79 protein-coding genes and 3 tRNA genes (1 of these 82 running past the window's edge) are annotated in these 94,750 nt (G+C 65.1%); 47 read left to right on the forward strand and 35 right to left on the reverse strand.

Going from position 1 to position 94,750, the window contains the following annotated elements:
* The 3 genes in view from ACNI3Q_RS13295 to ACNI3Q_RS13305 are tightly spaced (each overlapping or abutting the next) and all read right to left on the reverse strand, a layout consistent with a single transcriptional unit that may run on beyond the window.
* On the reverse strand, positions 1-461 hold the 5' portion of the coding sequence (locus ACNI3Q_RS13295) for a hypothetical protein (RefSeq protein ID WP_426277430.1). 343 nt of this gene lie to the left of the window's left edge; the window shows 461 of its 804 coding nt (coding positions 1-461); its start codon is at positions 459-461; its stop codon lies off the left edge, out of view.
* The gene (gene cutA / locus ACNI3Q_RS13300; protein ID WP_426277431.1) at positions 461-775 is read right to left on the reverse strand and encodes a divalent-cation tolerance protein CutA; all 315 of its coding nucleotides are present in this window, start codon (positions 773-775) and stop codon (positions 461-463) included. The genes ACNI3Q_RS13295 and cutA overlap by 1 nt, the downstream gene beginning before the upstream one ends.
* Positions 772-1,821: a COX15/CtaA family protein gene (locus ACNI3Q_RS13305; protein ID WP_426277432.1), complete on the reverse strand. Its 1,050-nt coding sequence runs from the start codon at positions 1,819-1,821 to the stop codon at positions 772-774. The genes cutA and ACNI3Q_RS13305 overlap by 4 nt, the downstream gene beginning before the upstream one ends.
* Positions 1,822-1,928: 107 nt before the next feature.
* Here ACNI3Q_RS13305 and ACNI3Q_RS13310 point away from each other — a divergent pair, with 107 nt between their 5' ends.
* The 3 genes from ACNI3Q_RS13310 (at position 1,929) to dxs (ending at position 4,823) form a co-directional block, all read left to right on the forward strand.
* A complete protein-coding gene (locus ACNI3Q_RS13310; RefSeq protein ID WP_426277433.1) occupies positions 1,929-2,318 on the forward strand; it encodes a MerC domain-containing protein in 390 nt (129 codons plus the stop codon).
* Between the two features lie 38 nt (positions 2,319-2,356).
* The gene (locus ACNI3Q_RS13315) at positions 2,357-2,821 is read left to right on the forward strand and encodes a Fur family transcriptional regulator (protein ID WP_260020038.1); all 465 of its coding nucleotides are present in this window, start codon (positions 2,357-2,359) and stop codon (positions 2,819-2,821) included.
* A gap of 76 nt (positions 2,822-2,897) precedes the next feature.
* The gene (gene dxs, locus ACNI3Q_RS13320) at positions 2,898-4,823 is read left to right on the forward strand and encodes a 1-deoxy-D-xylulose-5-phosphate synthase (protein WP_426277434.1); all 1,926 of its coding nucleotides are present in this window, start codon (positions 2,898-2,900) and stop codon (positions 4,821-4,823) included.
* Between the two features lie 18 nt (positions 4,824-4,841).
* On the opposite strand, the gene ACNI3Q_RS13325 is transcribed toward dxs, so the two are convergent.
* Positions 4,842-5,498, reverse strand: coding sequence for an RBBP9/YdeN family alpha/beta hydrolase (locus tag ACNI3Q_RS13325; RefSeq protein WP_426277435.1), 657 nt, complete (start codon positions 5,496-5,498; stop codon positions 4,842-4,844).
* 124 nt (positions 5,499-5,622) lie between these two features.
* On the opposite strand from ACNI3Q_RS13325, the gene ACNI3Q_RS13330 reads away from it, so the two are divergent.
* The 8 genes from ACNI3Q_RS13330 to ACNI3Q_RS13365 all read left to right on the forward strand — a co-directional run bounded on the left by ACNI3Q_RS13330 (position 5,623) and on the right by ACNI3Q_RS13365 (position 13,589).
* Entirely contained in the window at positions 5,623-6,390 is a 768-nt protein-coding gene (locus ACNI3Q_RS13330; RefSeq protein WP_426277436.1) for a TlyA family RNA methyltransferase, read from the forward strand.
* 14 nt (positions 6,391-6,404) lie between these two features.
* On the forward strand, positions 6,405-7,475 hold the full coding sequence (locus ACNI3Q_RS13335) for an efflux RND transporter periplasmic adaptor subunit (RefSeq protein ID WP_426277437.1): 1,071 nt from the start codon (positions 6,405-6,407) through the stop codon (positions 7,473-7,475).
* Positions 7,475-10,576, forward strand: a complete 3,102-nt coding sequence (locus ACNI3Q_RS13340; RefSeq protein WP_426277439.1) for an efflux RND transporter permease subunit — start codon at positions 7,475-7,477, stop codon at positions 10,574-10,576. Before ACNI3Q_RS13335 ends, ACNI3Q_RS13340 begins: the two co-directional genes overlap by 1 nt.
* A 28-nt stretch (positions 10,577-10,604) precedes the next feature.
* On the forward strand, positions 10,605-11,159 hold the full coding sequence (locus ACNI3Q_RS13345) for a TspO/MBR family protein (protein WP_426277441.1): 555 nt from the start codon (positions 10,605-10,607) through the stop codon (positions 11,157-11,159).
* 22 nt (positions 11,160-11,181) lie between these two features.
* The gene (locus ACNI3Q_RS13350; protein ID WP_260020031.1) at positions 11,182-11,487 is read left to right on the forward strand and encodes an accessory factor UbiK family protein; all 306 of its coding nucleotides are present in this window, start codon (positions 11,182-11,184) and stop codon (positions 11,485-11,487) included.
* 107 nt (positions 11,488-11,594) lie between these two features.
* Entirely contained in the window at positions 11,595-12,098 is a 504-nt protein-coding gene (locus ACNI3Q_RS13355) for a type III secretion system chaperone family protein (protein ID WP_260020030.1), read from the forward strand.
* The gene (proC, locus tag ACNI3Q_RS13360; protein WP_426277444.1) at positions 12,095-12,895 is read left to right on the forward strand and encodes a pyrroline-5-carboxylate reductase; all 801 of its coding nucleotides are present in this window, start codon (positions 12,095-12,097) and stop codon (positions 12,893-12,895) included. The genes ACNI3Q_RS13355 and proC overlap by 4 nt, the downstream gene beginning before the upstream one ends.
* 73 nt (positions 12,896-12,968) lie before the next feature.
* On the forward strand, positions 12,969-13,589 hold the full coding sequence (locus ACNI3Q_RS13365; RefSeq protein WP_426277446.1) for a hemerythrin domain-containing protein: 621 nt from the start codon (positions 12,969-12,971) through the stop codon (positions 13,587-13,589).
* 61 nt (positions 13,590-13,650) lie between these two features.
* Here the strand turns inward: ACNI3Q_RS13365 and ACNI3Q_RS13370 are convergent, their stop codons facing one another.
* Positions 13,651-14,157: a MarR family winged helix-turn-helix transcriptional regulator gene (locus tag ACNI3Q_RS13370; protein ID WP_426277448.1), complete on the reverse strand. Its 507-nt coding sequence runs from the start codon at positions 14,155-14,157 to the stop codon at positions 13,651-13,653.
* A 91-nt stretch (positions 14,158-14,248) separates the two neighbouring features.
* Here ACNI3Q_RS13370 and ACNI3Q_RS13375 point away from each other — a divergent pair, with 91 nt between their 5' ends.
* Positions 14,249-15,343, forward strand: a complete 1,095-nt coding sequence (locus ACNI3Q_RS13375; RefSeq protein ID WP_426277450.1) for a branched-chain amino acid aminotransferase — start codon at positions 14,249-14,251, stop codon at positions 15,341-15,343.
* Between the two features lie 60 nt (positions 15,344-15,403).
* Positions 15,404-15,478, forward strand: a tRNA-Gln gene (locus ACNI3Q_RS13380).
* A 39-nt stretch (positions 15,479-15,517) separates the two neighbouring features.
* Here ACNI3Q_RS13380 and ACNI3Q_RS13385 read toward each other — a convergent pair.
* Entirely contained in the window at positions 15,518-16,321 is an 804-nt protein-coding gene (locus ACNI3Q_RS13385) for a FadR/GntR family transcriptional regulator (protein WP_426277452.1), read from the reverse strand.
* 123 nt (positions 16,322-16,444) lie between these two features.
* Between ACNI3Q_RS13385 and manD the strand changes: the two genes are divergently transcribed.
* Positions 16,445-17,653: a D-mannonate dehydratase ManD gene (gene manD, locus ACNI3Q_RS13390; protein ID WP_426277454.1), complete on the forward strand. Its 1,209-nt coding sequence runs from the start codon at positions 16,445-16,447 to the stop codon at positions 17,651-17,653.
* Positions 17,654-17,657: 4 nt separating this feature from the next.
* Here the strand turns inward: manD and ACNI3Q_RS13395 are convergent, their stop codons facing one another.
* Positions 17,658-18,938, reverse strand: coding sequence for an MFS transporter (locus ACNI3Q_RS13395; protein WP_426277456.1), 1,281 nt, complete (start codon positions 18,936-18,938; stop codon positions 17,658-17,660).
* Positions 18,939-19,057: 119 nt separating this feature from the next.
* Between ACNI3Q_RS13395 and ACNI3Q_RS13400 the strand changes: the two genes are divergently transcribed.
* The 5 genes from ACNI3Q_RS13400 to ACNI3Q_RS13420 are packed head-to-tail and all read left to right on the forward strand — an operon-like array spanning position 19,058 to position 24,443.
* Positions 19,058-19,561: a DOMON-like domain-containing protein gene (locus ACNI3Q_RS13400; RefSeq protein ID WP_426277458.1), complete on the forward strand. Its 504-nt coding sequence runs from the start codon at positions 19,058-19,060 to the stop codon at positions 19,559-19,561.
* Positions 19,558-20,754 carry an exo-beta-N-acetylmuramidase NamZ family protein gene (locus ACNI3Q_RS13405; RefSeq protein ID WP_426277460.1) on the forward strand — a complete coding sequence of 399 codons (1,197 nt, stop codon included), beginning with the start codon at positions 19,558-19,560 and terminating at the stop codon, positions 20,752-20,754. The genes ACNI3Q_RS13400 and ACNI3Q_RS13405 overlap by 4 nt, the downstream gene beginning before the upstream one ends.
* 31 nt (positions 20,755-20,785) lie before the next feature.
* Complete coding sequence (locus tag ACNI3Q_RS13410) at positions 20,786-21,961, forward strand: hypothetical protein (RefSeq protein ID WP_426277462.1); 1,176 nt, start codon at positions 20,786-20,788, stop codon at positions 21,959-21,961.
* A gap of 35 nt (positions 21,962-21,996) precedes the next feature.
* The gene (locus tag ACNI3Q_RS13415; RefSeq protein ID WP_426277464.1) at positions 21,997-23,082 is read left to right on the forward strand and encodes a hypothetical protein; all 1,086 of its coding nucleotides are present in this window, start codon (positions 21,997-21,999) and stop codon (positions 23,080-23,082) included.
* 5 nt (positions 23,083-23,087) lie between these two features.
* The gene (locus tag ACNI3Q_RS13420; RefSeq protein ID WP_426277466.1) at positions 23,088-24,443 is read left to right on the forward strand and encodes a sensor histidine kinase; all 1,356 of its coding nucleotides are present in this window, start codon (positions 23,088-23,090) and stop codon (positions 24,441-24,443) included.
* Between the two features lie 219 nt (positions 24,444-24,662).
* On the opposite strand, the gene ACNI3Q_RS13425 is transcribed toward ACNI3Q_RS13420, so the two are convergent.
* Both ACNI3Q_RS13425 and gltX read right to left on the reverse strand, forming a co-directional pair.
* A complete protein-coding gene (locus ACNI3Q_RS13425; protein WP_426277468.1) occupies positions 24,663-25,946 on the reverse strand; it encodes a citrate synthase in 1,284 nt (427 codons plus the stop codon).
* 19 nt (positions 25,947-25,965) lie between these two features.
* Positions 25,966-27,405: a glutamate--tRNA ligase gene (gltX, locus tag ACNI3Q_RS13430; protein WP_426277603.1), complete on the reverse strand. Its 1,440-nt coding sequence runs from the start codon at positions 27,403-27,405 to the stop codon at positions 25,966-25,968.
* A 72-nt stretch (positions 27,406-27,477) separates the two neighbouring features.
* Here gltX and ACNI3Q_RS13435 point away from each other — a divergent pair, with 72 nt between their 5' ends.
* On the forward strand, positions 27,478-29,628 hold the full coding sequence (locus tag ACNI3Q_RS13435; RefSeq protein ID WP_426277470.1) for a ComEC/Rec2 family competence protein: 2,151 nt from the start codon (positions 27,478-27,480) through the stop codon (positions 29,626-29,628).
* Here the strand turns inward: ACNI3Q_RS13435 and lexA are convergent.
* Positions 29,622-30,311, reverse strand: coding sequence for a transcriptional repressor LexA (gene lexA, locus ACNI3Q_RS13440; protein WP_426277472.1), 690 nt, complete (start codon positions 30,309-30,311; stop codon positions 29,622-29,624). The two genes, ACNI3Q_RS13435 and lexA, sit on opposite strands and share 7 nt — an antisense overlap.
* Positions 30,312-30,368: 57 nt before the next feature.
* The gene (locus ACNI3Q_RS13445) at positions 30,369-31,559 is read right to left on the reverse strand and encodes a molybdopterin molybdotransferase MoeA (RefSeq protein WP_426277474.1); all 1,191 of its coding nucleotides are present in this window, start codon (positions 31,557-31,559) and stop codon (positions 30,369-30,371) included.
* A gap of 195 nt (positions 31,560-31,754) precedes the next feature.
* Here ACNI3Q_RS13445 and ACNI3Q_RS13450 point away from each other — a divergent pair, with 195 nt between their 5' ends.
* Positions 31,755-32,525 (forward strand): energy transducer TonB family protein, encoded by a 771-nt coding sequence (locus ACNI3Q_RS13450; protein ID WP_426277476.1) that lies wholly within the window; start codon positions 31,755-31,757, stop codon positions 32,523-32,525.
* A 171-nt stretch (positions 32,526-32,696) separates the two neighbouring features.
* Here the strand turns inward: ACNI3Q_RS13450 and moaC are convergent, their stop codons facing one another.
* The 4 genes from moaC to ACNI3Q_RS13470 are packed head-to-tail and all read right to left on the reverse strand — an operon-like array spanning position 32,697 to position 35,510.
* Positions 32,697-33,167: a cyclic pyranopterin monophosphate synthase MoaC gene (gene moaC, locus ACNI3Q_RS13455; RefSeq protein ID WP_426277478.1), complete on the reverse strand. Its 471-nt coding sequence runs from the start codon at positions 33,165-33,167 to the stop codon at positions 32,697-32,699.
* Entirely contained in the window at positions 33,164-33,949 is a 786-nt protein-coding gene (trpC, locus tag ACNI3Q_RS13460) for an indole-3-glycerol phosphate synthase TrpC (protein ID WP_426277480.1), read from the reverse strand. The genes moaC and trpC overlap by 4 nt, the downstream gene beginning before the upstream one ends.
* A complete protein-coding gene (trpD, locus tag ACNI3Q_RS13465) occupies positions 33,946-34,929 on the reverse strand; it encodes an anthranilate phosphoribosyltransferase (protein WP_426277482.1) in 984 nt (327 codons plus the stop codon). The genes trpC and trpD overlap by 4 nt, the downstream gene beginning before the upstream one ends.
* Positions 34,926-35,510 carry an anthranilate synthase component II gene (locus ACNI3Q_RS13470; protein WP_426277484.1) on the reverse strand — a complete coding sequence of 195 codons (585 nt, stop codon included), beginning with the start codon at positions 35,508-35,510 and terminating at the stop codon, positions 34,926-34,928. The genes trpD and ACNI3Q_RS13470 overlap by 4 nt, the downstream gene beginning before the upstream one ends.
* Positions 35,511-35,620: 110 nt before the next feature.
* On the opposite strand from ACNI3Q_RS13470, the gene ACNI3Q_RS13475 reads away from it, so the two are divergent.
* Positions 35,621-36,034 carry a hypothetical protein gene (locus ACNI3Q_RS13475; RefSeq protein WP_426277486.1) on the forward strand — a complete coding sequence of 138 codons (414 nt, stop codon included), beginning with the start codon at positions 35,621-35,623 and terminating at the stop codon, positions 36,032-36,034.
* A gap of 143 nt (positions 36,035-36,177) precedes the next feature.
* Here ACNI3Q_RS13475 and ACNI3Q_RS13480 read toward each other — a convergent pair whose 3' ends face one another.
* Entirely contained in the window at positions 36,178-37,686 is a 1,509-nt protein-coding gene (locus ACNI3Q_RS13480) for an anthranilate synthase component I family protein (protein ID WP_426277488.1), read from the reverse strand.
* Positions 37,683-39,650 (reverse strand): peptidylprolyl isomerase, encoded by a 1,968-nt coding sequence (locus ACNI3Q_RS13485; RefSeq protein WP_426277490.1) that lies wholly within the window; start codon positions 39,648-39,650, stop codon positions 37,683-37,685. Before ACNI3Q_RS13485 ends, ACNI3Q_RS13480 begins: the two co-directional genes overlap by 4 nt.
* Positions 39,651-39,783: 133 nt before the next feature.
* On the opposite strand from ACNI3Q_RS13485, the gene tpiA reads away from it, so the two are divergent.
* Positions 39,784-40,530, forward strand: a complete 747-nt coding sequence (gene tpiA, locus ACNI3Q_RS13490) for a triose-phosphate isomerase (protein ID WP_426277605.1) — start codon at positions 39,784-39,786, stop codon at positions 40,528-40,530.
* A 24-nt stretch (positions 40,531-40,554) separates the two neighbouring features.
* On the opposite strand, the gene ACNI3Q_RS13495 is transcribed toward tpiA, so the two are convergent.
* The 4 genes from ACNI3Q_RS13495 to rimO form a co-directional block, all read right to left on the reverse strand.
* Positions 40,555-41,940, reverse strand: coding sequence for a leucyl aminopeptidase family protein (locus tag ACNI3Q_RS13495; RefSeq protein WP_426277492.1), 1,386 nt, complete (start codon positions 41,938-41,940; stop codon positions 40,555-40,557).
* A gap of 38 nt (positions 41,941-41,978) precedes the next feature.
* On the reverse strand, positions 41,979-42,299 hold the full coding sequence (locus ACNI3Q_RS13500) for an MliC family protein (protein WP_426277494.1): 321 nt from the start codon (positions 42,297-42,299) through the stop codon (positions 41,979-41,981).
* Between the two features lie 29 nt (positions 42,300-42,328).
* Positions 42,329-42,913, reverse strand: coding sequence for a beta/gamma crystallin-related protein (locus tag ACNI3Q_RS13505; protein WP_426277496.1), 585 nt, complete (start codon positions 42,911-42,913; stop codon positions 42,329-42,331).
* Between the two features lie 105 nt (positions 42,914-43,018).
* Positions 43,019-44,347, reverse strand: coding sequence for a 30S ribosomal protein S12 methylthiotransferase RimO (rimO, locus tag ACNI3Q_RS13510; RefSeq protein ID WP_426277498.1), 1,329 nt, complete (start codon positions 44,345-44,347; stop codon positions 43,019-43,021).
* Between the two features lie 223 nt (positions 44,348-44,570).
* Between rimO and katG the strand changes: the two genes are divergently transcribed.
* Positions 44,571-46,778 carry a catalase/peroxidase HPI gene (gene katG, locus ACNI3Q_RS13515; protein ID WP_426277500.1) on the forward strand — a complete coding sequence of 736 codons (2,208 nt, stop codon included), beginning with the start codon at positions 44,571-44,573 and terminating at the stop codon, positions 46,776-46,778.
* 122 nt (positions 46,779-46,900) lie between these two features.
* Here the strand turns inward: katG and ACNI3Q_RS13520 are convergent, their stop codons facing one another.
* The 4 genes from ACNI3Q_RS13520 to yaaA form a co-directional block, all read right to left on the reverse strand.
* Entirely contained in the window at positions 46,901-47,227 is a 327-nt protein-coding gene (locus ACNI3Q_RS13520) for a DUF952 domain-containing protein (RefSeq protein ID WP_426277607.1), read from the reverse strand.
* Positions 47,228-47,238: 11 nt separating this feature from the next.
* Positions 47,239-50,010: a DNA gyrase subunit A gene (gyrA, locus tag ACNI3Q_RS13525; protein WP_426277502.1), complete on the reverse strand. Its 2,772-nt coding sequence runs from the start codon at positions 50,008-50,010 to the stop codon at positions 47,239-47,241.
* A gap of 142 nt (positions 50,011-50,152) precedes the next feature.
* Positions 50,153-50,848: an SDR family NAD(P)-dependent oxidoreductase gene (locus ACNI3Q_RS13530; protein WP_426277504.1), complete on the reverse strand. Its 696-nt coding sequence runs from the start codon at positions 50,846-50,848 to the stop codon at positions 50,153-50,155.
* Entirely contained in the window at positions 50,845-51,621 is a 777-nt protein-coding gene (gene yaaA, locus ACNI3Q_RS13535; protein WP_426277505.1) for a peroxide stress protein YaaA, read from the reverse strand. Before yaaA ends, ACNI3Q_RS13530 begins: the two co-directional genes overlap by 4 nt.
* A 214-nt stretch (positions 51,622-51,835) precedes the next feature.
* Between yaaA and ACNI3Q_RS13540 the strand changes: the two genes are divergently transcribed.
* Positions 51,836-53,116 carry a tetratricopeptide repeat protein gene (locus ACNI3Q_RS13540; protein WP_426277507.1) on the forward strand — a complete coding sequence of 427 codons (1,281 nt, stop codon included), beginning with the start codon at positions 51,836-51,838 and terminating at the stop codon, positions 53,114-53,116.
* Positions 53,117-53,234: 118 nt separating this feature from the next.
* Here ACNI3Q_RS13540 and ACNI3Q_RS13545 read toward each other — a convergent pair whose 3' ends face one another.
* Positions 53,235-53,693 carry an Lrp/AsnC family transcriptional regulator gene (locus ACNI3Q_RS13545; protein WP_260019995.1) on the reverse strand — a complete coding sequence of 153 codons (459 nt, stop codon included), beginning with the start codon at positions 53,691-53,693 and terminating at the stop codon, positions 53,235-53,237.
* A 184-nt stretch (positions 53,694-53,877) separates the two neighbouring features.
* On the opposite strand from ACNI3Q_RS13545, the gene ACNI3Q_RS13550 reads away from it, so the two are divergent.
* From ACNI3Q_RS13550 to ACNI3Q_RS13565, 4 genes are all read left to right on the forward strand, one after another.
* On the forward strand, positions 53,878-55,779 hold the full coding sequence (locus ACNI3Q_RS13550) for a sensor histidine kinase (protein ID WP_426277510.1): 1,902 nt from the start codon (positions 53,878-53,880) through the stop codon (positions 55,777-55,779).
* 2 nt (positions 55,780-55,781) lie between these two features.
* A complete protein-coding gene (locus ACNI3Q_RS13555; protein WP_426277512.1) occupies positions 55,782-56,813 on the forward strand; it encodes a polysaccharide deacetylase family protein in 1,032 nt (343 codons plus the stop codon).
* Positions 56,814-56,867: 54 nt separating this feature from the next.
* A tRNA-Ile gene (locus ACNI3Q_RS13560) sits at positions 56,868-56,943 on the forward strand.
* 54 nt (positions 56,944-56,997) lie between these two features.
* Positions 56,998-57,074 (forward strand) — tRNA-Pro (locus ACNI3Q_RS13565).
* A gap of 242 nt (positions 57,075-57,316) precedes the next feature.
* Here ACNI3Q_RS13565 and ACNI3Q_RS13570 read toward each other — a convergent pair.
* The 3 genes from ACNI3Q_RS13570 to ACNI3Q_RS13580 all read right to left on the reverse strand — a co-directional run bounded on the left by ACNI3Q_RS13570 (position 57,317) and on the right by ACNI3Q_RS13580 (position 63,548).
* Entirely contained in the window at positions 57,317-59,776 is a 2,460-nt protein-coding gene (locus ACNI3Q_RS13570) for a zinc-dependent metalloprotease (protein ID WP_426277514.1), read from the reverse strand.
* 90 nt (positions 59,777-59,866) lie between these two features.
* Positions 59,867-60,616, reverse strand: a complete 750-nt coding sequence (locus ACNI3Q_RS13575; RefSeq protein ID WP_426277516.1) for a GntR family transcriptional regulator — start codon at positions 60,614-60,616, stop codon at positions 59,867-59,869.
* A gap of 70 nt (positions 60,617-60,686) precedes the next feature.
* Entirely contained in the window at positions 60,687-63,548 is a 2,862-nt protein-coding gene (locus ACNI3Q_RS13580) for a TonB-dependent receptor plug domain-containing protein (RefSeq protein WP_426277518.1), read from the reverse strand.
* 206 nt (positions 63,549-63,754) lie between these two features.
* Between ACNI3Q_RS13580 and ACNI3Q_RS13585 the strand changes: the two genes are divergently transcribed.
* Positions 63,755-65,251, forward strand: a complete 1,497-nt coding sequence (locus tag ACNI3Q_RS13585; RefSeq protein WP_426277520.1) for a serine hydrolase — start codon at positions 63,755-63,757, stop codon at positions 65,249-65,251.
* Positions 65,252-65,681: 430 nt separating this feature from the next.
* Here ACNI3Q_RS13585 and ACNI3Q_RS13590 read toward each other — a convergent pair whose 3' ends face one another.
* Entirely contained in the window at positions 65,682-66,536 is an 855-nt protein-coding gene (locus ACNI3Q_RS13590) for an NAD(P)H-binding protein (RefSeq protein WP_426277522.1), read from the reverse strand.
* A gap of 102 nt (positions 66,537-66,638) precedes the next feature.
* On the opposite strand from ACNI3Q_RS13590, the gene ACNI3Q_RS13595 reads away from it, so the two are divergent.
* From ACNI3Q_RS13595 to ACNI3Q_RS13615, 5 genes are all read left to right on the forward strand, one after another.
* Positions 66,639-67,001, forward strand: a complete 363-nt coding sequence (locus ACNI3Q_RS13595) for a winged helix-turn-helix transcriptional regulator (protein ID WP_426277524.1) — start codon at positions 66,639-66,641, stop codon at positions 66,999-67,001.
* A gap of 481 nt (positions 67,002-67,482) precedes the next feature.
* Positions 67,483-68,514, forward strand: coding sequence for an AAA family ATPase (locus ACNI3Q_RS13600; protein ID WP_426277526.1), 1,032 nt, complete (start codon positions 67,483-67,485; stop codon positions 68,512-68,514).
* 97 nt (positions 68,515-68,611) lie between these two features.
* Entirely contained in the window at positions 68,612-70,981 is a 2,370-nt protein-coding gene (locus tag ACNI3Q_RS13605; RefSeq protein WP_426277530.1) for a S8 family peptidase, read from the forward strand.
* A 717-nt stretch (positions 70,982-71,698) separates the two neighbouring features.
* Positions 71,699-72,907 carry a GmrSD restriction endonuclease domain-containing protein gene (locus tag ACNI3Q_RS13610; protein WP_426277532.1) on the forward strand — a complete coding sequence of 403 codons (1,209 nt, stop codon included), beginning with the start codon at positions 71,699-71,701 and terminating at the stop codon, positions 72,905-72,907.
* Positions 72,904-73,692, forward strand: a complete 789-nt coding sequence (locus ACNI3Q_RS13615; RefSeq protein ID WP_426277534.1) for a hypothetical protein — start codon at positions 72,904-72,906, stop codon at positions 73,690-73,692. Before ACNI3Q_RS13610 ends, ACNI3Q_RS13615 begins: the two co-directional genes overlap by 4 nt.
* Before the next feature lie 268 nt (positions 73,693-73,960).
* On the opposite strand, the gene ACNI3Q_RS13620 is transcribed toward ACNI3Q_RS13615, so the two are convergent.
* Positions 73,961-74,884: a HEPN domain-containing protein gene (locus tag ACNI3Q_RS13620; RefSeq protein WP_426277536.1), complete on the reverse strand. Its 924-nt coding sequence runs from the start codon at positions 74,882-74,884 to the stop codon at positions 73,961-73,963.
* A gap of 880 nt (positions 74,885-75,764) precedes the next feature.
* A complete protein-coding gene (locus ACNI3Q_RS13625; protein WP_426277538.1) occupies positions 75,765-76,736 on the reverse strand; it encodes a cyclase family protein in 972 nt (323 codons plus the stop codon).
* A gap of 139 nt (positions 76,737-76,875) precedes the next feature.
* Here ACNI3Q_RS13625 and ACNI3Q_RS13630 point away from each other — a divergent pair, with 139 nt between their 5' ends.
* Both ACNI3Q_RS13630 and ACNI3Q_RS13635 read left to right on the forward strand, forming a co-directional pair.
* Complete coding sequence (locus tag ACNI3Q_RS13630; RefSeq protein ID WP_426277540.1) at positions 76,876-78,036, forward strand: thiolase domain-containing protein; 1,161 nt, start codon at positions 76,876-76,878, stop codon at positions 78,034-78,036.
* A gap of 4 nt (positions 78,037-78,040) precedes the next feature.
* Positions 78,041-78,439 carry a Zn-ribbon domain-containing OB-fold protein gene (locus ACNI3Q_RS13635; protein WP_426277542.1) on the forward strand — a complete coding sequence of 133 codons (399 nt, stop codon included), beginning with the start codon at positions 78,041-78,043 and terminating at the stop codon, positions 78,437-78,439.
* A 112-nt stretch (positions 78,440-78,551) separates the two neighbouring features.
* Here ACNI3Q_RS13635 and ACNI3Q_RS13640 read toward each other — a convergent pair whose 3' ends face one another.
* Together ACNI3Q_RS13640 and ACNI3Q_RS13645 are read right to left on the reverse strand one after the other, a co-directional pair.
* Positions 78,552-79,403: a MaoC/PaaZ C-terminal domain-containing protein gene (locus ACNI3Q_RS13640; protein ID WP_426277544.1), complete on the reverse strand. Its 852-nt coding sequence runs from the start codon at positions 79,401-79,403 to the stop codon at positions 78,552-78,554.
* Entirely contained in the window at positions 79,394-81,208 is a 1,815-nt protein-coding gene (locus tag ACNI3Q_RS13645; RefSeq protein ID WP_426277546.1) for an acyl-CoA dehydrogenase family protein, read from the reverse strand. The genes ACNI3Q_RS13640 and ACNI3Q_RS13645 overlap by 10 nt, the downstream gene beginning before the upstream one ends.
* A gap of 90 nt (positions 81,209-81,298) precedes the next feature.
* Here ACNI3Q_RS13645 and ACNI3Q_RS13650 point away from each other — a divergent pair, with 90 nt between their 5' ends.
* The 3 genes from ACNI3Q_RS13650 to ACNI3Q_RS13660 all read left to right on the forward strand — a co-directional run bounded on the left by ACNI3Q_RS13650 (position 81,299) and on the right by ACNI3Q_RS13660 (position 86,246).
* On the forward strand, positions 81,299-82,213 hold the full coding sequence (locus tag ACNI3Q_RS13650; protein WP_426277548.1) for an SDR family NAD(P)-dependent oxidoreductase: 915 nt from the start codon (positions 81,299-81,301) through the stop codon (positions 82,211-82,213).
* 83 nt (positions 82,214-82,296) lie between these two features.
* Positions 82,297-83,889 carry a class I adenylate-forming enzyme family protein gene (locus ACNI3Q_RS13655; RefSeq protein ID WP_426277550.1) on the forward strand — a complete coding sequence of 531 codons (1,593 nt, stop codon included), beginning with the start codon at positions 82,297-82,299 and terminating at the stop codon, positions 83,887-83,889.
* Positions 83,890-83,894: 5 nt separating this feature from the next.
* Positions 83,895-86,246 carry a membrane-bound PQQ-dependent dehydrogenase, glucose/quinate/shikimate family gene (locus ACNI3Q_RS13660; protein ID WP_426277552.1) on the forward strand — a complete coding sequence of 784 codons (2,352 nt, stop codon included), beginning with the start codon at positions 83,895-83,897 and terminating at the stop codon, positions 86,244-86,246.
* Here ACNI3Q_RS13660 and ACNI3Q_RS13665 read toward each other — a convergent pair.
* Positions 86,216-86,545, reverse strand: a complete 330-nt coding sequence (locus tag ACNI3Q_RS13665) for an NIPSNAP family protein (RefSeq protein ID WP_426277554.1) — start codon at positions 86,543-86,545, stop codon at positions 86,216-86,218. The two genes, ACNI3Q_RS13660 and ACNI3Q_RS13665, sit on opposite strands and share 31 nt — an antisense overlap.
* Before the next feature lie 69 nt (positions 86,546-86,614).
* On the opposite strand from ACNI3Q_RS13665, the gene ACNI3Q_RS13670 reads away from it, so the two are divergent.
* The 7 genes from ACNI3Q_RS13670 to ACNI3Q_RS13700 all read left to right on the forward strand — a co-directional run bounded on the left by ACNI3Q_RS13670 (position 86,615) and on the right by ACNI3Q_RS13700 (position 94,677).
* Positions 86,615-87,481: a hypothetical protein gene (locus ACNI3Q_RS13670; RefSeq protein WP_426277556.1), complete on the forward strand. Its 867-nt coding sequence runs from the start codon at positions 86,615-86,617 to the stop codon at positions 87,479-87,481.
* A gap of 15 nt (positions 87,482-87,496) precedes the next feature.
* On the forward strand, positions 87,497-87,895 hold the full coding sequence (locus ACNI3Q_RS13675; RefSeq protein ID WP_426277558.1) for a cupin domain-containing protein: 399 nt from the start codon (positions 87,497-87,499) through the stop codon (positions 87,893-87,895).
* Positions 87,892-89,586 carry an FAD-dependent oxidoreductase gene (locus ACNI3Q_RS13680; RefSeq protein ID WP_426277560.1) on the forward strand — a complete coding sequence of 565 codons (1,695 nt, stop codon included), beginning with the start codon at positions 87,892-87,894 and terminating at the stop codon, positions 89,584-89,586. Before ACNI3Q_RS13675 ends, ACNI3Q_RS13680 begins: the two co-directional genes overlap by 4 nt.
* A gap of 59 nt (positions 89,587-89,645) precedes the next feature.
* On the forward strand, positions 89,646-90,284 hold the full coding sequence (locus ACNI3Q_RS13685) for a TetR/AcrR family transcriptional regulator (RefSeq protein ID WP_426277562.1): 639 nt from the start codon (positions 89,646-89,648) through the stop codon (positions 90,282-90,284).
* Positions 90,285-90,437: 153 nt separating this feature from the next.
* The gene (locus ACNI3Q_RS13690; protein ID WP_426277564.1) at positions 90,438-92,816 is read left to right on the forward strand and encodes a TonB-dependent receptor; all 2,379 of its coding nucleotides are present in this window, start codon (positions 90,438-90,440) and stop codon (positions 92,814-92,816) included.
* A 65-nt stretch (positions 92,817-92,881) separates the two neighbouring features.
* On the forward strand, positions 92,882-93,589 hold the full coding sequence (locus ACNI3Q_RS13695) for a fumarylacetoacetate hydrolase family protein (RefSeq protein ID WP_426277566.1): 708 nt from the start codon (positions 92,882-92,884) through the stop codon (positions 93,587-93,589).
* A complete protein-coding gene (locus ACNI3Q_RS13700; RefSeq protein ID WP_426277568.1) occupies positions 93,586-94,677 on the forward strand; it encodes an NAD-dependent epimerase/dehydratase family protein in 1,092 nt (363 codons plus the stop codon). The genes ACNI3Q_RS13695 and ACNI3Q_RS13700 overlap by 4 nt, the downstream gene beginning before the upstream one ends.
* The last annotated feature ends 73 nt before the right edge of the window (positions 94,678-94,750 follow it).

The raw sequence follows: 94,750 nt of genomic DNA on the forward strand, positions 1-94,750 counted from the left end.
AGCCGGGCAGGGGTCGGCATCGCGGCGAACCGGTCGGCCAGCGCCTTGGCGATCGGCGCGCGCTTGTCGGCATTCACGCCGCGCAGGCCGATCGCGACGATCCCGTCGGTCCACCGGTCAAAATGCCGGTCCAGGTCGTCGACCGCCGTGACCCGCCCGGCCGGATCCAAGTGCATCTGGATCGGCACGCCGACAAATCCGCTCATCCCGGCCTCGAACATCGCGCCGGGGCCGCTGGCAATGCCGCCATCGACGGCAGTGACAGTCAACACCGCGGTAAAGCCGCGTTCGGCGCGTTTGAACCGCACCGTGCGCTCCAGTCGATAGCGATCCGTCCGCCCGTCCTGTTCGCGGGTTTCATCGATCCGGTAGCGCCAGTCGCTGTCCAGCGGCGGGGAAAAGCGGTGCGCAGCCGCGGGCGCGGCGGCTTGCGCAATCACCAGGATGGCGGCGGCCAGCATCAAGCCGCGCTTTCGATCAGCCAGGCGAGCGCAGCGGGTGTGGTCGATGCCGGCCACCATTCGATGACCGGGACATCATAGGGGTGAAGCGCTTGAAGCCGGTCGATCAACCGTTCCACATCATTCGACGCCACCTTGAGGACCAGGGGCCATTCCTGCGCAGTTTCGACAGTGCCCTGCCAGCGATAGGTCGCCGTGACCGGTGCCAGGACATGAGCGCTGGCTGCAAGCCGTTCCTCCACTGCCGTCCGGGCAATGGCGGCGGCACCTTCGGCACTGTCCAGCGTCGTGTAAACCAGCGTCAGGCCAGTCACGCGGGCGTCCGGCCCAGACGATGCGCGCCCCAGGTCACGGCTATGACCAGCAGGGCGCCGACCAGCTGATGCGTCACGGCAACGTGCAGGTTCACGCCCGTCATCACCGTGGCAATGCCAAGCAGGATCTGCGTCCCGAGCAGCGCATGGATGGCAATGGATGCAGGCCGCGCGCCTGCCCGCTTTACCCGCACGGCCAGTACGATCAGCGCGATGGCGGCGACCCATGCCCACCAGCGATGGACGAAATGGATGACGAACGGGTCGTTGAACACTGCGTCCACCGCCGATCGGCCGGCGAATTCCTCAGCCGGAAAGAAGCGTCCGTTCATCAGCGGCCACTGATCGGTGACCAGGCCCGCATTCAGCCCGGCGGTATAGGCGCCGAACAACAGCTGAATGAACAGGATGCTGCCCGCAACGGCGGCCACGGGGACCAGCCGCGCCGGCCGTGCGGCAGGGGCGGTGGCGAGCAGCCGGAGATCAAGCGCAGTCCACACGGTGCCAGCCAGCAGGAACAGGGCGGTCAGCAGATGCGCGGCCAGCCGGTAATGGCTGACGTCCGTGCGGTCGGCCAGGCCAGACTGCACCATCCACCATCCCAGCGTACCCTGCAGCCCGACCAGCGCGACCAGCGCGACCAGCCGCGGCGTGTAGCCATGCGGGATGCGGCGGCGAACCGCGAACCAGATCAGCGGGAGGGCCAGCGCCAGCCCGATCACGCGGCCAAGCTGGCGATGCACCCATTCCCAGAAAAAGATGAACTGGAATTCGCCAAGCGACATCCCGCGATTGATCTGCTGATATTCCGGGGTCTGGCGATACAGGTCGAACGCTGCCTGCCAGTCCGCATCGTTCAGCGGCGGCAGCGCGCCCGACACGGGTTTCCATTCGGTGATCGACAGGCCCGATTCGGTCAGCCGGGTTATGCCACCGACGACGACGATCATGACGATCAGGATTGCGACGATTCCCAGCCACCGGGCAAGGGTTGCGGGACGTGCGGACGAGGGGATGAAGCCGGGTTGAAGCACGCCATGCGACATAGGCGACGCACCCCGCGCTGACAATGCAGCCCTTGGGCCGTGGCGTGGCAGAAACAACGTGATGATATGTTGTAACTCTGCGGATGGGCTTCTATATGCGGACCGTGATGACGACTCAGCGCCTTGTTCTTGGCTCCCTGATCCGCGGCATGCCGGGTATCGACCGGCTGGCGATCGGATTGTCGGGCCTGTGCGCCGTGCATTGCGTCGTCACGATCCTAATGGTCAGCGCGCTTGCATCTGCGGGCAGCGGGATCGTCAGCTCGCATCTGCATGAAATCGGCCTGGTTCTGGCGATCGCCTTTGGTGCGCTCGGCCTTGGGATCGGGGCGTGGACGCATGGGCGGATGCTGCCCGCGGCGACTGGCGCGTTCGGCCTTGGCATCATGGCGGGCGCGCTGAACCTGCCGCATGGCGGTGCAGAAGCGGCGGCCACCGTGCTGGGCGTCGCGATTGTCGCGCTGGGCCACGATCTCAATCGCCGCGCCCGCGGCTGATGCTTGCCGCCGGCCGCGCCGGCCATTAGGTTTAGCCCATGCACGCCCATGATCATCAGGAACGCAGTGGCGCGGCGCTCGCCAGCGCGGCGCAGGCCCAGCTGGAGGACGCTGGCGAACAATGGACGGCAATGCGTGCCAGCGTCTTTGCCGCCTTGGCCGAGTTTACCAAGCCGGCCAGCGCCTATGACATTGCCGATGCCGTTTCCAAGCGGGAAGGGCGGCGCATTGCGCCCAACAGCGTCTATCGTATCCTTGACCTGTTCGTGGGCGCCAATCTGGCGCGCCGGGTAGAAAGCCAGAATGCCTATGTCGCCAATGCCCATCCCGGCTGCCTGCACGACTGTATTTTCCTGGTCTGCGACAGTTGCGGACAGGCGACGCATCTGGATGACGACCGCATTACCGGGTCGGTGCGCAGTGCGGCCGAAAAGGCAGGATTTGCGCCGGTCCGTCCCGTGATCGAGGTGCGCGGCCGCTGCGCCGATTGCGACGAGGCGTAACCCGACGGTCTTTTTACTGGCCGCCTGTTGCATCGGAACAATCGACTTCGCGTCGGGAACACATTACACCGGGACGATGACTGACCGTCCCGCGACACCGCTGCTCGACACTGTTCCGACGCCCGAGGCCCTTCGCAAGCTGAAGCCAGCCGACCTTCGGCAGCTTGCCGACGAATTGCGCAGCGAGACGATTTCGGCGGTCGGCACGACGGGCGGCCACCTCGGTTCCGGGCTTGGCGTGGTCGAATTGACCGTCGCCATCCACTACGTCTTCAACACGCCGGACGACCGGCTGGTGTGGGACGTTGGCCATCAATGCTATCCGCACAAGATCCTGACCGGGCGGCGCGATCGCATCCGCACGCTGCGTCAGGGGGGCGGCCTGTCCGGTTTCACCAAGCGGGCGGAAAGCGAATATGACCCGTTCGGCGCGGCGCACAGCTCGACCAGCATTTCGGCAGCACTGGGCTTTGCCGTCGCCAACAAGATGGCGGGCACGCCGGGCAAGGGCATTGCCGTGATCGGCGATGGCGCGATGAGCGCCGGCATGGCCTATGAGGCGATGAACAATGCCGAACAGGCGGGCAATCGCCTGATCGTCATCCTGAACGACAATGACATGTCGATCGCCCCGCCGGTCGGCGGCCTGTCGGCCTATCTGTCGCGGATCGTGTCCAGCCGGGAGTTTCTGGGCGTGCGCGAAACGCTGAAGCGGCTGGCGCGCAAGCTGCCCGAGCCGCTGCAAAAGGCGGCGCGAAAGACCGATGAATATGCCCGCGGCCTGGCCATGGGCGGTACGTTGTTCGAGGAACTGGGCTTTTACTATGTCGGCCCGATCGACGGCCACAATCTCGACCATCTCGTCCCCGTGCTGGAAAATGTGCGCGACGCGGCGGAAGGGCCATGCCTGATCCATGTTGTGACGAAAAAGGGCAAGGGCTATGCCCCGGCCGAAAACAGCGCCGACAAATATCACGGCGTCCAGAAGTTCGACGTGATTACAGGCGCGCAGGTCAAGGCACCGCCCGGACCGCCATCCTATCAGAACGTGTTCGGCGAAACGCTGGCCAAGCTGGCCGAGACGGATACGCGCATCTGCGCCATCACTGCGGCCATGCCGGGCGGAACGGGCGTCGACAAGTTCACCAACGCGCATCCGGATCGCAGCTTCGACGTTGGCATCGCCGAACAGCACGCCGTCACTTTTGCCGCCGGGTTGGCGGCGCAGGGGATGCGCCCGTTCTGTGCGATCTATTCGACCTTCCTTCAGCGCGCCTATGACCAGGTGGTGCATGACGTCGCGATCCAGAACCTGCCGGTACGCTTTGCCATCGACCGGGCGGGGCTGGTCGGTGCGGACGGCTGCACCCATGCCGGCAGCTTTGACGTGACCTATCTCGCCTCGCTGCCCAATTTCGTGGTGATGGCTGCGGCGGATGAGGCGGAACTGGTCCACATGACCTATACCGCCGCATGCCATGACAGCGGCCCGATCGCGTTCCGTTATCCGCGCGGCAACGGCGTCGGCGTGCCGTTGCCAGAGGTGCCGCAGCGGCTGGAAATCGGCAAGGGCCGCGTGGTGCGCGAGGGCAAGAAGGTCGCGATCCTGTCGCTTGGCACGCGCTTGTCCGAGGCGCTGAAGGCGGCCGATGTGCTGGACGCCAAGGGGCTGTCGACAACCGTCGCCGATCTGCGCTTTGCCAAGCCGCTGGACGAGGAACTGATCCGCCGCCTGCTCGCCACGCACGAAGTTGCCGTGACAATTGAGGAGAATGCGATTGGCGGCCTTGGCGCGCACGTCCTGACCATGGCGAGCGATGCGGGCCTGATCGATGGCGGGCTGAAACTGCGGACGATGCGTCTGCCCGACCTGTTCCAGGATCAGGACAAGCCGGAAGTGCAGTATGACCAGGCCGGCCTGAATGCCCCGCATATCGTCGATACGGTGCTGAAGGCGCTGCGCTGGAACGAGACGGAAACAGAAGCGGGCGCGCGCGCCTGACCGTCGACTGACCCGGCTTTAACTGCTGCCTAGGCCAAATCCGCGCGGATCGCCCGCCGGATTGCGCCAGCCGGGCGGCACGCGCCGGGTGGCAGTCCGGTGGATCGACCCGTCGCTCAGCCGGGCGAGCAGCTCCTGCCCCTCCGGCCAGCTGCCAAGGCCGCTGTCGGCGTTGATATGCCCGGCGGTCCCTGCATCGTGAAACAGGCTGCCCCAATGGGTGGCCAGATGGTGCGCCCGTTCCACATCCAGCCACGGATCGTCGCGGCTGGCGACGAGGATGGAGGGGAAGGGCAGCGGCTCGATGGGAATGGGGCGGAAGGTCCGCAGGATTTGCGCATCCGCCCAGTCGACATCGGCCGGGGCCACCATCAACGCGCCGGCAACCCGCGCCAGCACCTCCGGCGCCGCCATGGTCGCCCACCAGGCGATGGCGATACAGCCGAGGCTGTGCCCGGCCAGCACCACGGGTGCGGAAGATTCGCCGATCGCCTGATCCAGCCGGGTGACCCACGGATTGCGCTGCGGCGCATTCCACAGGCCAAGGTCAACCCGGCGCACGTCCCCGCGCACCGACTCCCAGATCGTCTGCCAATGGCCCGGGCCGCTGTTATCCAGCCCGGGCACGGTCAGGATTGTCGGGCCGGTACGGTCATGCGTGTCAAAGATCGCCATCGCGGTCACTCCCTCGTCCAGCCCCCGATGATGCATGATAATCCTACTAGATTGATAGGCAATAAACTTTGCGTTGGGTGGGCCGGGGTTTGCGTTTGTCCGCCCGCCCCGCCAAAGAACCGGCATGGGAAAGACGCGGATCGATCAACTGCTCGCCGAACGGGGCCTGGCGGAAAGCCGCACGCGCGCGCAGGCGCTGGTCATGGCCGGGGTCGTTTTCGTCGGCGACCGGAAGGTAGACAAGCCCGGCCAGCAGGTCCCCGACGAAGCCGAAATCACCGTCAAGGGCCGCGATCATCCCTGGGTTTCGCGGGGCGGGATCAAGCTGGCCCATGCGCTTGACCATTTCGCCATCGACCCGATGGGCGCGGTTGCGATGGATGTCGGATCATCGACCGGCGGGTTCACCGACGTCCTGCTGACGCGCGGCGCAGCACGGGTCTATGCTGTGGACAGCGGCACGAATCAGTTGGCCTGGAAACTGCGTCAGGATCCGCGGGTGATCGTGCATGAACAGACAAGCGCACGCATCCTGACCGCCGATCATGTGCCCGAACCCGTTGACCTGATCGTCTGCGATGCCAGCTTCATTGCGCTGCACAAGGTGTTGCCTGTGCCGATGTCCTTTGCCGCCCCTGGTGCCTGGCTGGTCGCGCTGATTAAGCCGCAGTTTGAGGCGGAACGGCATGAGATCGGCAAGGGCGGGGTGGTCCGCGATCCGTCCGTTCATCGGCGTGTGTGCGATGCAACCAAATCATGGCTTGGCACGATCGGCTGGACCGTGCAGGATGCGGTGGAAAGCCCCATTACGGGGCCGGAAGGAAATGTTGAGTTTCTTATCGCGGCGCGAAACGACATTCGCGCGCTTGCGTTAGGGTCCTCTGCAGAATAGCGGCCTAGGCACCGATGCATAAGCAAATCCTGATCCTTTCGCTCGCGCTGATGGCGGCGGGCTGCGGCGGTGGTTCGCAACCGGCGGCCAAGGGGCGTGCAGCGCCGCTGGTTTCTGTGTCCCCGGTGGTTCAGGAACGATTTGTCGAACGGATCGAGGCGGTCGGCACCGCCAATGCGAATGAACAGGTCACGCTAGCCGCCCCCGTGACGGAGCGGATCGAGCGACTGGCGTTCGATGACGGCGATTTCATTCGCAAGGGCGATGTGGTTGCCGTGCTGGCCCGCGGCCAAGAAACGGCCCAGCTGGATGTTGCCAGTGCCCGCGCCGCAGAGGCCGAAAAGCAGCTTTCCCGCTTGGCCGAACTGCGCCAGCGCGGATTTGCGACGCAAAGCGCACTGGATGCTCAGACTGCGCTGGCGGCGCAGGCGCGTGCTCAGGCGGCGGAGGCGCGTGCCTCCATCGGCGACCGGGTGCTGCGTGCGCCGTTTTCCGGTTATGTATCGCTGCGCAACATCTCCGCCGGGGCGATCGTCAGTGCCGGAACCGAGGTCGCGCAGATTAGCGATCTTTCCGTGATCAAGCTCGACTTCTCGGTTCCCGAAACCATGCTGTCCGCCCTGAAACAGGGTCAGCCGATCGAGGCGCAGGCGGCCGCCTATCCCGATGAGCGGTTTCGCGGCCGGATCGACGTCATCGATGCGATCGTGAACCCCGAAACCCGTGCCGTCACCGTCCGCGCCCTCATCCCCAATCCTGACGCCCGGTTGAAACCGGGGATGCTGTTGACCGTGGTCGTGGAAGCGCAGGCACGCACAGCGCCGTCCGTGCCGGAACTTGCGGTCGTTGGCGATGGCGACGAAAACTTCGTCTTCGTCGTCGAACAGGGCAAGGCCAAGCGCGTGGCAGTGCGCACCGGTATTCGTCAGGGTGGCAAGGTGGAAATCCTGTCCGGCCTTGGTCCCGATGCGCGCGTGATTACCGAAGGGGTGGTCAAGGTTGCCGATGGGCAGCAGGTCCGTCTGAACGGTCAGGAACAGGCCGCTACCGGCATCGGCAAGCCGACGGGCGGGAGCGCCAACTGATGCAGTTGTCGGACCTGTCCGTCCGGCGACCCGTCTTTGCGGCCGTCCTGTCGATCCTGCTGACCCTGTTCGGGCTGGTCGGGTATCTCAGCCTGTCGATCCGAGAATATCCGGACACCGATCCGCCGATCGTGTCGATCGAAACCGTCTATACCGGTGCCGCCGCGTCCGTCATCGAGGCGCGGATCACCCAGCCGCTTGAGGATGCGCTGTCAGGCATCGAGGGGATTCAGACGATCACCTCGACCTCCCGCGACGGACAGTCGAGCATCTCCATCGAATTTCGTCCCAATCGAGAGGTCGATTCGGCCGCCAACGACGTGCGTGACCGCGTCGGCAGCGTGCTGGAGGACCTGCCCGAAGAGGCGCTGGCCCCGGAAGTCCGCAAGGTCGATGCCGATGCCTCGCCGATCATGTTCATGGTGGTGTCGCGGCCTGGCTGGACGCGGCTACAGCTGTCCGATTACGTCAATCGCAACCTGGTCGACCGGTTCGGCACCATCGACGGCGTTGCCCGCATCTTTGTCGGAGGCGAGGCGCGGCCTTCGATGCGCGTATGGTTGAATGCACAGAAGCTGGCCGCCTTTCAGCTGACGCCGGCGGATATCGAAAATTCGCTGCGCAGCCAGAATGTCGAACTGCCGGCCGGGCGACTGGAATCCAGTCAGCAGAATGTCACGCTGCGCGTCGACCGTGCCTTTGCCGCGCCCGACAGCTTTTCCCGCCTGATCGTCGGCCGTGGGCCGGACGGTTATCTGGTGCGGCTGGGCGATGTCGCGCGGGTCGAGGTGGGAGCCGAAAATCCCTATAGCAGCTTCCGCCTGAACGGCGGATCGGCCGTCGGCATGGGTATCGTCCGCCAGTCGGGGGCGAACACGCTGGCCGTTGCCGACGCGGCCAAGAAGCTGGCCGAGGATCTGAAGCCCGACCTGCCTCAGGGGATGACGATAACGATCGGATCGGACGATTCGCTGTTTATCGGTGAAGCGATCGAAAAGGTCTGGCACACCCTGGCGGAGGCCGCGATCCTGGTGGTTGCCGTCATCTTCCTGTTCCTGGGATCGTGGCGGGCGACGATCATCCCGGCGGTAACGGTGCCGATCTGTCTGCTGGGCGCCTTTGCCGTGCTGTGGATGGTCGGGTATTCGGTCAATCTGCTGACCCTGCTTGCAATGGTCCTGGCCATCGGTCTGGTCGTCGACGATGCCATCGTCGTCCTTGAGAACGTCTATCATCGGATCGAGGAGGGGGAATCGCCCCTGGTCGCGGCGTTCAAGGGCACGCGGCAGGTCGGGTTCGCCGTCATTTCCACCACGCTGGTCGTCTGCGCCGTGTTCGTGCCGGTCATGTTCCTGGCCGGGCAGACCGGCCTGTTGTTCCGCGAGCTTGCGGTGGCCATGATCGGCGCAATCGCCTTTTCCGGCTTCCTTGCGCTGACGCTGACGCCGATGTTGTGTTCCAAGATGCTGCGCAAGGAAAAGCGCGGCCGGGTTACCGGCTGGGTTGATCGGCAGTTTCAGCGGCTCGAAACCGGCTATTCCAACCGGCTGGATGGCGTGATTCGCAAGCCGTTGCTGACCACGATTGTCGTCGTCGCCTTTCTGGCCTTTGGCGGATTTTCATACACGCTCATCCAGTCCGAACTGGTGCCGGCCGAGGATCAGGGCGGTCTGAACGCCACGATCAACGCGCCGGAAGGCACCGGTTTCGATCAGATGGACAAATATGCGCTGGAGGCGCAGGCCAAGCTGTTGCCGCTGCTGGATCAGGGCGCGGTGCGCACCATGATCACCCGGGTGCCTGGCAGTTTCGGGGCCAGCGACGATTTCAACAGCGCCGCGTTTGTCATCTTTCTCAAGCACTGGGACGAGCGCACGGTCAGCACGCAGGACGTCGCCAATCAGGTGAACGGCATCCTGCAGACGCTGCCCGCCGTGCGCGGCAACGCTCAGGTCCGCTCTGCCCTTGGCCGCGGCCGGGGTCAGCCGCTGAACCTGGTCATTGCCGGCACCACTTATGAAGGGCTGGCCGAGGCGCGCGACCGCATCCTTGCCGCAGCATCGAACAATCCGGGCATCATCAACCTCGATTCCGATTACAAGGAAACCAAGCCGCAGCTGCGCATCGATGTGGATACCACGCGCGCAGGCGACCTTGGCGTTTCGGTGCAGGAGGTCAGCACCGCGTTGCAGACGCTGCTCGGTTCGCGCCGCGTTTCGACCTATGTCGATCGGGGCGAGGAATATTATGTGGTCGTCCAGGCGGAACCGACCAACCGGTCGACCCTGACCGATCTGGCGACCATCTATGTCCGCGCGCGGTCCGGTGCGCTGGTGCCGCTGTCCAACCTGGTCACGACGCGCGAAGTGTCAGGGCCACGCGATCTTGGCCGGTTCAACAAGCTGCGGGCGATCACCCTGTCGGGCGGTCTTGCCCCCGGCTACACGCTGGGCGAGGCGCTGACGTTCCTGGAAACCGAGGCGCGCAAGTCGCCCGAGGTGCTGGCTGTCGGCTATCGCGGCGAAAGCCAGGCGTTCAAGGAAACGGGCGGATCGATCCTGCTGGTTTTCGGCCTGACCATCGTCATCATCTATCTGTTGCTGGCGGCCCAGTTCGAAAGTTTCGTCCACCCGGCGGTGATCATCACTACTGTGCCGCTCGCGGTCGCCGGCGGCCTGATCGGCCTGTTGCTGTTCGGCAAGACGCTCAACCTCTATAGCCAGATCGGCATCGTCATGCTGGTCGGGCTGGCGGCAAAGAACGGTATTCTGATCGTCGAGTTCGCCAATCAGCTACGCGATGAAGGGATGGAGATTGTCCAGGCAATCCGCGAGGCTTCGGCCCGCCGCCTGCGCCCCATCCTGATGACGTCGATCGCGACCATCGCCGGCGCAGTGCCGCTGGTGCTGGCCGGCGGGGCGGGCAGCGCGGCACGGTCGTCCATCGGCGTGGTCATCGTTTTCGGCGTGCTGTTCGCCACAGTCATCACGCTGTTCCTGATACCGCTGCTCTATAGCCGCCTTGCCAAGCGGACCCAGTCGCCGGAGGCGGTGGGACGCGAACTGGATGCTGCGTTGGGGGCACCGCAGCCGGCCGAATAGCGGGTCAAATCGACAAAAAGGGGGGATCGTGAACGAAATCGCGTCAAAGGGGCAGTTGCGGCTATCATTCTTGCGCTGGGCCGTCGTCACGGTTCCGCTCGTCGTCCTGCTGGGGCTGGGCGCGGGCCGGCTGGTGCAATCGGGCGAGGATAATGCCTGGTACGCCGCCCTGGTGCGGCCGGACATCACGCCGCCCGGCTGGCTGTTCGGCGTTGCCTGGACAACCCTGTACATCCTGCTTGGCCTTGCCATCGCGATCGTTCTTCATGCCCGCGGGGCAAAAGGGCGAGGCGTGGCCATTACCCTGTTCGTGGTTCAGCTGGCACTGAACCTGGTCTGGTCGCCGCTGTTCTTTGGCGCGCATCAGGTCACGCTCGGCTTCTGGTTGATCGTCACGATCCTGGTGCTGGCCATTGCCACCACCTTTGCCTTTGGCCGGGTCCGCTCGCTCGCAGCCTGGCTGATGGTGCCCTATCTGCTGTGGCTCAGCTTTGCCTCGATCCTCAATTTCCAGTTCGATCAGTTGAACCCGGATGCGGAAACCCTTGTGATTTCACGCGCCTCCACCCAAGTTCCGCTTTGAAGCGATTGAGGACAACCGGCAGATGCAATCCGACAACAAGCTGATCGACGATCTCGTCAAGTTCATGAACGGCGCGGCCGGCACCATTGCAGGCATGGCGCGCGAGGGCGAATCGGCGGCGCGCGACCGGGCCCGCGAATGGATCGGCGGACTTGATTTCGTCAGCCGTGACGAATTCGACGCGGTCAAGGCGATGGCAGTTGCCGCGCGGGACGAGGCGGATGCGCTGAAGGCGCGCCTTGATGCGATCGAACAGCAGCTCGCGGGCCTTAACGCTGCGAAAACCAAGGCGGCAAAGGCGCCCCCTGCCGAACCCAAGGCCGAATAAGCTGCTTTTCCACAGCTTTTTCGAAAGTGCTGGTGGACAAGCCTTGCCCGTCGCACCGCCAACCGGCACCCCTTGCATCCGCAGGAATGCGGGGACAAGGACGGGCCATGCTTGAAGAATCCGATTTCGATCGCGACGACGCCGCCCCGATCGAGATGCTCGAGAACTATTTCTCCGCGCATGGCTGGTCGTACGAGCGCGAAGAGGACGAGATCGTCGCAAAGGTGAAGGGCAGCTGGACCGAGTTCGAGCTGCGCGCGATCTGGCGGGCCGAGGACGGCGTGATCCAGTTCCTCGCCTTTCCCGACATCCGCGTGCCGGACGAGCGTCGGCCCGTGCTGTACGAGGCGATAGGGCTGGTCAACGAACAGCTGTGGATCGGCCATTTCGAACTCTGGTCCTCGTCCGGCATCCTGCTGTATCGCCATGCCGCGATGATCGATGCGGGCGATGGCGGCACGCTGTCGCTGGCGCAGGCCGAATTGCTGGTCGAAAGCGCGATCGACGAGTGCGAACGGTTTTACCCGGTGTTCCAGTTTGTCCTTTGGGGTGGCAAGACCCCGCGTGAGGCGATTGCAGCGTCGATGATCGAGACTCAGGGCGAGGCGTGACGCTGCGCACCATCGGTCTGGTCGGATGCGGCGCTATGGCCGGCGCGATGCTGGCCCGCTGGATCGCCTCTGAAACCATTGCCGCCCGGGACGTGTTCGTCGTCAACACCGCCGACCGCGCGCTTCCCGATGGCGTGGCACAGGGCAGGGCGTTTCCGGCGGACGCGCAATTCGATGCGGTGATGATCGGGGTCAAGCCCCAGCAGCTGGGCGAGGCGATTGCCGCGCATGGCGAGATGCTGGCCGCTGCGCCGCTGCTGCTTTCCATCCTGGCCGGGACCAGAGAGGCCGACCTGATCGCCGCAACCGGCGCGGGTTCCGTGGTCCGCGCGATGCCGAACCTGCCCGTTGCGATCGGCCGGGGCGTCGTGTCGCTCTGCGGTGCCAGCGCCAGCGCGGATCATCGGTCCTCCGTCACGCTGTTGATGGCGCCGCTCGGGCTGGTCGAATGGGTCGATGAACCGCTGTTCGATGCCGCTACCGCGCTGGCGGGCAGCGGCCCGGCCTTTGTCTATCGCTTCATCGACGCGCTGTCGGCCGGCGGAGCGGCGCTTGGGCTGGATCCGGCGCAGGCGCTTCGCATGGCGTTGGCCACGGTGGCCGGCGCCGCGCGGCTGGCCGAGGATGCGCGGGAACAGCCCGGCGTCCTGGCCGACCGGGTGGCCAGCAAGGGCGGGTCGACGCGTGCCGGCCTTAACGTGCTGGATGAGGACGCGGCGCTGGCCCGGTTGGTCGAAGAGACGCTGGCCGCCGCCGAACGGCGCAATCGCGAATTGGCGGCACTCAACACCCGCTGACCCCTTCTGCCGTCCGGGAACCGACGGGTTCTGCATGGGTTGCTTGTTGCAGGACCCAGGACAGGAGGATGCCATGACCACGACCAAGGAACGCCACAACAAATCCCATAATGGCGCCGCCCGGAAAAGCGCGCGTGCCGAGGGCAAGGGACTGAGCAATTTCACCGTGCTGGCCGGAGCGGTCGGTGCGGGTGCCGCGCTGGGCGTCGCCGCGTTGATCGGGCGCAAGGCGGTGGTACAGGCACCGACCGCACTGGCGGGCGATTGGGCAGAGGCGCTGGCCATCGAGCATCGCGCGGTGTTGAAGGTGTTCGACACGATCGAGGCGACCGAGGACAAGGCAGTGACCAAGCGCACCCTGCTGCTGGCCCATCTGAAGCAGGCACTGACCAAGCATGCGGTCGAGGAAGAAAATGTGATCTATCCCGCGCTGCGAGAGGCCGGGGAAACCGAGGCATTCGATGAACTGTCCAGCGAGCACGCGCTGGTCAAAAATTACCTGTTCCGGCTGGACAATATGCCAAAGGACAGCGCCGCATTCCTGACCGTGGTGCGCGAGTTTCGGCGGGAGATCGAGGATCATATGCGCGAGGAAGAGGAAGTCCTCTTCCCCAAGCTGAAGGCGCAGCGGGATGACGAAGGCAACAAGGCATTGTTCGTGGCAATGAACAAGGAGGGGTTCAAGGTCGCGTAAACCCGTCCAGCCATGGGTACCGGCGGGCGATTGGCCCTGCCGGTACCGGTGGGCGATCGGGTCAGCCCCTGCGCAACCCCTCGATCCGGTTGCGCTCGCTGGACGGAATCAGCCCCTCCAGCACTGCCCAGAACCCGCCGACCGCGCCTTGGCCGGCGCTTTGATAGGCGCTGCTCATGCGTTCGCGCAGTGCCTCGAACAACTGGCTTTCCAGGGTGCGACCGGCCGGGGTCAGCCGCAATAGCCGCTGGCGACGGTCGCGGTCACCGGGCCGCATTTCGACCAGTTCGCGCTCGATCAATTCGCCAAGCACACGGCCCAGCGATTGTTTGGTAATCGCCAGCAGTCCGAGCAGCTGACTGACGCTCAGATCCGGCTGCCGCGCGATGAAGTAAAGCGCGCGGTGATGCGCCCGGCCCAGACCTTGTTCCGCCAGTCGCTCGTCGATGGACCGGGTCAGATGGCTGTATCCAAAATAGAGGAGTTCCACGCCGCGCCGGATTTCCTGTTCGCGCAAGAACAGGGGAGATGCGGAACGCAGCGGATCGGAAGTGTTTTGGCCAGCCATGTTGACCTAATTTGGCACCGCGCCTAAGTCGACGCAAGCCATTCCGGCGCCCGTCGCGGCGCGGATTGCCGCACAGGGAAAGGATCAGTTGGTGCAGCCCGAACGGCCCAGTTTCGTCATCGAACCCCATGCTTCTCCGGTTGCCGCGGCCGATCGTGATGCGCTGCTCGCCAATCCGGGATTCGGCAAGCTGTTCACCGATCACATGGCCATTATCCGCTACAGCGAGGATCGCGGTTGGCACGACGCCGCCATCCGCGCGCGCGCGCCCATCGCGCTCGATCCCGCTGCATCGGTGCTGCATTACGCGCAGGAGATTTTCGAGGGGCTGAAGGCGTATCGCACTGCTGATGGCGGCGTCACCCTGTTCCGTCCCGACCGCAATGCCCATCGGTTCCAGCAATCGGCCGCGCGTCTGGCGATGCCGCAATTGCCCGCCGACCTGTTCCTTCAATCGGTCCGCGAACTGGTCAGTATCGATCGCGACTGGATTCCCGCCATTGACGGTGGATCGCTCTATCTGCGGCCGTTCATGTTCGCGTCGGAGGTGTTTCTGGGCGTTCGCCCGGCCAAGGAATATCTCTATTGCGTGATCGCATCGCCGGCTGGTGCCTATTTCAAGGGCGGGACGCCGGCCGTGTCGCTGTGGGTGAGCCAGGATTATACGCGCGCGGCGGCGGGCGGCACGGGCGCTGCCAAATGCGGCGGCAATTATGCCGCCAGCCTGGTGGCGCAGGCCGAGGCGATTGAACAGGGATGCGATCAGGTCGTGTTTCTGGATGCGGTCGAGCGGCGCTGGATCGAGGAACTGGGCGGCATGAACACGTTTTTCGTGTTTGATGACGGCACGATGATCACGCCCCCGCTGACCGGCACGATTCTGCCCGGCATCACCCGCGATGCCATCCTGACGCTGGCCGCTGACATGGGCGTCGTGGTTCGTGAGGAACGCTATTCCCTTGATCAGTGGCGCGCGGACAGCCAGTCGGGCCGCCTGCGGGAGGCTTTTGCCTGCGGCACGGCGGCGGTTGTGACGCCGATCGGGTCAGTGCGTGGCCATGACATCGATTTCCGCATCGGCAATGGTGGCCCGGGCATGGTCACTCAGGGCATCCGTGAACGGCTGGTCGCGATCCAGCGCGGGGAGGCACCCGACCCCCATGGCTGGGTGGAACGCATCCTTTAATTGACCATCCCCTTTGACGCGCGCGGCATCTATCGCTAGAGACGCCGCCCTGTCGCCTGCTGGGGCGTCGCCAAGCGGTAAGGCACCGGTTTTTGGTACCGGCATTCGTAGGTTCGAATCCTGCCGCCCCAGCCAGCGACCATCTGTTCCATCCCCTGTCGTGCCGAAATCGGCTTATTCTGTGGGTCGTCCCGCGAACCGGCGGCGGCGGGCGGCTGCATTGGCGCGGGCTGCCTCCACTGCCTCCACCTCCGTTGCATCCAGCATGTAATCGAGCACACGGCTCAGGTGATCGCGCATCGCCGCGCGGGCGCGGGCCGGATCGCGTGACCGCAGCGCATTCAGGATGGCGCGATGTTCGGCCACCACCGGCCGCACGCCCCAGTCGCGCGATTTTTCGAACAGGCGGGCACATTGCGGCGAGCGATTGCGCGTCTGCCACAGCTGTTCGACCGTCGCGGCCAGCGCGCTGTTCTGCGTCGCCCGCGCAATAGTCAGGTGGAATTGTTCATCCAGCAATTCGTCCATGCGGGGACCACCCGCCGGATGCCCGGCCAAGCGGTCCGCCTCCACCGCCGCTGCCATTTCGGTCAGCAGCCGGTCCAGCTCGGCCAGTTCTGCCTCGGTGATCAAGCTGGCGGCCAGCGCCGCCGTCTCGCCCTCGATCAGCAGTCGGGCCTCGGTCAGTTCGAACGCGCCGACATCCATCGGCGCGGCGGCGGCGCGCGGCCGGGGCTGAATGACATAGACGCCCGATCCGACGCGCACCTCGACCAGTCCGTCCAGCTCCAGCGCGATGATCGCCTCGCGCACCGTCGGTCGGCTGACGGCATATGCGGCGGCCAGTTCCCGCTCGGCGGGCAGGCGGTCGCCAACCGCATGCGTGCCCGCGGCAATAGCCCGCGCCAGTCGCTCCGCCACCTGCTGATAAAGCCGCGGTGCCCGGCCGGGTTTCGCATTCTCGGTCATCGCCAGCATCCGATGTTTTATCACCCAACCGAATTGGTCAGGACAATTTGCCGAACTTGACAGGCCAATATCATATGGTCAACGCATCGGGCATCCAGCCGGCAGGGTCGGCAGCACTTGGGAGTCGGGATCATGCGGATTACGTCAGCCAGGGTCATCGTCACCTGTCCCGGCCGCAATTTCGTGACGCTGAAGATCGAGGTGGAGGGCGGCCAGACCGGGATTGGCGATGCGACCCTGAACGGCCGCGAACTGGCCGTTGCCGCCTATCTGACTGACCATGTCTGTCCCAACCTGATCGGACGGGACGCGAGACGGATCGAGGATCTCTGGCAGTTTCTCTATCGTGGTGCCTATTGGCGGCGTGGTCCCGTGACGATGCGGGCGATTGCCGCCGTCGACATGGCGCTGTGGGATATCAAGGCAAAGGCGGCGGGGATGCCGCTGTATGACCTGCTGGGCGGGGCCAGCCGCGACGGCGTGCTCGTCTATGGTCATGCCAATGGCGCCGACATTGACGAGACGGTCGAGGCGGTCGGCCGGTATCGCGACATGGGGTACAAGGCGATCCGGGCACAGTCGGGGATTCCGGGCGTCAAGGGTGCCTATGGCGTGGCGCGCGGTGACCTGTATTACGAACCCGCCGATGCGGCGCTTCCCACCGAAACGCTGTGGAATACGCCCGCCTATCTCAATTATGCGCCCAAGCTGTTCGAGGCGCTGCGCGACAAGCACGGCCATGACATCGAACTGCTGCACGATGTACATCACCGCCTGACCCCGATCGAGGCAGCGCGGCTGGGCAAGGCGCTGGAGCCGTCCCGCCTGTTCTGGATGGAGGATTGCACGCCCGCGGAAAATCAGGACGCCTTTCGCCTGGTGCGCCAGCATACCGTGACGCCGCTGGCGGTGGGCGAGATTTTCAACACGATCTGGGATGCTAAGGACCTGATCCGCGATCAGTTGATCGATTATATCCGCATGACGGTGGTTGGATCGGGCGGCATCACGCACCTGCGCCGCGTCGCCGATTATGCCGCGATGTATCAGGTGCGCACCGGCTGCCATGGCGCGACCGACCTGTCGCCTGTAACCATGGGCTGTGCCCTGCATTTCGACCTGTGGGTGCCCAATTTCGGCATTCAGGAATATATGCGCCACACCCCGGAAACCGACGCGGTATTCCCGCATGCCTACAGCTTTTCCGATGGATATCTGCACCCCGGCGATGTGCCCGGCCATGGTGTCGAGATCGACGAGGCGATGGCGGCGAAATTCCCCTACAAACCGGCTCAGCTGCCCATTGCGCGGCTGCAGGACGGGGCGATGTGGAACTGGTGACGCCTTAGCGGGCTTGGCCCACACCCATCCGGGGCAGGGCGATCAGAAAGCCGATCGCCGCAATGGTCAGCGCACCCGCCAGCATCGCCATCGGGGCCAGGGTGCTGCCGGTCGCGTCGCGCACCATCGGCACCGCGTTCTGCGCGGCGAAGCCCCCAAGATTGCCGACCGAGTTGATTACCGCCAGCCCGGTTGCGGCATGGGCGCCGCGCAGCAACCCTTGCGGCACGCTCCAGAACACCGGCTGAGCTGAAAACACCGCCGCCGCCGCGATGCACAGGCAGGCGAATTTGAGTCCTGCACCCGGCAACAGCACGCTGCCCATCAGGCTGGCCGCCGCGATCAGCAACGGCCCGGCAATATGCCACCGGCTCGCACCATGTCGGGCCGCATGGCGCGGCACTGCCCACAGCGCCACGGCAACGAACAGCCAGGGGATGACGTTCAGCGCCCCGTTCTGAAGGTTGGTCGCACCGAACGCCTTGACGATGGTCGGCAACCAGTAGCTGAGGCCATAGGCACCCAGCGGCATCCCGAAATACAGGATCGCCAGCAACAGCACGCGCGGATCGGCCAGCGCCCGCCACGCTGATTCCCCGGCCCGTTCCGGCGGAGCCTCTGCCGCCAGCGTTGCCGCCAGCCAGGATTTTTCCGCATCGGTCAGCCAGCGTGCCTCGCCCGGCGTGCTGGGCAGCTTGGTCAGAACTACCGGCACCATCAGGATGGCGGGAATGCCCGTCGCGACGAACACCCATTGCCATCCCGCCAGCCCGGCAGCACCGTCCAGTTCCAGCAAGGCGCCGCCGACCAGCGATCCAACTGCGTTGGCAAAGGCGCTGGCGATCATGAACAGGCCGACCATCTGCGCCCGCCGCGCCTGGGGAAACCACAAGGTCAGCAGATACAGCGCGCCGGGAAAGAAACCCGCCTCCGCCACGCCCAGCAGAAAGCGCAGCACATAGAACATGGCCGTGTTCTGCGTGAAGCCGAGCGCCACGGTGATCGCGCCCCAGGTCAGCATGATCCGGGCGAACCACAGCCGCGCGCCGACCCGCGACAGGATCAGGTTGGCCGGTGCCTCGAACAGGAAATAGCCGAGAAAGAACAGGCTGGCGCCCAGGCCATAGGCGGCCTCCGACAGGCCAAGCGCATCGACCATCTCCAGCTTGGCATAGGAGACATTCTGCCGGTCGATATAGGCCAGCAGATACATCACGCACAGGATCGGCATCAGCCGCGCGGTAATCTTTCTGACCGTCCTGTCCGGCGACACCGCCTGTTCCATGCCATCCCCTCTTCGTCGGCGGGGATTAACAGAAGAAGTCCGGGCGGCCCACAGCCTTGTTCGCTCCGCCTGGCCCGTCGCCCTCGACTTGTGCCGATAGGAGCGCATAGACACCGGCCATGGAATATCCCCTGACCTGTCATCCCGACACGCCGCCGACGGGCGTGACCGGCGTGTTCGTGACGTTGCACCGATCCAGCCTGCACTATCGGGTGGCGGGTGCGGATCAGCTGCGCGTGCCGCCGGATGCGCCGCCGGAGCGGACCGATGGCCTGTGGCGGACGACCTGTTTCGAGTTGTTTGTCCGGCCCGTCGGGGACAATGGCTATGTCGAGTATAATTTCGCCCCGTCCGGCCAATGGGCGGCCTATGGTTTTTCGGGCTATCGGGCGGGGATGCACCCGCTGGAGCGTGTGACGCCGCCCCGGATCGGGCGCAGCGGCGATAGCTGGCATGTCGACCTGGTCGACCCGCTGCCCTGTGGCCGCCTGTCCCTGACAGCCGTGATCGAGGAACTGGATGGCACGCGGTCATTCTGGGCGCTTGCCCACCCGGCGGGCGCGCCCGATTTTCATCATGCCGATTGCTTTGCGATCGATCTGACGGCACCTCATTCGTCATGAATTTCGGTATCGACCGGCTGCTCGCCGACCCTCAGCTTCGACGCCCCCTGTCGGGCAAGCGCGTGGCGCTGCTTGCGCATCCCGCATCGGTGACGCGTACCCTGACCCACAGCCTGGATGCGCTGGTCGCCGCCGGGGTCGAGGTCAGCGCGATGTTCGGCCCCCAGCATGGCGTTCGCGGCGATTTGCAGGACAACATGATGGAATCGCCGGATTTCGTCGATCCGACCTATGGCGTGCCGGTATTCAGCCTGTATGGCGAGGTTCGCCGGCCGACCGCGCAGTCCATGGCCACGTTCGACGTGATGCTGGTCGACCTGCAGGATGTGGGCTGCCGCATCTACACCTTTGTCACCACGCTGCTTTATGTGCTGGAGGCCGCGGCCCGGTACGAAAAGGCGGTGTGGGTGCTCGACCGGCCCAACCCTGCCGGACGCCCGGTCGAAGGAACGCTGCTGCAACACGGCTGGGAAAGTTTCGTTGGCGCGGGGCCGATGGTGATGCGCCACGGCATGACGCTGGGCGAGATGGGCCACTGGTTCATCGACCATTTCGGACTGAACGTCGATTACCGCGTGATCGAAATGGAGGGGTGGGCACCCGATGCCGCGCCGGGCCATGGCTGGCCGCCCGAACGCCCATGGATCAACCCCAGCCCCAATGCCGCGAACGTCAACATGGCGCGCGCCTATGCCGGCACGGTGATGCTGGAGGGGACGACGCTGTCCGAAGGGCGCGGCACCACCCGGCCGCTGGAGCTGTTTGGCGCACCCGATATCGATGCGCGCGCGGTGATCGGCGAAATGCACCGCATCGCACCCGAATGGCTGGCCGGATGCACGCTGCGCGATTTCTGGTTTCAGCCGACTTTTCACAAGCATAGCGGGCAATTGTGCAGCGGCGTGTTCATTCACGCCGATGCCCCCGGTTACGATCATGCCGCATTCCGCCCCTGGCGCGTGCAGGCCGCGGGATTGAAGGCGATCCGGTCGCTGTATCCCGAGTATCCGCTGTGGCGCGACTTCCCCTATGAATATGTGTTCGACCGGCTGGCGATCGACGTGATCAACGGCGGCCGTGCCTTGCGCGATTGGGTGGACGACGCCGCAGCCACGCCCGCCGACCTGGATGCCCTCGCCCTGCCGGACGAGGCGGCATGGCAAGAAACGCGTCGTCCGTTCCTGATCTATTGACCATGGCGCATGGCCCTGTAACGCCGCGATCATGCTGGCGGGGCTGATCTTTGCGACTGAGGATGCCGAGGGTGCGGGCGGCGGTCTTGCCGCCACGCTTCCCTTTGGCGGGATGACCTTGCTTGAATATCAGGCACGGCTGCTGATCGCGGCGGGTGCCGGGCATCTGCTGATTGCAGTGACGCGGATGACGCCGCCGCTGCTGGGCGCGGTCAATCGCATCGCCAAGCGCGGTGTGCCGGTCGACATGGTCCGTTCGGCAGAGGAAGTCAGCGGGCGGCTGCATCCGCTGGCCCGGGTGATCGTTCTGGCCGATGCGCTGGTCACCACGGATCAGGCGGTTCATGCGCTGGCGTCCGTCGGCCGGGAAACCATTCTGGTCACGGACGACCCCAGCCCCGCACTGGCGGTGGAGCGGATCGATTCGACGCGTCACTGGGCCGGCATGGCGATGGTCGATGCGCGCCGGGTGGCAGAGGTGGCGGCGCTGCCCCGCGATTATGATTTCCAGTCCAGCCTGTTGCGTCTGGCGGCGCAGGGCGGGGCCGAACATCTGCCGCTGTCCACGGCGGCGCGTCGGGCCGGGCATGGCGTTGACCGCCACCCCGATGGCCTGGCCAGCCGCAGCAATGGCGTGCTGCTGGCGCTGGCCAATCAGCGGATCGGATGGGCCGACCGATATGTGTTCACGCCGCTGACCCGCATCCTGTTGCCGCAACTGGTCCGGCGGAATGTGGCGGATACCGCATTGCTGGCGGTGGGCGGCATCCTTGGCCTGATTGCCGTCCTGGTCATCGCATTGGGCTGGCCACGGATCGGCATCGTCGGATTGCCGCTGTCGGTCGCGGCGCTGACCACCGGCTCGCTGCTCAGCGGCCTGCGCGGCAATGACCGGATTGCGATGATTCAGGATCGCGCGATACAGGGCGTGACCGGGCTGGTCGTCGCTGCGCTGGCCATCGTGACCGGGTTTGCTCAGCAATCGCTGACCGCCCCGGTGCTGGCGGCGGCACTGATCGCGGTGACGGCAATCGGCGAACGGGTCCCTGGTGCCCGCCGCCCCTGGTATGGCGGTGCGCCGCTCTATGCGCTGTTGCTCACCCCATGGGTGCTTGCCGGCGTTCCGGTCCTTGGCCTTGGCGTGACCGCCATTGCCGCCACGGCAACGCTTGCTGCGCTGGTCGAGACGTTGAGGAAACAGGCTTAGGGCCAAATTAACATCCGTTCCGCTAGGAAATGGGTATGTCCGGCACAGTGGTGGACCCTGGTTCCGCAGCAGCGGGTTCGGCCGCAGACGCGGTGGCGATGGCCATTGCGGCGGACCGCCGCGTGCGCCTTCGCCTTGCGGCGCTCGGGGCTGATTACGCGCGGCCTGTCGATCATCGCATGACGGACCGGCTGCGTCACGGGATTGACGCTGCGCTGACGGATGCGGTGGCCGAGGTTGAGCGAGCGCTGCGCCTGCGCGCCCAGCGGATGCTTGCCGCCGATGGTCACGATGCCCTTGCCGCCATTCTTGCCCATGCGCCCGATCGACGTGACCTGATGGCGCTGATCGCTGCCATTCCCGAACTGCCGACGCAGATGGCCGTTCGCGCAGCCATCGCTGAACGTGCGGCCGCCATGCCCATTCACGGCGGCGATGACCCGGACGAGCCGGGATTTCTGGCCGCGCTGGCGCAATCGGAGGATCGGCGGATCGCCGCCGCCGCCCGGTTGCTGATGCAGGCCGATCCGCTGGATGGCAGTGCAGGCCGCCCGCCGGCCGATCTGCGCGCAGCGATTGGCTGGTGGCTGGCCGGTGCGATCGAGCGCGAGCCTGCCGCGATTACCCCATCCGCTCGTCTGACGCTGCGCCGTGCGCTGGTTGCCGCGGCCGAGGGGCTGGCCGATGCGGGGGATGCCTCCGGCGATCCCGTGGCGGCCGCCCTGCATCTGGTTCATGCGATCGATCCCCGGCCGGGCGAGGTAGCATTTCTGTTGATCGAGGCGGTTCGCGACCGCCGCCTTGCCCTGTTCTGTGCCATTCTGGGACGGGCGGCCGGCCTCGCCGCCGATCGCGTGCTGCCGATGCTGGCGGCGGCGGATGACGACCGCCTATGGCTCGCGCTGCGCGCAGCGGGGCTGGACCGGACGGCAATGGCGAACATCCTTTCTGTGCTGACCACCGGCATTGATCCCGTCTCTGCGCTGGCCCGCGCCGATGCGCTGTCCGATGCGGCCAATATGTCGCCGGAGATGGCGGGCGCGCTGATCCTGCCGCTGCGCTGTCCTGATGTGCACGCTCTGGCGCTGGGTGCGCCGGACCGCGTGAGCGCCCTGCGGTGAACCGGATGGCCGACACGCACTCTCCCGTCCTTGCCCGGCTGGACCCGCAGGGGTGCCTGGTCGAAGGGGATGCCCGGCTGCTTGACCTGAATACAGCCGCTGGCGGCGCGCTTGGAAAGCCGTTGTCGCTGCCCGAACTGTCGACGCTGGCATCGCTGGCACTGCGGTTGCGCGTCCCGATCGCCCGCACGATCGACCTGGCCGATGGCGATATCGACCTGCGCATGGCTGTCCGTCTGGTGCCCGATGAACAGGGCGTGCGGATCGAGGGGGGGCGATGGCAGGCCGCGATGCCACCGGCGCCGACCGATACCGCGACCGTTGCCTGGGGGCTGGGCGCTGCCGGATCGGCGGGGAGCTGGGCCGTGGACGGTGCACTGCGCCTGACCCGCATCGGCGCCGATCTGACCGCGCCGGAACCGGACGATGCCGCCCATCTGCTGGGTGCACCCGTCACTCAGCTGTTCCGGCTGGAACCGGATAACGATGGCGGCCTTCCCATGCTGGCCGGGGTTGCGGCAGTCGCCGCCTTTTCCGGGCAGCGCGCGGTGCTGCGCGCGACGGGGCAGGCGATGCTGCTGTCCGGCCGCCCGCTGACGGACGCGGTTGGCCGCTTTGCCGGGATTGAAGGGGTTGCCGAACCGGTCCCGGATATCGCGGAGCAGGTGCCGGAGGCGGATGCAGCGGCATCGCCCCTCGCCATTGCAGAGCGGCTAGAACGCGCGCTGCGCGTTCCGCTCCGCCGGATCATCGCCAATGCCGATTCCATCGGCGAACAATCCGATGGGCCGATCCGCAGCGAATATGCCGCCTATGCCCGCGATATCGCCACGGCGGGCCGCCATCTGATCGGGCTGGTCGAGGATCTGGCGCAGGTGCAGACAATCGATTCGCCTGATTTCCAACTGGTCGTCGAACCCGTCGATCTGGCCGAGCTGGGCCGCCGTGCGGCGGGCCTGTTGTCCGTGCGGGCAGAGGCGGGGCAGGTACGGATCGATGCGCCGACGCCGGGCGACCGCGTCGATGCATTGGGAGATTATCGCCGGGTGCTGCAGATCCTGGTCAATCTGATCGGCAACGCCGTCCGCTATTCGCCGCCGGGTGCTTCGGTCTGGGTGCGGCTGGAACGCGACGGGCCGAATGCCTGCGTGATCGTTGCCGACCAGGGCAAGGGGATCGCGATCGAGGATCAGGCCCGGATTTTCGAAAAGTTCGAACGGGTCGACCCGGCCGAACCGGGTGGCAGCGGCCTCGGCCTCTATATCGCGCGGCGGCTTGCCCGCGCGATGGGCGGAGACATTGTCGTGGACAGCGCACCCGGGCAGGGCGCGCGCTTCATGTTGACGCTGCGCGCTGCCTGAACCCGCCGGTCAGCGGCGGCGGTTGCGAAGGACCAGTACCGCACCAAGCACGGCCGTAAGCGCGCCCCGCCATACCCAGTCGCGCTGATTGATCATGAAACTGGACTGGGGCCAACGCACCCAGCCCAGTCCTGAGCCGTCCATAACAGGCCAAGCAGGAACAGGACCGCCCCCAATACGACAAAGACTGTCCTGATCCGCATCCTGTCCGTGCCCTTCTTATCGCTGGTTCAGCGGAACATAGTCGCGCTGCGTCGGGCCGGTATACAGCTGGCGCGGGCGACCGATCTTCTGATCCGGATCGGCGATCATCTCGTTCCACTGCGCCACCCAGCCCACGGTGCGGGCCAGCGCGAACAGCGCAGTGAACATCGTGGTCGGGAACCCGATGGCGGACAGGATCACGCCCGAATAGAAATCGACGTTCGGGAACAGCTTCTTTTCGATGAAGTAATCATCGTTCAGCGCCATTTCCTCAAGCTGCAGCGCAACTTCGAACACAGGATCATCGACGTTGAGTGCCTCGAACACTTCCCGCACCGTCTTTTGCATCACGGTCGCGCGCGGGTCGTAATTCTTGTACACCCGGTGGCCAAAGCCCATCAGCCGGAACGGGTCGTCCTTGTTCTTGGCCCGGGCAATATATTCCGGAATCCGGTCGGGCCGGCCGATTTCGCGCAGCATGTTGAGCGCTGCTTCGTTCGCGCCGCCATGAGCGGGACCCCACAGGCACGCAATGCCCGCCGCGATGCAGGCGAACGGGTTGGCACCCGACGAACCGGCCAGCCGCACGGTGGAGGTCGACGCGTTCTGTTCGTGATCGGCGTGCAAGATGAAGATGCGATCCAGCGCCTTTTCGACGACCGGGTTCACTTCATATTCCTCTGCAGGAACGCCAAAGGTCATGCGCAGGAAGTTGCCGGTGTAGGACAGCTCGTTCTTGGGATACATGAACGGCTGACCGACCGAATATTTGTACGCCATCGCCGCGATCGTCGGCATCTTTGCGATCAGCCGGTGGCTGGCGATCAGCCGGTGCTTGGGATCGGTAATGTCGGTCGAATCGTGATAGAAGGCGCTGAGGGCACCCACGACGCCGCACATGATCGCCATCGGGTGCGCATCGCGGCGGAAACCGCGGTAAAAGGTCGCCAGCTGTTCGTGCAGCATGGTGTGGCGGCTGATCGTGTAGACGAACTTGTCGAGTTCACCCTGATCCGGAAGCTCGCCATTCAGCAGTAGATAGGCGGTTTCCATGAAGCTGGACTGTTCCGCCAGCTGACCGATCGGATAGCCGCGATGCAGCAGTACGCCCTGGTCGCCATCGATATAGGTCAGCGTGGATTCGCAGCTGGCCGTCGAGGTGAAGCCGGGGTCATAGGTGAACATGCCCGTCTGGGCATATAGCTTGCGGATGTCGACGACCTGCGGGCCGACCGTGCCCGACATCACCGGATATTCGACATCCTTGGTCGGTGTCTGCAGCTTTGCGGTATCCGTCATCGCATTTCCTTTCCGTTGTTCATTCGGCCGCTTGCGCAGCCTGATCGGCGATCCGGCCCAGGCTTTCCTCGCGTCCCAGCACCGCCAGAACGTCGAAGATGCCCGGCGAAGTCCGCCGGCCGGTCAATGCCGCGCGCAATGGCTGTGCCACCGCGCCCAGCTTGACCCCCATGTCTTCCGCCACGCGGCGTACCGCCTGGTCCAGGGGTTCGGCCGACCAGTCCGCTTCGGCAGCCAGTGCATCATGCACCCGGGCCAGGATCGATCGTGATTCGCCCTCAAGCAGGGGTTGTGCATCCGCGTCAATCGCTAGCGGGCGAGTGCGAAATAGAAACTGCGCCCCATCGGCCAGATCGTTGAGATTGGCTGCCCGCGGTTTCAGGAACGACATGGTGCGCAGCAGCAAGTCATGCTGCGTATCGTTCAGCGGCGTTGCCATGCGCGCCGCCACCAGATCGGTCAGCCGCGCATCGTCCGCCTCGCGCAGATAATGACCGTTCAGGTTTTCAAGCTTCTTGAGGTCGAACCGCGATGGTGAGCGGCCGACGCCCGCCAGATCGAACACCTCGGTTGCCCGTTCCCGGCTGATGATCTCTTCATCGCCATGCCCCCAGCCGAGCCGGAGCAGATAGTTGGACAGCGCCTCCGGCAGTACGCCCAGCTCGTCGCGATAGGCCTCTACGCCCAGCGCGCCGTGCCGCTTGGACAGCTTTGCCCCGTCCGATCCGTGGATCAGCGGAACATGGGCATAGACCGGCTCTGGCCAGTCCATGGCGCGAATCAGCGCGAGCTGGCGGAATGCGTTGTTCAAATGATCGTCGCCGCGAATGACATGAGTGACGCCCATGTCGTGATCGTCGACCACCACCGCAAGCATATAGGTGGGTGTACCGTCGGACCGCAGCAGCACGAAATCATCGATTTCGGCGTTCTGCACCGTCACCGGGCCCTGGACCCGATCCTCGATCGTCACCGCGCCCTCGCGCGGGGCCTTCAGCCGGATCACCGGTGCGCGGTCAGTGGGACCAGTCGCCGGATCGGCATCACGCCAGGGACTGTCGACGCGGAACGGCCGCTTTTCCGCCTGAGCGCGGGCACGCATTTCGGCCAGCTCGTCCTGGGTCAGCCAGCAGCGATAGGCATGACCGCGTTCCAGCAGCTCATGCGCGACGGCGGCATGGCGGTCGGCACGGGCGAACTGGAACACGGCATCGCCGTCCCAGTCCAGCCCCAGCCAGCGCATCCCGTCAAGGATCGCGTCAATCGCCGGCTGATTCGATCGAGCCCGGTCGGTATCCTCGATCCGCAGCAGGAATTGCCCGCCGTGATGCCGGGCATAGAGCCAGTTGAACAGCGCCGTGCGCGCGCCGCCGATATGCAGGAACCCCGTCGGCGACGGGGCGAAACGGGTGACGACGGGGCGTGTGCCCGCGCCGCCGGATTTGCTGCCGGATTCCATGGTTGCGCTCAACCGCGCTTGCTCCCAGACACTGTGTTTTCGATGGCCAGATCAGCCTTTGCCGCCCCTAGCATGGCGATCCGGCCACGACAAATCCGGGCCGCGATCGGTGCTGCATTCGATCGGCTGGAACGCCGGCTGGAGGCGGAGCGGGGCCAGTTGCCGCTTTGGATTCCCGTCGCCCTGGGGCTGGGCATCGCTGCCTGGTTCCTGTTGCCGGGGCCTGCTGCGTGGCTGGCCGCTGCCGCGGGGGGCGGGGCGGTCGCGCTGATCGGGATGGGTTTCGGCATTGGCCGCCGGGCAGGCGCTGCGCTGCTTGGCCTGGGCCTGCTCATCGCCATCGGCATCGGTCTTGCGTGGGTGCGGGCGGAGCGGGTTACGCATCCGGTGCTGGAACGGCCCGTCACGGTCAGCTTTGTCGCCCGAATCGAGCGGGTGGAGCCCTTGCCGGCGCGCGATCTTGTCCGGCTGCGCCTTGCCCCTGTCGGTGCGATCGGCCTGCCGACGCTGGTGCGGGTGAATGTCCGCGCCGTCGATGTGCCGCCCGGTGCTGGCACCGGCGCCGAAATCCGGCTGCGCGCCCGGTTGATGCCACCTGCAACGCCGGCCCTGCCGGGCGCCTATGGCTATGCCCGGGCCGCATGGTTCGATGGCATCGGCGCGACCGGGCGCGCGCTTGGCCCGGTTGAGGTCATTCATGCGACCCAGGGCAGCGGTGCGGGCGTCCGCAACCGGCTGTCGGCGCATATCCAGTCGCAGATCGGCGGCGGGGCCGGGGCAATCGCGGCAACGCTGGCCACCGGGGATCGCGGCGGCATCAATGACGCGGATGCAGAGGCGATGCGCCGGTCGGGCCTGGCCCATTTGCTGTCGATCAGCGGCCTGCACGTCACGGCGGTGGTAGGGGCCGCGATCCTGGCGGCCATGCGGATCCTGGCCCTGTTTCCGGCACTTGCCCTGCGGGTTCGGGTGCCGCTGATCGCTGCAGGGTTCGGGGCGGCGGCCGCGCTTGGCTATACCTGGCTGGCAGGCGCAGAGGTGCCGACGGTTCGGTCGTGCATCGCCGCGCTGCTGATCCTGGCCGCGATGCTGCTGGGGCGGGAGGCGATTACGCTGCGGCTGGTCGCGACCGGCGCGTTCGTCGTCCTGCTGCTGTGGCCGGAAAGCCTGGCCGGCCCCAGTTTCCAGCTGAGCTTTGCCGCCGTTACCGCGATCATCGCGCTGCACAGTCATCCGGCGGTGCAGGGCTGGTTCGAACGGCGGGACGAGGGGCGGCTTGCCCGGCTGGGCCGGGGGCTTGCCTCGCTGCTGCTGACGGGGCTGGTGGTGGAGGCGGTGCTGACGCCGATTGCGCTGTTCCATTTCCACAAGTCCGGCGTGTACGGCGCGATTGCCAATCTTGTCGCCATTCCGCTCACCACGTTCGTCATCATGCCGGCCGAGGCGGCGGCGCTGCTGCTGGATGCGGTGGGGCTGGGCGCGCCGCTATGGTGGGTGACGGGGCAGGCCATCGACCTGATCCTGGCGATTGCCCATTGGACGGCGGATGCGCCCGGATCAGTCCGGATGCTGCCCGCGATGCCGGGATGGGCGTTTGCCGCGATGCTCGGCGGTGGGCTGTGGATCGCGCTCTGGCGGACGCGATGGCGGCGATGGGGCGCGGTACCCGTTGCCATCGGCGCGCTGGGCGCGCTGTCCGTGCCGCCGCCCGACCTGCTGGTAACCGGCGATGGCCGCCATGTCGCCATCCGGGCCGGGGACGGGCTGGCGCTGCTGCGCGACCGGGCGGGGGACTATACCCGGTCGATGCTGGGCGAGGCAGCGGGGGTGGATGGCGAGGCGCTGTCGCTCAGCACCCTGCCCGATGCGCGGTGCAGCGCGGACCTGTGCCTGGCCGATGTCCGGGATGCCAATGGCCTCAGCTGGCGGGTCGTTGCCACCCGCAGTGCCCATTTCGTCGAATGGACCGCGATGCGCGATGCGTGTGCCGTTGCCGATATCGTGATTGCCGATCGCCGGTTGCCGGCCGGATGCGTACCGCGCTGGTTGCGCCTGGACCGGGCAACGCTGGCGGAGACCGGCGGCGTTGCGATCACCCTGGCGAGCGGAACGGTTCGCACCGTGCGCGGGCCGGGGGCGCACCCATGGCTGAACCCGCCGACGGTGATGCCGCCACGACCAGCCCGCCCCGTGGCACCACCGCCCAGGCCCGTTGGTCAGTAGCGGCGGAGCAGCCCCGACAGCCGGCCCTGCACCTGCACCTGATCAGGGCGGTAGCGTTGCGGATCATAGCTGCGATTGGCGGGGTCCAGCCGGACCATCGCACCCTCGCGCCGGAAGTATTTGAGCGTTGCGTCATGCCCGTCGATCAGCGCGACCACGATTTCGCCGTCGCGGGCCGATTCCGTCTTACGGATCAGGGCATAATCGCCGTCGAGGATGCCCGCCTCCACCATCGAATCCCCGGACACTTCCAGCGCATAATGTTCACCCGACCCGAGCAGCGCGGCGGGCACCGGCAGCATCTGCGATCCCTCCATCGCCTCGATCGGCACACCGGCGGCGATGCGGCCATGAAGCGGGATTTCGATGACGTCGTTCGCCGGTTCCGGCATCCGCTGCACTGCGGAAGGTGGCGAAAGTGGTGCTACGTCACCACGTTTTGCACCCTTGCTCCGCTTTGCATCGCCCCGTTCCGGCATCTTCAGCACTTCGAGCGCGCGGGCGCGATTGGGCAGGCGGCGAATGAACCCGCGCTCCACCAGCGCCTCGATCAGCCGGTGCACCCCGGATTTCGATTTGAGGTCGAGCGCCTCCTTCATCTCCTCGAACGAGGGGGAAATGCCGTCTTCGCCCAGGCGTTCGGCAATGAAGCACAGCAGCTCATGCTGCTTTTTGGTGAGCATCCCCAATCCTCCGTGTCGGAACAGACTGGGAACGTATATGCTTTGTTCCGTATGGCGTCAAGCGATCACAAGGATATCCACAGGATCGCCCACAGCCGCCGCCGGGGCATCAGCGGGCCGGTGGATCAGGCAGGTGGCGCGTGCCAGCGTCATCAGCATCGAACTGTCCTGTACCGCCGCCGCGCCGACGCGCCCGTCGGGCAGGATTGCCGCGCGCAGGAAATCGGTGCGCTCGCCATTGGCGGGCAGGGGGTCGGCCAGGATCGCGGGGGTCAGCCGGGGCAGGGGGTCGACCGATCCGCCCAGTGCGGCGATGGCCGGCCGGACGAACAGCATCGCCGTGGCGAATGCCGAAACCGGATTGCCGGGCAGGCCGAGAACGAGTGCATCGCCGCGCCGCCCGGCCATCACCGGCTTGCCGGGGCGCAGCGCCACGCGCCAGAAATCAATGGACCACCCCGCCGCCGCCAGCGCGGGCTGCACCAGGTCATGGTCGCCCACCGATGCCCCGCCGCTGGTGACGAGCAGGTCGGCATCGACCCTGGCAAAGGCGCGGGTAAGCGTTTCGAGGTTATCGGGCAGGATGCCAAGGTCGACGATGTCCACGGGCAGATCGGCGAGCATCGCCGCAAGCATCAGCCGGTTCGTCTCCGGTATCTGTGCATCGCCCATCGGCGTTCCGGGCGGGCGCAGTTCATCGCCGGTCGCCGCGACGGCAACCCGTACCGGGCGGCGGACCGACAGCGCGCCATGACCCGCCATCGCAGCCATGGCGAGGCGCGCCGGGGTCATCCGCTCGCCCGCCCGGATCAGCGTTGCGCCCGAGCTGAAGTCCAGCCCGCGATGCCGGACGTTGCTGCCGGGCGCGGCCGGGCCAGCCCCGGTCAGGATCAGCCGGTCGCCGTCGCGCGCCGCCTCTTCCTGTACCAGCACGCAGTCGGCGCCCGCCGGCATGACTGCGCCAGTAAAGATGCGCACCGCCTGTCCCGGCCCGACCGGCCCGGCATGCGGCCGTCCGGCGGCGCTTTCCCCAATGACCGTCCAGGGGCCGGGCAGTGCGGCATTGGCGATGGCATAACCGTCCATCACCGACAGGTCGCTGGACGGTTGCGTGCGCAGCGCGGCGACCGGTTCGGCGGCCCAGCGCCCGGCGCAACCGGCGATGGGCAACGCCTCTGCCGCGACCGGCATGGCCATGTCGATCAGCCGGGCCTGTGCATCGGCCAGCGGGAGGAGCGGGGGTGCCATCGGCCGGATGTGGCACGGGCATCGGTGCCGGGAAAGAGGGCGCGCGCGGAAACTGCACCGTGTCCGCCGCGCTGCCTTGTCTTGGCCGCATCTGCACCCTAACCCGACAGTCAGCCCTGCCGCCCCCCGGAAGTTTCTCGCGTGGTTTCAAAGTCCATCGAACGCCCGACGTGGCGAACCCGGATCGGGGAACGGTTGCGTGGGCGGGGCGGCCCGTTTCTGCTGGCGCTGCTGGTCGAGGGGCTGATCGTGCTGGTGATGATGACACTGGCCCCCCGGCTGGTCAGGCGCGAACCGGTGGATATGGCGCTCAGCACCTTTGACGCCGCTGAAGTATCGGAAAAGCCGCCCGCCGCCGCCAGCGCGCCCCGTCCCGCGGCCGCGCCGCCACCGCCATCGACCGAACGTCCGCGCGAAACCGACGACCGCCTGCCGCCCAGCCCCGTCACGCCGTCCGTCCAGCCGGCACCGGTGGTCAAGAATTTTGCCCCCAAGGCCCCGTGGATCGAATTGTCGCGCGATCAGATGGCGCAGGCCGATATCGGGCGCGCCCCGCCTCCCGGCCGCGCAGGCCCGCCCGCGCCGCGCGCGACCATGGGGCCGCCGGATACCGGCATTCCCGGCGATACCCCGCGCGTCGACGGCAGTGGTCCCAATGGCGAACCGCTCTATGCCGCCGCCTGGTACCGGGAACCCTATGATTCCGAACTGGCGGGCTATCTGTCCAGCGCGGCCGGGCCGGGATGGGGCATGATCATGTGCCGAACCGTGCCCGATTACCGGGTGGAGGATTGCGAGATCGTCGGCGAAAGCCCCGGATCGCGGCTGGGCCGGGCGGTGCTGGCCGCCGCTTGGCAATTCCGCGTCCGCCCGCCGCGCGTGGGCGGCAAGTCGAAATATGGCGAATGGGTGCGCATCCGGATCACCTATGGCGTGAAGCAGCGCCGGTTTGGCGGGCAGGAATAGCCGAAGGCGTAGGGACGCATCCTTCGATAGGCTCAGGATGAGCGGGGTTGCCAAGGGGGCGGGGCAGCGTCCTTCGACAGGCTTAGGACGAGCGGGAACAGGTGGCGGGCAGTTGGGCGACAGTCGCTCATCCTGAGCTTGTCGAAGGATTCAGCCGAACCGTTTCGGCAGTCAGTCCGCCGTCCAGTCGCCCGACTTGCCGCCGGTCTTGGACAGCAGGCGAATATCCCGGATGATCATGCCCTTATCCAGCGACTTTACCATGTCGTATAGGGTGAGCAGCGCCACCGACACCGCCGTCATCGCCTCCATCTCCACGCCCGTCCGGCCGGTCAGGCCGACGGTGGCGGTCACGGTCACGCCGCTGTCGTCTGGAACCACGTCGAGCGCGATGCGGGTCAGGGGCAGGGGGTGGCACAGCGGGATCAGCTCGTGCGTGCGCTTCGCCGCCATGATGCCGGCGATGCGCGCGGTGGCGATCACGTCGCCCTTGGCCGCCGTGCCGTCCAGGATTGCGGCCGCTGCCTCTGCCGACATCGTGATGCGGCCGGTTGCTACCGCCTGACGCGCCGTTTCCGCCTTTCCGCCGACATCCACCATATGCGCCGCCCCTGCGGCATCCAGGTGGGTCAGGCGGCTCATCCGACCAGTGCCCGCGTCGCCGCCTCGACATCCGGCTGGCGCATCAGGCTTTCGCCGACCAGAAAGCAGCGGATGTCATGCGCGGCCAGCGCGTCGCAGTCCGCCCGGCCGCCAATGCCGCTTTCCGCGACAAAGGTGCAGCCCGGCGGGGCAAGCGCGACAAGATCGAACGTGTTCTGAAAATTGACCTCGAACGTCTTGAGGTTGCGGTTGTTTACCCCGATCAGCCGCGATTTGAGGCCTGCCGCGCGGGCCATTTCGTCGGCATCGTGCACCTCGACCAGCACATCCATGCCCAGTTCCATGGCCGCCGCCTCGATCTCTGCCATTTGCGCATCCTCAAGCGCGGCGACGATGATCAGGATGGCGTCCGCCCCCAGCGCGCGGGATTCGGCGCATTGCCAGGGGTCAATCATGAAATCCTTGCGGATCGCGGGCAGGGGACAGGCGGCGCGGGCGGCGACCAGATATTCGTCATGCCCCTGAAACCACCGTTCGTCGGTCAGCACCGACAGGCAGGTTGCGCCGCCCGCGGCATAGGCGCGGGCATGGGCGGGCGGATCGAAATCCGCTCGGATCAGCCCCTTGGACGGGCTGGCCTTCTTGATCTCTGCGATCAGGGCATAGCCATTGACCGCACGGGTATCCAGCGCGGCGCGAAACCCGCGCGGCGGCCCGGCGGCGGTGATGCGGGCGGCAAGGTCGGCATCGCCCGTCCGTGCCTTGCGCGCCGCGACCTCGTCTGCCTTTGCCTCAAGGATCTGTGCCAGCATCGTACTCATGGCCATGCGATCCAGCAGTCGAGCAGCGCGTTGGCAAGCCCGTTGTCGATGGTTTCCGCCGCTTCCTCCGCACCGGCCAGCAGCGTGTCGCTGTGCCCGGCAAGGACGAGCGCGGCCGCGCTGTTCAGGATCACTGCGTCGCGATAGCCGCCGGGCTCGCCCAGCAACAGGCGGCGCAGCGCATCGGCATTATGGGCCGCATCGCCGCCGCGCAGATCGTCCAGCGGGCGCGGGGCAAGGCCCGCCAGGTCGGGCGTGATGACCGGCGGCAGGCCGGTGTCGCCGATGCTGGCCACCGCGCTTGGCCCGGCGGGGCTGAGTTCGTCCAGCCCCTCCAGCCCGCAGATCACGGCCGCCTCGTCATAATCCAGCATCGCCATCGCCTCGGCATAGACGGGGACCAGTTCGGGGCGGGCAATGCCGATCATCTGCACACGCACGCCGGCCGGATTGGCGAGCGGGCCAAGCAGGTTGAAGATCGTGCGTCGGGCCATCCGGCGGCGGAGCGGCGCCAGCGCCCGCAGCGCGGGATGATGATCGGCGGCGAACAGGAATGCGATGCCCAGTTCCGCCAGGCTTTCCTCCGCCCGCGCCGCCGCGCGGGTCAGGTCAAGGCCCAGCGCCTCCAGCGTATCGGCCGCGCCCGACCGGCTGCTGGCCGCGCGGTTGCCGTGCTTGGCCACCGGCACGCCGGCGGCGGCTACGACGATGGAGACGGCGGTGGAGACATTCAGGCTGTGATGCCCGTCGCCGCCCGTGCCGCACACGTCGATCGCCCCTTCCGGCGCCCGGACGCGGATCATGCGCGCCCGCATCGCGCGGGCAGCAATGGCGATTTCCAGCGGCGTTTCTCCGCGATCGGCAAGGGCGATCAGGAACGCCTCGATCGCCGCCTCGTCAACGCGGGCGTCCAGGATTGCGCCAAAGGCGTCCTCTGCCGCGTCGGCGGACAGGGGCTGGCGGGCATCGGGCAGCGTCACACGCGTTCCCCCGCCTCGACCCCCGCAATCGACAGGAAATTGGCCAGCATTGCATGGCCATGTTCGGTCGCGATGCTTTCCGGGTGGAACTGAACGCCATGGATCGGCAGCGATGCGTGGCGAAAGCCCATCACGGTGCCGTCGGTGGCCGTCGCGTTGACGACCAGATCGTCCGGAATATCCTGAACGATCAGCGAGTGGTATCGCGTGGCGGTAAAGGGCGAGGGCAGGCCGGTGAACAGGCCGGTTCCGTCATGCACCACCGGGCTGGTCTTGCCGTGCATCAGGCCGCCGCGCACCACCTTTCCGCCGAAATGCTGGCCGATCGCCTGATGGCCCAGGCACACGCCGAGCAGCGGCTTTCCGGCCGAGGCGCAGGCGGCGACCAGATCAAGGCTGATCCCCGCCTCGTTCGGGGTGCACGGACCGGGCGAGATCAGAAAGGCGCTGGCATTGCTGGCAAGCGCGTCGGCGGCGCTCATCGCGTCGTTGCGCACCACCTGCACCGGGGCGCCAAGTTCCATCAGATAATGAACTAGGTTCCAGGTGAAGCTGTCATAATTGTCGATGACGAGGATCATGGTTCTGCCATAGCGCCGCCATCGTTGCTTGCAATCGTCCCGATGCTGTCCGTTCATCCGGTGGACAGGTGTGGCACCGCAAACCGATGCCGGGCGTGGAGGCGTGTGCGATGATCCTGAGCATGATGGCAATGGCGCTGGCGATGGCGCAGGACGCGCCCCAGCCGGCCGCCGCCGATGGCGAGCCGCCCCGCCGCGTGCGCAGCGTCCTGGTCTATGGCGACGATCCCTGCCCCAAGGCGGAGGGGGACGAGATCGTGGTGTGTCCCCGAATGGACGAAAGCGAACGTTATCGCATTCCAAAGGCGTTCCGCGACCCACCCGACGAAAGCAGCAGCGCGAGCTGGTCCCGCCGGGTCGATCTGGTGAACGAGGTGAACCGGGTGGGGATGCCGGGCAGCTGTTCCGCCGTCGGCACGGGCGGGCAGACGGGTTGCAACAGCAACTTCATCCGCCTGTGGCGTGACGATCAGGAAGCACAGCGCCGCGCGGCGGAACAGGCGGGCGAAAAGCTCGAGGATTGAACAAGCGCCGCCTGTTCGCCTGAACGCGGTCGTCCTGAGCGTGTCGAAGGACGCTGTCCCTGGCTGGCCGGAGGATGCCATGCTTCGACAGGCTCAGCATGAGCGGGGGTTGGGGGCTGAGGAGCGTCCTCTTGCGACCGCGCTTATTGTCCGAACCCGGCCTCTTGCGCGCGGGCCACTGCGTCGCGGGCGGCGGCGAACAGGGCGCCGGATTTCGCCTCGCACTCGCGCTGTTCATAGGCGGGATCGCTGTCCGCCACGATGCCTGCGCCGGCCTGAACGTGCATCACGCCATCCTTAACCAGGGCGGTACGCAGCACGATACAGCTGTCCATCGATCCGTCCGGGCTGAAATAGCCGACGCCGCCGGCATAGGGCCCGCGCGTTTCCGGTTCGAGTTCGGCAATGATCTCGCACGCCCGCACCTTTGGCGCGCCGGACACCGTTCCCGCAGGAAACCCGGCGAACAGCGCGTCGATCGCGTCATGGTCCGGCGACAGCCGGCCGGTGACGTTGGACACGATGTGCATCACATGGCTGTAGAATTCGACCATGTAGCTGTCGGTGACCTTGACCGTCCCCGCCGCCGCCACCCGGCCGACATCGTTGCGACCAAGGTCGAGCAGCATCAGATGTTCGGCGCGTTCCTTTGGATCGTCGAGCAGGCTCTTGCGATTGGCGGCGTCCTCTGCCCCTGTCGCGCCGCGCGGCCGCGTTCCCGCAATGGGCCGGATCGTGACTTCGCCATCGCGCACCCGCACCAGGATTTCGGGGCTGGACCCGGTCAGCGCAAAGCCGGGCAGGTCGAGGTGATAGAGGAACGGCGAAGGATTGATCCGCCGAAGCGACCGATAGAGTTCGATGGGCGGCAGCGGGAAGGGCGCGGTGAACCGCTGCGCCAGCACGACCTGAAAGATATCGCCCGCGACGATATAGTCCTTCGCCCGCGCCACCATTTCGCGATAGGCGCCATCGGGCAGGACCGGTTGCTGAACCACCGCGCCCAGTTCGGCAGCACGCGGCTCCGGCGCCGGCGGTGCGCTGGCCAGCCGGGCGGCGGTCGCGTCGATCCGTTCCACCGCACGTTCGATGGTCCGGGCCGGATCGGTTTCGCTGTCCGGCCACACCGGGGCGACCAGGAACAGGCTGTCGGCCAGCCGGTCAAAGATCAGGATGACGGTGGGACGGACAAAGATCATGTCCGGCACGCCGACCGGGTTGGGCGCGGGCCGGGGCAGCTTTTCCACCAGACCCACCGTTTCATATGCGAAATAGCCGACAAGGCACGCCAGCGCGCGCGGCAGGGCAGCGGGCACGTCCATCCGGCAAGCGGCGACGAGATCGCGCAGCGCATCGAGCGTGGGCAACGGATGGGGCCGGAATGCCGCGCGGTCGGTGGACCAATGGGGGTTCACCTCTGCCGCGTTGCCGGACGCGCGGAACACCAGATCGGGGGCCAGCCCGATCAGGCTGTGCCGCCCGCGCACAGCGCCCCCCTCAACCGATTCCAGCAGGAAATCGCCGCGCCCCGGCTCGATCAGCTTCAGCGCCGCGCCAACCGGCGTTTCGGTGTCGGCCACCGCCGTCCGCCACAGCAGGGCGGGGCGGCCGGCCGCCAGCGCCGCCCGTGCTTCCGCCTGCCCGTGGATCACTGGGCAGCGGCTCCGGCCGAACCGCCCGAACGCAGCGCATTGGTGACGCGGTCGATCGCCCCCTGATTGCGGGTGACGCCGGCCTTTGCCTGAGCCGCACGGGCGAATTGCTGAACCAGTTCGCCGCCCGATGTCTGCGCCAGTTCCGCCCGGCGACGCTCGATCAGCTGCTGGTTGCCGGTGGCATCGCCGCGCTGGATCGCGTCCAGATAGACGACGTAATAGCCGCGCTTTGCCTCTTCCTGGGTCAGCTTGGCCTTTTTCGGGGCCATGGAGAACATCAGCGACAGGGGGGCAGGCACGCGGCCCTGATTCTGCTGCTGGATGGCGAGCAGCTGCAGGCGCGATGCGCTGACCGGTTCCGGCTTGGGCAGGGTGACGCCGGCCGAGGCAAAGGCATCGGCCAGGGTTGCGCCGCCTTCGACCTTGCGGACGATGGCCGCCGCTGTTTGACGCGCGCGGGTCAGCGCGCGGTCGACGATGAAGTCGCGGCGCACAGCCTCTTGAATCCGGGCCAGCGGCGGGGGTGCGGCTTCCACTACCCGGTCCAGCACGATCAGCGCGAACGACCCGTCCTGACCCAGCGGCACGATCTGCGGTGCATCGCCCTGATTGACCGCAAACGCGGCCTTGGCGAGTTCCGCCGAAAGGGGATCGGGCGCCTCACCCGATTTTTCGGGATCGACGCCATTGCCGAGCAGCGGCGCGGTACGCTCTGCGGTCAGCTTGGCATCGGCGACGATTTCGTCGAACGTGCCATTGGCGGTGATGCCGTCGTTCACCTTGTCCTGAATCTGGTTCAGCTGGTCGGTCAGCCGCTGTTCGGTCAGTTCCTTGACCAGTGCCTCGCGCGCCTGGGCCAGCGTCTGGCCGGGCACGCGGGTAATCTTTTCAACGCGCAGGACGTGCCAGCCGAGCGGCGACTGCACCGGCCCGACCAGCGCCTTGTCCGCCGCGCCAAAGGCGGCAGCGGCGACCGCATCGGCGCTCTGTCCGACCAGCGCGGCGCGATCGAGATCGGTCAGCGTGCTGGCCTCCAGCCCCGCAGCCTGTGCGGCGGCGGCCAGTGTCTGACCACCTGTCACCGCGGTTGCAATGCGCTGTGCCGTCGCCTGATCGGCGGCGATGACTTGTCCGAAACTGCGCTTTTCGCTGGCGGCGAAACGCTGGCCTGCGCCTGCATAGGCTTTTTGCACATCGGCATCGCTGATCGTGATTGCCTGACGCAGGGCATCGGCCTGAACTCGCGCATAGCGGACGGCGCGGCGTTCCGGGATGGTGTAGCGCGCCCGGTTGCGGCCGAAAAAGGCCAGCAGTTCCGCATCGGTCGGGGGCGCGCCCATGCCGAATGCCTGGATCGGCACGAACCCGGCCTGGCCCCGGCGCTGTTCCAGCACCTGAGAGGCGTAGGGCAGGGCGACCTTGTTCGGGATCTGCGTTGCGCCGACGGTCGGTCCGGTCAGCCAGTCGCGCATGATGCCGTTGCCGATATCGCGGCGCAGCTCGGCCAGCGTGATGCCGCGATCGGACAGGAAGCGGTCAAGCGCGGCCTGATCGAACTTGCCATCCAGCCCGCGAAACACCGGCGCACTCGCGATTTCGCCGTCAATCGCCTTTTCCCCGACATGCATCCCCAGATCGTTGCCAAGCGCGGCCAGCGCGGCATTGGCGATCAGGCCATCGACGATGTCCTTGACCCCGCCCGCCTGAATCAGCCGGTCCATGTCGAGCGTCGGATTGCCCATCCGCGCCTGGGTCAGGGCGTTGCGCACCGCCTTTTGCAGATCGGTTTCAGTGATTTTCGTGCCGTCGATGCTGGCCACTGCATCGCCCGATGCGGCCCCGCCGGTGCGCACATTGCCGATATCGGCAAGCGCAAAGGCCAGGCCGATGACGACGAGGAAGACAAGCGCGAACAGCTTGCCCCAGACGGAATTGATCAGGCGGCGCAGGCCGGAAAGCATGGAGGCGTACCAATCGTATAGCCAGGGAACCGCCGCAGGCTCTAGGCGCAGTTTCCGCCGCCTTCAAGGTTGCGCGCAACGCGGGGGGCGCTATCGCGGTTGGCAATCACGTGCGTAAGGGGGTTTGGTGACGATGACGCGACGCAAGCTGGTGGCCGGCAACTGGAAGATGTTCGGGATGAAGGGCGACCTGCCCCAGGTGACGGGGATCGCATCGGCTTCGGCGCTGCATACGAATGTGGATGTTGCGTTGTGCCTGCCCTTTACCCTGATCGAGGCGGGCGTGGCCGCCGCGCCGGGACTGACCATCGGTGCGCAGGATTGTCACGAGAACGACAAGGGCGCGCATACCGGCTGCATCTCCGCTGCGATGCTGGCGGAGATTGGCGCGCGCACCGTGATCGTGGGGCATAGCGAACGCCGTGCGGACCAGAACGAGACGAGCCATGATGCCTGGGCAAAGGCGGCGGCGGCGCGTCGAGCCGGCCTGTCGGTGATCCTGTGCTGCGGCGAGACCGAGGCGGAGCGCGATGCGGGCCGCGCCGAGCGCGTGGTGCAGGCGCAGATCGAGAAATCGGTGCCGGAGGGTGCGGACGGCAGCTGGTTCACGCTGGCCTATGAGCCGCGCTGGGCAATCGGCACCGGCAGGACCCCCACCACGGACCAGATCGCCAGCATCCACGCCATTGCCCGCGCCAAGCTGCGCCAGATGGTCGGCGATGCGGCCGACACCATCCGCATCCTGTATGGCGGGTCGGTGACGGGCGCCAATGCCGCGAGCCTGCTGGCTGTCGAGAATGTGGATGGCGCGCTGGTCGGCGGGGCCAGCCTGACCGCCGAAAAGTTTGTGCCGATCATCGAGGCGGCGGCGGCGCTATAACCGTCTGATCCCCGACCGGGCCGGTCAGCCGAACCGCCCCTTCAGCATGGTCCATGCGGCCCGCAGGCCCAGTGCCTCCCCGCCCTTTGGCCGGCCGGGGCGCGGGGCGGGGCGCCAGGCAAAGGTGTCGAGATGCGCCCAGGGGATGGTGGCGGGGACGAAGCGCCGCAGGAACAGCGCGGCGGTGACCGCTCCGGCCATGCCGCCTTCCGGCGCATTGACCATGTCGGCAATGTCGGACCGCAGCATCTCGTCATACCCGTCCCATAGCGGCAGCCGCCACAGCGGGTCGTGCGCGGTACCCGCTGCCGCCATCAGATCCGCCGCCAGCGCATCGTCATTGACGAAGGTGGCGGGCAGGTCCGGCCCCAGCGCCACGCGCGCCGCGCCGGTCAGGGTTGCAAAATCCAGCATCAGCACCGGTTCGCCCTCCGCCGCCCGGACCAGCGCATCGCCCAGGATCAACCGACCTTCGGCATCGGTATTGGTGTTTTCGACCGTGATCCCCTTGCGCGTTTTCAGGACGTCGCCGGGGCGAAAGGCGTTGCCCGCTATCGCGTTTTCGACCGCGGGGATCAGCAGGTGCAGCCGCACGCCCTGGCGCTGGCCGATGATGAGCGTGGCCAGCGCCAGGGCGTGCGCGGCCCCGCCCATGTCCTTTTTCATCAGCGCCATCGCGCCACCCGGCTTGATATTGAGGCCGCCCGAATCGAACACCACGCCCTTGCCGATCACGGCGATGCGCGGATGGGCGGGATTGCCCCATTCCAGTTCGATCAGGCGCGGCTCGCGGCCCCGCGCCGCCGCCTGACCAACGGCATGGATCATCGGGTAACCGCGCTCCAGATCGATCCCCTGCGTCACCGTGACGCTGGCGCCATGCCGGTCGGCCAGGGCGCGCGCCGCCGCTTCCAGTTCCGCCGGGCCAAGATCGGCGGCAGGCGTGTTGACGAGATCGCGGACCATTGCCACCGCCTCGGCCAGCGCAACCGTCTCTGCGATCCGGGCGGGTTCACCGGTCAACAGGATGCGGGGACCGGCGGGGGCGGGATCCCTGCGATACGCGTCGAACCGGTGCTGGGCGAGGGCCCAGCCAAGCATCGCCGCGCCCGGTTCGCCATCGGCCAGGCGATAGCTGCCCTCCGGCAACTGTTCGCCCAGCGACGCGATGCGCCAGGGCGATGTCTCGCCCTCATCGCAGACCAGCAGCATCGACCAGTCCTCTGCCCCCTCGCCGGGCAGGACGGCGCGATTGCCCGGTTTTCCGGTCAGCCGATGCGCGGCGACAGTGGCGCGGATGCGCGGCGGCTGAGCCGACAGCCAGGCGTCCCAGGCCTCTGGTCGGACGACATGGATCGTGCGGGCGGGCTGGCCGCGATCGGGCTGCAGCAGGGCGTTGAAATCGGTCATCCCGCTTTAGCTAGGATGGATGACCGATTTTGGCCAGATCAGCGCGGGATCGCGATTTGCCGACAGGTTTCGGGTGCGGTGCGGGCGGCCGTGTTCCACTGAACACTGCTGCCGTTCCGTTGCAGCCGCTGACCAGCCATCCCCTCATAGCTTTCGCCTTGAAGCGAGGCGGCGGCGCGCATCAGGATGGTCTTGCTGTCATTCACCCGCACGATCGCGCCCCGGTCGCGATAATCGACACGCAGGCGCGTGCCCTGACTGCATTCGTAAAAGCTGCTGCCGCCCGGCGTGCCGATCGGCTGCATACATCCGGTCAGCATCCCCATGCCCGCCAGCGCGACGATGATCGGCAGTTTCATGGTCATTCCTCCCCCAAGGATGGTTCAGGTCAGTATCCGGTCCGCGTGCACAGCACATCCGCAAGCATCACCCGGCGGCTGACGGTTTCCAGCGCCTCTCGCGCCGATCCGGTCCAGCCGCGCTGACGGCAGAATGCGTCTGCCGTCGTCGCTGCGCACTGCGCCGTGGCGCTGCCGCGCGCACAGGCCGGGATGCGTTCGCCGAACCTGCGCGGGGCGGGGAAGAATTCCGATGCCATGCCGCGCAGCGACGGGCCGGGATTACCGGTGTCGCCGCCGCCACCACCGCCACCACCGCCTCCCATGGGCCGCATGGACTGCAGGGCGCTGCGCGGCCCCAGCCGCCCGGCGATGTTGGGTTCGCTGCGATCGACGGTGATGCACATGCCGCGATAATTGGGTTCGGCGCACAGCTGCCATCGGCCGCGCGTCACGCGGATGCTGGTCACCGGCCAGGACAGGCGCAGATTGGGCTGTGCCTCCTGAACCGCAACGGCCGGTCCGCGATAGCCGAGGTCGCGATAGATGGTGGCTTCCGGCCCGCCGCTCTGGCCCAGCAACAGGGGCGATGCGAGTGCGGTCACCAACGCGGCCCAGCGCAGTTTGACGGTCATATCGCATCCTCCCCCAACTGTCCGGCCGCGACTCGAACGGGTGCGGCCACCCCCTGCTCCCGGAACGCTACGCAATTTCCCGCTGAACGTAAGGGGGAAGTTGGTTCAGGCAGGCACGCCGTACAGGTCATGATCGTCGGCGTCCTCGATGGTGACGGGCACAATATCGCCGACGGTCAGATGGGCCGCATCGCGCAGGAATACCTCGCCGTCGATTTCCGGCGCGTCCGCCATCGACCGGCCCGTCGCGCCGCCGTCCTCGTCCACCGCGTCGATGATGACATCCAGCGTCCGCCCGACCTTTGCCGCCAGCTTTTCCGACGAAATGCGTGCCGTCAGCTCCATCAGGCGGGCATAGCGTTCTTCCTTGACCGCTTCCGGCACCGGATCGGGGAGATCGTTCGCCGCCGCACCGGCAACGGGTTCGAACCGGAACGCACCGACCCGGTCCAGCCGCGCCTCGGCCAGCCATTCCATCAGATATTCGAAATCCCCCTCCGTCTCGCCGGGAAAGCCGACGACGAAGGTCGAGCGGATCGCGATGTCCGGGCAGATGTCGCGCCAGCCACGGATGCGCTCCAGCACCTTTGCCTCGTTCGCCGGGCGGCGCATCGCGCGCAGCACCGACGGGCTGGCGTGCTGAAACGGGATGTCGAGATAGGGGAGCACCAGCCCCTCGGCCATCAGCGGGATGACCTGATCGACATGGGGATAGGGATAGACATAGTGCAGCCGCACCCATGCCCCCAGCTGGCCCAGTTCGCGGGCCAGATCGGTCATATGGGGCACCACCTCGCGCCCCTTCCATGCGCGCGGTTCCTTTCGGATATCCACGCCATAGGCAGAGGTATCCTGGCTGATCACCAGCAGCTCGCGCGTGCCGGCCGCGACCAGCTTTTCCGCCTCGCGCAGGATCGCGTCGGGCCGCCGGCTGACCAGATCGCCGCGGAGCGACGGGATGATGCAGAAGGCGCAGCGGTGGTTGCAGCCCTCTGAAATCTTCAGATAGCTGTAGTGGCGCGGCGTCAGCTTCAGCCCCTGTTCGGGGACCAGGTTGACGAAGGGGGATGGCGGAATCGGTGCCGCTTCATGCACCGCGCCGACCACCTGTTCATATTCGTGGGCACCCGTGATCGCCAGGACATTGGGGAACCGGTCGCGGATCACGTCGGCTTCCTTGCCCATGCAGCCGGTCACGATGACCCGGCCGTTTTCGGCCAGCGCCTCGCCGATCGCCTCCAGCGATTCTTCCTTTGCGCTGTCCAGAAAGCCGCACGTGTTGACCAGTACGACGTCCGCGCCCGCATAATCGGGCGAGAGCTGATAGCCATCGCTGCGCAATTTGGTCAGGATGCGCTCGCTGTCGACAAGGTTCTTGGGACAGCCGAGCGACACCATGCCCACGCGGGGCGGCTCGGGAAGGATGGTTGCCATGATCGGCGCGCAGATAATGCGAATGACGCGATTTTGATAGTCCCTGCCTCAGCCGGACTTGCAGCCGTCATGTTCGAGGCGCAGCCTTGCAACCCAGCGAGACTCGTGCCGCCGGCTGATCGACGATGTTCGATTACTCTGATGCGATTTCCTGATTGGACCTCGCCAGCGGCCCGCACGATCTTGATGGCAGGATAAATCAGGCAAGACGACTGGAGGAGCCATGAACGTCGAATCGAAATGCCCCATGCACGGCAATGAAATGGACGGTAACGCCGTCCTGTTCGGCATGACCAACCGGCTGTGGTGGCCGCATCAGGTCGATCTTTCGATCCTCAACAAGAATTCGCCGCTTGTCGACCCGATGGGCGAGGATTTTGATTATGCCGAAGCGTTCAGCAAGCTGGACCTGGAAGCCGTCAAGGCCGACATCTCCGCGCTGATGACCGACAGCCAGCCCTGGTGGCCGGCGGATTTCGGCCATTACGGCCCGCTGTTCATCCGCATGGCCTGGCACGCGGCCGGCACCTATCGCATTGGCGATGGCCGCGGCGGTGCGGGCGCGGGTCAGCAGCGTTTCGCCCCGCTCAACAGCTGGCCGGACAATGCCAATCTCGACAAGGCGCGGATGCTGCTGTGGCCGATCAAGCAGAAATATGGCCGCGCGCTGAGCTGGGCCGACCTGCTCGTCCTGACCGGCAACGTCGCGCTGGAATCGATGGGGTTCAAGACGGCCGGGTTCGGCGGCGGCCGCGCAGACGTGTGGGAACCGGAAGAAGACGTCTATTGGGGACCCGAGCGCGAATGGCTGGCCGATACCGGCCGGTATTCGGGTGAGCGCGAGCTGGAAAACCCGCTGGGCGCGGTGCAGATGGGCCTGATCTACGTCAATCCGGAAGGGCCGAACGGCAATCCCGATCCGCTGGCGGCGGCGCACGACATCCGCGAAACCTTTGGCCGGATGGCGATGAACGACGAGGAAACCGTCGCTCTGATCGCGGGTGGTCATACCTTCGGCAAGACGCATGGCGCGGCGAACCCGGAGGAATATGTCGGGCCGGAGCCGGAGGGCGCGGCGCTTGAGGCGCAGGCGTTCGGATGGTCGAACAGCTTTGGCAAGGGCCATTCGGAACACACCATCACCAGCGGCCTGGAAGTCACGTGGACGCAGGAGCCGACCAAGTGGACCAACCTCTATTTCAAGAACCTGTTCGAGCATGAGTGGGAGCTGACCAAGAGCCCGGCCGGCGCGCATCAGTGGGTGGCCAAGGACGCGGCAGAGGACGTGCCGGACGCGCACGTCCCCGGCAAGTTCCACCGCCCGACCATGCTGACGACCGACCTGTCGCTGCGGTTCGACCCGGCCTATGAAAAGATCTCGCGCCGGTTTTATGAGAACCCGGACGCGTTCGCGAAGGCATTTGCCGAGGCATGGTACAAGCTGACCCACCGCGACATGGGTCCGGTCGAGCGGCTGCTGGGTCCTGATGCACCCAAGGAACCGCGCATCTGGCAGGATCCGGTCCCGGCGGTCGATCACCCGTTGATCGACGGTGCGGACATTGCCGCGCTGAAGCAGAAGCTGCTGAACAGCGGCCTGTCCATCTCGCGCCTGGTCAAGACGGCCTGGGCTTCGGCTGCCACCTTCCGCGCATCCGACAAGCGCGGCGGCGCCAATGGCGCGCGCATCCGCCTTGCCCCGCAAAAGGACTGGGCGGTGAACGAGCCGGCCGAGCTGGCCAAGGCGCTGTCGGTGATCGAGGGCATCAAGGCCGAGTTCGACGCCAATGCCGTTGGCGGCAAGAAGGTCAGCATCGCCGACCTGATCGTGCTGGGCGGCTGTGCGGCGGTCGAGGCGGCGGCCAAGGCGGCCGGTCACACCATCGACGTGCCGTTCACGCCGGGTCGCACCGACGCGACGGAAGAAATGACCGATGCTGACAGCTTCAAGCCGCTGGAGCCGGTGTTCGACGGTTTCCGCAACTATGCCGGGCATCAGCCGGTGCGGACGCTGGAGGAAAACCTGGTCGATCGGGCCAATCTGCTTGGCCTGACCATGCCGGAAATGACGGCGCTGGTCGGCGGTCTGCGCGTGCTGGGTGCCAACGCCAATGACAGCCCGCACGGGGTGTTCACGACCCGTGTCGGTACGCTGAGCAACGATTTCTTCGTCAACCTGCTCGGCGCCAGCTTCACGTCGAAGTGGGAGCCGTCGAACGACGATGAAGGCGTGTTCCATGCCAAGGACCGCGTCACGGGCGAGGCCAAGTGGTCGGGCACCCGGGTTGACCTGGTGTTCGGATCCAACTCGGTGCTACGTGCCCAGGCCGAAGTCTATGGCCAGAGCGATGGCGAGCCGCACTTCGTCAAGGCGTTCGTCAAGGCATGGGTCAAGGTGATGGAGGCTGACCGCTTCGACCTGCATCGCTGATCCGGCGGACGGCGATTGAAAGCGACCCGGTGCCCACGCGGCACCGGGTCGTTTTTCGTATCAGGCGCCGATGGGTTCCGGATGCGGCGGTCGGCCTGGCGCAGGGCAGGCCGGACGGGAAATCAGGCGGGCAGGATCACCCGGCCATCCGCGCCGCGACGCAGCGGGGCGGCGGCCAGCACCGGGGCGTGGGTCAACCGGCCGTAGAGATGCGGGAACAGCGCCCCGCCGCGCGATTCCTCCCACCGGATCGCGCTGCCCAAGGCGGACAGGTTGACCGCGGCGATCCACAGATGCGTCTGGCCCGCAAAATGCCGGTCCACCGTTTCCGTGACCTGATCGTCGGTCGACAGGTGGATATAGCCGTCGGCAATGTCGATCGGCGCGCCGTCGAACCGGTTTTCGGCCAGCGCCGCCATCTGCGACGCGGTCAGCACCTTGTACGCCATGGTCGGGTGCGTCACGCGTCGTCCCCGTCCGATGCGGTGCCCGTGCCGTCATCCACCTCGATCGTTTTGTCGGGATCTGCGGCAGGCGGATTGGCCAGTTCCTCGGCAATGATCGCTTCGGCCGGGGTTTCCGGTTCCTCGTCATCGTCGATGCGGGCCGCGCCGACGACGTGCTCGCCCTCTGCCACGTTGAACAGGCGCACGCCCGCCGACCCGCGCCCGATGACGCGCAGCGAGGACAGCGGCATCCGGATCAGCTTTGCCTGATCAGTGACCAGCATCAGCTGCTGGTCGGTGGTGGCGGGGAAGCTGGCGACGACAGGGCCGTTGCGGGCGATATTGTCGATGTTCGTGATCCCCTGACCGCCGCGTCCGGTGCGGCGATATTCATAGGCGGAACTCATCTTGCCATAGCCATTGGCGCAGATGGTCAGGATGAACTGTTCCCGTTCGGCCATCGCGGTCATGCGATCGGCGGGCAGGGACGGCTCGCCTTCGCGCTCCGGCTTCCACGGGGCGAAGCGCAGATATTCCTCGCGCTCTTCGGCGCTGGCACCGGAGCGGTGGAGGATCGACAGCGAGATCACCTCGTCGCCGGGCTTCAGTGTCATGCCGCGAACGCCGGTTGACGCGCGGCTCTGGAACTCGCGTACATCCTCGCCGGGGAAGCGGATCGCCTTGCCGTCGCTGCTGGCGAGCAGCACGTCGTCGCCTTCCTCAAGCAACGCCACGCCGATCAGCTTGTCGTCGGCATCATCGCCTTCGAATTTCATGGCGATCTTGCCGGCCGTCGGCACGTTGGTGAACGCGTCCATGGAATTGCGACGCACGCTGCCCTTGGCCGTGGCAAACATGACGTGCAGCTTGCCCCATTCCGCCTCATCCTCGGGCAGGGGCAGGACGGTGCTGATCGTTTCGTCCTTGGCCAGCGGCAACAGGTTGACCATCGGCCGTCCGCGCGTGGCCGGGCCGCCTTCGGGCAGCTTCCACACCTTCATCCGATAGACGCGGCCGTGAGTGGAAAAGAACAGGACGGGCGTGTGCGTGCTGGTCACGAACAGGTTGGTGACCGCATCCTCGTCCTTGGTCGCCATGCCCGCGCGGCCCTTGCCGCCGCGCGCCTGGGCGCGGAAGGTGGCGAGGGGGGTCCGCTTGATATACCCCTCCATGGTCACGGTGACGACCATGTCCTCACGCTCGATCAGGTCCTCGTCCTCGATCCCGTCGGCGGCGGCGGTGATTTCGGTGCGGCGCGGCGTTGCATAAGCGTCGCGCACGGCGGTCAGTTCCTCGACCATCACCTCATACAGGCGTGCCCGGTTGCCCAGGATTTCGAGGAGCTCGCCGATCACCTCGGCCAGCTTGGCCAGCTCGTCCCCGATCTCGTCGCGGCCCAGCGCGGTCAGGCGGTGGAGGCGCAGGTCCAGGATCGCCCGCACCTGAATGTCGGACAGGCGATAGACGGTCGCGCCCTCGTCGCTGACCGTCGCTTCGACCAGGCGCAGATAGGGCGCGATGTCGCCGATCGGCCATTCGCGGACCAGCAGCCGTTCGCGCGCGACCACCGGGCTTGGCGATCCGCGGATGATCCGCACCACCTCGTCCAGGTTCGACACTGCGATGACCAGGCCCAGCAAGATGTGCGCCCGGTCCCGCGCCTTGGCCAGTTCGAACTTGGACCGGCGGGTGATGACTTCCTCGCGGAACTTGACGAACGCCTCGATGATGTCGCGCAGGTTCAGCAGTTCCGGGCGGCCGCTGCGGATGGCCAGCATATTGGCCGGGAAGCTGCTTTGTGCGGGCGTGTTGCGCCACAGCTGATTGAGCACGACGTCGGGCGTCGCATCCCGCTTCAGGTCGATGACGATCCGCACGCCCTCTCGGCTGGATTCGTCGCGGATGTCGGCGATCCCCTCGACCCGCTTTTCCTTGGCAGCCTCTGCGATCTTTTCGACAAGGGCGCTCTTGCCCTGCTGAAACGGGATTTCGGTCAGCACGACCGAGCGGCGTTCGCCGCGCTGTTCGATGGTGTGGCGGCACCGCACGATGATCGATCCGCGCCCGGTGTGATAGGCGTTGCGGCAGCCGGACCGGCCCAGGATCAGTGCGCCGGTGGGGAAATCGGGGCCGGGGACGATTTCGGTCAGTTCCTCGACCGTGATCGCGCCATTGGCGATATAGGCGAGGCAGGCATCAATCACCTCGCCCAGATTGTGCGGCGGGATGTTGGTGGCCATGCCGACCGCGATGCCGCCCGCGCCGTTGACCAGCAGGTTGGGAAACCGGGCCGGCAGAACCGTCGGCTCGCTTTCCGAGCCGTCGTAATTGTCCTGAAAATCGACCGTGTCCTTGTCGATATCGTCAAGCAGCGCGCCCGCGACCTTTGCCAGCCGCGCCTCGGTATAGCGCATCGCGGCGGGCATATCGGGGTCCATCGACCCGAAATTGCCCTGACCATCGATCAGCGGGACGCGCATCGACCAGTCCTGTGCCATGCGCGCCATGGCCATGTAGATCGAGCTGTCGCCGTGCGGATGGTATTTGCCCATCACGTCGCCGACCAGACGGGCCGACTTGCGATAGGGCTTGTTGGCCAGATAGCCGCCCTCCTGCGCCGCATAAAGGATGCGGCGATGCACGGGTTTCAGGCCATCGCGCACGTCCGGCAGGGCGCGGGCAACGATGACCGACATGGCGTAGTCGAGATAGCTCGACCGCATCTCGTCGACGATGCTGATCGGTGTGATATCGGAAGGGTCGGCGAGGATGGTCTCGTCGGTCAATTTGCGACACTTTCGGGATGTTTCGGTTCGATGACCGTCTTAGACCCCCAACGCGCCCATGCCAAGCGCCGGGACGTCGGGGGGCGGCATCGCCGGACGGGCCGGGGATATGCGGACAGCGGATGGCGGGCACCCGCCGCGATCAGAACGGGATTTCGGCCCCGTCCCAGGCAAAGCACTTGCCGCTGTCCTGCGGTTTCAGGCCGTCGATCACGTCCAGCAGCTGAAGCGCCGCGCGTTCGGGATCGAACAGCTTGCCCGGCGCGACATTGCCCTGGAACGGCCGTGACAGGCCGGTGTCCACCGTGCCGGGGTGCAGGCCGACCACGACGCTGCGTTCGCTGCGCCGCTTCGCCTCGATCGCGAAATTGCGGATCATCATGTTCAGCGCAGCCTTTGACGCGCGATAGCCGTGCCAGCCGCCCAGCCGGTTGTCGCCGATCGATCCGACGCGGGCGGACAGGGCGGCGAACACCGGGCGGCCCTCGCGCGGCAGCAGGGGCAGGAAATGCTTGGCGACCAGCGCCGGGCCAATCGTGTTGATGGCATAAACGCGCGCCAGCCATTCGGCGTTCAGGTCGCGCATCGCCTTTTCCGGGCCGCGATCTCCCTCGCTCAACATGCCGGTGGCGACGAACACCAGGTCCGGTGCGCCGATCGCCCTTACCCGTTCGGCGGCGGCGGCGATGCTGGGCTCGTCCAGCAGGTCGAGATGATCCGGCCCGCTGCGCGACCGTGCCAGGCCAATGACATGGGCATGGCTGCCCTCATCCTTCAGCGCCGCCTCGATCGCGCCGCCGATGCCGCCCGATGCGCCGATGACGACCGCGATGCTCATGCCGCCTCTGCCCGGCGCGTGCGCTGGAACCGCCAGACATCGTCGCTGCTGTCGCCGGCGACGAAGCGATACCCGTCGAGGTCAAAGGATTTCAGCGCATCGGCATCGGTGATGCGATGTTCGCACATCCAGCGGGCCATCAGGCCGCGTGCGACCTTTGCATTGAAGCTGATAAAGCGCGGGCCGTCCGGTCCATCCTCCCGGAAATCCACGGTGATGACGCGCAGATGGCTGGGCAGGCGCCCCTCGGCCACCTTCCAATATTCCTGGCTGGCGAGGTTGAGCACCACATCGCTGTCCACAGCCGCCGCGTCCGCGGCGATCTGTTCCGCCACGCGGTCGCCCCACAGGGCATAAAGATCCTTTGACCGGCCCGGCGCCCAGCGGGTGCCCATTTCCAGGCGATAGGGCCGCATCGCATCCAGCGGGCGCAGCAGGCCGTACAGGCCGGACAGGATGCGGACATGATCCTGGGCAAAACCGACCGCCTCCGGCTCCAGCGACTTCGCCTCGAACCCGCGATAGACATCGCCGGCAAAGGCGAACAGCGCGGGACGCTCGGGTGCGTCGGCAAAGTCGCGGAACCGTTCGGCGTTCAGCCGGGCCAGTTTGTCGGAAATGTGCATCAGCGCGCCCAGTTTCGGCGCGCCCAGCCGGGCCGCGCCGCGCGCCGTCACCTCCGCCTGTTCGGCAAAGACCGGGCGGGTCGTGGCGGGTTGGGGCAGGGGGCTGTCGAAATCCAGCGTCTTGGCGGGGGAAATCAGGGCAAGCATGGCACAGCGCCTAACGCCAACCCGCCGCCGGGTCAAAGCATCGGAACAATGTGCCCGCGAAAGGGAACCGAATGGCCGTTCATTCAATTTTGGTTCAGCCTATCGCCGTCACGGCATGAATGTGATCGCCCGCGCTTGAACCGCGCGAAAGCGGCCGATAGAGCATCCCAGCCCCCGGCACCCCCAGGCCGGAGCGCCATAGGAGATTGACAGGATGAAACTGGTTTCGAAGGCCGCCCTGGCCACGGTTCTGGCGATCGGTGCCTCTGCCGTTATGACCACCGCGCCCGTCGAAGCGCAGCGCAACAAGAAGGAAGAGGCAAAGCCCGCCGCGCCCAAGATCACCGAGGCGTTCCGGGTGCCCGCGCTGGCCGCCGACACCGCCGCCACGGCAAAGGACATTCCGACCGCTGAGGCGCAGTTCGCGCTGGCCAATGCGGCTGTGTCGAACGAGGACGAACGCTTCATCAACGAGCAGATCCGGTTGAAAATCGGCGAGCTGAAGAAGGATCCGGCATGGGTCAGCCAGGCGCTGGACTATCTGATGACCAGCCCCAAGACGACGCCGGAAAACCTGGCGGCGTATAATTTCTCCCGCGGCATGGCGGCGTTGAACCAGAAGAAGCCGGCCGAAGCCCTGCCGTTCCTGCGCAAGGCGCGGGAACTGGGCTATCCCGATCCCAACCTGCCGCTGAAGCTGGGTACGGCGCTGATCGATTCGGGCGATGTCGAGGGCGGCGTTGCCGAAATCGACACGGCGGTTAAGGCGACCAAGGCGTCCGGCCAGCCGGTGCCCGACACGTGGTACCGCTATGCCTATGGCAAGCTGCAGGCGGCGAACAAGCCGCAGGCGGCCAATGCGTGGATCCGCCGCCTGGTTTCCGATTATCCGAAGCCCGAAAACTGGCGCACCATGCTGCTGACCTATCGTCAGACTCAGGCCAGCGGCGACACTCCGGCCGCCCGCAACCAGCGGATCGACCTGTACCGCCTGATGCGCGCCACCAACGCGCTGGCCGGTGAGGCGGATTACATCATCTATGCCGACGAAGCGTCGCGGCTTGGCCTGCGCCATGAAGCGGTCGCGGTGATCGAAGAAGGCCAGCGCACGGGCAAGATCCCGGCGGGCAACGCCGATGCCAAGTCCATCCTGGCGTCGGCCAAGCAGGGCATTGCCACCGACAGCTCGCTAGCGTCGCTGGAAAAGGAAGGGCGCGGCGCCCAGAATGGCCGTCTTGCCGCGCTGGCCGCCAATGGCTTCATGGCCCAAGGTCAGGCGGCAAAGGCCGTCGAGCTGTATCAGCTGGCGCTGCAGAAGGGCGGGGTGGAAGAGCCGCAGACCCGTCTGCGTCTGGGCATCGCCCAGGCCCAGGCCGGCGACATGGCCGCCGCCAAGACCAGCTTTACCGCGCTGAACGGGACGCCGATGGCCGAACTGGCCGCGTTCTGGACGCTGTATCTGGACACCAAGGCGGGCACGCCTGCCGCCGCCTGATCGACGTCCGGGAAAATAGCAGGGCCGGGTAGCGACACACCGCTGTCCGGCCCTTGCTTTTTCAGAGGGTCGCGCCGTGAAAAGCCGTCTGCCCGGCCATGGGCCGGACGCGGAATGGCTAGACCGGAATGCCGGGCAGATGCTTGGACGTACGGATGGTCAGTGACGTCTTGACGCTGGTCACATTGGGCGCGGTCGTCAGGCGGGTGGTCAGCAATTCCTGAAACCCCTTCAGGTCCGTCGCCACGATTTTCAGGATGAAGTCGATTTCGCCATTCAGCATATGGCATTCGCGCACTTCGGGAATGGCGGCGATATGCTGTTCGAACGCGGCCAGATCGGATTCGGCCTGGCTGCGCAGGCTGACCAGCGCGAACACGGTGATCGGATGACCAAGCGCCACCGGATCCAGTTCGGCATGATAGCCCCGGATGACGCCCGCTTCCTCCAGCGCGCGCACGCGGCGCAAGCAGGGCGGTGCCGTCAGCCCGACCCGTTCGGCCAGTTCGACATTGGTCATTCGGCCCTGTTCCTGCAGCAACGCCATGATCTGCCGGTCGATCCGGTCGAACGCCATTCGCAATACTCCATTGAAGGGCAGCGATTCTTTCGCACGCCCCATCCGCAGCATAAGATAATTACGCCGCAACGCAATTGTCCCACTATGCGACGTGCCAAAAACACCGCCTTGTGGGGATGGCGGAACCAGTTAAGGAAATCTTGCCGTCGGGATTGGCCGGCGTGACCATTCGGGTGGCATCTTGCGCTTTGACGATACGCTGACGACGGTGCTTGCCGCAGACTGGTCGACGCCCACGGCGCGATCGGCGGCATGGCGTCAGCTCGTTGACCTGATCGGTCGCGGGCGCGCGCCGGCCGATGCGGCCGTGCTGGACCGCCTGTCCGCCATCCGGGATCAGGTGCCGTTGCCGGTCCGTGTCGCCAGCGCCAGCGGCCTTTCCCATACCCGGCCGCCTGCGGGCCTGGTCCGGCTGCTGTGCAGCGACGATCCGGCGGTTGCGCTGCCCGTGCTGCGTGCGGCCCAGCTGACCGACGCGGAATGGACCGATCTGTTGCCGATGCTCGGCGGTTCGGGCCGGGCCGTGCTGCGGCACCGCCGCGACCTGTCCGCCGCTGTCCAGCGTGCGCTTGCCGCCTTTGGCCCGGCCGATTTCGTACTGGATGACCGCCGTTCGGCCGATCAGCGCGAAACGGCCGATATTGCGGAGCTTTCCCCGCCGTCGGTCAAGCCGCCGAGCGAGATCGCCCCCCCGGTGGTGTCAGCCGAAGCCGAAGCGGTGGCCGATGCGCCAGTAGAGGCAGCGCCGGAGCCGCCCGCCATCCCTGCACCCGTTGCCGGTGCGCCCGCCACGCCGTTCCAGTCGCTGGCCAGCGTCGCGATGGGCATCCCCGTCGTCGCAGAAGCAATGCGGCGCGCCCGGGAACAGGGCGCATCCGCCAATCCGCAGCCGACGCCGATCGCGGACTGGTTCGCACCGCCCGCCGATCCCGCGCCGACGCCGCCGGTTGCGGCCCCGGACGGCCCGTTCCGCATCGCCGATGTCGTCGCCCTGATCGACGCGCATCAGCGGCGGCATGCACCGTCCGAACCGGAACCTGGCATCAGCCATGGCGCGGCCGTGTCGTCGGGTTTCCGGTTCGAAACCGATGCCAATGGCGTGATCCGGGTGGTGGAAGGCGTCAATCGCGCGCCGCTGATCGGCCTGTCGCTCAGTCAGGTGGGCGGATCGGGCGATACCGGGTTCGACGCCAGCGCCGCCGGTGCATGGCGCAAACGGTCCAGCTTTCGCAACAGCCGCCTGTTCGTTGCCGGGTCCAGCGATGCCGCCGGGCACTGGCTGGTATCGGCCATGCCGATTTTCGATCCCATCGCGGGCCGATTTACCGGCTTTGCAGGCGGCGCGCGCCGGCCGCGGGCGGATGAGCGGGCAGAACCCGCCGATGCCCCGATGTCGCCGGCGGATGTGCAGATGCTGCGCGAACTGGTCCATGAACTGCGCACGCCGGCAGGGGCGATTACCGGCTTTGCCGAACTGATCGAAAGCGAGATGCTTGGCCCCGTGCCGCCCGTCTATCGCGAGCGGGCAGGGGAAATCCGGCAACAGGCCCGCGAACTGATCGGCATTATCGACGATCTGGACCTGTCTGCCCGGATCGAGGGACAGGCGCTGCAACTTTATCCCGGCGCGGTCGCGCTTGGCCCGGTGATGCAGGGGATTGCCGCCGATCTGGCGCCGCTGGCCGACCTGCGCGGGACGCGGATCGAGCTGGGCAGGATGGACGGCCATGTCGATGCCGATCGCCGCGCGGTCGAACGATTGCTGGCCCGGCTGGCCGCGACGCTGGTCGCCCATGGCCGCCACGGCGAGGTGATCCGCATCGATCAGATCGCGGTGGCAGCGGGCCGCATCGCGCTTCGCTTTACCCGCCCCGCCGCCCTGGCCGTGGAGCCGGAGGCGCTGGCGGCGGCAGAGGCCGATGGCGCAGACGACCTGACCCCGCTGGGCACGCGCTTTACGCTGCGGCTCGTCTCCCGCCTGTCCGGCGAACTGGGCGGCGCGCTGGTCATTGACGCCGACAGCTTGACACTCGGCCTGCCTGCGGCGGATGATCCGGGGATGGAGCGGACGGCGCATCCCTGACGGTGGACGTTCCTCCACCCCCGGTCGATCAACCCGAACCCTATCGCCCGTCCGCGCCGGACCGGGCGGCGCTGCTGCGGCTGCCCCGCGCATTCGGCACGCGCTTTGCCCTGTTCGTGGATACCGAGGAGGAGTTTGACTGGGGCGCGCCGCTGTCTAGCGCCAACCGGTCGGTCGGGGCGATCGCCGGGCTGCCCGATGCGCATCGCCGGTTTGCCGATCGCGGCGTGCCCGTCACCTATCTGATCGACCATCCGGTCGCCGACGATCCCCGCGCGGCCGACATTCTGAACAGCGTGACTGCCGATGGACGATCCGCCATCGGGGCACAGCTTCACCCATGGGTGAACCCGCCCTTTGAAGAGGCGGTCAGCAGCCGCAACAGCTTTGTCGGCAATCTGCGCCCCGCGCTTCAGGCGGCAAAGATCGCGGCGCTGACGGACCGCATCCACGCGGCATTTGGCCGCAGTCCGCGCGTGTTCCGGGCCGGGCGCTATGGCCTCGGCCCCGACACGCTGCCGCTGATCGCCGCCGCCGGCTATCGGATCGATAGCTCGATGCGGTCGCGTTATGACTATTCGGGCGAGGGCGGGCCGGATTTTCGCGCTATTTCCAATCACCCGTTCCGCACCGGCGCGCCCGGCCTGGTCGAACTGCCGCTGACCACGGTTTTCGTCGGTGGCCTTGGCACGCGGGGCCGCCGGTTGCAGCGCTTGCTGGCGCGGGCGCCGCTGGCGCGCGGCGCGCTGGCGCGGGCGGGGCTGCTGCGCCGGATTGCCCTCACGCCGGAAGATATGCCGATCGCCGATGCGCTGGAGGCGGTGCGGGTGGCGGTGGATCACGGCGTGCGGCTGCTCAATTTTTCGTTCCACTCGCCATCGCTGGTGCCGGGGCATACCCCCTATGTTCGCGATGCCGCCGACCTTGCCGCCTTTCACGCATGGTGGGCGGCGATGTTCGACCTACTTGAACGGCTGGGCGTTGCGCCCATCGGCGAGGCGGAGCTGATCGCGACGATGGATGCGATGCGCTGAACGCGGGGCTTGCCCGGCCCGCTGCGTTTCCGCTAGGCCCCCGCCACGTCTGATGGGCCTGTAGCTCAGCGGTTAGAGCTGGCCGCTCATAACGGCTAGGTCGCGGGTTCGAATCCTGCCGGGCCCACCAGACGGGATTGGGGATGGCGCAGCCGCGATTTCGCCGCTATGCCGCCCGTCCGGTCGGGGAGTGGCGCAGCCCGGTAGCGCGCCTGCTTTGGGAGCAGGATGTCGCAGGTTCGAATCCTGTCTCCCCGACCAATTTCCCACAGAGCCGGGTTTTGCAATGGGTTTGCCTCACATGATGAGGCCCTGGCATGGCAAATTGCAGGCCTGCCACTTCCGAGTTTGCGCCGCTTGAATCAGCAGTGCACGTGAGTGCGCATTTCAGTTGCTGATCGGGATCAGAGCGGAGCGGTCGCTCCGGCTCGTCGGCCCCATGTCAGGCCACGCCACCCTTGCGAAGTGGCATCGTCACTGCGTAGCGGCGGCGATGCCGGGCGTTATTCCCCGCTGTCCCCGATGGGCATTCCCGGAGGGATGGGGAGGGAGCCGGCAGGGCTGGCCAGCATGGCATCAAGCGCCGCGCGATCCTCGATCAGCCGTGCCGTCGACAGTGACCAGGCCCGATCGGCCGGGTCCTTGAACCGCGCCCGTTTTTGCACCGATGCCCAGTCGGCAAGCGCCTGTTCGATCTGTGCCGAAGCCTCGCTGCCTGATGCGCGATCGGCGGCCGCGCTGGCCAGCGACAAGATGATGCGCGTGCCAAGTGCCCGCCGGATGGCAGACAACCGGGGCGCGCCATCATCGGCATTGGTCAGCGCCAGCAGGCGATTGGCAATGGTGCCTGCGTCCGGCACCGCTGCGTCCTGCCGATGCTGATCGGTCAGCCGGGCAAGGCGCTGCGGCGCCAGCAGGGCGTTCAGCGTCTGTTGCGCGGCGACCTGTGCCGCGGCCAGCGGATCGAAAACGGCGTTGCCCGAACGGGGCATCAGTTCGATTTCGGTCTGACGATCCTCGTCACCCGAAAAGCCCGCGGACAGATGCGGCACCAGCGTGGCAGGCACCTCAAGAAAGGCGGGGTCCAGCGTGGCGAGCAGCGCATCGAGTGCCCGTTGCTGATCGCCAGCGGCCACCGGATTGCCCTGTGACGGCGACGCAGCGCCCACGGCATAGGTGGAATGGACGCCGCCGATCAGCTTTGCCGCTGCCTCGACCTGATAGCGATGGACGAGCCAGATCGGCACGAACTTGCGGCGCAGATTGGCCACCGGTTCGTCCGGGGCAAGCGCGGACAGGCCGAACCGGGCCACCGCCGCTGACCGGACGGCCCGCATCCTGTCAAGCTCGGCAACCGGATCTGCGCCATCATCCCACAGGCTGCCCCAGGGCTGGCTGGATGCAGCAGTGCGCGCATTTTCGTCTGCCACGAAGCGAAGGCCATCGCGTTCGGCCTGTTCCACCTTGGCCAGCGCGGCCGCATCAGCATCGCCCGACGCCGGATCGCCATAGAGCCAGTCGACCGCATGAAGGTCCCACCGGCCAAGGCCCACGCCATAGGCATCGGACAGGTCCGGCACGCCATCCTTCAACCCGATGCGGGGCGCGGGATAATCCATCACCGATGCCCGGTCCTGTGTGCTGCCGGCAAAATTGTGGAGCAGGCCGAGGGCATGGCCTACCTCATGCGCGGCAAGCTGGCGGATGCGGGCGAGCGCGACCTGTTCGGGGTCGTTCGGCCCGCCCTTGCCCGTGCGGTCGGCACCGACCAGCCCTTCGAAAATCAGCATGTCCTGTCGCACGCGAAGCGACCCGAGCAGAACCGAGCCCTTGAGGATTTCTCCGGTGCGCGGGTCGGTGACGGCATAGCCATAGGACCAGCCGCGTGTCGCCCGGTTGACCCAGTTGACGACATTGTAGCGGATATCCAGCGGATCGACCCCGTCGGGCAGGATTTCGACCCGATAGGCATCGACAAAGCCCGCCGCTTCGAACGCCTGTTTCCACCAGGACGCTCCTTCAAGCAGGGCGGTGCGAATGGGCTCTGGTGCCGCATTGTCGATGTAAAAGACGATGGGCTTGCGCACGCGCGACCGCGGTGCGGCCGGGTCCAGCTTTTCCAGACGGAAGCGGTTGGCAATATTCTGCACGATGTCGCCATCGAGCGGTGCGGAGAAATCCAGGATTTGCGAGGAGAAGCTGCCGCCACGCGGATCGAACCGGCGCGCGGTATAGCCCTGGTCGGGCAGGGCGATCAGGCTGTGGCGCACGACCAGCGTCACCTGACGCGGATCGGGCGCGATGTTGCGCACCTCCGCCCCCGGCGTCTCGCTGGCATAGGTCTGGCGCGCCTCGAACTCCAGGTTCAGCGGAAAGGCGCGTACGGCGTTCGGATCGGCCGCGCTGAGGCCGTCGACCAGCCGCCATCCCTTTTCGCCGCTGCTGTTCAGTTGCGCCGTGATGTTGCGCGTGTCACGCGCCAGGAACGGTGCGATGTCGACCAGCAGGCGGCCGTCCGGCCCGTCAATCGCATCGCCCATCCAGAGGGTGGAGGTGGCAAAGGCATCGGCGGCTGCGGCCTGTTCCGCTGGTGATCCGGCAGCGGCCCGAAAGCGCGGATTTTCAAGCTCGAACGCGACCTTCTTGCCCATCTGGCGGATGCGCAGCATCTGCGCCGGGCCGGGCTGGGCGCGGTCAAGGCCGATGGGCGCGGAGCCGAGACCGGTACGCAGCGCGGTTGCATAGAGCATCCGGGCCACGACGCCGTCCCGCCCGGCGGCGGGCAGGGACAGGAGGATGCGGCCGCCCTTGCGATCGACATGAACCGGATAAAGCCCGTCCAGTCGTTCCGTGCCGGCAAGCGGGCCGGCCGCTGTGGTCGCATCGGCCACCGGTCCGGCATGGGCAGGCGCGATCGCGCATATTGCGGCAATTGACAGGGAAAGGGCGAAAAAACGGTTCATCGGCATGACCCCCTGATGATCGATGAGATGGAATTGCGCCCCGATTGCCGGTGTACGCTGGCTAGTCCGACAGCCTGTTCGGCTGTCCGGTCACGCCGGATTGCCGGGCAACAGGGGAAGCAGCGTCTGGGCACAATCGCGAAGGTCCGCCCGGATGGCATCGCTTGCCCCCATGGCATCGCGGCGTTCCAGCGCGCTCAACACCGTCCAGTGATTGGGCATGGAATCGATCAGGCTTTGCTGATCCGGCATCATGTGCCGGACATAGGGACCGATCCGCAGCCACCGCATTTCAATGAAGCTCATCAGTGTGTTGAGCCGGCTTGCGGCATAAAGCGTGCGGTGAAACGTCCAGTTGGCCGTCACATACCCCTCAAGATCGCCATTGTCGGCGGCGTGTTGCATCGCCGTACAGGCGGTCTGCATCACTGCGATCTCGTCCTGCGTGATCCGGGTGCAGGCATGTTCGGCCGCCATCCCTTCAAGCAGCACGCCGATCTCGACCATTTCCTGATATTCGGCCTGAGTCATTTCCGGGATGACGAGCGTGCGCTTGCCACCGCGAGCGACCAGCGCGCCCTCGATCTCCAGCCGTTGCAGGGCCGAACGCGCCGGCATCGGGCTGACCCCCAGTGCATCGGCAACCGCGCGGATGGTGATCGGCGTTCCGGGTTTGAACAGACCGCCCATGACCGCGCGCCGCAGCTGCTGATACACCTGATGCTGCAGCGTCGACCGGTCGACCGGTTCGAACTGCATCGCAGCCATGTCCGCCTCGGCGGGCAGCCGCTCGGCGATGGAGGACAGCATCTCTGTGCCTAGCGGATCGTCACGGGACATGGGCAACCGCTATCCGAAGAAAGCGCCGTTCTGGCCAAGGGAATAACGATTGCCCATGCATTGCCAACTATCAGAAACGATGCGTCAGGACAGCCAAAAATGTCGTCCCGAGATTGGGATAGATCGACGCCTCGTTGATCCCCTGATGGATGTTGAACGGTCCCTGTGGCGGTTTCACGTCAAAGATGTTGTTGATGTTCAGCCGCACCGAACTGGTGTCCAGGACATCGATGTTGAACGACAGATCGTTGAACAGATAGTCGCCCGTCTTTGCCTCGTCGAACAGATCCACGGGCCGCCCGGCAAACAGGTTGATCGACCCGTTGATGTCGGTGCTCTGGATGAACCGTGCGCGCCACGTCGCCGAAAAACCGTCGATCGAATAGGTGGCGGTGCCGAGCAGTTCCAGCTCTGGATCGCCCAGAAACCCTTCGCGCTTGTTTTCGGTGCGCGGATCGGTGGCGTTGGTCAGCTGGCGCAGCTGAAGCAGCCGGTTGCCCTGCAGGCTCAGCTGCATCCGGCCGGGCAGGGACTGGCTGAGCGTCGACAGCGCAAAGTCGTAGCTCAGCGCAAAATCGATGCCGCGGGTCGACAGCTGGCCGACATTGACCTGCGTCGCAACGACGCGCGTGACGGCAAGCGTGGCCGGATCGCGGGTGATCAGCGCGCACAGCGGGTTGGATTCCGGCGGTCCGTCCAGATCGACACAGTTGTTCAGGATCGTGCCGATGGGAATGGTGCCGATCGCGCCGTCGATGCGGATGTCGTAATAATCGACCGTCAGCGACAGGCCGGGGATGGACGGCGGCGCAATCACGCCGCCGAACGTCCAGGTCCAGGCGGTTTCGACATCCAGGTTGGGATTTCCGCCGACCCGTGCCGGCGTGGTGCGGCCATTGGTGGGCGCATTGAAGTTTGCCGGAATGCCCAGGGCCGAACAATTCTGCTGCCGATTGGCGGTCTGGGTCACGACCGAGGCGTCGCACGGATCCTGAACGAAGACGAAGGTTTCGTTCGCCGGCGAAAACAGCTCGGTAATGTTGGGCGCGCGCACCGACTTCGATCGCATGGCGCGCAGGCGCAGGCCGTCGAACGGCTCATAGGCGCCGCCTGCGTTCCACGATGTCTGCGTGCCGTTGATGTTGTAATCCGAGATGCGGGCCGCCGCCTGAAGCGTCAGTTCCTTGCCAAGAGCGGAATCGCGCAGCACCGGAACCCGCAATTCGCCAAAGGCTTCCTTGACTCGGATGCTGCCGGACACCGGCGCTTCCTGCGGATAATAGGTGCGGCCCGACTGCAGGGCAGCCGATGGCTGGGTCTTGGCGCGGGCATCGCGGGCCTCGACGCCAAGCGCCAGCGCGACGGGGCCGGCAGGCAGATCGAACAGCGTGCCGTTGGCGCTGGCCCCCACCATCGCCAGCGACGCGGTGGAGCGGTAGAAATCGTCGAAGCGGCTATATTCGATCCCCGCCGGTGTTGCGGACGGATTGAACGGATTGAACGGCGCACAGCCATTGGCCCGCGCGGCCGCACTGGCACAGGCGGGCTGACCGTTGATCAGGATGACGTCGACCGATTCCAGAAACCGGTCCTGCTGCCGTCCATTGAGCAGGATCGTGCTGGACCGGGTATGGCCGTATCCGCCAAAGGCCTCATACCGCCAGTCGCCGAACAGCGTCCCTTCGACCCCGGCGGTATATTGCTGCATCAGCCGGTCGGCATCGCTGCCGCGGCGACCGAAATCGTCATAGACGCGGAATACCGGAAACCGGGTGATGCCCGCGGCGGTTGCGGCCTGCCGGAAATCGGCGGGAACGAACGGGTTGTTCACGCTGATCTGCGGGGCGGCATAGACGAAATCGTCCGCCACCGGCTGCCAGAAAGACAGCACCTTGCTGCTGAGGACCCGCGCTTCCAGGAACAGGCGCGTATCGTCGGTGACGTCGAACCCGACATTGAACGATCCGCCCAGCCGTTCGATCGGCAGCGACAGATTGTCATATTGTTCGAAAAAGCCGCCATCGCCGCCGATCAGCCGACCGGCGCGATTGCCGATCTGACCGAAGTCATAGGGGCGGCTGGACAGGCCGTCGGGTGTGAACACGGTGTTGCCGAGCGTCGTGAAGGTGCTGGCGATCTGGGTCGGCCCGGCAAAACGGATACCGGGACGGGTGATGAAATTGGGCGCGCCATCGGCATTGCCGGTATTGGCCGGGTTGGCGATGGTGTTGATGCCGTTCACCGCATAGTCGCGCTGCGTCGACTGAACCCCCGCGACATTGTCGTAAAAGACATTGGCGGTCACATTGCCCCGGCCCCCGCCGAAATTGACGCCGCCGGTCAGGCTGAGGCCATAGGATTCGCCGTCCCCGCGCGAGGTGACCCCGCCAAAGGCACGGGCCTGAAGCCCCTCGAAATCCCGCTTCAGGATGATGTTGACCACCCCGCTGACCGCATCCGCACCATAGACCGCCGAGGCTCCGCCAGTGACGATTTCCGCGCGTTCGACCAGCGCGGCGGGAATGGCGTTGAGGTCGATCGCGGCAGTGAAGGGCTGGCCAGCGACCTGACGGCGGCCATTGACCAGCACCAGTGTGCGCTGCGCGCCGAGCCGGCGCAGGTCGATCTGGTTGAGGCCGACTGCCGTTGCCTGTCGCTGGGTGTTGGAATCATTCAGGCCGACGCCGACCTGGGGCATGTCGGTCAGGACATCGGCGATGTTCTGCAGGCCGGACTGTTCCACCGCCTCTGTCGTCACAGCGGCGACCGGCGCCACCGATGTCAGCACCGTGCTGGGCAGGCGCGAGCCAGTGACGATGATGTCCTCGGACGCGGCCGTCGGATCATCCGACGGGGCGGTTTGGGCCCAGGCGGGCGTGGCACAGGCGATGGTCAGTGCAACCGAAGAAACCGTACGCGAAAAGATGCTCATCTTGGCCTCCCTTTGACGGGCCCCGGGCGACCGGCCACATCGACCGGTACCGCGCTCCCGCAGCTTTCGCGTTCCCCTGCTTTCGTGATGCCGCTGTGCTATTTTGTCGTCGCTGCGGCGTTGCGCGACATTTTGATTTATGCTTTGTGATCACAAAGAACAAAACATCCGCAGGACTGTCAAGCATCATCTTGGGGAGACTGCCCATGTTCGGTTTGCGCACGTCCATCGCACTGTTGCTCACGCTCCATCTGGCCGCACCGGCCGCCGGTATGCCGCCGGTGGAACCCGCTGCATCCGCCGGCCTGCAAACGGCGACGGGGGAGACGCCAGACGTTGGCCGGAAAGAGGCGCTGCGGCTGATTTCGGCCTGGCTGAAGGGGATGATCGCCTTTCGCAAAGTGCCCGGCATGTCGGCCGGCATTGTGAAGGGGCAGCAGACGATCTGGTCCAAAGGGTTCGGACACAGCGATGCACAGGGGCGGGTCGCGGCAGGCCCCGACACGCGATATTCCATCTGCTCCATCTCGAAGCTGTTCACGGCCGTCGCGGTGATGCAGCAGGTGGAGCAGGATCGCCTGGCGCTTGACAAGCCGCTGACCGATTATCTGCCCTGGGCCAAGTTTGCGGAAGTCGATCGGGCCAGTGGTCCGGTGACGCTTCGCGGGCTGTTGACCCATGCGGCGGGGGTCCCGCGGGAAGGCGGGTTCCAATATTGGGGCGCGCCGGATTTCGCCTTTCCCACGCGCGAAGCGTTCCGGAAAAGCTTTGCCGACCAGACGCGCCTGTATGGCGGTTTCACGAGATATCAGTACAGCAATATGGGTCTGACCCTGGCCGGGGAGGCGGTGATCGCTGCATCGGGCCAGCCCTATGCCGATTATGTCACGACCAACATCCTGCGCCCGCTGAAGCTGGATCACACGACGCCCTATCTGCCGATGAAGGCGTATGGCCGGGGTCTGGCAGTGGGTCATGGCTATCTCGACCGGGATGGCGAGCGGATGGTGCTGAAGCCGTTCGATGCCGGCGCGGTGACGCCCGCCGCCGGATTTGCGTCTTCGGTGGTCGATCTTGCGCGGTTCGCCCAATGGCAGTTCCGATTGTTGCAGACCGGCAAGACCGAGGTGCTGCAATCATCGACCTTGCGCGATATGCAGCGGGTCCAGTTCATGGACCCCGATTGGCGGATCACGCGCGGCCTGGGCTTTGGCGTCTATCGCCGGGGAGACAAGACCTATGTCGGCCATAGCGGCGAATGTCCCGGCTATTTCACCCGGCTGATGCTGCACCTGCCCAGCGAGACTGCGGTCATCGTGATGATGAATGCCGCCGAACCAAGCGCCCCCTATGTCGACGGCATCTTCGACATCCTGAACAAGCGACAATCCGCGAAGAACCAGAATGATGCCGCGTCGCCGGTTGACCTGGAGCCCTATGCCGGGCGCTATTCCACTCAGCCCTGGGGGGCGGAGGTGATGGTGCTGCCCTGGGCAGGCGGGCTGGTGACGCTCGGTCTGCCGTCCATGAGCCCTGGTGATGACATGACGATCCTGAAACCGGCCGGAGAGGACCGGTTCCGCCGCATCCGCCCGGATGGCAGCGAGGCCGAGATCGTCCGGTTCGCGCGCGGCAAGGACGGGCGGATCAGCCAGATGACCTGGCACGACACGCCATCCCCCCGACTTGGCGCTGCAGACTAGCGGGGAACCAAACGGGCCATGCTTGTCTCACAACGCCTTTATTCGGGCGACTTGAGTGCCACCATATTCCAGTCAATCTCAGGGTATTTCCGGTTCGATGCGACCTGAGGTTGCAGCCAGGGAACCGGCATTTGAGAGAACATCAGATGGCGGGGGACCTGCGAACCCGTCAGCCAGCGAGCCTTGGATAGGCAGGTTGCTGCCCAGCCGAGCCCAAATTCGGGCGCGGCAGCCAACCAGGGTGGGATAGGTGCACTGTTCAGATGCGCTGGTGCGAGGCTTGCGAGTGCGGATTGGTAGGTCGGGCGCGAGGCGCTTTGCTTTGCGCAAGCGTGTCGCCGTCAAATACCGCCCCACAACGCTTGCCATTCTAAGTCCCGCCTGTGCGGCCAGGGGGAGGAAGGCTGGCCGTGCGCGATGGCCTGATTGATCATGGCAGCGCAGCTGCGACGGCGCTGGCCATGGAAGCAGTCGGCCTCCCAAGCAGGCCGGAGAGCGTCCCACTTCGCTCCTCAAGCCATCCTTCTGCGGCCCTTACATCGACATCCACCAGCATCGCGGCAAACCCTGCGTGCAGGCCAAAGCTTTCCAGAATGCCCTGATAGGCCTGGGGCGGCAGGTCGTTATAGGGTAAAGGCTTGCCGGTCTGACGTGAAACTTCGGCCGCAAGTTCAGCGAGCGTGAATGCTTCATCGCCGCCCAATTCGTAAGTTTCCCCGTTATGGGCGGCATCGGCAGCAACGATGGCGACCGCCTCGGCATAGTCGCCGCGGGTGGCAGGCGTGAACTTGGCTGCGCCCGCTGCCCCGATCAGCGCCCCTGCTGCCAGCGCGGCGCTTAAGGTGCCGGTCCAGTTCTCGGTGTACCAGCCGTTGCGCAACACTGTCGCACTCAGGCCCGAGGCTGCAATGAGGGCTTCGGTCGCACGATGATCCTGCGCAATCAGGAGCGGCGAGACATCAGCTTTGAGGATCGAAGTGTAGATGATCCGCCGGACACCCGCCGCAACGGCGGCATCGATGACATTGCGATGCTGGCCAACCCGATCGTTAAAATCGCTCGACGAGATCAGGACCACCGTTTCGACGCCCGTCAGCGCAGGGGCAAGCGTGTTGACCGGATGGGTGTAATCGAAGGTGCGGGCTTCAACGCCCAGATCCGCCACCTTGGCGGGGTCGCGCGCCAGGGCGATGATCGGCGTGGTAGCGGCGCGGACCTTGAGAAATGCGATGGTGGCACGGCCCAGCTGTCCGCTGGCACCGGTGATGGCGATGGCGATGGTCATGGGATCGAATCCTTGTTCGCGATTGACGACCGCCAGATAGTTCGACACCTGCAAAACGTAAGTACCAACATTTTTGTAAGTGTAGGAGGAAAAAGGTCAGCGATGGAATTCGTCCCGGATGTGCTGAACGAAAAGTGCGGATCGCGCATGGTGCTGAACCACGTCACCAGCAGATGGGGCGCCTTGGTGCTGATCGCGCTGCTGGACGGCACCTTGCGCTTCAGCGCACTCCGCCGCCGGATCGGCGGCGTGTCGGAACGGATGTTGACGCAGTCACTGCGCCTGCTTGAAGACGACGGCCTGATCGAGCGCATCGCCCATCGGGTGGTTCCGCCGCATGTGGACTACCGGCTGACAACCATGGGCGCTGAAGTGGCGCACCACGTGCTGGCCCTGGCCGAATGCATCGAGAGCAATCTGGAAAACATCACACAATTCCGCGAGCGCAAAGGGGAAGCGTGCTGACGGGAGCATTGCCCTTACGCGGGAACCGCAAATGTCCGCTCATGGCCGGACCATCGCAGATAATGCTATTCCGCTCCCCCACCCTTTGACGGTTACCTGTTGCGGATGATGATCCGCCTAAAACCCCAAGGGCGGCTTTAGCCTTTCCCTTTCCAAAACCGGGCTTTCAGCAACCAGCCTCTCAGCGGCCAGCTTGCTGGTGATGCAAACCGCCGGTCGGCAATGCGCGCCAGTTTCGGTCATTCAATGATGCAGGTGCCGATCCCGAAACCTGTCGTTCGTTCATCTGACCTGGCCGACAATCGCGTTTACGCGCGGTCCCGTGGCAGGGTAGAGTGCTGTGAAGCGCTTCTGATTCGACTCAGCCTGTTTTCGATTCGGCCTGGCGCACGTGACGGGTTGCTAAGGCGCTTTTGTCTTCGAATGCGGTACATTGGAAAATCAGGCATGGGCTCGACGCGGGGGGCAATTCAGGGCGACCATGGCACGTAGCGATCTTCTCGTCAGTCTTGTGCGCGCCAGTGCGGCGGGCGATCGGGAAACTGTGCGCTCAGCGACCGAGGCTCTCGTGGCGGATGAGCGGGCCAAAAAGCACTATATCGTCGCCGATCGCCTGCAGCGCGCCCTATCAGCGGTGCCCGTGACGCCGCCCGCGCTCACATCGACTTCTCTGCAGCTCAATCCGACCAGCGGTCGCGATGCGATCTTGGAGGTAACCGCGCGTCTGCGTCTTGACGACTTGCTGCTTCCGTTGCCAGCTCAGCAAAGCGGCCGCCAGATTATCCAAGAGCATCAACGAGCCGATGTTCTGCGTGCGAGCGGCTACGAGCCCCGTCATCGCGTGCTGCTTTCGGGGCCGCCGGGCAATGGCAAGACTTCCTTCGCGGAAGCCGTTGCTGAGGGCCTCGGCTTGCCATTCTTCGTAGTGCGCTACGACGCACTCATCGGGAGCTATCTCGGCGAGACGAATGCGCGTCTGCGCAAGCTGTTCGATTATGTTCGAACGACGCCCAGCGTCCTGTTCTTCGACGAGTTCGACGCGATCGGTAAGGAACGCGGCGACACGCACGAGACAGGCGAGATCAAGCGCGTGGTGTCCTTCCTGCTGATGCAGCTCGACCAATTGCCGAGCTACGTCGTCGTGGTGGCCGCTACCAATCACGGCGAGCTGCTCGATCGCGCCGTTTGGCGGCGTTTTCAGATGCGCTTAGCAATACCGTCACCGCAAAAGCGAGATGTGACCGTGTTCCTTGATCGCGTCTTGTCAGATTGGCCCGACGCGCCCAAGATGAGCGCAGGCAGAATTGCTACCAAATTGGGGGAGGTCAGCTATGCTGAAGCGCTCGACTTCTGCCAGAATGTGCGACGGCGCCAGATATTGGGCCTGGGGGAGGTATCGGTAGATGACGCGTTACGCGCGGAACTTGAACTCTGGACGGCGCGGGTAACGCCCGAGGCTCTCCATGCCCAGCGATCCGACGAAACCGCTCCTGAGGCTGACCCCTCAAGCTGAACAGCCTCGCCAGCTCGGGCGCCCAGCTTATGTTCCGGCGCCAGACAGTTTTCCAAAAGTCCGTCAGACTGGCACATTTGGACCGAAGTTCACGCGCTTGGCCGAAGTTCTTGCGCGAGGCGGCAATGCCTTGGAGCTTCGCGCCGATCCAGCAGGTCTCGCGCCCGAGCGCCTTTTGGTCTTTGAGGTTCGTGGCTCGATAAACGCCTTTGCTAATGCTGTGCGCAATGTTGCCGGTCTCGAGCTGATCGACGAAGAGGAGATCGAAGGCGACGATAGCGACAAGCAGCCATACGCCTATCTCCTTGTCCCCGACATGGTTGCGCTTCGCAATTTGGAGTCCCTGTGGCGCCGATGGCAGACCGGCCAGCTGGTTCGCGGTGAGGCCCCCTGGGCCGCTGTGTTCGATTTGCTTCGCGATCTGCGGCCGTGGGGTCCGCTTGATCGCGTGAATGCCAGCGATTCCTCGTTTCTCGACGCGGCGGTAGACGGTCTCGACGATGCGGCGTTGGTCCGGCTGGAAGTCGAACTTGTATTTCGTGAGCGCGATGTGATCGCGGCAGAGCAAGAGGCCAATGTTCGCGCGGCGATCGTCGGGCGTGGTGGCTTGGTCATCTCTCAAGCGCGCATCGCGGACATCGGTTATCATGCGCTGCTCGTCGATCTGCCAGCTGCCGTCGTAAGGCAAATCGTCGCCCGGCACGTCGACGGGGTCGCCGGTCTCGAGCCGGTACTACACATCCGCCCGCAAAGCGCATCCACTGAAATTGAAATTGCGGATACTGCCGAAGGGCCCGTTACCGCGCCTGACGATCGGGCACTTGGCGAACCCATTCTGGCCTTGCTGGATGGCGTACCAGTTGCAGCGCATCGGTTGCTCGCACGCCATATCGATCTCGACGACCCATTCGAACTTGAACCTAGTGCGTTGGTCGCGAATCGATCGCACGGCACCGCCATGGCCTCTTTGATCGTTCATGGTGATAGAAACGAGACGGCAGCTGCGCTGCCGCGTCAAATTCACGTGATCCCGGTATTGGGCAACAATGATGGCTTCCCCACCGACAGGCTGGTGGTTGATCTCATGTATCTGGCCATCATGCGATTGCGGGAAAATCGGCCCAATGTCCTGATTGTCAATCTCTCGCTCGGGAATCGGGTTCGACCGTTTCACGGTCAGCTCTCACCGTGGGCGCGGCTGCTCGATCGATTGTCCGCGCGCTTCGGGATCTTGTTCATCGTCAGCGCTGGCAACGCTACGAGCGACATTGCCGTCCCCGCCTATCCGACCGGACTGGCGTATGAGCAGGCCGAAGGTGACCACCGCGCAACCTCGATGATCAGCGCGTTACAGGCCGTAATCGGTGACCGTAGAATGTTCTCGCCCGCTGAAACGATCAACGGCGTGACGGTTGGCGCTTGGAACAAGGACGCAGTATCCAATGCGGATCGAGCCTTGGCGCGCGTTTTGGTCGATCCATATCCCGCCCACGATACGGCCAACCCATCGAGTGCCCTGGGGCCTGGGTTTGCGCGATCGGTAAAGCCTGACATCCTGTTACCCGGCGCGCGTGAGCACATGCAGGTTGTGCGAAATCACGATCATATCGAAGTGCGACCCGGCCGCGCCTCGCGTGGCGCCGGCCTTAAGGTTGCGGCGCCACCGGCGGGCGGCCGCGAGAATCAGGACGGCTATACCAATGGGACAAGCGCGGCTGCCGCGCTTGCGTCGCGGACCTGCCACCGTATCCATGACGCGCTGGAACTTGCATATGGTGACGCTTTCCTCGCGTTGCCGTCGCTCGAACGCGCCGCGCTTCTAAAAGCGCTACTGGTTCATCCAGCGCGCTGGCCACGCGGTGTTGCCGATCTCATCAAGGCGACAGTTGGCCCGTGGGGACGCGGCCAGGCAAGCAAGCAGAAGGACAACATTCGTCGCTTTGTTGGGTTCGGTTGTGTGGATGCCGACGAGGCGGTCGCATGTGCGGCGGATCGCGCTACGTTCTTCGCGACAGGCACGCTGCCACGCGATCGTAATCTAACCGTCGCTGTCCCCGTACCGCTGGCGATAGCCGGCAAGGCCCAGCCGCATAGCCTGTCAGCAACCCTTGCATGGTTCACGCCAGTATCGCCGGGTCGCAAAAGCTACCGCACTTGCAGGTTGAAGATCCTGAAGCCTGCCGCAATTGGTGATTTGGGCGTGGCTGGCCATAGCTGGCAGCCGGATGAGAACCAGACCAATCGCGGAACGATCTTTTCACGTTGTTGGGAGGGGAGTGACGCCCCGATCGTGACGGCAGATATGACCGTGCCGCTCGTTGTGCAGCGCGATCCCGATCAAGGCGTAGCCGTCGATGACCCCGTCACCTTTGGCTTAGCCGTTACGCTCGCGATGCCCGGTGAGGTGGCCTTGTACGACGAAGTTTTCGCGCGCGTTCAGCCGCCAATCCGCGCTGTTGCCAAGTGATGAAACTGAAGGTTTGGCATCAAGGTCGGAGGTAGAGCAATTCGTGTACACCGAGAGGCGCGCCGGTTCGAATGTGCGCTTTGGCGGACTTCTGATCGCATAGCTGCATAGCCGCTGACGGCCCAACTGCAGACCCTCTCGGTGTAAACGAGAGGGTCTACCAAAAACGTCTGCTTTGCCGCCGTGCCGCCTGGAACCTGCCAGTCTGGAAACGGCTTAACAACGGCCGTTCCAGCAAGCGCGACATTGTTGGGTCGGTAATGACTGCAAATGGGCCGTCTTCTGCCTGTCCGGTTTCGGGAGTGTAGATGGTATAAGCTGCCGTGTCGGCGAACCTCTGCCTATGTCAGCTGCCGACCCAGATTAGGTCGTTCCGCGCCCCAAACTCGAACGTCCGTTTGTGATGAAATCTGCCATGAGGGACACATCGCCGGTCGGCTCTGCGCTTCATGTCGGTCGTTGTAGGTGTTAGTTCGCAGCAATTGCACCCGAGCGGCAGAAGGGATTGTCGGACGTGACAGGGTGTCCAGCGCTCGTTTCTGCGCTGACCCAGGAGCCAGAGTTAGGTAATGGCAGGATCGCTGCAGCGCCTAGCGCGTCTCAGGCAACTTCGAGAGGGAATGAACGAACGGCTCGAATTTGCGAAAGGGCGCTAGAAGTTTCCGCACGACGCCGATTATATCAGCCGTGGCCCGAAGCCAAGGATTGGAATTTTTGATGAGTGACGTACCTGACCTGAATCAGGATCAAGGCGATGATGACGAAGCGATTGTTTCGGTACTGCCGGCGAGTGCCAGCGATCGTGTTATAGAGCGCGAATATGAGCTGGGACGTCTTCGCGTCGTGCAGGACAAGAATGATTTTTTCCTTCCGCACGTTGTTGATTTTATCCGCGGCCGGCAATGGGGCAACCTTCGGCCCGAATATCAACGCCGCTTGCGCTGGGATAATGTGAAAAAGTCTCGGCTCATTGAGAGCTTCATCATGAACGTTCCGGTGCCGCCGGTTTTTCTCTACGAAAGTAGCTTAGGCGCCTATGAAGTAATGGACGGACAACAGCGCCTCAACGCCGTCGTCGAGTTCCTCAGCGGTGAGTTCAGCCTGACAGGCCTAAAGATTTGGCCCTCGCTCAACGGACGGAATTTCGCAAAGCTACCGCCGCTCATCCGGCGCGGGCTCGAGCGCGCTAAGATTTCCGCAATTACGCTCACATCTGATGTCGCTGGCGGTGGCGATGATAGCATCGATCTTCGGGCGCAGGTCTTCGATCGATTGAACACGGGCGGAGAGCGCCTCAATGCGCACGAGCTTCGCAATTCGCTTTATGCCGGCCCATTCAATAAGCTGATCATCGAACTCGCCGGAAATTCGTTGTTCACGAGGGCGTGGGATATCCCGAATTACGACGATCATATGCTGAGCGACAGGACACCGTCAGCCGACCTCAGGGAAAACAATCTGTTCAAAAGGATGACTGATTGCGAGATCGTCCTTCGCTTTTTCGCGTTTCGTGATCGCAGTCATGTCCAAGGTTCGGTCCGGTCAATTCTTGACAATTGCATGAAGCGAAATCGCAGCCTAAGCGAAACGGAAATCAGTGCGCTGCGCGAGCGCTTCCTGGCCGCGCTTGATCTTTCGCTCGCAATCTTCGGAGACACGGCTTTTCGCCTGCCGCCAGTCGAAGGGAAACCGCGCGGCGTGCTCTCGCGTCCGCTTTATGATGCCCAGATGGTCGCGATCGACGAACTTGCAGATCGTGGCCCTACGATGCGAGCACACGCGGCGCAGATTGCCCGTGCTGTTCAGGCCCTGACCAACCCGGGGACCGAAACTTATGACCTTGTGGTCGGTCGGGCAAATACCGCATCCGCTATCCTTCAGCGTATCGACCGGGTCCGTGAGACGATTTCCAGCGCTATTGCATGACGCCTTTCTCCACGACCCGCTCCGGTGCCGAGGCCGCCATTGCCGAAGTGGTGGCGAATGCGCGTGTGCGCCAGCGCTTTCCCGCGTTCATTCAGAGCCAGGCTGCGGATCTCTTTGCCTACGCCGCCGATAAGGCACATGTCCGGGCGGAACTTAGCCACCTGCTTCAGCTGGGGGCGCCCGATCCTGCGGTCGTACATCGCGGGCTCCTGATCCAGCTTAATGGGATTTTCGAAGGCTTTGTGAAGTCACTTGTGAGCACCCACGTCTCTACAATTGCAGGCAAGGTCGATCGCTTCAGCGATCTCGAGCAGGAACTACAGGACGCCTATTCGGTCCACGCAGCGAGGGCCTTATCGAGATTGTCCGAGGGTTCGATCAACGGGGTAAGCTACAATTTTTCTGCGTTGCAGTCGGGTATGGGAAGCTGTTTTTCGGGAGGGAAGCCTTTCATCATCAACGGCGAAGTATTCACATTGCTGATGGGAAATTGCACGGCAGAGCGCGTTGAGCGATTGTTTAAGCAAATCGGCCTCCCAGAACCGTTCGGAGACGAAGTTGGGAAGCATCGTGCTGCTCAGAAGTGGAGCGGTGAAGCGGGGGCACGGAGAACTGCTAACCGGGTCAGGGATGAACTGGATCGCCAGATCGAGACGCGCAACGACCTCGTTCATGGCTTGGCAACGAAAGATGTCGTTCTGCTCGATGTTGAGCGCGCTGCAGATTTCTTTGGATGTCTGGTGACTGTCTATTGCGATCTCGCGGAAAATTTTCACGCCGGGTAAGGGGACAGGGGCAGTCGCAAGCCATCAGCTTCGAACATCCGCTTCGCTAGGCAGCTGCCCGATGAAACCAGCCCAACTTTAAGCGTAATGCACGGCGAGAGGGCAGGCACCGAACGTCAGCTTCTGACAAGAGCTGACACCCGATCTGTTATATGCGATCGGCATTTAAGTCCCAGTCTCGGTCATTCGCCTGCTGCGTGAACGAAGGCAGCTTTCAGGATCGATAGCATCCGTTCGGGATGACCGGGATTAGGGCGCAAAGCTGCCGCTAGTTCGCTTGCTGTGCCTCTAGCTCGGCAATCCTCTCGGAACACACCGAATGCACTGCGCGGCCGAGTTCCTCGACCCGCTCGCCAAGCCAGCGCAGTTCCTCCTCGCTGATCCGGTAGTGCTTGGAATAGCGGGCCTTTACATAGGCTTCCTTGAGCTTCTCCCAGGCGCGCTGCTCGAACCGGCGATCGGCAGGCCAGACATCGATCAGCCGCCGGTCCAGCCGCTCGGCTTGGGTGCGCAGAAATCCGATATTGTGAACATGTGGCGTATAGAAAGTCACCACCAGCAACAGGCAATGGTAGAGGTTCTCGGTAGCTTGATGGAGCATGAAAGCGGCCCGCTTATGCCGTCCTTTGCTAAGCAGATGCCGGTAGCTGTCTGAAAAGTCGGCAGCTGCTGGCATCCACTCCTCGAAATACTCCTTGGCCATGGCGAGCGCCTGTTCGGGCGTCTTGGGCTTGGGGATGTGGAGCTCGGTATCGTCGAACTGGTAAAGCGCGATGCCATCATGGGCGATGTCCATGAAGAAGTAGCGGCCATGGGCAAGGCCGTCATTCACCTCTTGCAGGGTATGGACGATGAAGTTGACTGGGGTGCTCAGCGTCCTGGTGATGCCAAGCTCGCGGTTCAGCCGGTCCTCGAGCTTCAGCCAGTAGGTCACCCGGTCGGTCAATCGCTTGTCGTTGACGATGACCAGGAGGTCGAAGTCCGACTTGTAGCCCTTGGCGGTATGCGGCTCATCGACCCAGCCGCCCCTGGCATAGCTGCCATAGAGGATGACCTTGAGGATGCGGCCCTTCTTCTTCCACTCATGCTTGGCCAGCGCCAGCGCATCGTCGAACTCCTCGAACAGGATCTGCACCACCCGCTCAAGCTCGCGCTGCTTGGCCGGGGGTAGATGATCGATATCGCTGCGCATGGTCTCCTCACCCTGTAGGGCTTGATCGTGGATGGCAAGTCATTGGCATCGCTCACCCTGGCCAGAGATGCCGCCAGAACGGACCAGGTTGGCGCTGAGCCTCGATGAGCCATCTGGTAGCGCTGGTTCCGAGCATCATCAGCAAAGCGTCACTGCTGAGCGAGGGTTCCGCACGCAGCGCCAGGATAAGTTGACGCGGGAGGGGCGATAATATGCGCCGCAATGCCTTGCGATCGGCCCGGTTCAGATTGCCCATCCTTTCCAAAGGCAAGAACCGCCCCGAACAAGCGCCGGGATCGCGATCATCGGAGCGGGCGAACCCCGCCGCCCGGGCGGGGCGCACCCGCAGAGGCAGCAACGCGGTGAATAACCCCGGCATCGCAGGGGTTGAGCTCTGCCCATGCGGGTTGTGCAGTCATCAACGAATGGCTGCACAACCCGAATGATTGGGGAATGGCTCAGGTCTGACCATTCGGTCGTCGATTCCACTCACGACGGTGTGGCGTGGGGGCATTTATTCGACAGCGTCATGACCGATTGGCATTAAAATGTCAGGGTGTCGTAGGGGGTCCCCTACCTGAAACGCTAGCTTGACCATGAAATGCGCCCAGAGATTGGCGTCAAGTCATCCCAAATGGGGTGGAACCACTTGCGCTCCAAGCTGGGACCCGCTGATTAAAGGGCGGTTCGCGTTTCGGCCCGATGGCCGCCAACCGTTAAAGCGGCACCAGCAGGTCCCAGACGCTCTGTCGGACCGGACGCTGATCTGGCGATCGGCGGAGGTTGCCGCGATGCGCTGACCGACGTTCGCGTTGCAGGATCGTCAGTCCGGCGCGGAACGTCGGCATCGGCCAGACTGCCTGCCTGCAGGCCATCGCCATCATTTGATCACCACCGGGTTCACCGGAGCGCCCGTCCCGCCGACGACCTTCAGGGGCGCGGCGACATACAGGAATGTCCACTGGCCGTCCTCCGCACAATCGGCGGCCAGAGGGTCCAACTGCGCGATTTCGGTAAAGGTCACGCCGAGATTGCGCATCAGCGAATGGTGCATGGCAAAGGACACGCCGGATTCAGGATGGATCGCCAGTTCGTTGGCGATGGTGTCCGTCACCAGATTGGGAATTTCCATGGCGTGAAACCATTCAACCAGCTCGCGGCTGAAGCACAGACCGGGTTCGGCATAATTGTCGTAGAACTCGGCCGCATCGCGCTGATAATATGAGCCGATCCAGCCGGTGCGCAGGATCAGGATATCGCGCTTCTCGATAGCGACGCCCTGCGCCTCTGCCGCCGCCAGCAGGTCATCCAGCCCGAAACCTTCGCCACGCTCCAGCCAGGGCTTGCCGCGATACCGGGCAATATCGACCAGCACCGCACGGCCTGCGATCCCGCGTTCGGCCAGCGGCAGAACACTCGCCTTGGCCATCGCCCCGATGGTCGAGCGGGCATCATAGCCGTTATAAAGCTGATTATCATGCCAGACATGGCCCAGCGCGTCATACTGGGTCGATCCCTGCAGATACAGGATCATCATGTCGTCCGAATATTCGGTGCCGCCGGGAATCTCGGGCATCTTGCCGGACAGGAAATCGCCCTTGTCCAGGACATTGACCCGTTGCGCCTGTTTGCGGCCGGGCCAGACAGGGTCGCCTTTCTCATGCCCCATCGGGACTTGCAGGGTGAAGGTCTTGCCGGACCTTACTGCCGAAACGCCGCGGAGCACCTGTGCTGCGTCCAGAAAGTTCAGCGCACCGACCTCGTCCTCGCTGCCCCATCGACCCCAGTTGGTGGGCAGACCGGCGAGCAGGGCCTTGGCGCTGGGCGTGACGGGGGCGTGGGTATCACACATGGCTCTTCTTCCTCTCCCTGTTGGTCTGTTTGGCAAGATCATGCGGCGTTTTGCCGCTGCGATCCAGCATTGACCAACTCCATATCCGCACCTTATACAAACAAACGTTCGTATCAATAACGGATTTGAGGAGAGGGATTTGAGCGTCCGACCAAAGGCCTATATCGCCGGCATCGCCGAACACCCCGTCCGCAAGGCGACCGACCTGTCCACGGCGCAGATCGTTGCCGACGTCGTGCGTTGGGCGCTGGCTGATGCGGGTTTGGACCATCATGCGGTCGATGGGTTTCTGTGCGACGCAGAAATGCCCGGCTTGGGCGTCTTGTCCATCGCGGAATATCTCGGCCTTCGCCTCACCTTCATGGACAATACCGATCCGGGCGGGTCCGCCTATCAGATGCACGTTGCCCATGCAGCCGAGGCGATCGCGGCAGGCAAATGCAACGTTGCCATCGTCGTGCTGGCGGGGCGGCCGCGTGCGGCGGGGGCAGGGGCCGATCCCAAGCCCGATTTTAATGTGCCCGAACTGGCGTTCGAACATCCTTATGGATCGATGGTGCTGAACCAGTACGCCATGGTCGCGCAGCGGCACATGCACGAATACGGCCTGACCAGCGAACAGCTTGCATGGGTGAAGGTCGCAGCCTCGCACCATGCTCAGCACAATCCGCACGCCATGCTGAAGAATGTCGTGACGGTAGTGGAGGTGGTGGAATCGCCCATGATTGCCGATCCGCTGCATCGCCTCGACTGCTGCGTGGTGAGCGACGGAGGCGGGGCGATCGTTGTCGTGTCACCGGAAATCGCCAGAGCGCTGAACCGTCCGCTGATTGCCATTCGCGGTGCGGGCGAGGCGGTAAAGCACCTCGATGGCGGGCGTATCGACCTGACCTACAGCTCGGCGCGCGAGGCTGGACGGATTGCTTTCGAGCAGGCCGGTGTGACGCCTGGCGATATCAAATATGCTTCCATCTATGACAGCTTCACGATCACGGTGGTGCAGCAGCTGGAGGATCTCGGCTTTTGCCCGCCGGGCGGTGGCGGACGCTTTGTCGCTGACGGCAATCTGATTTCGGGCGTCGGCAAGTTGCCGTTCAATACCGACGGCGGCGGGCTTTGCAGCAATCACCCCAATAATCGCGGTGGCATGACCAAGATCCTCGAAGCGGTGCGGCAATTGCGCGGCGAGGCGCATCCGGCGGTTCAGGTGCCGAACTGCGACCTGGCGCTGGCCCAGGGGATGGGCGGCTGGCTGGGCAGCCGCAACGCCAGCGGTACGCTGATCCTTGAAAGGGAATGAACCAATGACTGATGCTTTGCCCATGCTTCCCGCACCCGCCATCAGCGCCGAGGTTGCCCATTACTGGACGGCCGCGGGGGACGGAAAACTGGTGATCCGAGCGTGCACGAGTTGCGGCGCGCTGCACCATTATCCGCGCGCGATCTGTCCGTTCTGTCATTCCGACCAGCTCGACTGGCGCGAGGCGGCAGGGACGGGGACGGTTTATTCGTTCAGCGTGATGCGCCGCGCGCCGGTGCCCTATGCCATCGCCTATGTGACGCTGGACGAGGGCGTGACCATGCTCAGCCATATCGTCGGCGCTGATTTCGACGCGATCCGCATCGGCCAGCGCGTGGCCGTGGACTTTGCCCCGACAGAAGGCGATGGCCCGAAGGTGCCGGTGTTCCGGCCGGCCGGGTAGGCTCGGCGGATAACCCAACTTCGCTCATGCTGAGCTTGTCGAAGCATCGCCCCTCAGGTCGTGCCGACGGGATTGGTCCTTCGACAGGCTCAGGACGAGGGAGGTGAGATGTTCAGGCTGGTCTCAGCAGCAGCAGGCCCCGGTCGATCGCCACCACATCTCGCTCTACCACGACCAGTTGGAACGACAGCGTGTCGCCGTCCGCCCAGATGCGCGCCTCCAGCGTCTCGCCCATGAAGATGGGGGCAGTGAAGCGGCCCGCAACATGGGCCACCCGATCAGGGGCATCTTCCACCGCCTCGGCGATCACCGCGCGCAGAGCCATGCCATAGCTGCACAGGCCGTGCAGGATCGGCGCTGGAAACCCGGCAGCACGTGCGAAGTCGGGATCGATGTGCAGCGGGTTTTGGTCGCCGGACAGGTGATAGAGATGCGCCTGATTAGGCGCGACCCGCCAACGCCGCTGATGGTCCCACGCCCGATCGGGGATGACATGGGGCGCGGGACCACCCTTGGGCGGCCCGCCAAAGCCGCCATCGCCGCGGGCGAACACGGTGGATAAAAGGGTGGCCAGCGGTACTGCCCGGCCTTCCTGTCGAAGCTGTGTTTCGACATAGAGCAAGGCGCCCTTGCCGGGTCCCTTGTCGACCGCTTCGACGATGCGGACGCTTGAACAAAGGGTCGCCGCCGGGGGCAGGGGTTGATGCAGCGTGATCCGCTGCTCGCCATGCACGATGCGCGTCGCGTCCAGGCCGAGCCGGTCGATCCAGCTGTCATCCCACGCCACCACCGTCGCCATGGAGGGCACGACCCGGGGCACTGGTCCGATCAGATAAGGCAGGTCTTCAGCTGCGCCATCCTGACCCAGGCCAATGCCCAGGGCGTAAAGCCGGGTCCGCTCCACGTCATAATGGAACGTCCGTTCAGGGAATGGCGATGCCAGCGATTCCAGCGTCAGAGGCATGCAGGATCGACATCCAGCAGGGTGCGATCCAGCCGCTCGACGATGTCGAGCCAGGGACCGACACGACCCAGCTCATAGGCGAAGAAGAACCGCGTGGCGGCCAACTTGCCCTGGTAAAAGCGCGTCGCTTCCAGGCCCGGTTTGTCGTCGAGCGCGTTCAATGCGACAACGGATTGCCGCAGCCACATCCAGCCGATGCAGATATGGCCCAGCGCGTCCTGGAACGCGGTTGCATTGGCAATGCGAAGGCCTGGCTGATCATCGGTTGCCGCCAGCACGGCGGCGACAGTGCGCTCGGCATGCGTCAGGGTCGCCTGCAGCGCATCGGCATGGTCGGCAAGCGCTGCATGGCCGCGCGCCTCGGCCAGTGTCGCGCGGATCACTCCGCGCAGTTCCGACCAATAGGCGCCGCCTTCTGCCGACAGCTTCCTGCCGATCAGGTCGATGGCCTGAATGCCGTTGGTGCCTTCGTGAATGAGGTTCAGCCGGTTGTCTCGGTAATATTGCTCAACCGGATAATCGAGCGTGTAGCCATAGCCACCCAGCACCTGCATCGCCTGCTTGTTCGCCTCCAGGCAGAACTCCGAAGGCCAGCTCTTGACCACCGGGGTCAGGATGGCGAGCAGACGGCGGGCGGATTCGCGGGCATCCTCCTCTGGCGCGGTCTGTTCCTCGTCGACCAGATAGGCGGCGTAGAGGCACAGCGCGAGTGCGCCCTCCACGAACGCCTTTTGCATGAGCAGCATCCGGCGGACATCGGCATGTTCGGTCAGCGGCACCGGCGGCGTTGCGGGATCCTTGTCCTCCGGCGGCCGCCCTTGCAGCCGTTCGCGGGCATAGTCGAGACTGTAGCGATAGCCGGCATAGCCGAGCATGGTGGCGCCGGCGCCGACCGAAATCCGCGCCTCGTTCATCATCAGGAACATGGGCGCCAGCCCGCGATGCGGCTCGCCGACCAGATAGCCGATGCAGTCGCCATTCTCGCCGAAGTTGAGGACGGTGTTGGTCGCGGCGCGATAGCCCATTTTGTGGTTGAGACCGACCAGGCTGATATTGTTGTCCTCGCCCACTGACCCGTCGCTGTTCATCCGTCGTTTGGGCACCACGAACAGGGAGATGCCCCGCGTACCGGCCGGGGCGCCCTCGATCCGGGCCAGAACGAGATGAACGATATTCTCGCCCAGCTCATGTTCGCCGCCCGATATCCACATCTTGGTGCCCTGGATGCGATAGGTGCCGTCGCCGTTCGGGATCGCGCGGGTCCGAAGGTCCGCAAGGCTAGATCCGGCGTGCGGTTCCGAAAGGCACATGGTGCCATGGAAACGCCCCTCCAGCATCGGGCGCATATAGAGTTCCTTCTGCTCCTGAGACCCGTGCGCGCGCAGCACATTGGCAGCGGAAACGGTCAGGAAATAATAAATGGTCGCGCCGATGTTGCACCCCTGGAACATGGCATAGCAGCTCTGCAGGACCGTCCATGGCAGCTGCTGTCCACCTTCTTCATACGGCAGGTGCGCGGCCATGAAGCCCGCTTCGGTAAAAGCGCGGATCGCCTCGCCGATTTCGGGGACCAGCACGACCTTGCCATTTTCGACATAGGGCTCGTTCAAGTCGCTCTTGCGATAGCCGGGCAGGAAGTGATCCACGGCCACGCGCTCGGCCAGATCGAGCGTTGCATCCAGCGTCGCACGGTCGTGATCAGCAAACATCGGACGATCCGACAGCCCCAATGTCGGCAGCACCTCAAAAAGCTGAAAATCGAAATCGTCGCGGCTGATCGGTGAAGTGGGCGTCTGGGCCGCCATGACCTGCTCCCTTTGAAATGCATTGACGGCTCTTGACGAGGCCGATGCATCCGACTTAAACAAACGAACGTTAGTTTGCAAGAGAGGAGAATGAGCGTGGCGATCCGTTTTGACGACCGGACGGCAATCGTGACCGGGGCCGGAAGCGGGCTGGGCCGTTCTCATGCGCTGATGCTGGCGGCTCGTGGGGCCAAGGTGGTGGTCAATGATCCGGGCAAGTCCGTCGCGGGCGACTGGCTGGCCGATGGGGTAGCAGCGGAAATCGTCGCTGCGGGCGGGCAGGCAGTTGCTAACCACGAATCGGTCGCGTCAGTCGATGGGGCGCAGCGGCTGGTGGACCAGGCGGTTGATAGCTTTGGCGGCGTGGACATCCTGATCAACAACGCCGGCATCCTGCGGGATCGCAGCTTTGCCAAAAGCGAGATGGCCGATTTCGACCTAGTCGTCGGCGTCCATCTGCTCGGCTCGGCCTATTGCAGCCGCGCCGCCTGGCCGGTGATGCAACAGGCCGGATATGGCCGCATCGTCATGACGCTTTCCAATACCGGGCTGTACGGCAATTTCGGCCAGGCCAATTATGGGGCGGCAAAGGCCGGTCTGATCGGTCTGATGAACGTGTTGAAGATCGAGGGGCGCAAATACGGCATCCTGGTGAATGCGCTCGCTCCGATGGCGGCGACGGCCATGACGGAAGCGACCATGTCGCCGGAAATGCTCGCCCGCTTCGATCCTGCCTTTGCCTCGTCCGGCATGGCGGTGCTGGCCAGCGAGGGCTTTGCCGAGAGCGGCACCATCCTGTCTGCCGCCGCCGGCCATTATGCGAAGGTCCGGATCGTCAGTGCACGCGGCGCACAGTTTACCGACGACAGCGTTTCGCCCGAGCAGGTGCTGGATGCCTGGGACCGGATTGGCGATCTGTCGGATCCGGTGCTGTTCGACAGTGCGGGTGACGAGGTTTCCTATGTCGCAGAGCGGACGATGAAAGCCGTGGCGACTGCGGATTGAACAAAGAACGGAATACCCCGAAGGTCGCTTCGGGTCGCAAATGACAGAGCCTCCAAAACACAAAGTGACGAGGGGACGGGGAAATGGAGAGGACCGATCCGGCACTGCGCCACGAACTGCTGTTCGGCGAGCGGATGGTGCGATGTTTCACGGATCGCCCGGCGGATGTCTGGTCGATGGTGGCGGACAGCGCAGACGCCTCCGCGAACGCACCTGCCCTGCTGTGGGGCGATGATGGCTGCCTTGGCTATTCCGATCTGATTACGCGGGCCGACGTGCTGGCTCAGCGGCTTGTTGCCGAGGGGGTACGGCGCGGCGACCGGCTGGCGACATGGCTGTCCAACCGTCCCGAATATCCGGTCTGGTTTCTCGCGTGCTGGCGCATGGGCGCGGTGTTGGTGCCGATGGATACACGGCTGAGCACGAAGGAGGCGGCCTATCTGTTGAGCCATTCCGGCGCGGTCATGCTGCTGAGCGAAGCGGCGATGGTCGACAAGCTGCCCGCATCGGACGAGCTGCCGGACCTGCGCCGGGTTGTGCTGGCCGAGGATTTGGCGGCATGGATGGAGAATGGGCCGCGCCCGGTGCTGCCTCCGCATGAGGCGGACGAGGAAGCGCTGGCCGCCATCCTGTACACCAGTGGCACAACCGGTGCGCCAAAGGGGGTGATGCTGGCCCATGTCAACATCATCCATTCCGTGCTGCATTTCGAAGGGAGCTGGGGTCTGCCGCGTGGCAGTCGTACCCTGCTGGCCATCCCTGGCTGCAACGTCACGGGACTGATCACCGAATTCCTGACGTTTTTCCGGCTGGGCGGCGCTGTCGTTCTGATGCCGCCGTTCCGCGCCGCGACCTTTATCGAGGAAGCGGCGCGGCACCGGATCGACCACGCGTTCATGGTCCCCGCGCAATACAAGCTGTGCCTGATGAACGATGCGCTGGCGGCGCATGACCTGTCGTCGTGGAAGCTCGGATCGTTCGGCGGCGCGCCGATGCCCGCAGCCTTTATCGCGGAACTCCGTGAGCGGCTGCCAGCCCTGAGCCTGTCCAACGGCTATGGCGCGACGGAGACCGCATCTCCGGTCGCACTGCTGCCCGCCGCGCTGACGCCTGACTATCCCGATGCAGTGGGCGCGCCGGTGCCCTGTGCCGATGTGATTGTCGTCGATGAAGATGGCCGGGAAGTTCCGCGTGGCATGCCCGGCGAATTATGGGTCGCCGGGCCGATGGTCGCGCGCGGATACTGGAACAATCCCGATGCGACGCGCGCCAGCTTTGTCGGGGGGTATTGGCGCTCCGGCGACGTCGTCACGCTGGGCGCGGATGGCCTGATCCGGCTGCACGACCGCAAAAAGGACGTGGTCAATCGTGGCGGATACAAGATCTACAGTGCAGAGGTTGAGGCTGCGCTGGCCGAACATCCGGCGGTGGCTGAGGTGGCGGTGGTCGGCCGTCCCGATCCGGTGCTGGGCGAGCGCGCCCATGCCTTTGTCTGCCTGAAGCCAGGCAAGACCTGCGATGCTGAAGCGCTAGCCAGCTTCGCCCGCGAGCGACTTTCCGATTACAAATGCCCGGAAGGCTGGACCATCGGTACCGATCCGCTGCCCCGCAATTCCAACGGCAAGCTGTTGAAGCGCGAATTGCGCGATACCCTGATCGAACGGGCGGAGGCCTGAATCTCATGTCGAAATTGCGGATGATTTCGGTCGTGCTTTTCGGGCTGATCCTGCTGGCTGTCGGCGGATTGCTGGCATGGGGCGGGGCGCTGCTCATCGGAGCGGGCGGTTCAGCCTATTACCTGTTGGCAGGCATCGGGTTGCTGGTTGCTGCGGTCCTGTTCGTGATGCGTCGCTACGCCGGGCTGCAACTCCTGGCGGCCGTGGTGACGCTGACCCTGCCTTGGGCGATCTGGGAGGGTGGATGGGATTTCTGGGCACTGTTCGCCCGGATGTTCGCGCCGCTGATCCTGCTTGCGCTGGGCGGGTTGGCGGCGCTGGCGCTGCCGGACCGAAGCCGGGCAGGGGCGGGGGCGACCGCACTGATCGGCGGGGTCGGTGCGGCGGCATTGTTTGGCGCGATGTTCTGGGAGCATGGCGGCATCCGCCCGGACAGGCCTGCAGTGTTCGCTGCGGCTACCGGTGGGTCAGGCGACTGGCGCTTCTATGGCCGGACAGGCGATGGCAGCCGCTTTGCGCCGGCCAGTCAGATCAACCCCGAAAACGTCGCCGATCTGAAGGTCGCATGGACGTTCCGAACCGGCGACAGCGGTGCGGGCGAGCTGTTGTCCGAGGATCAGAATACGCCGTTGCAGGTGGGCGATACCCTTTATAGCTGCACCAGGAACAACCGGGTCTATGCGCTGGATGCCGATAGCGGTACGGTGCGCTGGTCATTCGATCCCAAGCCGGTGCCGCCGCCGCTATGGCGGCGGTGCCGCAGCCTTGGCTATCATGAAGCCGTGCCTGCACCAAGCGATGCGGCCGGGCAGGGCGGCCAGTGCCAGCGCCGCATCCTGATGACCACCATCGACAACCGGCTGATCGCGCTGGATGCTGCCAGCGGCCGGCCCTGCGCCGGATTCGGCAGGGACGGCACGGTCGACCTGTCCTATCAGATGGGGCCGCTCAAGCCGGGCTATCTGATCCCCTCGTCCGGCCCGACCGTGATCGGTGACATTGCCATTGTCGGAGCATGGGTGTTCGACAATCAGGAGGTGAACGAGCCGTCTGGCGTCGTGCGCGCCTATAATGTCCGCACCGGCGCGCTTGCCTGGGCTTGGGACATGGGCGCACCCGACCGGATCGGCGCACCGCCCGAGGGGCAGATCTATACCCCCGGCACGCCGAACATGTGGTCCGTGCCCAGCTTCGATGCCGCACTCGGCCTGATCTATCTGCCGATGGGGAACCAGACTCCGGATTTCTGGGGCGCAAACCGGACCGATGCGGCGGAGAAATACTCGGCTGCCGTGGTTGCGCTGAACATCGCCGATGGCCGCCCGCGCTGGGTCTATCGCACGGTCATCCACGATGTGTGGGATTATGATGTGCCCGCCCAGCCGGTGCTGCACGACCTGCCCGACGGCAAGGGCGGCACCATCCCCGTGCTGGTGCAGGTGACGAAACAGGGCGACATCTTCATGCTGGACCGGCGTACCGGCCAGCCGGTTGCCCCGGTGACGTTGCAGCCGGTGCCGCAGGGCGCGCAGGCAGGCGAGACGCTGTCCCCGGTGCAGCCCAGATCACTGGCCATGCCGCAAATCGGCAACCAGACCCTGACCGAACGCGACATGTGGGGCGCGACGCCGCTGGATCAGCTGGCCTGTCGCCTTGCCTTTCGCCGGGCGCGCTATCAGGGCCTGTTCACGCCGATCACGACGCGCGAATGGACGCTGCAATTCCCAGGCTATTATGGCGGCATGAACTGGGGCAGCGCGGCGATCAACAAGGCGAACGATACGCTGATCGTCAACGACATCCGCATGGGCATCCTGCTCAAGCTGGTGCCGCAAAGGGAAGTTGACCGGGTGACACCGCGGCAGGGCGATCACGACGGCATCGGGCCTCAGACAGGCGCACCCTATGCCATCAATCGGGAAAGCTTTGTCTCGCCGCTGGCCGTGCCGTGCCAGGAGCCGCCCTTTGGTACCATGACCGCCATCGACCTGAAGACGCGCAAGATCGTCTGGCAGAAACCGTTGGGCACGCTGCGCGACACCGGCCCGCTGGGTATCGCCACCGGACTGGATGTGCCTGTCGGGATGCCGTCCATCGGAGGGTCCGTGACAACCGGGTCCGGCCTCATCTTCTTTGCTGGAACGCAGGATTTCTACCTGCGCGCACTATCGGTGACGGACGGCCGGGAACTGTGGCGCGGACGCCTTCCGGTCGGATCGCAGGCAACCCCGATGACCTATGTCTCGCCCAAATCGGGCCGCCAATATGTGGTGGTGTCGGCCGGTGGGGCGCGGCGGTCGCCGGTCAAGGGCGATTACCTGATTGCCTATGCGCTGCCGGGCAACAGGGGGGAATAGGCGGTCGGGACCAAGAGGCGGCTGTCCATGCTGGCGATCATCGGGCGAATGATCGCCAGGCACTGCTGCCAGCGTGGGTCGGCCGCCAGCCGCGCGCGACGTGCCAGACGCTCCTCGAACGACGGATAGGCCCATAGATGCACCAAACTGTGCAACCCGCCGACCTCCACCGTGTATGCGCCAATCAGGCCACCCAGCATCTCCCGCTGAACCGGCAATCCGATCCGCTCGTAAGGCTCCAGATAGTCCGCCAGCGAATGGACCGGCGACAGGCGATAGGTGCGTTCTTCAATGATCATGCATCCGCTCCGTGATTGACAGCCAGCTCGACTTTATACAAACATACGTTCGTATAAAAGGAGGATGCAATGGCAGCAATCACGGTCAGCGACAGCGACCTTCATCCCTATATTCTGGAAAGCCAGGCGGCGCGCGGCCGCATCGTCGTTGGCAATTCGCTGACCTCGTTCGACGAGGGCGAATGGCAGGGCGACGTGCTGCTTGGCGCTAGCTTTGCCGGGGCGCCAACCGGTGCGATCCCGTTGCGGCGCGGCGCGCGCGGCTGGATCGCGCACGAAGGCGGGCCGGGCAAGGACGAGGCAGGAATTGCGGGTCTGCCGTTGTCCGACCGGTTCGGCGTACCCGCAGCCGCCATTGCGACGATGGAGGCGCGGCTGTCTGACGGCGATTCGCTGCTGACCGGTCGCGTATCGCGCGCCAACGAAGCGGCCAGCGCGATCGGAGTCGTGCCGGGCATGACCGGGCTGGAGGCCGCGCGGGTCATGCTTGCCAACGGACCGGACGGCGCGCCGGCGGATGTCGATGCGCTGGTCGATGAGGAAACCCGGATCGTCCACCGCGCCCCCAATGGCGGGCGCATCTTTTCATGCTGGTCCTTTTCCCGTGTCGGGGATTCGACGCCGGACGACGTGTTCTGCGTTGCCTCCCATGGCGCGCGGCTGATGGCGCTATATGCGCTGCGCATCCGGCCAAAGGGGCTGATCTGCAATGATGCCGGGCGCGGCCTGGACGATCTGGGGATCGAGGGGCTGGCAATGCTGGACCCGGACGGGATCGCGGCGGCATCGGTCGGCACCGACAGCGCGCGGATCGGCGATCCGATCAGCACCTACGAACATGGCGTGATCTCCGCCGTGAATGCCACCGCCGCCGCAATGGGAATCGCCCCGGGTATGAGCGCGCGCGATGCAGCGCACCGGATGCTGGAAGGCTGAACAGAGGAAACCGCCATGACCGCCACCGAAACCGAACTGGCCGCCGACGGCCTTGGCCCGCTGGCATCGCGCTATGTCGATGTCGCATCGCTGCCGTGGAAACCGACGCCGACGCCCGGCATCGACATGAAGGTGCTGATGTCCTTTCCCGAAACAGGCCTGCTGACCGCTCTGTTCCGGTGGCAGCCGGGCACCGCCCTGCCGCTCCATGAGCATGTCGAGGTCGAGCAGACCTATGTGATCGAGGGCAGCATCGTCGATGACGAGGGCGAGGTGAGGGCAGGCGATTTCGTCTGGCGTCCGCGCGGCAACCGGCATCTGGCAAGATCGCCCGGCGGTGCGCTCGTGCTCAGCTTCTTCCTTAAGCCCAACCGGTTCATCGGCGGGGAGTTTGACGGTCAGGAGCTGAAGTGAGCCAGCCTGACGCCGACGTCATCGTCGTCGGATCGGGGGCAGGGGGCCTGTCGGCGGCGGTGACCGCTGCCCGGCTTGGCCTGACTGTTCTGGTCCTTGAAAAATCCGACCTGGTGGGCGGCACGACCGCACGGTCGGGCGGCGTTCTGTGGCTGCCCGGCAATCCGGTCGCGGCGCGTGCCGGCGTCACGGACGATGTGGCGGCCGCCCGCACCTATATGCAGGCGATGGCGGGCAATTGCTTCGATGCGGAGCGGGTCGATGCCTTTCTGGCGATCGGCCCGGAAATGGTCGAGTTTTTCGAACGCGAAACTTGCGTCGCCTTTGTCGCTCAGCCTGGCTTTCCCGATTACAATGCTGACCGCCCCGGCGCGTCGGCGGGGGGGCGCTCCATCGTCGCCGCGCCGATGGACGGACGGGAGCTGGGCCCCGACATTCGCCGACTGCGCCCACCGCTGCGCGAAATCACCTTTGTTGGGATGATGTTCAATGCAAGCCAGGAAGTGCAGCATTTCTTTCGCGCGACGCGATCGCTGACCAGTGCGATCTATGTCGCACGGCGACTTGCGGTGCATGGCTGGGAAATGCTCCGCCATGGGCGTGCCATGCGGTTGACCAACGGTAATGCCCTGGCCGCCCGCCTGTTTGCCAGCGCGATCGACAACGGGGTCGAAATCCGCACCCGTACCGGGCTAGCCGAACTGATCGAACAAGACGGGCGTGCGGCCGGCGTGGTGACGGATGGTGGCGAGCGCCTGTTTGCGCGTCATGCCGTGATCCTGGCGGCGGGCGGATTTCCGCGCGGTACCGCCCGGCAAAATCGCCTGTTTCCCCATGTTGCAACAGGCGGACAGCATTTGTCGCCGGCACCGGAGAGCAATCAGGGCGATACGCTGGCCGCCGGCGAATCGCTGGGCGCACGGGTGCGTGAAGACCTGCCCAATGCGGCCGCCTGGATCCCGGTTTCCGCCGTACCCCGTCGCAAAGGTCCGCCCGGCGTGTTTCCACACCTGATCGACCGGTACAAGCCGGGCATCATCGCGGTCGATCCCTGGGGACGACGTTTCGTGAACGAGGCAAACAGCTATCACGATTTCGGACAGGCCATGCTGGAGCGGTGCCGCCGGGACGGGCAGGTCTATGCCTGGCTGATTGCTGATCATCGGGCGTTGCGTCGCTATGGCCTTGGGATCGTCAAGCCGTTCCCGGTACCCTATGGCCGGTGGATCCGATCAGGCTATCTGAGGCGGGGGCGCAGCGTCGTGGAACTGGCAACGGCGATTGGATGTCATTCCGAACTGCTGAGCGCAACGCTGAACCGGTTCAACCTCGACGCGCTGCAGGGTCGGGACTCGCAATATGGCAAGGGATCGACCCCCTATAATCGCTACCTGGGTGACCCGAGACATCTGCCCAACGCGTGTATAGCGCCCCTGGATCAGGCGCCCTTTTATGCGGTGAAGCTGGAAATGGGCGATCTTGGCACGTTCGCCGGATTGTCGACCGACGCGAAGGCACGGGTGCTTGATGTGGCCGGCCAGCCCATTCGGGGCCTTTTCGCCGCCGGGAACGATGCGGCTAGCGTGATGGGAGGTGCCTATCCCGGCGGCGGCATCACGCTGGGTCCGGCAATGACCTTCGGCTATATCGCTGCACGCGCGATCGCCCGCGACGCGGGGCTGGAAAACTGATCGCCATTGGGGCAGTTCTGCCCTGACCGACTAGTCAAGAATAAGGTAGAGCGTTGCCCATGCCCGCCAGTAAAAGCGACAGCATTTTCAAATCGACTGATCGTCCCTCGCGCGAAAAGGGGCGGGAGACGAGGGAAATGCTGCGCCATGCTGCGATCACCTTGTTTGCCCAGCACGGCTATCAGAATGTCAGCCTGAGAATGCTGGCGCAGCATATCGGCATTCAGGCGGGTTCGATCTATAACCACATCACCAACAAACAGGAGTTCCTGTTCCTGTTGCTGCGGTCGATCATGGAGGACCTGCAGGCCGAGGTGCAGTCTGCCGTGGATCGCGCGCAGACGGCGCCAGAGCGGCTTGATGCGTTCATCCGGACCCATGTCCATTTCCATGCGATCAACAAGGAAGCGGTGTTCATCGGCAACATGGAACTGCGTAATCTGGAGCCCGAACATCTGAATGAAATCCTGAATATGCGCCGCTCCTACGAAGCGCGGTTCAGCGATGCGATGCTGGACGCCGCACGGCATCATGGCATCGGGATCGACAATGTGCGCTTCATGACCCGCGCTGCGTTCTCGATGATGAACGGAGTCGCGAGCTGGTACAGCCGTAATGGGCCGATGAAGAGCGAAGCGGTGGCGCAGGGCTTTGTCGACCTAATTCACCGTATGGCGGGCATCCCTCAGGAATCTTGAACCTTTTCAACTCCCTAACTGCCTAAACAAAAATTAGACGAACGTTTGTAAGTCTATTGCGACATGATTGCGCTTGAATTATAAACTAACGAACGTTCATATTAGGCGACGGAACGGCAGGATAGCCGACCGCGCACAGGAGAGGGGAAGCACATGAAGAAGAGCGTGATCCGTTCGCTGTACCAATGCGCCGCGATGTCCGCATTGATGACTTCCTGGATCGGCACGGCCCAGGCACAGGATGCCACGGCCGAGGTCGAGCAGACGACGGAAGCGGGAACGCAGGACGGCCTTGGCGATATCATCGTCACGGCGCAGCGCCGGTCCGAAAGCCTTCAGGACGTCCCCATCTCGATCACCGCCTTCGGCACGGAGGATTTGCAGACGCGCGGCATTGCGAATGTCAGCGATCTGGCCCGGGTGGTCCCCGGTTTCCAGGCAGCGGAGTCCGGCCTTAACACGCCGATCTACACGTTGCGCGGCATCGGCTTCAACGAATCCAGCCTGTCGGCGACCAGCACGGTCAGCGTCTACGTCGACGAAGTGGCGATCCCGTTTCCGGCGATGACGCTTGGCGCGACGCTTGATCTTGAGCGGGTCGAAGTGGTCAAGGGACCGCAGGGCACCCTATATGGGCAGAATACCACGGGCGGCGCGATCAACTATATCGCCGCCAAGCCAACGGATACGGTCGAAGGCGGCGTCACTTTCGGGTTCGGGCGCTTCAACGCGGTAGAAACTGCGGGTTACCTGAGCGGTCCGATCACCGGCAACCTGAAGGCGCGGCTTGCCGTGCGCACCGACAATGCCGATGACTGGCAGCGCAGCCAGCTGCGTCCCGGCGACGGTGCAGGGCAGGTCAATCGCCAGAGCGGCCGCCTGACCCTGGAATGGGAACCGGCACCGACGCTGCGCACTACCCTGGTCATGAGTGGCTGGCTGGACCGCAGCGATACGCAGGTGCCCCAGATCCGGCAGGTCGATCCGGTGTTTCCGGCAGCGGTCAATCCCGACCTTGCCGCATATCCCATTGCTCCCGTTGGCGATGTCCGTGCTGCCGACTGGGACGAAGGATCGGATTTCGCGCGCGACAATTGGTTCTGGCAGACGTCGGGCCGCATCGACTGGGACCTGAACCCGGACATTACCTTCTCGTCAATCACCGCCTATGCCCGGTTCAAGGATGAGGGGTTCAACGAATATGACGGCACGCCCGTCACCGTGTTCGATTTCAACACCTTCGGCCGCATCAATTCCTTTCAGCAGGAATTGCGCCTGACCGGATCGTTCGAAGGGCTGGCCGACTGGGTGGTCGGCGGCAATTATTCCCGCTCGACCGTCTATGCCGAGCAAACCTATCGGACGGGTCAGACCAGCTCCAACCGTATTTCCGGCGTCCAGTCGGCCGAGAACTTCACGGATCAGACGCTGAAATCCGTGGCTGCTTTCGCCTCGATCGACTGGAAGCTGACCGATCGGCTGACCCTGACCACGGCGGCGCGCTATACCGATTTCAAGGTCGATTTCCGCGGCTGCAGTGGCGACACCGGCGACAATACGCTGAGCCCGATCATCCAGTTTGTCAGCGGCCTCATCCGGACGGGCGCGGGCCTTGCCCCGCTGCCCGCCAGTCAGTTCCAGCCGGGCCTGCTGAGCAATGGCAACTGCACGACCTTTGTCGATCCGCGTGGCGACATCAATCTGACGGCCACGCCGGGATTGAGCGTCAACACCCTGGCCGAAGACAATGTCTCCTGGCGTGCTGCGCTGAACTACAAGGCGACGGATGACCTGCTTTTCTATGTCTCTGCGAGCCAGGGCTATAAATCGGGCAGTTTCCCCAATGTCGCTGCAACCGGTTTTCGTCAGTACGAACCGGCAACGCAGGAAAAGCTGATAGCCTATGAAGCGGGGGTGAAAGCCAGCTTTGGCCGCACGGCCCAAGCAAACGCTGCCGTGTTCTATTATGACTATACTGACAAGCAGCTGCGCGGCACCTTCCTCGATGAGGTCTTCGGCCCGCTGAGCCTGCTGATCAACATCCCGAAATCGCACATCATCGGGTTCGAGGTGGATACAACCGTTATCCCAACACCGGGCCTCAAGCTGACGGGTGCTGCCTCCTATCTCGACAGTCGTATCGATGAATATGTCGGTCTCGACGTCAATGGCGTGCTGACTGATTATGAAGGCGGCGTGCTGAGTTTCGCGCCGAAATGGTCGCTGGATTTCGACGGGCAATATGACTGGGATATTGGCAATCTGGGCTTTTTTGCGGGCGCCAGCTGGTCCTATCGCTCGACTGCATCGGCAGTGTTCGGCGAAGATCCGCGGCTCGATCTGCCTTCCTATGACCTGCTGGGCCTGCGCGCCGGTTTCGGCGACGAAGCGGCTGGATGGCGGCTTACGGTGTGGGGTGAGAACATCACAAACAGCTATTATTTCAACAATGTCCTGCCGCAGTTCGATACCATCAAAGCCTATGTCGGCCGCCCGGCGACCTATGGTGTTCGGCTGAATTACGATTTCTGAGTTACTCCCTGGCGTCCGGGTTGTTCGGCCCGGACGCATTTTTCTTGGATGAGGTCCACAGCGTCATGGCATTGCTGTTTGATCTTCCCGTCAGCACGGTTGCGGTTGTCGGGGGAGATAGCCGCTTTCCGGTTCGCCGCATCTTTTGCGTCGGTCGCAACTACGCTGCCCATGCGCGCGAGATGGGCATGGATCCGGTCAAAGATCCGCCCTTTTTCTTCACCAAGCCGGCCGATGCCGTGGTCGATGACGGCGCGTCGGTGCCCTATCCGCCGCAAACGGCCAATCTGCATTATGAGGCCGAGCTGGTCGTTGCCATCGGCGCTGCGGCCGAGGATATCGCGCCCGAGGCGGTGGATGCCGTGATCTTCGGCTATGCCGCCGGCATCGACCTGACCCGGCGCGATCTTCAGCTGAAGGCGCGCGACATGGGCCGGCCTTGGGACTGGGGCAAGGCATTCGACCATTCCGCACCCTGCGGGCCGATCCTGCCCGCCCACCATCTGGACGGCGTGCCGGAGGCTGGCCGGATTCACCTGTCGGTGAATGGCGGGACGCGCCAGTCCGCCGATCTTGCCGACATGATTTGGGGCGTGCGAGACATCGTGTCGCTGATCTCGCAGAGCATGGCGCTGCGCCCTGGCGACCTGATCTTTACCGGCACGCCGGAGGGGGTGGGCCCGCTGGTGCCGGGCGATCACGTCGTCTGTTCGGTTGAGGGAATAGGGGCGGTCGCAATCGACATCGTCCCGGCCAGGGGAGGAAGGCCATGAAACAAAAGGTTGCCGTTATCGGCGCATCCGGCCTGATCGGCCAATCCTGTATTGCCCATTTCGCAGCGCGGCCCGACACACAGGTGATAGGCGTGTCGCGGCGGCCGCCCTTTCATCTGCACGGCGCGCAATTCGTTTCGACAGATCTGCGCGATCCGGCTTCGGTCGCGGTGGCGGCGGAAGCGCTGAGCGGTGTAACGCACCTGATCTATGCCGCCCTTTATGAGACACCCAGCCTGGTCGCGGGCTGGTCCGATCAGGATCAGATCCGCATCAACGCCGAAATGCTGCGCAACCTAGTGGAAATCGGCATCACCGATCACGCGGCGCTGCGTCATGTCACCCTGTTGCAGGGGACCAAGGCCTATGGCGTGCATATCCGCCCGATGGTCCTGCCCGCGCGCGAAAACCGGTCTGAAATGCGCGAGCATCCCAATTTCTATTGGGAGCAGCAGGACTATCTGACCGAGCTGGCTGGAATGCGCGGCTGGCACTTCACTGTGCTGCGCCCGCAATTCGTGTTCGGCCATTCGCTGGGCGCGCCGATGAATCTGATTCCCGCCCTGGGCGTCTATGCCGCGATCCTCAAGGCGCGGGGCGAACCGCTGCATTATCCGGGCGGACCGATGGGTATCCTGGAGGCGGTCGATGCCGACCTGATCGCTGAGGCCATCGACTGGTCGCACGGGGCGGAAAGTGCCCGGAACCAGGTGTTCAACATCACCAATGGCGACATTTTCCTGTGGAAGAATCTGTGGCCCGCGTTGGCTCGATCGCTGGGCATGGAGCCGGGCGAGGACCGGGCGATGGAGCTATCCACCGCCATGCCCGCCGCTGCCGCCGAATGGGATGCGATCCGCCAGCGCCATGGCCTGACTGCGCCTGCGATCGACCAGTTCGTCGGATCGTCGTTCCAATATGCCGATTTCGCGCTCGGCTATGGCCGCACGGTCGCTTGGGAGGACTCCATTGTCTCGACAGTGAAGCTGCGCCGTGCCGGGTTCAGCGGCGCGATCGACACCGAGGAGATGTTCGACAAATGGTTCGCCCGGCTGCGCGCCGACCGGCTGTTGCCGCCGATCGATTGAGACTTGGGATATCGAGATGAAGTTGCTGGTACCGGTCAAGCGGGTGCTTGATTACAATGTGAAGCCGCGTGTG

The sequence above is a fragment of the Sphingomonas eleionomae genome, from assembly GCF_049889035.1.
Classification (GTDB): domain Bacteria; phylum Pseudomonadota; class Alphaproteobacteria; order Sphingomonadales; family Sphingomonadaceae; genus Sphingomonas.

Excerpts from the sequence above, each read along its gene's own strand:
- ACNI3Q_RS13305 (WP_426277432.1), bottom strand. The coding sequence starts at position 1,821 with ATGTCGCATGGCGTGCTTCAACCCGGCTTCATCCCCTCGTCCGCACGT.
- ACNI3Q_RS13310 (WP_426277433.1), top strand. The coding sequence starts at position 1,929 with ATGACGACTCAGCGCCTTGTTCTTGGCTCCCTGATCCGCGGCATGCCG.
- ACNI3Q_RS13315 (WP_260020038.1), top strand. The coding sequence starts at position 2,357 with ATGCACGCCCATGATCATCAGGAACGCAGTGGCGCGGCGCTCGCCAGC.
- dxs (WP_426277434.1), top strand. The coding sequence starts at position 2,898 with ATGACTGACCGTCCCGCGACACCGCTGCTCGACACTGTTCCGACGCCC.
- ACNI3Q_RS13325 (WP_426277435.1), bottom strand. The coding sequence starts at position 5,498 with ATGGCGATCTTTGACACGCATGACCGTACCGGCCCGACAATCCTGACC.
- ACNI3Q_RS13330 (WP_426277436.1), top strand. The coding sequence starts at position 5,623 with ATGGGAAAGACGCGGATCGATCAACTGCTCGCCGAACGGGGCCTGGCG.
- ACNI3Q_RS13335 (WP_426277437.1), top strand. The coding sequence starts at position 6,405 with ATGCATAAGCAAATCCTGATCCTTTCGCTCGCGCTGATGGCGGCGGGC.
- ACNI3Q_RS13340 (WP_426277439.1), top strand. The coding sequence starts at position 7,475 with ATGCAGTTGTCGGACCTGTCCGTCCGGCGACCCGTCTTTGCGGCCGTC.
- ACNI3Q_RS13350 (WP_260020031.1), top strand. The coding sequence starts at position 11,182 with ATGCAATCCGACAACAAGCTGATCGACGATCTCGTCAAGTTCATGAAC.
- ACNI3Q_RS13355 (WP_260020030.1), top strand. The coding sequence starts at position 11,595 with ATGCTTGAAGAATCCGATTTCGATCGCGACGACGCCGCCCCGATCGAG.
- ACNI3Q_RS13365 (WP_426277446.1), top strand. The coding sequence starts at position 12,969 with ATGACCACGACCAAGGAACGCCACAACAAATCCCATAATGGCGCCGCC.
- ACNI3Q_RS13370 (WP_426277448.1), bottom strand. The coding sequence starts at position 14,157 with ATGGCTGGCCAAAACACTTCCGATCCGCTGCGTTCCGCATCTCCCCTG.
- ACNI3Q_RS13385 (WP_426277452.1), bottom strand. The coding sequence starts at position 16,321 with ATGCTGGCGATGACCGAGAATGCGAAACCCGGCCGGGCACCGCGGCTT.
- manD (WP_426277454.1), top strand. The coding sequence starts at position 16,445 with ATGCGGATTACGTCAGCCAGGGTCATCGTCACCTGTCCCGGCCGCAAT.
- ACNI3Q_RS13395 (WP_426277456.1), bottom strand. The coding sequence starts at position 18,938 with ATGGAACAGGCGGTGTCGCCGGACAGGACGGTCAGAAAGATTACCGCG.
- ACNI3Q_RS13400 (WP_426277458.1), top strand. The coding sequence starts at position 19,058 with ATGGAATATCCCCTGACCTGTCATCCCGACACGCCGCCGACGGGCGTG.
- ACNI3Q_RS13405 (WP_426277460.1), top strand. The coding sequence starts at position 19,558 with ATGAATTTCGGTATCGACCGGCTGCTCGCCGACCCTCAGCTTCGACGC.
- ACNI3Q_RS13410 (WP_426277462.1), top strand. The coding sequence starts at position 20,786 with ATGCTGGCGGGGCTGATCTTTGCGACTGAGGATGCCGAGGGTGCGGGC.
- ACNI3Q_RS13415 (WP_426277464.1), top strand. The coding sequence starts at position 21,997 with ATGTCCGGCACAGTGGTGGACCCTGGTTCCGCAGCAGCGGGTTCGGCC.
- ACNI3Q_RS13420 (WP_426277466.1), top strand. The coding sequence starts at position 23,088 with ATGGCCGACACGCACTCTCCCGTCCTTGCCCGGCTGGACCCGCAGGGG.
- ACNI3Q_RS13425 (WP_426277468.1), bottom strand. The coding sequence starts at position 25,946 with ATGACGGATACCGCAAAGCTGCAGACACCGACCAAGGATGTCGAATAT.
- gltX (WP_426277603.1), bottom strand. The coding sequence starts at position 27,405 with ATGGAATCCGGCAGCAAATCCGGCGGCGCGGGCACACGCCCCGTCGTC.
- ACNI3Q_RS13435 (WP_426277470.1), top strand. The coding sequence starts at position 27,478 with ATGGCGATCCGGCCACGACAAATCCGGGCCGCGATCGGTGCTGCATTC.
- lexA (WP_426277472.1), bottom strand. The coding sequence starts at position 30,311 with ATGCTCACCAAAAAGCAGCATGAGCTGCTGTGCTTCATTGCCGAACGC.
- ACNI3Q_RS13445 (WP_426277474.1), bottom strand. The coding sequence starts at position 31,559 with ATGGCACCCCCGCTCCTCCCGCTGGCCGATGCACAGGCCCGGCTGATC.
- moaC (WP_426277478.1), bottom strand. The coding sequence starts at position 33,167 with ATGAGCCGCCTGACCCACCTGGATGCCGCAGGGGCGGCGCATATGGTG.
- trpC (WP_426277480.1), bottom strand. The coding sequence starts at position 33,949 with ATGAGTACGATGCTGGCACAGATCCTTGAGGCAAAGGCAGACGAGGTC.
- ACNI3Q_RS13470 (WP_426277484.1), bottom strand. The coding sequence starts at position 35,510 with ATGATCCTCGTCATCGACAATTATGACAGCTTCACCTGGAACCTAGTT.
- ACNI3Q_RS13475 (WP_426277486.1), top strand. The coding sequence starts at position 35,621 with ATGATCCTGAGCATGATGGCAATGGCGCTGGCGATGGCGCAGGACGCG.
- ACNI3Q_RS13485 (WP_426277490.1), bottom strand. The coding sequence starts at position 39,650 with ATGCTTTCCGGCCTGCGCCGCCTGATCAATTCCGTCTGGGGCAAGCTG.
- tpiA (WP_426277605.1), top strand. The coding sequence starts at position 39,784 with ATGACGCGACGCAAGCTGGTGGCCGGCAACTGGAAGATGTTCGGGATG.
- ACNI3Q_RS13495 (WP_426277492.1), bottom strand. The coding sequence starts at position 41,940 with ATGACCGATTTCAACGCCCTGCTGCAGCCCGATCGCGGCCAGCCCGCC.
- ACNI3Q_RS13500 (WP_426277494.1), bottom strand. The coding sequence starts at position 42,299 with ATGAAACTGCCGATCATCGTCGCGCTGGCGGGCATGGGGATGCTGACC.
- ACNI3Q_RS13505 (WP_426277496.1), bottom strand. The coding sequence starts at position 42,913 with ATGACCGTCAAACTGCGCTGGGCCGCGTTGGTGACCGCACTCGCATCG.
- rimO (WP_426277498.1), bottom strand. The coding sequence starts at position 44,347 with ATGGCAACCATCCTTCCCGAGCCGCCCCGCGTGGGCATGGTGTCGCTC.
- katG (WP_426277500.1), top strand. The coding sequence starts at position 44,571 with ATGAACGTCGAATCGAAATGCCCCATGCACGGCAATGAAATGGACGGT.
- ACNI3Q_RS13520 (WP_426277607.1), bottom strand. The coding sequence starts at position 47,227 with ATGGCGTACAAGGTGCTGACCGCGTCGCAGATGGCGGCGCTGGCCGAA.
- ACNI3Q_RS13530 (WP_426277504.1), bottom strand. The coding sequence starts at position 50,848 with ATGAGCATCGCGGTCGTCATCGGCGCATCGGGCGGCATCGGCGGCGCG.
- yaaA (WP_426277505.1), bottom strand. The coding sequence starts at position 51,621 with ATGCTTGCCCTGATTTCCCCCGCCAAGACGCTGGATTTCGACAGCCCC.
- ACNI3Q_RS13540 (WP_426277507.1), top strand. The coding sequence starts at position 51,836 with ATGAAACTGGTTTCGAAGGCCGCCCTGGCCACGGTTCTGGCGATCGGT.
- ACNI3Q_RS13545 (WP_260019995.1), bottom strand. The coding sequence starts at position 53,693 with ATGGCGTTCGACCGGATCGACCGGCAGATCATGGCGTTGCTGCAGGAA.
- ACNI3Q_RS13570 (WP_426277514.1), bottom strand. The coding sequence starts at position 59,776 with ATGAACCGTTTTTTCGCCCTTTCCCTGTCAATTGCCGCAATATGCGCG.
- ACNI3Q_RS13575 (WP_426277516.1), bottom strand. The coding sequence starts at position 60,616 with ATGTCCCGTGACGATCCGCTAGGCACAGAGATGCTGTCCTCCATCGCC.
- ACNI3Q_RS13580 (WP_426277518.1), bottom strand. The coding sequence starts at position 63,548 with ATGAGCATCTTTTCGCGTACGGTTTCTTCGGTTGCACTGACCATCGCC.
- ACNI3Q_RS13585 (WP_426277520.1), top strand. The coding sequence starts at position 63,755 with ATGTTCGGTTTGCGCACGTCCATCGCACTGTTGCTCACGCTCCATCTG.
- ACNI3Q_RS13590 (WP_426277522.1), bottom strand. The coding sequence starts at position 66,536 with ATGACCATCGCCATCGCCATCACCGGTGCCAGCGGACAGCTGGGCCGT.
- ACNI3Q_RS13595 (WP_426277524.1), top strand. The coding sequence starts at position 66,639 with ATGGAATTCGTCCCGGATGTGCTGAACGAAAAGTGCGGATCGCGCATG.
- ACNI3Q_RS13600 (WP_426277526.1), top strand. The coding sequence starts at position 67,483 with ATGGCACGTAGCGATCTTCTCGTCAGTCTTGTGCGCGCCAGTGCGGCG.
- ACNI3Q_RS13610 (WP_426277532.1), top strand. The coding sequence starts at position 71,699 with ATGAGTGACGTACCTGACCTGAATCAGGATCAAGGCGATGATGACGAA.
- ACNI3Q_RS13615 (WP_426277534.1), top strand. The coding sequence starts at position 72,904 with ATGACGCCTTTCTCCACGACCCGCTCCGGTGCCGAGGCCGCCATTGCC.
- ACNI3Q_RS13620 (WP_426277536.1), bottom strand. The coding sequence starts at position 74,884 with ATGCGCAGCGATATCGATCATCTACCCCCGGCCAAGCAGCGCGAGCTT.
- ACNI3Q_RS13625 (WP_426277538.1), bottom strand. The coding sequence starts at position 76,736 with ATGTGTGATACCCACGCCCCCGTCACGCCCAGCGCCAAGGCCCTGCTC.
- ACNI3Q_RS13635 (WP_426277542.1), top strand. The coding sequence starts at position 78,041 with ATGACTGATGCTTTGCCCATGCTTCCCGCACCCGCCATCAGCGCCGAG.
- ACNI3Q_RS13640 (WP_426277544.1), bottom strand. The coding sequence starts at position 79,403 with ATGCCTCTGACGCTGGAATCGCTGGCATCGCCATTCCCTGAACGGACG.
- ACNI3Q_RS13645 (WP_426277546.1), bottom strand. The coding sequence starts at position 81,208 with ATGGCGGCCCAGACGCCCACTTCACCGATCAGCCGCGACGATTTCGAT.
- ACNI3Q_RS13650 (WP_426277548.1), top strand. The coding sequence starts at position 81,299 with ATGAGCGTGGCGATCCGTTTTGACGACCGGACGGCAATCGTGACCGGG.
- ACNI3Q_RS13655 (WP_426277550.1), top strand. The coding sequence starts at position 82,297 with ATGGAGAGGACCGATCCGGCACTGCGCCACGAACTGCTGTTCGGCGAG.
- ACNI3Q_RS13660 (WP_426277552.1), top strand. The coding sequence starts at position 83,895 with ATGTCGAAATTGCGGATGATTTCGGTCGTGCTTTTCGGGCTGATCCTG.
- ACNI3Q_RS13665 (WP_426277554.1), bottom strand. The coding sequence starts at position 86,545 with ATGATCATTGAAGAACGCACCTATCGCCTGTCGCCGGTCCATTCGCTG.
- ACNI3Q_RS13670 (WP_426277556.1), top strand. The coding sequence starts at position 86,615 with ATGGCAGCAATCACGGTCAGCGACAGCGACCTTCATCCCTATATTCTG.
- ACNI3Q_RS13675 (WP_426277558.1), top strand. The coding sequence starts at position 87,497 with ATGACCGCCACCGAAACCGAACTGGCCGCCGACGGCCTTGGCCCGCTG.
- ACNI3Q_RS13685 (WP_426277562.1), top strand. The coding sequence starts at position 89,646 with ATGCCCGCCAGTAAAAGCGACAGCATTTTCAAATCGACTGATCGTCCC.
- ACNI3Q_RS13690 (WP_426277564.1), top strand. The coding sequence starts at position 90,438 with ATGAAGAAGAGCGTGATCCGTTCGCTGTACCAATGCGCCGCGATGTCC.
- ACNI3Q_RS13695 (WP_426277566.1), top strand. The coding sequence starts at position 92,882 with ATGGCATTGCTGTTTGATCTTCCCGTCAGCACGGTTGCGGTTGTCGGG.
- ACNI3Q_RS13700 (WP_426277568.1), top strand. The coding sequence starts at position 93,586 with ATGAAACAAAAGGTTGCCGTTATCGGCGCATCCGGCCTGATCGGCCAA.